This window comes from Telluria sp. ZB4P34, from assembly GCF_059686055.1.
In genome coordinates this window covers 115344-227961 of the sequence record NZ_JCASIF010000006.1, presented here as the reverse complement: position 1 = coordinate 227961, position 112618 = coordinate 115344, and the positions used below count along the sequence as shown (strand labels likewise).

Annotated in this window: 106 protein-coding genes, 1 other RNA gene and 1 riboswitch (2 of these 108 only partly in view); of the genes, 69 read left to right on the top strand and 38 right to left on the bottom strand. The window is 66.3% G+C overall.

Going from position 1 to position 112618, the window contains the following annotated elements:
- Positions 1–367: the end of a serine endopeptidase gene (locus tag AC56KL_RS13195; RefSeq protein WP_497180607.1), read on the top strand. Its footprint begins 683 nt before the window's first position; only the last 367 of its 1050 coding nucleotides appear in the window; the start codon falls outside the window, past its left edge; its stop codon occupies positions 365–367.
- 21 nt (positions 368–388) lie between these two features.
- On the opposite strand, the gene AC56KL_RS13190 is transcribed toward AC56KL_RS13195, so the two are convergent.
- Positions 389–817, bottom strand: coding sequence for a DUF3597 domain-containing protein (locus tag AC56KL_RS13190; RefSeq protein ID WP_497180644.1), 429 nt, complete (start codon positions 815–817; stop codon positions 389–391).
- Between the two features lie 614 nt (positions 818–1431).
- Entirely contained in the window at positions 1432–1977 is a 546-nt protein-coding gene (locus AC56KL_RS13185) for a hypothetical protein (RefSeq protein WP_497180606.1), read from the bottom strand.
- A gap of 149 nt (positions 1978–2126) precedes the next feature.
- Between AC56KL_RS13185 and AC56KL_RS13180 the strand changes: the two genes are divergently transcribed.
- The 4 genes from AC56KL_RS13180 (at position 2127) to alaS (ending at position 7822) form a co-directional block, all read left to right on the top strand.
- On the top strand, positions 2127–2477 hold the full coding sequence (locus AC56KL_RS13180) for a DUF1294 domain-containing protein (protein ID WP_497180605.1): 351 nt from the start codon (positions 2127–2129) through the stop codon (positions 2475–2477).
- 21 nt (positions 2478–2498) lie between these two features.
- Positions 2499–3269, top strand: coding sequence for a glycerophosphodiester phosphodiesterase (gene ugpQ, locus AC56KL_RS13175; protein ID WP_497180604.1), 771 nt, complete (start codon positions 2499–2501; stop codon positions 3267–3269).
- A gap of 110 nt (positions 3270–3379) precedes the next feature.
- On the top strand, positions 3380–5047 hold the full coding sequence (locus AC56KL_RS13170; protein WP_497180603.1) for a flagellinolysin: 1668 nt from the start codon (positions 3380–3382) through the stop codon (positions 5045–5047).
- A gap of 153 nt (positions 5048–5200) precedes the next feature.
- The gene (gene alaS, locus AC56KL_RS13165) at positions 5201–7822 is read left to right on the top strand and encodes an alanine--tRNA ligase (protein ID WP_497180602.1); all 2622 of its coding nucleotides are present in this window, start codon (positions 5201–5203) and stop codon (positions 7820–7822) included.
- Positions 7823–8024: 202 nt separating this feature from the next.
- On the opposite strand, the gene AC56KL_RS13160 is transcribed toward alaS, so the two are convergent.
- A complete protein-coding gene (locus AC56KL_RS13160) occupies positions 8025–8642 on the bottom strand; it encodes a PEP-CTERM sorting domain-containing protein (RefSeq protein WP_497180601.1) in 618 nt (205 codons plus the stop codon).
- A gap of 412 nt (positions 8643–9054) precedes the next feature.
- Here AC56KL_RS13160 and AC56KL_RS13155 point away from each other — a divergent pair, with 412 nt between their 5' ends.
- The 4 genes from AC56KL_RS13155 (at position 9055) to AC56KL_RS13140 (ending at position 13081) form a co-directional block, all read left to right on the top strand.
- Positions 9055–9282 carry a sulfurtransferase TusA family protein gene (locus AC56KL_RS13155; RefSeq protein WP_497180643.1) on the top strand — a complete coding sequence of 76 codons (228 nt, stop codon included), beginning with the start codon at positions 9055–9057 and terminating at the stop codon, positions 9280–9282.
- 229 nt (positions 9283–9511) lie between these two features.
- On the top strand, positions 9512–10261 hold the full coding sequence (locus tag AC56KL_RS13150; RefSeq protein ID WP_497180600.1) for an electron transfer flavoprotein subunit beta/FixA family protein: 750 nt from the start codon (positions 9512–9514) through the stop codon (positions 10259–10261).
- Between the two features lie 19 nt (positions 10262–10280).
- A complete protein-coding gene (locus AC56KL_RS13145) occupies positions 10281–11210 on the top strand; it encodes an electron transfer flavoprotein subunit alpha/FixB family protein (RefSeq protein ID WP_497180599.1) in 930 nt (309 codons plus the stop codon).
- An 80-nt stretch (positions 11211–11290) separates the two neighbouring features.
- A complete protein-coding gene (locus AC56KL_RS13140) occupies positions 11291–13081 on the top strand; it encodes an acyl-CoA dehydrogenase (protein WP_497180598.1) in 1791 nt (596 codons plus the stop codon).
- 202 nt (positions 13082–13283) lie between these two features.
- Here AC56KL_RS13140 and AC56KL_RS13135 read toward each other — a convergent pair whose 3' ends face one another.
- Positions 13284–13697 (bottom strand): NINE protein, encoded by a 414-nt coding sequence (locus AC56KL_RS13135; RefSeq protein WP_497180597.1) that lies wholly within the window; start codon positions 13695–13697, stop codon positions 13284–13286.
- A gap of 131 nt (positions 13698–13828) precedes the next feature.
- Here AC56KL_RS13135 and AC56KL_RS13130 point away from each other — a divergent pair, with 131 nt between their 5' ends.
- The 11 genes from AC56KL_RS13130 to AC56KL_RS13080 all read left to right on the top strand — a co-directional run bounded on the left by AC56KL_RS13130 (position 13829) and on the right by AC56KL_RS13080 (position 23546).
- Positions 13829–14584, top strand: coding sequence for an AAA family ATPase (locus AC56KL_RS13130; protein WP_497180642.1), 756 nt, complete (start codon positions 13829–13831; stop codon positions 14582–14584).
- 167 nt (positions 14585–14751) lie between these two features.
- Positions 14752–15000 (top strand): 30S ribosomal protein S16, encoded by a 249-nt coding sequence (rpsP, locus tag AC56KL_RS13125; RefSeq protein WP_227800571.1) that lies wholly within the window; start codon positions 14752–14754, stop codon positions 14998–15000.
- A 24-nt stretch (positions 15001–15024) separates the two neighbouring features.
- Complete coding sequence (gene rimM / locus AC56KL_RS13120; RefSeq protein WP_497180596.1) at positions 15025–15579, top strand: ribosome maturation factor RimM; 555 nt, start codon at positions 15025–15027, stop codon at positions 15577–15579.
- Positions 15580–15614: 35 nt separating this feature from the next.
- Positions 15615–16376 carry a tRNA (guanosine(37)-N1)-methyltransferase TrmD gene (gene trmD / locus AC56KL_RS13115; protein ID WP_497180595.1) on the top strand — a complete coding sequence of 254 codons (762 nt, stop codon included), beginning with the start codon at positions 15615–15617 and terminating at the stop codon, positions 16374–16376.
- A gap of 116 nt (positions 16377–16492) precedes the next feature.
- A complete protein-coding gene (gene rplS / locus AC56KL_RS13110) occupies positions 16493–16885 on the top strand; it encodes a 50S ribosomal protein L19 (RefSeq protein ID WP_497180641.1) in 393 nt (130 codons plus the stop codon).
- Between the two features lie 68 nt (positions 16886–16953).
- Positions 16954–17622, top strand: coding sequence for a CoA pyrophosphatase (locus AC56KL_RS13105; protein WP_497180594.1), 669 nt, complete (start codon positions 16954–16956; stop codon positions 17620–17622).
- Between the two features lie 235 nt (positions 17623–17857).
- Positions 17858–18817: a CobD/CbiB family protein gene (locus AC56KL_RS13100; protein WP_497180593.1), complete on the top strand. Its 960-nt coding sequence runs from the start codon at positions 17858–17860 to the stop codon at positions 18815–18817.
- A gap of 104 nt (positions 18818–18921) precedes the next feature.
- On the top strand, positions 18922–19272 hold the full coding sequence (locus AC56KL_RS13095) for a DUF3579 domain-containing protein (protein WP_497180592.1): 351 nt from the start codon (positions 18922–18924) through the stop codon (positions 19270–19272).
- 72 nt (positions 19273–19344) lie between these two features.
- The gene (locus AC56KL_RS13090) at positions 19345–19794 is read left to right on the top strand and encodes a CBS domain-containing protein (RefSeq protein ID WP_497180591.1); all 450 of its coding nucleotides are present in this window, start codon (positions 19345–19347) and stop codon (positions 19792–19794) included.
- Between the two features lie 75 nt (positions 19795–19869).
- The gene (locus tag AC56KL_RS13085) at positions 19870–22650 is read left to right on the top strand and encodes a M16 family metallopeptidase (RefSeq protein ID WP_497180590.1); all 2781 of its coding nucleotides are present in this window, start codon (positions 19870–19872) and stop codon (positions 22648–22650) included.
- A 104-nt stretch (positions 22651–22754) separates the two neighbouring features.
- Positions 22755–23546: an SDR family oxidoreductase gene (locus AC56KL_RS13080; RefSeq protein WP_497180589.1), complete on the top strand. Its 792-nt coding sequence runs from the start codon at positions 22755–22757 to the stop codon at positions 23544–23546.
- An 81-nt stretch (positions 23547–23627) separates the two neighbouring features.
- On the opposite strand, the gene AC56KL_RS13075 is transcribed toward AC56KL_RS13080, so the two are convergent.
- From AC56KL_RS13075 to AC56KL_RS13045, 7 genes are all read right to left on the bottom strand, one after another.
- Positions 23628–24698, bottom strand: coding sequence for a flavodoxin family protein (locus AC56KL_RS13075; protein WP_497180588.1), 1071 nt, complete (start codon positions 24696–24698; stop codon positions 23628–23630).
- A gap of 151 nt (positions 24699–24849) precedes the next feature.
- Complete coding sequence (locus AC56KL_RS13070; protein ID WP_497180587.1) at positions 24850–26169, bottom strand: hypothetical protein; 1320 nt, start codon at positions 26167–26169, stop codon at positions 24850–24852.
- 164 nt (positions 26170–26333) lie between these two features.
- Positions 26334–27869 (bottom strand): beta-N-acetylhexosaminidase, encoded by a 1536-nt coding sequence (gene nagZ, locus AC56KL_RS13065; RefSeq protein ID WP_497180586.1) that lies wholly within the window; start codon positions 27867–27869, stop codon positions 26334–26336.
- A 1-nt stretch (position 27870) separates the two neighbouring features.
- Positions 27871–28881, bottom strand: a complete 1011-nt coding sequence (locus AC56KL_RS13060; RefSeq protein ID WP_497180640.1) for an SIS domain-containing protein — start codon at positions 28879–28881, stop codon at positions 27871–27873.
- Positions 28882–28916: 35 nt separating this feature from the next.
- On the bottom strand, positions 28917–30002 hold the full coding sequence (nagA, locus tag AC56KL_RS13055; protein ID WP_497180585.1) for an N-acetylglucosamine-6-phosphate deacetylase: 1086 nt from the start codon (positions 30000–30002) through the stop codon (positions 28917–28919).
- Positions 29999–30886, bottom strand: coding sequence for a glucosamine kinase nucleotide-binding domain-containing protein (locus AC56KL_RS13050; RefSeq protein ID WP_497180584.1), 888 nt, complete (start codon positions 30884–30886; stop codon positions 29999–30001). Before AC56KL_RS13050 ends, nagA begins: the two co-directional genes overlap by 4 nt.
- A gap of 256 nt (positions 30887–31142) precedes the next feature.
- Positions 31143–32522 (bottom strand): GIN domain-containing protein, encoded by a 1380-nt coding sequence (locus AC56KL_RS13045; RefSeq protein ID WP_497180583.1) that lies wholly within the window; start codon positions 32520–32522, stop codon positions 31143–31145.
- Between the two features lie 176 nt (positions 32523–32698).
- Between AC56KL_RS13045 and AC56KL_RS13040 the strand changes: the two genes are divergently transcribed.
- The 9 genes from AC56KL_RS13040 to bufB all read left to right on the top strand — a co-directional run bounded on the left by AC56KL_RS13040 (position 32699) and on the right by bufB (position 39652).
- Positions 32699–33523: a metal-dependent hydrolase gene (locus AC56KL_RS13040; protein WP_497180582.1), complete on the top strand. Its 825-nt coding sequence runs from the start codon at positions 32699–32701 to the stop codon at positions 33521–33523.
- A 73-nt stretch (positions 33524–33596) separates the two neighbouring features.
- Positions 33597–33782 (top strand): hypothetical protein, encoded by a 186-nt coding sequence (locus AC56KL_RS13035; RefSeq protein ID WP_497180581.1) that lies wholly within the window; start codon positions 33597–33599, stop codon positions 33780–33782.
- Positions 33783–33788: 6 nt separating this feature from the next.
- On the top strand, positions 33789–34310 hold the full coding sequence (locus AC56KL_RS13030; RefSeq protein WP_497180580.1) for a hypothetical protein: 522 nt from the start codon (positions 33789–33791) through the stop codon (positions 34308–34310).
- A gap of 61 nt (positions 34311–34371) precedes the next feature.
- The gene (locus AC56KL_RS13025) at positions 34372–36003 is read left to right on the top strand and encodes an ExeA family protein (protein WP_497180579.1); all 1632 of its coding nucleotides are present in this window, start codon (positions 34372–34374) and stop codon (positions 36001–36003) included.
- 2 nt (positions 36004–36005) lie between these two features.
- Entirely contained in the window at positions 36006–36731 is a 726-nt protein-coding gene (locus AC56KL_RS13020) for a general secretion pathway protein GspB (protein WP_497180578.1), read from the top strand.
- Between the two features lie 40 nt (positions 36732–36771).
- Positions 36772–37269 carry a molybdopterin-guanine dinucleotide biosynthesis protein B gene (mobB, locus tag AC56KL_RS13015; RefSeq protein WP_497180639.1) on the top strand — a complete coding sequence of 166 codons (498 nt, stop codon included), beginning with the start codon at positions 36772–36774 and terminating at the stop codon, positions 37267–37269.
- Between the two features lie 66 nt (positions 37270–37335).
- Positions 37336–37533: a YjfB family protein gene (locus AC56KL_RS13010; protein WP_497180577.1), complete on the top strand. Its 198-nt coding sequence runs from the start codon at positions 37336–37338 to the stop codon at positions 37531–37533.
- A 127-nt stretch (positions 37534–37660) separates the two neighbouring features.
- Positions 37661–37981 (top strand): BufA1 family periplasmic bufferin-type metallophore, encoded by a 321-nt coding sequence (locus AC56KL_RS13005; protein ID WP_497180576.1) that lies wholly within the window; start codon positions 37661–37663, stop codon positions 37979–37981.
- Between the two features lie 3 nt (positions 37982–37984).
- Positions 37985–39652 carry an MNIO family bufferin maturase gene (gene bufB, locus AC56KL_RS13000; protein WP_497180575.1) on the top strand — a complete coding sequence of 556 codons (1668 nt, stop codon included), beginning with the start codon at positions 37985–37987 and terminating at the stop codon, positions 39650–39652.
- A 70-nt stretch (positions 39653–39722) separates the two neighbouring features.
- On the opposite strand, the gene AC56KL_RS12995 is transcribed toward bufB, so the two are convergent.
- The 3 genes from AC56KL_RS12995 to fumC form a co-directional block, all read right to left on the bottom strand.
- Positions 39723–40004: a DUF883 family protein gene (locus AC56KL_RS12995; RefSeq protein WP_497180574.1), complete on the bottom strand. Its 282-nt coding sequence runs from the start codon at positions 40002–40004 to the stop codon at positions 39723–39725.
- A gap of 136 nt (positions 40005–40140) precedes the next feature.
- On the bottom strand, positions 40141–40353 hold the full coding sequence (locus AC56KL_RS12990) for an RNA-binding S4 domain-containing protein (protein WP_497180573.1): 213 nt from the start codon (positions 40351–40353) through the stop codon (positions 40141–40143).
- 83 nt (positions 40354–40436) lie between these two features.
- The gene (fumC, locus tag AC56KL_RS12985; protein ID WP_497180572.1) at positions 40437–41834 is read right to left on the bottom strand and encodes a class II fumarate hydratase; all 1398 of its coding nucleotides are present in this window, start codon (positions 41832–41834) and stop codon (positions 40437–40439) included.
- Positions 41835–41919: 85 nt separating this feature from the next.
- Between fumC and AC56KL_RS12980 the strand changes: the two genes are divergently transcribed.
- Positions 41920–42972, top strand: coding sequence for a FimV/HubP-related protein (locus AC56KL_RS12980; protein ID WP_497180571.1), 1053 nt, complete (start codon positions 41920–41922; stop codon positions 42970–42972).
- Between the two features lie 383 nt (positions 42973–43355).
- Positions 43356–44321: an HDOD domain-containing protein gene (locus AC56KL_RS12975; RefSeq protein ID WP_497180570.1), complete on the top strand. Its 966-nt coding sequence runs from the start codon at positions 43356–43358 to the stop codon at positions 44319–44321.
- A gap of 70 nt (positions 44322–44391) precedes the next feature.
- On the opposite strand, the gene AC56KL_RS12970 is transcribed toward AC56KL_RS12975, so the two are convergent.
- Complete coding sequence (locus tag AC56KL_RS12970) at positions 44392–44673, bottom strand: flagellar protein FliT (RefSeq protein WP_497180569.1); 282 nt, start codon at positions 44671–44673, stop codon at positions 44392–44394.
- 345 nt (positions 44674–45018) lie between these two features.
- On the opposite strand from AC56KL_RS12970, the gene AC56KL_RS12965 reads away from it, so the two are divergent.
- The 4 genes from AC56KL_RS12965 (at position 45019) to AC56KL_RS12950 (ending at position 50675) form a co-directional block, all read left to right on the top strand.
- Positions 45019–47652 carry a M1 family metallopeptidase gene (locus tag AC56KL_RS12965; RefSeq protein ID WP_497180568.1) on the top strand — a complete coding sequence of 878 codons (2634 nt, stop codon included), beginning with the start codon at positions 45019–45021 and terminating at the stop codon, positions 47650–47652.
- Positions 47653–47690: 38 nt separating this feature from the next.
- Positions 47691–49742, top strand: coding sequence for a M13 family metallopeptidase (locus tag AC56KL_RS12960; protein ID WP_497180567.1), 2052 nt, complete (start codon positions 47691–47693; stop codon positions 49740–49742).
- Positions 49743–49808: 66 nt separating this feature from the next.
- Positions 49809–50426, top strand: coding sequence for a class I SAM-dependent DNA methyltransferase (locus AC56KL_RS12955; protein WP_497180566.1), 618 nt, complete (start codon positions 49809–49811; stop codon positions 50424–50426).
- Between the two features lie 72 nt (positions 50427–50498).
- On the top strand, positions 50499–50675 hold the full coding sequence (locus AC56KL_RS12950) for a CsbD family protein (RefSeq protein WP_497180565.1): 177 nt from the start codon (positions 50499–50501) through the stop codon (positions 50673–50675).
- Positions 50676–50732: 57 nt separating this feature from the next.
- On the opposite strand, the gene AC56KL_RS12945 is transcribed toward AC56KL_RS12950, so the two are convergent.
- Positions 50733–51821, bottom strand: coding sequence for an AI-2E family transporter (locus AC56KL_RS12945; RefSeq protein ID WP_497180564.1), 1089 nt, complete (start codon positions 51819–51821; stop codon positions 50733–50735).
- Between the two features lie 178 nt (positions 51822–51999).
- On the opposite strand from AC56KL_RS12945, the gene AC56KL_RS12940 reads away from it, so the two are divergent.
- Positions 52000–52206, top strand: coding sequence for a CsbD family protein (locus tag AC56KL_RS12940; protein ID WP_497180563.1), 207 nt, complete (start codon positions 52000–52002; stop codon positions 52204–52206).
- Positions 52207–52317: 111 nt separating this feature from the next.
- Here the strand turns inward: AC56KL_RS12940 and AC56KL_RS12935 are convergent, their stop codons facing one another.
- Positions 52318–54549, bottom strand: coding sequence for a S9 family peptidase (locus AC56KL_RS12935; RefSeq protein ID WP_497180562.1), 2232 nt, complete (start codon positions 54547–54549; stop codon positions 52318–52320).
- A 71-nt stretch (positions 54550–54620) separates the two neighbouring features.
- A complete protein-coding gene (locus tag AC56KL_RS12930; protein WP_497180561.1) occupies positions 54621–56054 on the bottom strand; it encodes an MATE family efflux transporter in 1434 nt (477 codons plus the stop codon).
- Between the two features lie 172 nt (positions 56055–56226).
- On the opposite strand from AC56KL_RS12930, the gene tssF reads away from it, so the two are divergent.
- The 3 genes from tssF (at position 56227) to AC56KL_RS12915 (ending at position 59777) form a co-directional block, all read left to right on the top strand.
- Positions 56227–58071, top strand: a complete 1845-nt coding sequence (tssF, locus tag AC56KL_RS12925) for a type VI secretion system baseplate subunit TssF (RefSeq protein ID WP_497180560.1) — start codon at positions 56227–56229, stop codon at positions 58069–58071.
- A gap of 2 nt (positions 58072–58073) precedes the next feature.
- A complete protein-coding gene (gene tssG / locus AC56KL_RS12920; RefSeq protein ID WP_497180559.1) occupies positions 58074–59066 on the top strand; it encodes a type VI secretion system baseplate subunit TssG in 993 nt (330 codons plus the stop codon).
- Between the two features lie 87 nt (positions 59067–59153).
- Entirely contained in the window at positions 59154–59777 is a 624-nt protein-coding gene (locus AC56KL_RS12915) for a type 1 glutamine amidotransferase domain-containing protein (protein WP_497180558.1), read from the top strand.
- A gap of 75 nt (positions 59778–59852) precedes the next feature.
- Here AC56KL_RS12915 and AC56KL_RS12910 read toward each other — a convergent pair whose 3' ends face one another.
- Positions 59853–60590: a PEP-CTERM sorting domain-containing protein gene (locus AC56KL_RS12910; protein WP_497180557.1), complete on the bottom strand. Its 738-nt coding sequence runs from the start codon at positions 60588–60590 to the stop codon at positions 59853–59855.
- Between the two features lie 240 nt (positions 60591–60830).
- Positions 60831–61189, bottom strand: a transfer-messenger RNA (tmRNA) gene (gene ssrA, locus AC56KL_RS12905).
- A 213-nt stretch (positions 61190–61402) separates the two neighbouring features.
- On the opposite strand from ssrA, the gene AC56KL_RS12900 reads away from it, so the two are divergent.
- Entirely contained in the window at positions 61403–62215 is an 813-nt protein-coding gene (locus tag AC56KL_RS12900) for a class I SAM-dependent methyltransferase (RefSeq protein WP_497180556.1), read from the top strand.
- 67 nt (positions 62216–62282) lie between these two features.
- On the opposite strand, the gene AC56KL_RS12895 is transcribed toward AC56KL_RS12900, so the two are convergent.
- The 4 genes from AC56KL_RS12895 to ompA all read right to left on the bottom strand — a co-directional run bounded on the left by AC56KL_RS12895 (position 62283) and on the right by ompA (position 65470).
- Positions 62283–62990 carry a glycine zipper 2TM domain-containing protein gene (locus tag AC56KL_RS12895; RefSeq protein WP_497180555.1) on the bottom strand — a complete coding sequence of 236 codons (708 nt, stop codon included), beginning with the start codon at positions 62988–62990 and terminating at the stop codon, positions 62283–62285.
- A gap of 162 nt (positions 62991–63152) precedes the next feature.
- Positions 63153–63860, bottom strand: a complete 708-nt coding sequence (locus AC56KL_RS12890; RefSeq protein WP_497180554.1) for an HAD family hydrolase — start codon at positions 63858–63860, stop codon at positions 63153–63155.
- Between the two features lie 40 nt (positions 63861–63900).
- Positions 63901–64605: a bifunctional 2-polyprenyl-6-hydroxyphenol methylase/3-demethylubiquinol 3-O-methyltransferase UbiG gene (ubiG, locus tag AC56KL_RS12885; protein ID WP_497180553.1), complete on the bottom strand. Its 705-nt coding sequence runs from the start codon at positions 64603–64605 to the stop codon at positions 63901–63903.
- A 148-nt stretch (positions 64606–64753) separates the two neighbouring features.
- Entirely contained in the window at positions 64754–65470 is a 717-nt protein-coding gene (gene ompA, locus AC56KL_RS12880) for an outer membrane protein OmpA (protein ID WP_497180552.1), read from the bottom strand.
- 471 nt (positions 65471–65941) lie between these two features.
- On the opposite strand from ompA, the gene gyrA reads away from it, so the two are divergent.
- The 14 genes from gyrA to AC56KL_RS12810 all read left to right on the top strand — a co-directional run bounded on the left by gyrA (position 65942) and on the right by AC56KL_RS12810 (position 81283).
- Entirely contained in the window at positions 65942–68557 is a 2616-nt protein-coding gene (gene gyrA / locus AC56KL_RS12875; protein ID WP_497180551.1) for a DNA gyrase subunit A, read from the top strand.
- 100 nt (positions 68558–68657) lie between these two features.
- Positions 68658–69206, top strand: coding sequence for a DUF2059 domain-containing protein (locus AC56KL_RS12870; protein WP_497180550.1), 549 nt, complete (start codon positions 68658–68660; stop codon positions 69204–69206).
- Positions 69207–69227: 21 nt separating this feature from the next.
- A complete protein-coding gene (gene serC / locus AC56KL_RS12865; RefSeq protein ID WP_497180549.1) occupies positions 69228–70322 on the top strand; it encodes a 3-phosphoserine/phosphohydroxythreonine transaminase in 1095 nt (364 codons plus the stop codon).
- Positions 70323–70470: 148 nt separating this feature from the next.
- Positions 70471–71541: a prephenate dehydratase gene (gene pheA, locus AC56KL_RS12860; protein ID WP_497180548.1), complete on the top strand. Its 1071-nt coding sequence runs from the start codon at positions 70471–70473 to the stop codon at positions 71539–71541.
- 30 nt (positions 71542–71571) lie between these two features.
- Complete coding sequence (hisC, locus tag AC56KL_RS12855) at positions 71572–72675, top strand: histidinol-phosphate transaminase (protein WP_497180547.1); 1104 nt, start codon at positions 71572–71574, stop codon at positions 72673–72675.
- Positions 72676–73590 (top strand): prephenate dehydrogenase, encoded by a 915-nt coding sequence (locus AC56KL_RS12850; protein WP_497180546.1) that lies wholly within the window; start codon positions 72676–72678, stop codon positions 73588–73590.
- Complete coding sequence (aroA, locus tag AC56KL_RS12845) at positions 73587–74918, top strand: 3-phosphoshikimate 1-carboxyvinyltransferase (RefSeq protein WP_497180545.1); 1332 nt, start codon at positions 73587–73589, stop codon at positions 74916–74918. The genes AC56KL_RS12850 and aroA overlap by 4 nt, the downstream gene beginning before the upstream one ends.
- A 38-nt stretch (positions 74919–74956) precedes the next feature.
- On the top strand, positions 74957–75619 hold the full coding sequence (gene cmk, locus AC56KL_RS12840; RefSeq protein ID WP_497180544.1) for a (d)CMP kinase: 663 nt from the start codon (positions 74957–74959) through the stop codon (positions 75617–75619).
- Between the two features lie 339 nt (positions 75620–75958).
- Entirely contained in the window at positions 75959–77665 is a 1707-nt protein-coding gene (gene rpsA, locus AC56KL_RS12835) for a 30S ribosomal protein S1 (protein WP_497180543.1), read from the top strand.
- Positions 77666–77706: 41 nt separating this feature from the next.
- Positions 77707–78012 carry an integration host factor subunit beta gene (locus tag AC56KL_RS12830; RefSeq protein WP_036216108.1) on the top strand — a complete coding sequence of 102 codons (306 nt, stop codon included), beginning with the start codon at positions 77707–77709 and terminating at the stop codon, positions 78010–78012.
- Between the two features lie 295 nt (positions 78013–78307).
- Entirely contained in the window at positions 78308–78631 is a 324-nt protein-coding gene (locus tag AC56KL_RS12825; protein ID WP_497180542.1) for a LapA family protein, read from the top strand.
- 31 nt (positions 78632–78662) lie between these two features.
- Complete coding sequence (lapB, locus tag AC56KL_RS12820; protein WP_497180541.1) at positions 78663–79838, top strand: lipopolysaccharide assembly protein LapB; 1176 nt, start codon at positions 78663–78665, stop codon at positions 79836–79838.
- A 12-nt stretch (positions 79839–79850) separates the two neighbouring features.
- The gene (rfaE1, locus tag AC56KL_RS12815) at positions 79851–80828 is read left to right on the top strand and encodes a D-glycero-beta-D-manno-heptose-7-phosphate kinase (protein ID WP_497180540.1); all 978 of its coding nucleotides are present in this window, start codon (positions 79851–79853) and stop codon (positions 80826–80828) included.
- 98 nt (positions 80829–80926) lie between these two features.
- Entirely contained in the window at positions 80927–81283 is a 357-nt protein-coding gene (locus tag AC56KL_RS12810) for a ComEA family DNA-binding protein (RefSeq protein ID WP_497180539.1), read from the top strand.
- A 254-nt stretch (positions 81284–81537) separates the two neighbouring features.
- On the opposite strand, the gene AC56KL_RS12805 is transcribed toward AC56KL_RS12810, so the two are convergent.
- Together AC56KL_RS12805 and AC56KL_RS12800 are read right to left on the bottom strand one after the other, a co-directional pair.
- Positions 81538–81945 carry a hypothetical protein gene (locus AC56KL_RS12805; protein ID WP_497180538.1) on the bottom strand — a complete coding sequence of 136 codons (408 nt, stop codon included), beginning with the start codon at positions 81943–81945 and terminating at the stop codon, positions 81538–81540.
- A 97-nt stretch (positions 81946–82042) separates the two neighbouring features.
- A complete protein-coding gene (locus tag AC56KL_RS12800) occupies positions 82043–82402 on the bottom strand; it encodes a DUF2200 domain-containing protein (RefSeq protein ID WP_497180537.1) in 360 nt (119 codons plus the stop codon).
- Between the two features lie 136 nt (positions 82403–82538).
- Between AC56KL_RS12800 and AC56KL_RS12795 the strand changes: the two genes are divergently transcribed.
- From AC56KL_RS12795 to AC56KL_RS12780, 4 genes are all read left to right on the top strand, one after another.
- Complete coding sequence (locus tag AC56KL_RS12795) at positions 82539–84161, top strand: methyl-accepting chemotaxis protein (RefSeq protein WP_497180536.1); 1623 nt, start codon at positions 82539–82541, stop codon at positions 84159–84161.
- 123 nt (positions 84162–84284) lie between these two features.
- Positions 84285–85670, top strand: coding sequence for a M20/M25/M40 family metallo-hydrolase (locus AC56KL_RS12790; protein WP_497180535.1), 1386 nt, complete (start codon positions 84285–84287; stop codon positions 85668–85670).
- A 104-nt stretch (positions 85671–85774) separates the two neighbouring features.
- A complete protein-coding gene (gene cysM, locus AC56KL_RS12785) occupies positions 85775–86677 on the top strand; it encodes a cysteine synthase CysM (protein ID WP_497180534.1) in 903 nt (300 codons plus the stop codon).
- 230 nt (positions 86678–86907) lie between these two features.
- Positions 86908–87987, top strand: coding sequence for a S41 family peptidase (locus tag AC56KL_RS12780; protein ID WP_497180533.1), 1080 nt, complete (start codon positions 86908–86910; stop codon positions 87985–87987).
- 152 nt (positions 87988–88139) lie between these two features.
- Here AC56KL_RS12780 and AC56KL_RS12775 read toward each other — a convergent pair whose 3' ends face one another.
- From AC56KL_RS12775 to AC56KL_RS12755, 5 genes are all read right to left on the bottom strand, one after another.
- The gene (locus AC56KL_RS12775) at positions 88140–88475 is read right to left on the bottom strand and encodes a hypothetical protein (RefSeq protein ID WP_036216124.1); all 336 of its coding nucleotides are present in this window, start codon (positions 88473–88475) and stop codon (positions 88140–88142) included.
- Between the two features lie 449 nt (positions 88476–88924).
- Complete coding sequence (mltB, locus tag AC56KL_RS12770) at positions 88925–90103, bottom strand: lytic murein transglycosylase B (RefSeq protein WP_497180532.1); 1179 nt, start codon at positions 90101–90103, stop codon at positions 88925–88927.
- Complete coding sequence (locus AC56KL_RS12765) at positions 90100–92115, bottom strand: transglutaminase TgpA family protein (RefSeq protein WP_497180531.1); 2016 nt, start codon at positions 92113–92115, stop codon at positions 90100–90102. The genes mltB and AC56KL_RS12765 overlap by 4 nt, the downstream gene beginning before the upstream one ends.
- On the bottom strand, positions 92112–93107 hold the full coding sequence (locus tag AC56KL_RS12760) for a DUF58 domain-containing protein (protein WP_497180530.1): 996 nt from the start codon (positions 93105–93107) through the stop codon (positions 92112–92114). Before AC56KL_RS12760 ends, AC56KL_RS12765 begins: the two co-directional genes overlap by 4 nt.
- Before the next feature lie 6 nt (positions 93108–93113).
- Positions 93114–94034, bottom strand: a complete 921-nt coding sequence (locus tag AC56KL_RS12755; RefSeq protein WP_497180529.1) for an AAA family ATPase — start codon at positions 94032–94034, stop codon at positions 93114–93116.
- Positions 94035–94209: 175 nt separating this feature from the next.
- Between AC56KL_RS12755 and AC56KL_RS12750 the strand changes: the two genes are divergently transcribed.
- The 3 genes from AC56KL_RS12750 (at position 94210) to AC56KL_RS12740 (ending at position 97395) form a co-directional block, all read left to right on the top strand.
- On the top strand, positions 94210–95139 hold the full coding sequence (locus AC56KL_RS12750) for a histone deacetylase family protein (protein ID WP_497180528.1): 930 nt from the start codon (positions 94210–94212) through the stop codon (positions 95137–95139).
- 137 nt (positions 95140–95276) lie between these two features.
- Positions 95277–96182, top strand: coding sequence for a hypothetical protein (locus AC56KL_RS12745; protein ID WP_497180527.1), 906 nt, complete (start codon positions 95277–95279; stop codon positions 96180–96182).
- A complete protein-coding gene (locus tag AC56KL_RS12740; protein WP_497180526.1) occupies positions 96172–97395 on the top strand; it encodes a hypothetical protein in 1224 nt (407 codons plus the stop codon). Before AC56KL_RS12745 ends, AC56KL_RS12740 begins: the two co-directional genes overlap by 11 nt.
- On the opposite strand, the gene AC56KL_RS12735 is transcribed toward AC56KL_RS12740, so the two are convergent.
- Entirely contained in the window at positions 97392–97514 is a 123-nt protein-coding gene (locus tag AC56KL_RS12735; protein ID WP_497180525.1) for a hypothetical protein, read from the bottom strand. The genes AC56KL_RS12740 and AC56KL_RS12735 overlap by 4 nt on opposite strands.
- Positions 97515–97680: 166 nt before the next feature.
- Here AC56KL_RS12735 and ylqF point away from each other — a divergent pair, with 166 nt between their 5' ends.
- On the top strand, positions 97681–98628 hold the full coding sequence (ylqF, locus tag AC56KL_RS12730; RefSeq protein ID WP_497180524.1) for a ribosome biogenesis GTPase YlqF: 948 nt from the start codon (positions 97681–97683) through the stop codon (positions 98626–98628).
- 192 nt (positions 98629–98820) lie between these two features.
- Here the strand turns inward: ylqF and AC56KL_RS12725 are convergent, their stop codons facing one another.
- The 3 genes from AC56KL_RS12725 to AC56KL_RS12715 are packed head-to-tail and all read right to left on the bottom strand — an operon-like array spanning position 98821 to position 102798.
- Complete coding sequence (locus AC56KL_RS12725) at positions 98821–99621, bottom strand: DODA-type extradiol aromatic ring-opening family dioxygenase (protein ID WP_497180523.1); 801 nt, start codon at positions 99619–99621, stop codon at positions 98821–98823.
- A 46-nt stretch (positions 99622–99667) separates the two neighbouring features.
- Positions 99668–100585 (bottom strand): hypothetical protein, encoded by a 918-nt coding sequence (locus AC56KL_RS12720; protein ID WP_497180522.1) that lies wholly within the window; start codon positions 100583–100585, stop codon positions 99668–99670.
- Positions 100582–102798: a M1 family metallopeptidase gene (locus AC56KL_RS12715; RefSeq protein ID WP_497180521.1), complete on the bottom strand. Its 2217-nt coding sequence runs from the start codon at positions 102796–102798 to the stop codon at positions 100582–100584. Before AC56KL_RS12715 ends, AC56KL_RS12720 begins: the two co-directional genes overlap by 4 nt.
- 128 nt (positions 102799–102926) lie before the next feature.
- Positions 102927–103168: riboswitch (cobalamin riboswitch) on the top strand.
- An 82-nt stretch (positions 103169–103250) separates the two neighbouring features.
- On the opposite strand from AC56KL_RS12715, the gene AC56KL_RS12710 reads away from it, so the two are divergent.
- The 4 genes from AC56KL_RS12710 (at position 103251) to AC56KL_RS12695 (ending at position 107342) form a co-directional block, all read left to right on the top strand.
- A complete protein-coding gene (locus tag AC56KL_RS12710; protein ID WP_497180520.1) occupies positions 103251–105266 on the top strand; it encodes a TonB-dependent receptor in 2016 nt (671 codons plus the stop codon).
- Entirely contained in the window at positions 105266–106153 is an 888-nt protein-coding gene (locus AC56KL_RS12705; protein WP_497180519.1) for a cobalamin-binding protein, read from the top strand. The genes AC56KL_RS12710 and AC56KL_RS12705 overlap by 1 nt, the downstream gene beginning before the upstream one ends.
- Before the next feature lie 158 nt (positions 106154–106311).
- Positions 106312–106974 carry a thiol:disulfide interchange protein DsbA/DsbL gene (locus tag AC56KL_RS12700; RefSeq protein ID WP_497180518.1) on the top strand — a complete coding sequence of 221 codons (663 nt, stop codon included), beginning with the start codon at positions 106312–106314 and terminating at the stop codon, positions 106972–106974.
- Positions 106971–107342, top strand: a complete 372-nt coding sequence (locus AC56KL_RS12695; RefSeq protein ID WP_497180517.1) for a hypothetical protein — start codon at positions 106971–106973, stop codon at positions 107340–107342. Before AC56KL_RS12700 ends, AC56KL_RS12695 begins: the two co-directional genes overlap by 4 nt.
- A gap of 3 nt (positions 107343–107345) precedes the next feature.
- Here AC56KL_RS12695 and AC56KL_RS12690 read toward each other — a convergent pair whose 3' ends face one another.
- The 3 genes from AC56KL_RS12690 to AC56KL_RS12680 are packed head-to-tail and all read right to left on the bottom strand — an operon-like array spanning position 107346 to position 109573.
- Positions 107346–107930 (bottom strand): DUF6151 family protein, encoded by a 585-nt coding sequence (locus AC56KL_RS12690; protein WP_497180516.1) that lies wholly within the window; start codon positions 107928–107930, stop codon positions 107346–107348.
- Positions 107927–108232, bottom strand: coding sequence for an antibiotic biosynthesis monooxygenase family protein (locus AC56KL_RS12685; RefSeq protein WP_497180515.1), 306 nt, complete (start codon positions 108230–108232; stop codon positions 107927–107929). Before AC56KL_RS12685 ends, AC56KL_RS12690 begins: the two co-directional genes overlap by 4 nt.
- Before the next feature lie 39 nt (positions 108233–108271).
- Positions 108272–109573, bottom strand: a complete 1302-nt coding sequence (locus AC56KL_RS12680) for an ATP-binding protein (protein ID WP_497180514.1) — start codon at positions 109571–109573, stop codon at positions 108272–108274.
- 323 nt (positions 109574–109896) lie between these two features.
- Between AC56KL_RS12680 and AC56KL_RS12675 the strand changes: the two genes are divergently transcribed.
- The 3 genes from AC56KL_RS12675 to AC56KL_RS12665 all read left to right on the top strand — a co-directional run.
- Positions 109897–111123: a hypothetical protein gene (locus tag AC56KL_RS12675; RefSeq protein ID WP_497180513.1), complete on the top strand. Its 1227-nt coding sequence runs from the start codon at positions 109897–109899 to the stop codon at positions 111121–111123.
- Positions 111124–111189: 66 nt separating this feature from the next.
- Positions 111190–112038 carry a MipA/OmpV family protein gene (locus AC56KL_RS12670; protein ID WP_497180512.1) on the top strand — a complete coding sequence of 283 codons (849 nt, stop codon included), beginning with the start codon at positions 111190–111192 and terminating at the stop codon, positions 112036–112038.
- On the top strand, positions 112038–112618 hold the 5' portion of the coding sequence (locus tag AC56KL_RS12665) for a hypothetical protein (RefSeq protein WP_497180511.1). It continues 118 nt past the right edge of the window; only the first 581 of its 699 coding nucleotides appear in the window; it begins with the start codon at positions 112038–112040; its stop codon lies beyond the right edge, outside the window. Before AC56KL_RS12670 ends, AC56KL_RS12665 begins: the two co-directional genes overlap by 1 nt.

The following is a 112618-nucleotide window of genomic DNA, read 5'->3' as shown; positions in this document are numbered from 1 at the left end:
ACCCTACCTGCCGAGCTATGGCGGCTATGTGCGCTACCTGGTAGGCATCATCGTCACTTTCCTGGTGGGCCGCTACGCGATCCTTTCGCTGCAGCGCTACCTGGCGCGCCAGAAGGCGGCCGAGGCGCTGCCTGACGTGCAACGTCGCCAGACCCTGCGCTACGACGTCGCTCTTGCCCGGCTGGGCAAGAGCGTGTGTCCGGGATGCGAGCGGCCGGTCGACCTGAAGGACGCCAGCCTGGACTTCTGCCCGCACTGCGGCATTGGGCTGTTCGACCGCTGTGGGGGCTGCAGCAGCCGCAAGAACGCGTTCGCCCGCTTCTGCTTCTCGTGCGGGACGGCGGCCAACACCTCGTTGGCCGATTAGTTTGAGCTGAGTCGTTCGAGCCTAGTCGCGCAGGTCCGCCGGCACCTTGCCGCCGTTGGCGGCCAGCTTGTTCATGACCTGGCGGTGCAGCCAGATGTTCATCGAGGCCGAATCGCTCGTGTCGCCGGAGTAATTCAGCTCGGCGGCCAGCTCCTTGCGGGCCTGCAGGCTGCTGTCCAGGCCGAGAAGCTTGAGCAGGTCGACGATCGAGGTGCGCCAGTTCAGTTGCTGGCCGCTCGACGCCTGCATCCTGGTCAGGATTTCCTCGACGTCGACCTGGTCCATCATGGCCGGGGCGGCTTGTGGCTGGACCTGCGGCTGTGCTTGCGGCTGGGCCTGGGGTGCAGCCTGTGGCTGGGCCTGCGGCGCCGGTGCCTGGGCTTGCGGGCCCTTGTTGGCGGCGTGCGCCTTCGGGAAGATTTTGCCGAAAATATTGCTCAAAATGCCCATGTCATCTCCTTGGTGAATGGTGGATTGGGAACGCATGCGTTGTGCCACGTGGCCAAGCGCGAGCGCCAGCGCGGCGCCGCCGATTGCCTTGACCAGGGTCGGGTGTTCGGCATAGAAGGCGCTCATGTGGTCGACGATGCCGGGGTTCTGCTGCTCGGCTTGTTGTGCGAGCTCGCGCACCTGCTCGGAAGAGACTTGCGAAGCCTGTTCCGGCGTGACCTTGCCGCCGCCGAACAGCTTGCCGAAAACGCCGCCCGCAACCGAGGACAGCTGCGCCGGGTTCAGGGAACCCAGCAGCTGGTTCAGCATGCCGGCGCGGCCATTCGCATCGCTCTGCCCGAACAGCTGGCTGACGACTTGCGGGAAGGGAGGGGTCTGGTCGGAACGCAGGGCGTTGGCGACGCCTTCGGCGACCGTTGCGCGCGGTGCGCTCTGGGCCACGCGGTCGAAGTCGTCTGCTGCCCGGTCCTGGTTGCCGCCGCCCAGGTACTGCGATAACAGATTGCCCAAATCAAATGCCATATTTCTTCTCCTGAAGCAGTCGCTCGAATAGCGAGCGTAGATGTTTTGCTACTGCTCCCTCTGTTCGCTGATCAACCGTGAGGCCCCATGGATCACTGGCGGCGCATGTTCTGCGCCATGTGGCCCAGTGCAATGGCAAGGGCGGCGCCGCCGATTGCCTTGACCAGGGTCGGGTTCTGGGCATAGAAGTCGCCCATACGGTCGACGATGCCCGGGCTCTGCTGCTCGGCCTTTTCAGCCAGTTCGCGCACCTCTTCGGGCGAGACCTGCGAGGCCTGCTCCGGCGTCACCTGGGTGGGCGCACGGCCGCCGCCGAAGAGGCTGCCCAGGCCGCCGAGTCCGCCCTGGCCGGATCGGTTGGCCAACTGGGACAGCACCGCCGGCCCGAGGGTGGCCAGAAGCTGGTTCAGCATGCCGGCGCGCTGGTTCGGGTTGCTCTGGCCGAACATCTGGCTCACCATCTGCGGGAAGGGCGGGGTCTGGTCGGAGCGCAGGGCGCCGGTGACGCCACGCGCCAGCATGTCGGGTGGGGCGTTCTGCGCCACACGGTCGAAGTCGTCGTGGGCCTGGTTATAGTTGCCGCCGGCCGCGCCGCCGCCAAGGTATTGGTTCAAGAGATTGCCAAGATCAAATGCCATGTCGTACTCCCTTGTGTTCAGAGACTGGAAGTTCGAGGGTAGAGGGCGGCGCGCCGGTTTCTCTGTTCGGTATCCAACGATGGGCGTCCGAAAGGGACATTTGCTTTCCATGTAGACATCTGCGCGCGGGCCGGGTTAAGCTTTTGCGCATGCCTTACCTGCCGCTCCTGCTGTTCGCCGCCGTCTACGCCTTCGCCACCGTCATGTGGGACCTGCCGTTCGCGGTCGGCGGCGTCTACCTGGCGCTCAGCCTCGGCTGCTTCCTGGCCTATGCCATCGACAAGTCGGCGGCGCGCGGCGGCAACTGGCGCACACCGGAAGCGACCCTCCTGCTGCTCGGCCTCGTGGGCGGCTGGCCGGGCGCCGTGCTGGCGCAACAGTGGCTGCGCCACAAGAGCGCGAAAACGGCGTTCCAGTGGAAGTTCCACCTGACCGTGGCGCTCAACCTCGGAATCTTCCTCTACCTGGCACGCCAGCTCGGCGGGCCGAGGGTTTCCTGATTTCTGCAAGCGGAGGCGGACATGTGGCGATATCCCAGGATCCTGGCCCACCGCGGCGGCGGCGCCCTGGCTCCCGAGAACACCTTCGCAGGCTTGAGGCGCGGCATGGAATTCGGTTTTCGCGCCGTGGAATTCGACGTGATGCTGGCGCGCGACGGCGTGCCGGTGGTGATGCACGACCCCTACCTCGGCCGCACCGTGAAGGGCGCCGGCCACGTGTTCGACTACGACGCGGGCGAGCTGGCGCGGATGGACGCCGGCAGCTGTTTCGGCCGGGATTACCGCGGCGAGCCAGTGCCCCTGTTCGTCGAATTCGCGCACTTCTGCAAGGCGCACGGCATCTGGATGAACATCGAGATCAAGCCGGCGCGCGGCTTCGACCGCGAGACCGGCGAGACGGTCGCGCGCATCGCACGCGCCATGTTCGCCGACGACATCGCAGACAACTGCGGGGCCGGCCGCCCGGAACGTGCGCCGCTGCTGTCCTCGTTCAGCCTGGCGGCCCTGGAAAGCGCGCGCGATGCCGCCCCGGACCTGCCGCGCGCTTTCCTGATGAGCGAGCTGGCCCCCGGCTGGCAGGAACTGGCGCACTCCGTGCAAGCCGTTGCCATTCACACCAACCACAAGCACCTGACCGAGGAACTGGCCAGGGCCGTGCTCGACGCCGGCTTCGGGCTGTTCTGCTATACCGTCAACGAGCCGGCGCGCGCCCGCGAACTGCTGGGCTGGGGCGTGCAAGCCTTCTGCACCGACCGCATCGACCTGATCGGGCCGGAGTCCGGCAGGCGCTGACCGAGCTTTCGTCCGGATCGATCTCTACGAAAAAGTTCACGCCAAGCCTCAAGTTTGGGTGACCAGCCGTCGTTATAAGGTGGCAACTACACCCACGGGTGATGGCCACCATGTCCCTATCGATCAATACCAATGTCCAGTCGCTGGCGACCCAGCGCGCGCTGAAGACGCAAAACGGCATTCACGCGCAGCTGCTGGCGCGCCTGAGTGCGGGCACGCGCATCCAGAGCGCTTCCGACGATGCCGCCGGGCAGGCGATCGCCGCGCGCATGGGCAGCGAGCAGCAGGGACTGGGGCAGGCAGCCCGCAATATCAGCGACGGCAGTTCGATGCTGCAGGTAGCTGAAAGCGCCATGGGGAACGTCGTCGAGAGCCTGCAGCGCTTGCGTGAGCTGGCGGTGGCCTCGGGCAATGCCAGCTACACGGCTTCCGACCGCGATGCGCTGCAGACCGAAGCGAGGGAGATCCTCAAGCATATCGACCATGTCGGCAGGCAGACCATGTTCAACGGCAGCGCCGTCTTCGCCCAGGATGCCGGCAGCATCGGGGGCGACGAGAGGAAGCGCACGGTGCTTGACGGTTTGAAGACCGGCTGGTTGTCCGCAGCGGAAGACATGGTGAAGCAGTATTTCGGCATCAGCGGGGATGGGGTCAAGATCAAGGTCAACCTCGACACGACCGACGGCGGGGCAGGCGTGCTGGCCTCGGTATCCGGTACGACGTCCGGCGGCAAGTATAACAATCTGCATCTGAACCTCGACATGGCCGACTTCGGCACGGCGGCAACGCCCGACGGTGGCGGTGCGCCGTTCTATAGCGACCGCATCGTCGCGCATGAAATGGCCCATGCCGTCATGTCGCGCACGATGAACTTCACGGCCTTGCCGGACTGGTTCGTCGAAGGAGCGGCGGAGCTGATCCATGGCGCGGACGAGCGCGTGCAAAGTGTGATCGCAGGCGGCACCAGCGTGTCCACCATCGTCAACGCGGTGGCCGGCGGCGGCGCCGTCTACGAGGGCGGCTATATCGCCACCCGCTACCTGCACGACCGTATGAAGGCGCTTGGCGTGGACGGGGGCATCAAGGGAATCATGCAATACCTGGCCAATAACCAGTCCGCCGACCTCGATGACGCGCTGCTGGCGGTCAGCGGCGGCGCCTACGCGGATACGACGGCTTTCCTGAACGACTTCACCGCCAACGGCGTCAACTACGTCAACACCAGAATGAACCTGACGAACGCCGACACGGGGGCGATCGGGGGGCTCGATGCCGACAATCTCAGCGCCCGGAATGCGCGGGCCGTCGTGCCCGACAGCGGCAGCAACGGCGCCAGCGATGGGCTGGCGCACTTCGAGGTGGAATATCCGGAACATGGCGGGTCGACCGCCACCAAGCTGGTGCAGATCCAGGCCGGCTCCAGCTCCACTGACGTGATCGACCTGAAGTTCGCGGCCATGAACGCCGGTGCGCTCGGGCTGGCCAACCTCGACATGCACAGGGGCGCGATCGCACTGCTGCACGTGGATGAGGCGCTGGCGTTCGTCAGCAAGCAGCGGACGCTGGTCGGCGCCACCAGCAACCGGCTCGACGTCGCGGCCAGCTCCCTGCAGACCAATGCCATCAGCCTGGCCGCGGCCAAAGAGCGGGTCGAAGGCGTCGACTACGCCAGCACCACGGCAGGGCTGACCCGGATGCAGATCCTGCAGCAGGCGGCGTCGGCCATGCTGGCGCAGGCCAACAGCCAGCCGCGGGCAGTGCTGTCGCTGTTGCGCTGATCGGCACGCGCCGCCGGCCCCCACGTTCCCGGCAGGCCCACGGCGCTTCCTTTTCCCCGCGCCGTAAATCTCTGGCCGGACTCATGACCCTGCCCGCAGCTAGGCTATAATCGATTTTTTATAGCGCATCCTCCCTCATTCCGCCCTTACGACATGAAATCCTCAGAAATCCGCGAAAAGTTCCTCAAGTTCTTCGAGTCCAAAGGCCACACCATCGTCCGTTCGAGCCCCCTGGTGCCGGGCAACGACCCGACCATGCTGCTGACGAACAGCGGAATGGTGCAGTTCAAGGATGTGTTCCTGGGCCTGGATACGCGCCCCTACTCGCGCGCCACCACCGTGCAGCGCTGCGTGCGCGCCGGCGGCAAGCACAACGACCTGGAAAACGTCGGCTACACCGCGCGCCACCATACCTTCTTCGAGATGCTGGGTAACTTCAGCTTCGGCGACTACTTCAAGCGCGACGCGATCAACTACTGCTGGGAGCTGCTGACCAAGGTCTACATGCTGCCTGCCGAGAAGCTCACCGTCACCGTCTACTTCGAGGACGACGAAGCCTACGACATCTGGGCCAACGAGATCGGCGTGCCGAAAGAGCGCATCATCCGCATCGGCGACAACAAGGGCGCGCGCTACGCCTCCGACAACTTCTGGCAGATGGCCGATACCGGCCCCTGCGGCCCCTGCACCGAAGTGTTCTACGACCACGGCGCCGACATCTGGGGCGGTCCTCCGGGCTCGCCCGAGGAAGACGGCGACCGCTTCATCGAGATCTGGAACCTGGTGTTCATGCAGTTCAACCGCGACGAATCGGGCACCTTGAGCCCGCTGCCGAAGCCGTCGATCGACACCGGCATGGGCATGGAGCGCCTGGCCGCCGTGCTGCAGCACGTGCACAGCAACTACGAGATCGACCTGTTCCAGGCCCTGATCAAGGCCGCAGCGCGCGAAACCGGCGCCACTGACCTGAACAACAACTCGCTGAAGGTCATTGCCGATCACATCCGGGCGGCTTCCTTCCTGATCGTCGACGGCATCATCCCGAGCAGCGAAGGCCACGGCTATGTCCTGCGCCGCATCATCCGCCGCGCCCTGCGCCACGGCCACAAGCTGGGCCAGACCAAGCCCTTCTTCCACAAGCTGGTGGCCGACCTCGACGCCGAGATGGGCACGGCCTATCCGGAACTGCACGAAGCCGCGGCACGCGTGGCACAGGTGCTCAAGACCGAGGAAGAGCGCTTCGGCGAGACGCTGGAAAACGGCATGAAGATCCTGGAGGCCCAACTGGCCAAGGATGCGAAGAACCTGGACGGCGCCACCGCCTTCACGCTGTACGACACCTACGGCTTCCCGCTCGACCTCACCGCCGACATCTGCCGCGAACGCGGCGTCACGCTGGATGAAGAGGGTTTCACTGCCGCGATGGAGCAGCAGAAGAAGACTGCGCGCGCCGCCGGCAAGTTCAAGATGGCCGCCAAGGTCGAGTACGCGGGCGAGAAGACCAAGTTCGTCGGCTACGAATCGCTGGCCCACAACACCCACGTGCTCGCCCTGTACTCCGAAGGCGTGAAGGTAGACGAACTGAAGGCTGGCCAGGAAGGCATCGTGGTGCTCGACACCACCCCGTTCTACGCGGAGTCGGGCGGCCAGGTGGGCGACCAGGGCCTCATTTCCAACACCTGTGGCAACGGCGCCAACCTGTTCGAAGTCGAGGACACCCTGAAGATCCAGGCCGAGGTCTTCGGCCACCACGGCGTACTGCGCCAGGGTTCGCTGAAGGTCGGCGACACCGTGGACGCGCAGGTCGACACCGCCAAGCGCGCGCGCACCATCCGCAACCACTCGGCGACCCACCTGATGCACAAGGCCCTGCGCGAAGTGCTGGGCAGCCACGTGCAGCAGAAAGGCTCGCTGGTCGATCCGGACAAGACCCGCTTCGACTTCAGCCACGGCGCGCCGCTCACGGCGGACGAAATCGCCAGGGTGGAAGCCATCGTCAACCGTGAGATCCTCGAGAACCACGCTACCCAGGCCCAGCACATGACGTTTGATGACGCCGTCAAGCACGGCGCCATGGCGTTGTTCGGCGAGAAGTACGGCGACAGCGTGCGTGTGCTGGACATCGGCTCCTCCAAAGAGCTGTGCGGCGGCGTGCACGTCACCCGCACCGGCGACATCGGCCTGTTCAAGATCGTGTCGGAAGGCGGCGTCGCTGCCGGCATCCGGCGCGTCGAGGCGGTGACGGGCGAGGGCGCGCTGGCGCTGGTGCAGTCGATCAACCGCAAGCTGCAGGAAGCCGCCGGCGCCCTGAAAACCAGCCCGGACGAACTGCCGTCGCGCATCGCCCAGGTGCAGGACCAGGTCAAGTCGCTCGAGAAGGAAGTGGCTGCGCTCAAGTCGAAGCTGGCCGCAGGGCAGGGCGACGAGCTGCTGGCCAAGGCGATCGACGTGAACGGCATCAAGGTGCTGGCCGCGACCATGGAAGGGGCCGACGTCACCGCGCTGCGCGAGACCATGGACAAGCTCAAGGACAAGCTGGGCACCGCAGCCATCGTGCTGGCCAGTGTCCTCGAAGGCAAGGTCAGCCTGATCGCGGGCGTGACCAAGGACGCCACCGGCAAGGTCAAGGCCGGCGAACTGGTGAACTTCGTCGCCCAGCAGGTGGGCGGCAAGGGCGGCGGCCGTCCGGACATGGCGCAGGCCGGCGGCACCGATCCATCCGGCCTGCCGCAGGCGCTGGCCGGCGTGGCCGGCTGGGTAGGCGAGCGCGCGTAAGCGGCTGCCTTACCCCTTGGAAGCGCCGCCCCGGGCGTAATGCTGTTCAGTTAGTGCAAAAAATGTAGGGTGGTCGGCTTCGCCGACCGCGCGTCCAGGCCACTTATGCACTGTGGCAGAGCACAATGGAGTTGAACGCGCGGCCGGGAGAACCCGGCCACCCACGCTTGACTGAACGGCATTAAGCCCCCGGGCGGCGTTTCTATTTGCGGCGCCGGCGTGCGAGCGCGGCCGCGCCGACGGCCAGCAGCGCCAGCGAAGCCGGCTCCGGCACCTCGCCGGCCTCTTCGACATCGATGCGGAAGCCGGCGACAACCGCATTGCCCAGCTCCTGTCCCAGCGTTCCGTCCAGACCGGCGAACCCAGCCTGAGCCCACGGCACGTTGTCGTTGTAGTAGTAGAAGTTGGCATTGGGGATGCCCTCGAATGCGAATTCCAGAAGATAGTCCTTGCCCGCTTCGAGGGTCACGCCGTCGAGGGCGTAGTCGATCCATTCCGCACCATCGGTGTCGACGGTGGAGCTGCCGCTGGCGAGGGTGGCGAGCTTGGCCAGCGTCACGCTCGACTTCGCGATTTCATACAGGCCGAAGGAGAGGCTTGTTCCCGACAGGTCGTGCCACAGGCCGACGCTGCCCAGGGTCTGCTGCGCGCTGACGCTGAAAGTGATACCCCGGCCCATCTGCCAACTGTCGTTCTGGGCGGCGTAGCTGGTCCCGACCGGGTCGTTCGGCGGCACGAATTCGACGGGAGCGGCCAGGCCTGCGCCGCTTGCCAGGAATGTGCTGCACAGAAGGGTAGCCTGCAAGAATTTTGCGATCATGGTGTCTCCTGGTTGTGGAGATGTCATAAGTGCAATTCCCATGCCAGAATGGCTCTTCTTTGTCGAATCAAGGACTTATCCGCGTCTGATTGGAAACGTTTCCGTTTTCTGTCAACTTTGTCGACAGCGGCCGTGTCAGGTCCTGGTCAGGGTATGCCGGCAAGCGTGTCTGGAATCGCGCGGCAGGGCCATATCCCCGTAGCGTTGCACCATGAAGGCGCTGTTCCGATGCAGTTGTGTCATCCCTTGGTGCAGGCGTGCGGGCAAAGTCACATTCGGTTGCGGGTGTGCAACAATATATGACTATTTTGGTGCGCTGCGTCATACTGCCAGAAAAGGAGTAGTATTCGATTTCCGAGCACCACTACCGAGCAGGCAAGCGATGAGCGACATGACTATCGACATTGACACCATGGAATTCCAGAGAGACCTGGATGCGCGCGGACTGAATTGTCCGCTGCCGATCCTGAAAGCCAAGAAGGCACTCGCCGAGATGGAAAGCGGCCAGGTGCTGCGCATCGTGGCAACCGATACCGGTTCCGTGCGCGACTTCCAGGCCTTCGCCAAGCAGACCGGCAATGCCCTGCTGGCCCACACCGCCGAGCACGGCGAATTCACCTTCCTGATGCGCCGCAAATGAGGCGCACACCTGGGCGCGCCGGACGCGCGCGCCCTGGCGGGGCAGGCGTGCGCCGGCCCCGTGCATTTCCCTCCAAACCCCGTACGATGCGCCGGTGGCATGCGTTTTAGTCGAAAACCTCTAGCAAAAAATCGCACGATCGTGCTTTAATTTCGACCTGAAGCAGAATTTCTCTTATAATCTAGGCCATTTTCGTCTGTTACCTCATTCCATTCTCTAAAGGCACCCTATGAAAGTCCTGGTACCCGTCAAACGCGTGGTCGACTACAACGTCAAGGTCCGCGTCAAATCCGACGGCAGCGGCGTGGATATCGCCAATGTCAAGATGTCGATGAACCCGTTCGACGAGATCGCGCTGGAAGAAGCCACGCGCCTGAAGGAAGCCGGCAAGGTCACCGAAGTGGTCGCCGTGTCGGTGGGCGCGCCGCAATGCCAGGAAACCCTGCGTACCGGGATGGCGATCGGCGCCGACCGCGGCATCCTGGTCGAGACGAGTGTCGAGACGGAGCCGCTGGCCGTGGCCAAGATCATGAAGGCGCTGGCCGAGAAAGAGCAGCCGCAACTGATCATCCTGGGCAAGCAGGCGATCGATGACGATTCGAACCAGACCGGCCAGATGCTGGCCGCGCTGCTGGGCTGGCCGCAAGCGACCTTCGCCTCGAAGGTCGTGCTGGAAGACGGCAAGGTCACCGTGACCCGCGAAGTGGACGGCGGCCTGGAAACCGTGCAGCTCACCCTGCCGGCGATCATCACCACCGACCTGCGCCTGAACGAGCCGCGCTACGTCACGCTGCCCAACATCATGAAGGCCAAGAAGAAGCCGCTGGAAACCGTCAAGCCGGAAGACCTGGGCGTCGACGTGAGCCCGCGCCTGAAGACCCTGAAAGTGACCGAGCCGGCCAAGCGCTCGGCCGGCGTCAAGGTGCCGGACGTGGCGACCCTGGTGCAGAAGCTGCGCACCGAGGCCAAAGTCATCTAAATATACTGAGGAAAAAAACATGGTCGCACTCGTCATTGCAGAACACGACAACGCCTCGCTCAAGGGCGCTACCCACCACACCGTGACCGCGGCCTCCCAGTGCGGCGGCGAGGTGCACGTCCTGGTCGCCGGCGCCAATTGCGGCGCCGCCGCCGAAGCCGCCGCGCAAATCGCCGGCGTGAGCAAGGTGCTGGTCGCCGACGCGCCGCACTTCGCCGACGGCCTGGCCGAGAACGTCGCCGAGCAGATCCTGGCGATCGCCGGCAGCTACTCGCACATCCTGGCGCCCGCCACCGCCTACGGCAAGAACATCCTGCCGCGCGTGGCCGCCAGGCTGGATGTGGCCCAGATCTCGGAAATCACCAAGGTCGAGTCCCCGGACACCTTCGAGCGCCCGATCTACGCCGGCAACGCCATCGCCACCGTGCAGTCGGGCGACAGCGTGAAGGTGATCACCGTGCGCGGCACCGCGTTCGATGCCGCTGCAACCGGCGGCTCCGCCGCGGTGGAGCAGGTGGCAGCAAGCGGCGACTTCGGCAAGTCGGCCTTCGTCGGCCGCGAGCTGGCCAAGTCGGATCGTCCGGAACTGACCGCCGCCAAGATCATCGTCTCGGGCGGCCGCGGCATCGGCTCGGCCGAGAACTTCAAGCTGCTGGAGCCGCTCGCCGACAAGCTGGGCGCCGCCATGGGCGCCTCGCGCGCCGCGGTGGACGCCGGCTTCGTGCCGAACGACTGGCAGGTGGGGCAGACCGGCAAGATCGTCGCTCCGACCCTGTACATCGCGGTGGGCATCTCGGGCGCGATCCAGCACCTGGCCGGCATGAAGGACTCGAAGACCATCGTCGCCATCAACAAGGACCCGGAAGCGCCGATCTTCTCGGTGGCCGACTACGGCCTGGTGGGCGACCTGTTCGAAGTCGTGCCGGCGCTGGTCAAGGAACTGGGCTAATCTACCCCTAGCCGATTCATCGTCGCTCCCGCGCGCCTACCCGGCGGGCCGGGGCGACGTTTTCACATCAGGAGACAAAGGTGAGCTATCAAGCCCCGCTGAAAGACATGCAGTTCGTTGTGAACGAACTGGCCAACCTGGCCGAGATCAACCAGCTGCCCGGTTGCGAAGACGCGACCCCGGACACGGTCGACGCCGTGCTCGAGGAGAGCGCGAAATTCTGCGGCGAAGTCGTCGCCCCGCTGAACCACGCGGGCGACAAGGAACCGAGCCTGTGGAAGGACGGCAGCGTCACCACCTCGAAGGGCTTCCGCGAGGCCTTCCGCGCCTTTGCCGAAGGCGGCTGGCAGGGCATCCAGCATCCGAGCGAATTCGGCGGCCAGGGCTTGCCGAAGCTGGTCGCGACGCCGTGCATGGAAATGCTGCACGCGGCCAACCTGTCCTTCGCACTGGCCCCGCTGCTGACCGACGGCGCCATCGAGGCGCTGCTCACCGCGGGTTCGGATGAGCAGAAGAAGCTGTTCCTCGAGCCGCTCATCAGCGGCAAGTGGACCGGCACCATGAACCTGACCGAGCCGCAGGCCGGTTCGGATCTCGCCGCCGTGCGCACCCGCGCCGAGCCGCAGGGCGACGGCACTTTCAAGATCTTCGGCACCAAGATCTTCATCACCTACGGCGAGCACGACATGGCGGAGAACATCATCCACCTCGTGCTGGCGCGCACCCCGGACGCACCCGCGGGCGTGAAGGGCATCTCGCTGTTCATCGTGCCGAAGTTCCTGGTGAACGCGGACGGCTCGCTGGGCGAACGCAACGATGCGCACTGCGTCTCGATCGAACACAAGCTTGGCATCAAGGCCTCGCCGACCGCCGTGCTGCAGTTCGGCGACCACGGCGGCGCCATCGGCACCCTGGTGGGTGAAGAAAACCGCGGCCTCGAGTACATGTTCATCATGATGAACGCGGCCCGCTTCGGCGTCGGCATGCAGGGCGTCGGCCTGGCCGAGCGCGCCTACCAGCAGGCCGTCGCGTTCGCGAAGGACCGCGTGCAGTCGCGCGAAGTGGCGGGTTCGCCCGGCCCGGTGGCCATCATCAACCACCCAGACGTGCGCCGTATGCTGATGTCGATGCGTTCGCAGACCGAGGCGGCGCGCGCGCTGGCCTATGTCGGGGCGGCGCTGTCGGACATCGCGCACAGCCATGCCGACGAAGCCACCCGCAAGGCGAATCTCGCAGTGTACGAATACTTGGTCCCGATCATCAAGGGCTGGTCGACCGAGATGAGCGAGAACGTGGCGCGCGACGGCGTGCAGGTGCACGGCGGCATGGGCTTCATCGAGGAGACCGGCGCGGCCCAGCACTACCGCGACGCCAAGATCCTGACCATCTACGAAGGCACCACGGCGATCCAGGCCAACGACCTGGTGGGCCGCAAGACCGTGCGCGACGGCGGCGCCGTGGCCAAGGCGCTGATCGGCCAGGTGCGTGCGACGGAAGCGCAGCTGGGTGAGCTGCAGGGTGAGGAGTTCGCCGCGATCCGCCGCCAGCTGGCGCTGGGTTCGGTCGCACTGGAGCAGGCGGTGGACTTCGTCGTCGCCAACGCCAGGTCGGACGTACGCGCCGTGTTCGCGGGCAGCGTGCTGTACCTGAAGCTGGCCGGCATCGTGCTGGGCGGCTGGCAGATGGCGCGCGCGGCCCTGGTCGCCCAGAAGAAGTTGGCGGCAGGCGAGGGCGATGCGTCCTTCCTGCGCGCGAAGATCGCCACCGCGCGCTACTTCGCCGACCACGTGCTGTCGTCGGCGCCCGGCCTGCGCACGGCCATCGTCGAAGGCGCGCCGGGCGTGCTGGCGCTGGAGGTCGATCAGTTTTGACGGTCTTTCGCCATCGAGCAAGGCGGCCTGAGGGCCGCCTTTTTTTTCATGGGGTCAGGTCTGGCATTTGGACACGGGCTGAGCAATACGACGGAGTAATGCCTGAGTTCGTGTCTGAATGTCAGACCTGACCCCCGGTGTGTTATGCAAACAAGATTTGCATGTCTTGGCTCAGGTGCAAATATTATTTGCACCCATGCGATCAGCCGTACGACCCACCCGTGTAGAGCAAATCGAACACCCGCGCGATCGTCCCGATCAGCACGATCGCTCCCACCCCCAGGATCAGGACCAGCACCAGCGCCAGCAACCAGCTCGAGCGCGAGCTCTTGCCGCTGCCCTTGTTGTACTGCGCGTCCCAGGCCTCGTCCGGCGTGAGGCCGATCACCAGCCCGCCGATGAAGCCGGCGATGTAGGACACCAGCAGCGGCAACAGCACATAGAAGGGATGCGGCTTGACCGCGCCCCACAGGATGCCGGTCACGGGCAGGCTGCACAGGTGCAGCAGGCCGAGCCGGTCGACGCCGCCTTTCAGGTAGAAACGGTGGATGCCGAAGCCGCCCAGCAGGAGGGCGAGCAGGGTAGCGAGGGTCTTGTTCTTGTGCCGGACAGCCATGAGCGTTGCCAAAAGTTCAGGAAACGTCGAGTATGGTGCAAAATGACAAGGAAGGCACGCATTGCGTGAACCCGGCCATGGGCCGCCTGTCCAATCCTGCACGCCCATCCACACAGTCCGACCATGCCTCGATGAGCTTCAAGACGCGTTCCTACCTGGCGGAAATCCAGCTCAAGCCGACGGCGCCGGTCGAGCCGCCGGTATTTCCGTTCACGCTGCCGGCGATCCGTTCCCTCGCGCGCTTGCCGCTGCATCCGAACGTCACCTTCCTGGTCGGCGAAAACGGCTCCGGCAAATCCACGCTGCTGGAGGCCATCGCGGTTGGCATGGGCTTCAATGCCGAAGGCGGAAGCCGCAATTTCAATTTCGCCACCCGGGAGTCGCACTCGAGCCTGCACGAGCACCTGCGCCTCGTGCGCGGCATCGAGCGGCCGCGCGACGGTTTCTTCCTGCGTGCCGAGAGCTTCTACAACGTCAGCAGCGAGATCGAGCGGCTGGACGAGGTTCCCAATGGATCATTGATGAGGATGTATGGCGGCGGCAGGTCGCTGCACGACCAGTCGCATGGCGAAGCATTCCTCAGTCTGTTCATGAACCGCTTTCGCAAGGACAGCTTCTATGTGCTGGACGAACCCGAGGCGGCCCTGTCGCCCCAGCGCCAGCTCGCGCTGCTGAGCCGCCTGCACGACCTGGTCGGCCAGCGCTGCCAGTTCGTCATCGCCACCCATTCGCCCATCCTGATGACCTATCCGAATGCCACCATCTACGCTTTCGGAGAGGAGGGCATCCGTGAGATTGCCTACGAAGAAACGGAACACTATCGCGTCACGCGCGACTTCCTTGCCAATCCGGCACGTATGTTGCGCGTCCTGATGGGCGAAGACTAGCCTGCAAGGGCTGGCGGTGGCCTTGTAGCAAAAAATGAGGGATAATACTCGTTTGGCCGAACTGCACGCCGCGTGTCCGCCGTGTTGCTATAACCGCTTGCCCCTATCTAGGCTTACGCGCTATAATCGTCGGCTTTCTCCGTCCAATACAACTTTTTGGAAATATTATGGTCGTTATCCGTTTGGCTCGTGGCGGCGCAAAAAAGCGCCCGTTCTACAACATCGTTGCAACCGATTCGCGCAACCGTCGCGATGGTCGTTTCATCGAGCGCATCGGTTTCTACAACCCGATGGCTTCGGGCGCTGAAGTCGGCCTGCGTATCGCTGCTGACCGTCTGGCTCACTGGCAAGGCGTTGGCGCACAACTGTCGCCGACCGTCGCTCGCCTGGTTGCCAACCAGACCCCGGCTGCTTGATTCAAGTACGCTAGGTAACAAGGTTTGACCGATTCGGCAGAATCCGGGGTGCAAGTCCCCGGCGACCTGGTTCAGGTCGGTTATGTGTCCGGCGCATTCGGGATCGTCGGTGGCCTGCGGGTCACCCCGTTCTCCGTGGACGCCGACGCGCTGCTGAAGGTCAAGACCTGGTGGCTCGACAAGCCGACCCTGCGTTCCGTTTCGGTACGCACGGCAAAGATGCACGGCGGCGACGTGGTCGCCACCCTGGTCGAACTGCGCGATCGCAACGACGCCGAAGCGCTCAAGGGCGCAGCGGTGCAGGTGTCGCGCAGCGAGTTCCCGAAACTCGAAGAAGACGAATACTACTGGTCCGACCTGATCGGGCTGGATGTGGTCAACCTGGAGGGCGAAGCCCTCGGCAAGGTGACCGACATGATGCACAACGGCGCGCAGTCGATCCTTCGCATTGCGCCGGCTGACGCCGGTGCGCCAGACGCGAAAGTAGCGGAGCGCCTCGTCCCGTTTGTCGAGCACTTCGTCAAGAAGGTCGACCTCGGCGCAAGACTGATTACCCTGGACTGGGGTCTGGATTATTGACCCGCAGTGTGGGAAATACCTGAAGCGGGGTCCCGATGCAGTTTGACGTCGTGAGCTTGTTTCCGGAGATGTTCGCAGCGCTGACGCAATCCGGCGTGACCCGGCGCGGCATCGAGCAGGAGCGCTGGGGCTTGACGATCTGGAATCCGCGCGATTTCACGCAGGACCGCCACCGCACCGTGGATGACCGCCCCTACGGCGGCGGCCCCGGGATGGTGATGCTGGCCAAACCGCTGGAAGCCGCGATCGCCGCTGCGAAGCAAAGGCAAGTCGATCTGGGCCTGCCGGCCCCGCGCGTGGTGTTCATGTCGCCCCAGGGCAAGCCGCTGACGCACGAACGCGTGGTGGCGCTGAAGGACGAGCCGGGACTGGTCGTGCTGTGCGGCCGTTACGAAGGCGTGGACCAGCGTTTGCTGGACCGTTGCGTCGACGAGGAAATCTCGCTCGGCGACTTCGTGCTGTCGGGCGGGGAACTGCCGGCGATGGCGCTGATGGATGCGGTAGTGAGGCTGCTGCCTGGCGTGCTGGGCGACGAAGCCTCGGCGGTCGAAGACAGTTTCGTCAACGGCCTGCTGGACTCGCCGCACTACACGCGGCCTGAAGTCTACGAGGGCGAACCGGTGCCGCCGGTCTTGATGGGCGGACACCACGCCGAGATCATGAAATGGCGCCGCCAGCGCATGCTGGAGGCGACCTGGCGGAAACGGCCGGACCAGCTGGCGCGTGCGCGCGCCGCCGGCCAGCTGAGCAAGCTGGATGAAAAGTTTCTGGCAGGGCTGGACCAGCCTGCCGAGTAAGAATGTACTTTGTGTACATGTAACGGCGGGCATGTTGCCCGCATGTTCAACCCCATCCTCTACCGGGCTTCATGGCAAGCTACAGCGCCGGCAAGATGGTTTTTGGAGTAATAAAAATGGATCTGATCCAACAACTCGAGCAAGAAGAAATTGCGCGCCTCGGCCGCAAGATCCCTGACTTCGCACCGGGCGACACCGTGGTCGTCAGCGTCAACGTCGTCGAAGGCAACCGCAAGCGCGCCCAGGCATACGAAGGCGTCGTCATCTCGCGTCGTAACCGCGGCCTGAACTCGAACTTCATCGTTCGCAAGATCTCGTCGGGCGAAGGCGTCGAGCGTACCTTCCAGCTGTACTCGCCGCTGATCGCTTCGATCGAAGTGAAGCGTCGTGGTGACGTCCGCCGCGCCAAGCTGTATTACCTGCGCGAGCGTTCGGGCAAATCGGCACGTATCAAGGAAAAGCTGCCGCAGCGTAAAGTGGCTGCTGCTGCTCCTGCTGCCGCTGAGTAATAGCGTCTTTGCTCTGAAAAAGGCATCCGCAAGGATGCCTTTTTCTTTATGTACTCGAGGATTGTGATTTGCTTAAGCCCGTATTCGATCCCACCGCAATGCCCGTCGAAGGCCTGGCCGGCGAACCCGCACTCGCGCCTGCGCTGTTGAGCGTCGAGGCCGTGCGCGCCCGCTTCGCGCACACCTTGCCCTGGGATCCGGAGCCGTCGGACGAGGCGTCCTGGGCGCCGCAGCTGCGCCTGCGCCGCGCCGCCGTGCTGGTGCCGCTGGTGGAGCGTCCGGAAGGCGTGACCGTACTGCTGACCAAGCGTACCGAGCATTTGTCCAGCCACGCCGGCCAGATCAGCTTCCCTGGCGGCCGCGCCGAAGAACTGGATTCGTCACCGATCGAGACCGCCCTGCGCGAGGCGGAAGAAGAGATCGGCCTGCACCGCCGCCACGTCGAGATCATCGGCGTGCTCCCCGAGCACGTCACCATCAGCGCCTACCGCGTCACGCCGATAGTCGCGCTGCTGCAGCCGCCGTTCGAGCTGAGCGCCGATCCGGGCGAGGTGGCCGAGATCTTCGAGGTGCCGCTCGGTTTCCTGATGTCCGGCGCCAACCACGAGCGCCGTTCGGTGGCGCTGCCGGACGGCAGCGGCACGCGCCGCTTCTATGCGATGCCGTACCAGGACTATTTCATCTGGGGCGCGACGGCAGCGATGCTGCGCAACCTGTATCACTTCCTGCGGGCCTGAGGCTGGCGTAGGGTGGTCGGCTTTGCCGACCGCGCGTCCAAACGCGACCTGAAGAGACGCGCCATCCAAACGGAGGGTTCCTGAACGCGCGTTCGGCAGAGCCGAACAGCCTACGAAACCTGCGTCGTGCTGAGCCTGCAGTATTAGCTCACGGCATTTCCTGATTTGATTCCAACCAGCTTCTCCGCTATCGTAGCGGCAGCACGGACTTGCCAGAACAAAAAAGGATTCCTGAATGACATTTTTCTCCATCCTAGTCGCGCTGATCATCGAGCAGCTCAAGCCGCTACGCGCCGACAACCAGGTCTACGGGGGCGTCAAGGGCTTCGCGATGCGCATCGAAGGCTGGTTCAATGCGGGCGAGCAGAAGAATGGCCGCATGGGCTGGATCCTGATGATGCTGGCGCTGATGCTGCCGACCTGGCTCATCTACTGGGTCTTCATGCGCTACAACCTGGTGCTGCTGGCCTTCGCCTGGAACGTGCTGATCGTTTACCTGACCCTGGGTTTCCGCCACTACAGCCATTATTTCACCTCGATCCAGCTGGCCCTGAACCAGGGCGACGAAGCGGGCGCGCGCCAGCTGCTGGCCGAATGGACCCGCCTGGACACCGTCGGCATGGACGCTACCGAGATCTGCCGCGTGGCCGTCGAAAAATCCCTGATTACCACCCACCGCAACGTATTCGGCGTATTCTTCTGGTTCCTGATGCCGCTCGGGCCCGCGGGCGCGGTGCTGTACCGCGTGTCCGAATACCTGGCGCGCGCCTGGAACGAGCCCGACCACATGCGCAACGAAGCCTTCGGCCAGTTCGCCGCGAAAGCCTTCTACTGGATCGACTGGATCCCGGTGCGCCTGACGGCGGTGGCCTTCGCCGTGGTGGGGAATTTCGAGGACGCAATCTATGCCTGGCGTAACTTTGCCGGCCGCTGGGCCGACGAATCGAAGGGCATCATCCTGTCCGCGGGCGGCGGGGCCATGGGCGTACGGCTGGGCACGCCCAACGAGAACGCACCGCAACCGCTGCCGATGGACGCGGCCACGGTGGACCTGAGCGACCGCGACGCCGAGTTCCTGCCGGGCGAGGAACCGAACCTGCGCGCGCTGCAAAGCACGGTCGGGCTGGTATGGCGGGCGCTGATCCTGTGGATGATCCTGCTGCTCCTGCTGTCGAGCATGGTGTGGCTGGGCTGAGAACCGCGATGTGCGGGATATCGTCCGGCAGTCTTCTATAAGATATAATACTGCGCTGAGCTTGTTCTTATCCACGCAGCATTCCTGTTCCAGCAAGCAGCACTATGGCCGAGTTACCGCACACCGCGGATAAGAAACTGAAGGACGAGTTTTTTATCCTGGGCATTACGAGCAAAGGCAGGCAGTTTCGCCCCAGCGACTGGGCCGAACGCCTGTGCGGCGTCATGTCCTGCTTCGCTCCCGGCGCAGCCAGCCGCAATTCCCACCTCCAGTTTTCCCCCTGGGTCCATCCGACCAACGTCAACGGCGTCAAGGCGGTGGTGGTCAGCCGCGAGTTGCAGAAGGTCGAGCCGCTGGCCTATCACTTCCTGCTGAACTTTGCCAAGGACAACGACCTGCAGGTGGCGGACGCCTGCTTCGTGCCCGCCCCTGGCGAGCAGAAACCAGCGGCCTAGGCCTTCCGGATTCGCGAACTGGCGCTATGATGAAAGTCGTAGCGCCTTTTTGTTTGTGCGGAGGACACCGTCATGCACATCCGCGATATCTCCACCCCCGAAGCCGCCCACTGCACCCGGGATGAAACCGTGCAGGGCGCGGCCCTCATGATGCGCCGCCTGCACGTGGGCGACCTGGTCGTGGTCGACCGCTTCGACGGCGCCAGCGTCCCGGTCGGGATCCTGACCGACCGCGACATCGTCGTCTCCGTGATCGCCCCCGGCCTCGACCCGGCCAGCCTGCAGGTGGGCGACATCATGACCGAGGACCTGCTGACCGCACGCGACACCGACGACGTCTACGAGACCATCGAGCGCATGCGCCTGCGCGGCATCCGCCGCGTGCCCGTGGTCGATGCCGGCGGCGGCCTGGCCGGCATCGTCAGCGCCGACGACCTGCTCGAATTCCTTGCCGAAGAGATGGGAGAATTGTCCCGTATTAGCCCATATCAACAAGCGCACGAGAGAAGGGCACGCCAGTAGCAAACCCGTCTGTTACCATCCTGCATTGTTCAAGAACATGCAGGGCGGAAAGTCCTGCCAACACGACAGGACACCATGGACAGATTGACTACCAGGCGCGGCATCGCCGCGCAGCTGCTGGCCGGCGGCCTCTGCTTCCTGCTCGCCGGCGCCGCATCCGGCGCGCCGGCCCAGGCCGCTGCATCCCAAAAGAATGCGGTGCAGAAGAGCGCCCCGCTGCCGAAGGGCGTCACGCTCGGGCCCTCGGCCGAAGGCATCACGGAATACCGCCTGGCCAACGGCCTGAAGGTACTGTTGTTCCCGGACGCCTCGCGCCCGACGGTCACCGTGAACGTCACCTACCTGGTCGGATCGCGCCACGAGAACTATGGCGAGACCGGCATGGCCCACCTGCTCGAGCACCTGCTGTTCAAGGGCACGAAGAAGAACCCCGACATCACCGGCCAGTTCGCGCGGCGCGGCATGGACTTCAACGGCACCACCTCGCTCGACCGCACCAATTACTACGAGGTCTTCCAGGCGTCACCTGGCAACCTGAACTGGGCGCTGCAGATGGAAGCGGACCGCATGGTCAATTCGCCGGTCGCGCAAAAGGACCTGGCCTCCGAGATGACCGTGGTGCGCAACGAGTTCGAGAGCGGCGAGAATTCGCCGGCCCAGGTGCTGTTCAAGCGCATGCAGAGCATTGCCTACGACTGGCACAGCTATGGCCGCTCGACCATCGGCAACCGCAGCGACATCGAGAACGTCCGGATCGGCAACCTGCAGGCCTTCTACCGCACCTATTACCAGCCCGACAATGCGGTGCTGCTGGTGGCCGGCAAGTTCGACCCGGATGCAACGCTGGCGCAGATCAACCGCCTGTTCGGCGCCATCCCCAGGCCGAAGCGCACCCTGCCGCAGTTCTGGACCGTCGAGCCGACCCAGGACGGCGAGCGCAGCTTCACCGTGCGGCGCCAGGGCGACGTGCAGATCGTCGCGGTCGGCTACAAGATTCCGTCCGACCTGCAGGAAGAGTCGGAAGCGCTCGGCTTCGCCTCGGAGATCCTGGGCGACGCGCCGAACGGCCGCCTGCACAAGCTGCTGGTGGAGACCGGCAAGGCCAGCCAGGTGTTCAGCTTCGGCCAGACCGGCTATGCGCCCGGCCTGCAGTTCTACGGCGCCGTGGTGAAGAAGGGCGAGCCGGTCGAGCCGGTGCGCGAGGCCCTGGTCGACGCCGTCGAAGGCCTGGCCAAGCGGCCGCCCACCGCGGAAGAGATGGAGCGGGTGCGCCGCTCCTGGCTCAACAGCATCGAGCGCAGCCTGAACGATGCACAGGGCTTCGGCGTGGCGCTGTCCGAAGCGATTGCGCTGGGCGACTGGCGCCTGTACTTCCTGGGCCGCGAGCGCCTCAAGGAAGTCAAGGCGGACCAGGTGGCGGCCAGCGCAGGCCGCTACTTCCTGCGCAGTAACCGCGTCACCGGCAGCTTCCTGCCCGAGGATGCGCCGGTGCGCGCGGCGATTCCGCCCGCGCCGCCGGTAGAAACCGTGATGAAGGACTACAAGCCCTCGGCGTCCAGCCTCGTGTCGGAGGATTTCGACCCGAGCCAGGCCAACATCATGAAGCGCACCACCTTGACCACCGCCGGCGGGGTCAAGCTGGCCCTGCTGCCGAAGAAGAACCGCGGCGAGACGGTGACCGTGCACCTGCGCCAGCACTTCGGCGACGAGAAGAACCTGTTCGGCAAGGGCATGACCTCGGCGCTCACCTCGGCGATGCTGATGCGCGGCACCAGCAAGTACAGCCGCGCCGAACTGGCCGATGCCTTCGACAAGCTCAAGATGGTGGGCAGCCCGAACAGCTTCCAGACCACGCGCGAACACCTGGCCAAGGCGATCGAGCTGGCGGCCCACGTGCTGAAGGGGCCGGCCATGCCGCCCGCGGAGTTCGAGCAGCTGCGCCAGCAGATCCTGGTCGGCCTGGAGGCCAGCCGCAACGAGCCGCAGAGCGTGGCGTCGCGCGCCATGGCCACCCACTTCAATCTGTACCCGCGCGGCGACATCCGCCACGCCAACACGCTCGAGCAGGACATCGAGGACATCAAGGCCGTGCGCCGCGACGACGTGGTGGCCTTCCACCGCGACTACTACAACACCAGCCCGGCCGAGCTGGCGATCGTCGGCGACTTCGATCCGAAGACGGTCGTGCCGCTGGTCGACGGTTTGTTCGGACAATGGAAGGCGCCGGCCAGCGTGGCGCCGGTGCTGCGCCGCCACGCGGACGTGGCGCCGCTGGCCCGCACGCTCGATACGCCGGACAAGGAAAACGGCTTCTACATGGCGAACATGAACCTCGACCTGAACCTCGAGGACCCGGACTATCCGGCCCTGATGCTGGCCAACTACGTGTTCGGCGAGGGTGGCCTGAAGTCGCGCCTGATGGACCGCATCCGCCAGAAGGAGGGCCTGTCGTATGGCGGCGGCTCCAACCTGTCGGCGGGCGACCTCGACCGCGCCGGCAGCTTCTCGATCAGCGCCATCGCCGCGCCGCAGAACCTGCGCAAGCTCGATGCCGCGGTGCGCGACGAACTGGCGCGCGCCGTCAAGACCGGCTTCACGGCGGAAGAGCTGGCAGACGCCAAGTCGGGCCTGATGCAGCAGCGCCAGCAGAACCGCGCCAACGATGCCGGCCTGGCCGCGGGCTGGACGGGCTACCTGTACCGCGACCGCACTTTTGACTGGTCGGCCGGGTTCGAGCGCAAGCTGATGGCGGTGACGCTGCCCCAGATGAACGCGGCCTTCCGCAAGGCCATCGACCCGTCCAAACTGTCGGTGGTGATGGCGGGCGACCAGGACAAGGCGAAAGGGGCGCCCTGATTCGACGTGGAAGCAACACCTTGATGACCTGACCATGACAGTCTCCCGATGCTGCGTTAGAATGTTTCCCTTAGGAATAATTGCTGCGAGGCATCAGGAGTATCATGAAAGGCATACTAAAAGCGCAAGCGCCGCAGGAGTTGCCGTTCGCCGGCAAGGTGGCGCTCGTGACCGGCGCCGCCAGCGGCATCGGACGCGCCACTGCGCTCGCGTTCGGACGCGCGGGCGCGCATGTCGTGGTGGCCGACACGGCCATCGACGGCGGCCACGCGACGGCGGCGATGATCGTCGAATCGGGCGGCAAGGCCTTGTTCGTGCGCAGCGATATCAGCAAGACGGGCGACGTCGAGGCGCTGGTCGACAAGACCATCCATCATTACGGCCGCCTCGACATCGCCGTCAACAATGCCGCGATCGACGAGGAAAACGGACCGCTGGCCGAGGGCGACGAGGAACAGTTCGAGCGCATCATGGGCGCCAACGTCAAAGGCGTGTGGCTGTGCATGAAGTTCCAGTTGCGCCAGATGCTCAAGCAGGGCAGCGGGGCGATCGTCAACGTGTCTTCGGTATCCGGCCTGGTGGGCGCGCCCAACCGCGCGGTCTACGCGGCCAGCAAGCATGCCGTGGTCGGCCTGACCAAGAGCGCGGCGGCCGAGTACGCACGCGAAGGCATCCGCATCAACGCGCTGTGCCCGGCGGCGGTGAAGACGCCGATGCTGGCGCGCTTCGTCGAGCGCGCGCCGGCCGACGAAAAGAAGCTCAAGGCCGCGCATCCGATGGGGCGCTTCGCCGAGACCACGGAAATCGCGAACGCCGCGCTGTGGCTGGCGTCGGAGCAGGCCTCCTACGTGAGCGGGCACGAGCTGGTGGTGGACGGCGGATTCACCGCAGTCTGAACGAGGTAGGGGTGATCCAGTCCACTGGACTGGATCACCCCTACGGACCGTCATTCCTTACCCAGTGCAAACTGGTGCACCCTACTTGGGACGCGCTTCCCTCAGGCGATGGCTGGACAGCGCCACGCGCCCGGCGCGGATCTCGCCCACCGCCTCGGCCACGGCGCGCGCCACGTTGCGCACCTCTTCCTGCACCGCGGTGTCCTGGTCGAGCGTCGCGTGGCTGCCGGCATACGATTCGTAGTAGCCGATGTAGCGGTCGAGCTGGGCGAAACTGCCGGCATCGATCAGTCCCATCCAGCTGAGCCAGTCGGACAGCGCGCGGCGCGTGCCTTCGATGCCGGCCACGTCGCCGTGCACCACCAGGCCGTAGGCGCGGCCCGCCAGGTGCTTGGGATAGTCCCAGCCGGCCAGTTCCAGCGCCTTGGCTTCCTCGGCCTTCTTGCCGTGGGTGGAGGTGGGGTCCGGGTTGCCGCCGTCGGCGCACACCAGGCGGTCGATCATCAGCTTGAGCACCGCCGGGGCCTGGTACCAATAGACCGGCGTAAGGATGATGACGCCATGCGCCAGGACCCAGCGCTCGTAGATTTCGTTCATCCAGTCGTTGACCTGGCGTTCGGCGTGGTTGGGATAGCAGCTGCAGGGCCAGTGGCACAGCGGCATGGCGGTCGACACGCAGCCCTTGCACGGATGGATATGGCGGTCGTAGTCCGAGTTGAGCAGGCTGAGGTCGAGGATGTCGGCCTCGAAGCCCTGCTGCGCCAGCACGTCGCGCGCGAGCATGGTCAGGCGCCAGCTCTTGGAGACTTCTCCGGGGCAGGTGCCGTCGTTGCGCGCGGACGCGTTGACCAGCAGGACGCGGTTGCGCGAGGCAGGGTCTTTCTGGTGGCGCTCGGCGGCCAGCAGGCGCGCGTGCGCTTCCTTCCATTCGACCGACAGGTCGTAGTCCGGATCGGCAAAGCCTGGCCCGGCCTTGACCGTGCGCGGCGCCTTGCGTCCTTCGCGGTAGGCCTCCCACGCCACCTGCTCGATCGCCTCCAGCTCGCCGCCCAGCCTGTCGTAGGCGGGATCCTGGAAAGCCTGCCGGAACCGCAGGTGGAACTCGTTGCGCCCCAGCTTGGCCGGTGCCTGCCCCTTGCGTACGTCCGTCATGCCGCCTCCGCTGCTCGTCGAATAGCGGAATTATCAGTCCAGCCCGATTGTGACAATGTACGCGCGCGCACTCACGCACCCGAAAGCCAGGACAAAGCTGGGGCGAAAAAAAACCGGACACGAAGTCCGGTTTTTCCGCGATCGCAGCTGCTTACTGGGCTGCGACAGTATTTCCGCCCTGCAGCAGGATGACCCAGTACTTGGCCAGATCGGTCGCACCGCCGCCGCCCTTGATGCCCTGGAAGGTCTGGATCGCCTCGTCTTTCTTGCCGGCGCGGACCTGCGCCATGCCCAGGCGCAGCTTGGCTTCGTCCGGCGCCTTCAGGCCGCCCTTGGCGATGCCCTGCTGAATGAAGCCGATGCCCTTGTCGGCCTGGCCCATGGTGGCGTAGGCCCAGCCCAGGTTGACGAGGCCGGCGCCGGTCTTGGCCTTGGCCGCATTCGCTTCACCGCCGGCGATGGTCTTGACGTCGTCGGCGGCCTGCTTGGTCGCCTTGCTGCGCAGCGCGTTGTGGGTCTTGGCGTCGCCGCCCTTGCCCAGCACGCCGGCCGCGAAGCCCTTGTCCAGCACTTCCTTGGCTTCGGCCGGGAAGCCGTCGCGCAGGGCCACTTCCGCCAGGTAGGTGTAGTGCTCCGGCGGCATGGCGCCGACGGCGGCCATTTCCAGGCGCAGCATGTTGGCGCCGTAGGTCGCTTCGTCGAAACCGGCCTTGCGGGTCACGCCGCGGTTGAGCAGGTCCATCCAGAAGTCGTCGTTCGGGTAATACTGCACCAGGTTCTCGAGCGCCAGCATGTAGCTGTCGTTGTCCTTGGCCTTGTTGGCTTCCTGGCCCAGTAGGCGCAGGTCGTTCTCGGCCGGCTTCTGGCCGGCCTTCTTGGCCTCGTTGATCGACGCCAGCAGCATTTCCTTGGCGCCGCCGAAGTTACCGCTGTTGACCTGCGCGCGCGACAGCGCCGTGCGCACCTTGGCCGGGTCGCCGCCTTCCTTCTGGAAGCGGGTGTACCACTCGACCGCCTTGGCGTAGTTCTTGGCGTTGAAGTTGGCGTCGCCCAGCGCCTGGAAATAGTTCAGCTGGTCGGCCTTTTCCAGGCGTCCCGAGGCCAGGATCGCTTCCATGGTCGGGATCGCGACGGCGCCGTTTTCCGAACCCAGGGCCCACGACAGCTTCATGCGGTTGATGACGTAGTCTTCATAGGGCGTGCGGTTCGGCATCGCTTCGGCCTGGGTGATGCGGTTCTGCACTTCGGTGAAGTTCTTGGCATCCATCAGCGCCTTGATGGCAGCCGGGTCGAGCAGCTTGAACATGTCGGGACGAACGGTGTCCTTCGCCGCTGCCCGCGCGGCGGCTGCCGCGGCATCGCTCTTCTGCTCGCTTTTTTGCTGCGCTTGGGCACTGGACACCAGTGCCGGAGCGGACACGCCGATCGCGGCGAGCATCAGGCAGAGGCGGGCAAGACGGAATTGGGCCATGGAGTATCCTTCAATTAAGTCGATAATGGTGGGGCATGCATGCTCAGCAATATAGCCAAGTTGCTATCCCGGACAAAAGCTGCATTGTCCCATAAAAGTGCCGTTTTCAGGCCCGGCAATTGTGCCGCATATGGGGGACGCCCCGCATGCGACTTTACATTGCCTTACATTGACTCAGCCGGCGGCTTGTGCGGGGGGAATTCGAAGCCAGGCACGGGGCACTTCCCGAGCGCCTCGATCTCCCCGGCCAGCCAGGCGACCACCGCGTCCACGGCCGGCGGCGCGAAGCCATAGGTCATCAGGGCCGGGGCGTCGAAGTCGAGCGCCTGGTAGGGATTCCACAGGGCCAGGTGCAGGTCTGGCCGCCAGCCGGCGCGGGCCTGCGGACCGTAGCGGCGGCGCGAGGTCGAGGCCAGCATGGTGAAGCGGCCGTCCTGGGGCAGGGCGCTCCAGTCGAAGCTTTCCGCATCCGCGAAGGTGACCAGCTCGACATCGTACAGCCGGCCGAGCGCGCTCGCCACGGCGCCTGCCGGCACGCCGGCTTCCGAGACGCCGTCGCTCACCACGTCGGCGCGCGCCACCAGGCGCACGCGGCTGCCGGGGGCGGGACGCCGCGGCCGGCCCAGCGCGCTCAGGCCGGCGCGCCAGGCGCGCGCCATCAGGGCGCGGTCGTCGTGCTCGGTCGCATAGGTCACCGGCCCGGCGGGATGCGCGGCGGCCAGCTTCGACAGGCGCGCCAGGCGGGCGTGCACGCCGTCCAGTGGCAGCACGCCGTCGCGGATCGCCGCGGCGATCGCCTGCACGGTTTCCACCTGCGTTTCGCGCGAGCCGATCGCCATCACCATGTCGGCGCCGGCCACCAGCGCGTTCACGGCCGCCTCGCCGGCGCCGTAGCGGTGCGCGATCGCGTGCATGTCCATGCCGTCGGTGATGATCACGCCATCGAAGCCGAAGCGCTCGCGCAGGATGCCGGTCAGGATCGGGCGCGACATCGTGGCCGGGTTGGCCGGGTCCAGCGCCGGGTAGACGATGTGGGCGGTCATCACGGCCGATGCTGCATGTTCACCTTGCGCCGCAATCCGGAACGGCGCGAACTCGAAGCGCTCCAGCTCGGCCAATGGCTTGTCGACCGTCGGCAGGTCGCGGTGCGAGTCGACGTGGGTGTCGCCATGGCCGGGGAAGTGCTTGACGCAGCAGGCCACGCCTTCGCTTTCGCTGCCTTCCATCCAGGCCATGGCGATGCCGGTCGCCGTTTCCGGATCGGCGCCGAAGGAACGCTCGGCGATCACCGGATTGTGCGGGTTGTTGTTCAGGTCCAGCACCGGCGCGAAATTCCAGTTGAAGCCGAGGGCGCGCACGGCACGCGCCACGGCGGCGCCGACCGCGCGCGCCAGCTGCGCGTCGTTCGCGGCGCCCAGCGCCATCGCGCTCGGCGGCGCCGGCACCCAGGTCGAGCGCACCACGGCGCCGCCCTCCTGGTCGAGCGCGACCAGGGCCTCGGGCCCCATCGCATCGCGCAGCATGCCGGTCAATCGCGTGAGCTGGGGCGCATCCAGCATGTTCTGGCGGAACAGGCAGGCGCCGCGCACCTTGTAGCAGCGCAGGAAGGCCTCGGTATCGGCGTCGAGTTCGGTGCCGAACAGCCGCACCATGATCAGCTGGCCGGCAAGCTCGAGGTAGTCGCTCTGGTCGTGGTTCATGTCAGTTCGTCTTGGTGACCTTGCTCAGGTGGCGCGGCTTGTCCGGATCGAGGCCGCGCGCTTCCGACAGGCTGGCCGCCATCATGTAGAAGGCCTGGATCGCCGTAATCGGATCGAGGTCGGGGATGGCCGCCGTCGGGAGCAGCAGGTCGCGGCTGGCGATGTCTGCGGTGGCGGCCAGCAGCACGCGCGCACCGCGCCCGCGCATCTCGTCGGCCAGCGCCACCAGGCCTGCCTGGGCCGGGCCGCGGGTGGCGAAGATCAGCAGCGGATAGCCTTCCTCGATCAGGGCCATCGGGCCGTGCTTGATCTCGGCGCCCGAGAAGGCTTCGGCCTGCAGCGCCGAGGTTTCCTTGAATTTCAGGCTCGCCTCCAGCGCCACCGGGAAGCTGATGCCGCGCCCGACCACCATGATGTTGCGGGCCGGCGCCAGCACCTCGATGGCGGCGGACCAGTCGGCGCCGCTGGCGGTGCGCAGCGCATCGGGCAGGGCCGCGATGCCGTCCTTCAGCTCGGGATCGTTCTGCCATTCGGCGACCAGGCGCGCGCCCGCGACCAGGCTGGCGATGAAGCTCTTGGTGGCGGCCACGCTCTGCTCCTTGCCCGCATGCAGGGGCATGGTCCATTCGGCGGCCCTGGCCAATGGAGAGTCGGCGTCGTTCACCAACGCCACGGTGGTGGCGCCGCCGTTGCGGAAGTAGCTGATCGGCTCGACCACGTCGGGGCTCTGTCCCGACTGCGAGATCGACACCGCCAGGGTGTCGCGCGTGACCAGCGGCGATTTATAGAGCGTGACCAGCGACATCGGCAGCGAGGTCACCAGGCGGCCCATGCGCGCCATGATCAGGTAGGCCAGGTAGCTCGAGGCATGGTCGGAACTGCCGCGCGCCACCGTCACCGCGCTGTGGAAGCTGGTCGAGCGCAGCGCGCGGCCCAGTTCAGCGTAGCGGTCGGCGTCCTGCGCCAGCTGGCGCGCCACGCAGTCTCCTGCGGACAGGGCTTCCTGGTACATGAGCGACGTCGGGGTGGGCGAGGTCATGGCGGCGGTCACTGTGCTTCTCCTTCGATATAAACGGCTTTGATGTTCAGGTCGCGGTCGAGCACCACGAAGTCGGCATGGCAGCCCGGCGCGAGGCGGCCGCGCCGGGTTTCGCCGAGGTAGTCGGCGGCATGGGTGGAGACGCGCCGGCTGGCCTCGGCCAGCGGCAGCCCGATCTTCACCAGGTTGCGCAGCGCGCCGTCCATGGTGAGGGTGCTGCCGGCCAGGGTGCCGTCCTGCAGGCGTACGCCGCCCATGCACTTGTGGACCACCTGGCGGCCCAGCATGTATTCGCCGTCCGGCATGCCGGCGGCGGCGGTGGAATCGGTCACGCAGAACAGCTTCGGGATGCAGCGCAGCGCGGTCCTGATCGCGCCCGGGTGCACGTGCAGCAGGTCGGGGATGATCTCGGCGTATTCGGCGTGCGCAAGCGCGGCGCCGACCATGCCGGGTTCGCGGTGGTGCAGGCCGGGCATGGCGTTGAACAGGTGGGTGAAGCCGGCCGCGCCGTGCGCCAGGGCCTGTACGCCCACCTCGTAGGAGCCGCTGGTGTGGCCGATCTGGACCCGGATGCCGGCGTCGGCGATGGCGCGCAGCAGCTCCATGTGGCCGTCGATCTCCGGCGCCACCGTGATCAGGCGCATCGGCGCCAGGGCGTGGAAGCGCATCACTTCGTCGAGCGTGGCTTCGCGCGCATACGGCGGCTGGGCGCCCAGCTTGCCGGAATTGATGTAGGGGCCTTCCAGGTGCACGCCGAGGATGCGCGCCTCGCCCCTGGCGCGCGTGCGGCAGGCGGCGCCGATGGCGGCCAGTGCGCGGTCGATGTCCTCGACCGGCGCGGTCATGGTGGTGGCCAGCAGGGCGGTGGTGCCGTGCTTCGCGTGCAGGGCGGCGATCACGTGCGGCGCGTCGCCGCCTTCCATCATGTCGCGTCCGGCGCCACCGTGCACGTGCACGTCGATGAAGCCGGGCAGGACATAGTCGTCGCCATTGCCCGCGGGGTCCGCCTGGTGTCCGTCGACGGCGTCGATGAAGGCTCCGTGGCGCAGTTCGCCGTGGATCCAGCCGTCCGGGGTGAGGATGTTGCCTTTCATGATGTGCTTTCTTGAAGTCGTTGCCCGATCATGCGCAATGCGCCGGAGGCCGAATCGCCCTGCGGCGGCACGCAGCGCGCCCGGGTGTCGGCAGGCAGCCAGGGCAGCATGGCCTCGCCCAGGCCGCCGCACATGGCCAGCGGCAGGGCGTGCGACGGGTCGAGCGCATCGGCGATGCTCGCCACTTCGCGCCCCGCGTGTTCGAGGATGGCGCGCGCCACCGGGTCGGTCTCGCCGTGCGCCACGACGAAGCGCGCCAGGCTGGCGTAGGTGGTCTGGTTGGCCCGGCCGAGCCACATCTGCACGGCGTCGCGCGAGCCGCCGCAGAACGCGATCAGCTCGCGGGCGAAGGCGCGTCCCTCTACGCGGCCGTCGAGCACCTGTTCGATGTGGTTCAGCGCGCGCAGGCCCATCCAGGCGCCGCTCGCTTCATCGCCGGCCGGGAAGCCCCAGCCGCCGACTTCGACCGCGCTGCCATCCGGCAGGATCGCTTCGCCGACGCTGCCGGTGCCGAGCGCGACGATCGCGCCGGGCCGGCCGCCGTGGGCGCCCATCACGGTGGTGTAGCCGTCGTTGTCGAGGGCCAGCCGGGCGTAGCCGGGGTTGGCGGCCACGAAGGCAGCCGCCCATTCCTTGTTGTGCACGCCGGCCAGGCCGAGGCCGATGGCGCAGGAGGACATCGGCACTTGTTCGATGCCGATGCCGGCGAAGGCCTGGGCGACAACGCCGTTGATGGTGGTCCACGCATTGTCGATGCCGCGCGACAGGGCCGAGGGGCCGCCGGTCGCCTGGGCGCATTCGATGAAGCTGGTGCCGTCGGGACGGGCCAGGCGCACGCGGGTGCCGGTGCCGCCGCCGTCGACGCCGATGAGGTAGTCGGTCATGGTGTGAGTGTTCAGCCGGAGGGTCAGCGCACTATAGGCAGACCGTACCATGCTGTCAACAGGTATTTAACTGGTATGCAAATTTTGTGAGCAGCTATACCTCCATAGCCTATGGTTATTTGCATAAGTCATTGACTTTGCAAATGTTTTTATTGGTATGCGAATTGGTATTGTAAAACTTGAAAAATTGCTGGTGTGGCTGCAGGAAGCGCTGGCGCCGCCGGCCGGCGGCGCCGAAGGGAATGTCGAGGCGGTCTTACTCGGCCGGTCGGCTGCCGCTGCGGTCCACCAGCAGCAGGCGGCCGCGTTCGTCATGATGCGGCTCCTGGCGCCCCGCCTTGCGCCGGCCGGCGCCGCGTTCTTCGCGTCCGGTGACCTTGACGGCGGCGTTGCCGGGACCGCTCACCGAGATGTCGGCGCGGCCGGCGCTCAGCCGGCGTCCATCGAGGCCGCCCGAACCGCTGAGCCGCGCCTTGACCAGGTCGACCTTGCCGTCGACCTGGGCGGAGGCCGGGCCGGTGATCTTGAGCAGCAGGCGCTTGCCGTCGATGCTGGCTTGCAGCCCGCCGGAGCCGTGCAGTTCGGCGTCCAGCGTGTCGGCTACCTTGGCCAGCTGGATGCCGCCGGGACCGCGTGCCTTCAGCGCCGCGCGCCTCACCTGCAGCGCGCCCGCATCCAGGTCACCCGAGCCGCCGACGTCGGCGGTCAGCTCGCCGATGCTGCCGCTCAGCGTCGCGCTCCCGGGGCCGCCGAGGCGCACGATCGCATTGGCCGCCTGCAGGCCGCTCGCCTGCAGCCCGCCCGAGCCGCTCACGTCGGCGTCGAAGCGCCTGATGTGGCCGGCCACGCAGGCATTGCCCGGGCCGCGCTGGACGGTGGAGGCCGCCTCGACCGCCAGCGCGCAGGCGTCGAAATCGCCCGAGCCGCCGATCTCGGCGCGCAGCTCGCGCGCGCTGCCCGACAGTGTCATGCCGCCCGGGCCGCTCATCTGCGCGCTCAGGCGCGCCAGGCGCAGGTCGTCGGCTGCGAGGTCGCCGGAACCGCTGAGCGTGGCGGCCAGCGCGTTGCCGACCCCGGCCAGGCGCACGTCGCCCGGACCCGACATCTCCAGGTCGACGTCGGCCGCCTTCACGCGGTGCAGGTCGAGGTCGCCGCTGCCGCCGGCGCGCACGGCCAGTTCGCGGACCACGCCCGACGCCTGCAGGTCGCCGGGCCCGTCCACGCTGAGCGCGAAGCGCTCGCCCGCCAGCTGCGACAGTTCGACGTCGCCGCTGCCGGACATGGCGAGGCGCTTGAGCCCGTTGGCCGTGATGCTGATGGTGACCGTGTCGCGCCGCTTGCCCCAGCCGAAGTGGAAACCGCGGCGCGCGACCGGCCGCACCACCAGGGTGTCGCCGCGCACCACGGTCTCGATCTCGTCGAGCTGCCGGCGCTCGCCCGACAGCTCGACCGCCTGCCGGCCCTGGGCGCGCACCACGACCGCGTAGGGGCCGGACAGCTCGATGGCGCTGAAGGCCGGCAGCTTGCGCTGCTGCGCGACCACGCTGTCCGGCGCATCGGCACGGCTGGCCTGGGTGGCGAGGACGCCGCCGGCGATGGCGGCGGCGAGGAGGGCGGGCCTGAGGACGGTTTTCATTGCTGATATTGCTGATCAGTGGTGGAAGCATCGGGAGCCTGGACAATACGACAAGCCGGCGCCGCAGGCAGGGGGAAAACGACGGAAACGCGAAAACGGGGAACAGGGTGCATATCCGGCGGATGAGCCGTCCCGGCCGGTGCTATATTGGCGCTTCCAACCCGAGGAGCCTCCCGATGTCTTCGCTCACCGTACGCAAGCTCGACGTCGACCTGTCGCACGGCTTCGGCCGCCGCTGGCTGGGCGGCGACGCCTACCGTACCCAGTTCTTCAACGCGCTGTCGATGACCTTCCCGATCGGCGAGCAGATGTTCATCGACAGCCTGCGCGCCGTGCCCGAGGAGTGCATCGCCGATCCGGCCCTGCGCGCCGACGTGAAGGACTTCATCGGGCAGGAAGCGACCCACCGCCACATGCACGTCCAGTACAACGCCGAGCTGGAGCGGCAGGGGCTGTCCTTCGTCACTGGCGGGCGTATCGCGCGCCGGGTGGCGCGGGTGAACGGCCTGAGCGTGCGCAGCCGGGTGGCCATCACCTGCGCGCTCGAGCACTACACCGCGATGCTGGCGGACGGCGTGCTGCGCCATCCGGAATGGATCGCCGACGCCGAGCCGCAGCTGCGCCGCCTGTGGGAATGGCATGCGGCCGAGGAGCTGGAGCACAAGGGAGTCGCTTTCGATGCCTATCGCGCGGCCGGCGGCGGCTACTGGCGGCGGGTGCTGTGGTTCCTGCACGTGAGCCTGGTGTTCTGGTTCGACAACTTCGTGCAGACGGCGCACAACCTGCACCGCGACCGCGCCCTGCAGCGTCCCGGCACCTGGCTGAGCGCCGCGCGCATGTGGTTCGGCCGGCGCGGACTGGCCTGGCACATGGCCGGGCCGGTGCTGCATTATTTCTCGCCGCGCTTCCATCCTTGGCAGCATGACAACCGCGCCCTCGTGCAGATGTGGCTGGACCGCAACACCGAGGCCTGGCGGGCGCTGCGCACCACCGCTCCTTGAGCGCCGTCGGGCCTGCCGCGTGACCGGGCAAGCCCCTGCGGTGTCATAATGGGAGCATGGAAGGAGAACTCCAGTGATTCGCTATATGGGCACCCGCAAGAACGAGGACGGGGCGGCCGTGTACGTCTTTATCGTCAACGGCATGCAAAAGGAAGTGCGCGAGCATGCGCTCAAGCAGCACCCTGGCTGCTACGAAGCCCTGCCGGCCGCGGTCAGGGCCCAGATTGCGGCCAACCGCGCCTGGCTGTCCAGGCTGTAGCCGGCCGTGCGACGCTCACGCCCGGCGGCTGCCGCGAAGTTTGGGACGACCTTTGGCACGACCTTTGCCACGACCTTCGCCGCATCCTTCGCCAGCTTGCTGCTCTCCAGCCTGCCGGCCCAGGCCATGCCGTCGACCTTCAGCCAGGTGATCGGCAACGCCCTGCTGTGCCGCAGCCACCTCGACAACCGCTATTTCCACGATTACCTCACCGCTTCCTTCGGCCCGGCCTACAAGCGCGAGGGCGGGGCCCACTGGTTCCGTGTCGAGGCCAGCCTGTGGGGCGCGGAGGTCACCGACGTCATGGTCAGCGACGACACGAGCGAGCTGGTCTTTATCGCGGCCGTAACCGGCAGCACGCCGCAGGAACTGGAAAGCGCGGCCCGCAGCGTCGCCGGCGGCCCGTTCCGGGCACAGGATGCGTCCGCCTTTCCTTTGCGCGTGTCAGACACGGGCAGCACGATCGCTTACATGAATGACAAAAGCAAGATATATTGCGCGAAGTTCAAGACGCAGCCGGCCCGCTAGCCGCGCATCGGCGCGTTCATTGGCCTGCTCATTTGTTTGACCACTGCTGGCACCGTCGCCCATGTACAACCACTATTTTCACCTGAAAGGTGCGCCGTTCTCGATCGCGCCGGACCCGCGCTACCTGTTCATGAGCGAGCGGCACCGCGAGGCGCTGGCGCACTTGCTGTACGGTATTGGCAGCGGCGGCGGCTTCGTCCTGCTGACGGGCGAGATCGGCGCCGGCAAGACCACGGTGTGCCGCTGCTTCATGGAGCAGCTTCCCGAGAACTGCCGGCTGGCCTACATCTTCAACCCGCGCCTGAGCGTCGAGGAGCTGCTGCAGAGCGTGTGCGACGAGCTGCGCATCGAGCTACACGTCGAGCTACACCCCGCACTGCAGGCGGCCGATGGCGCCGCCCCGGGCATCAAGGGCTACGTCGATGCGATCAACCGCTACCTGCTGGCCTCGCATGCGCGGGGGCTGAACAACGTGCTGGTGATCGACGAGGCGCAGAACCTGTCGGCCGAGGTGCTGGAACAGCTGCGCCTCCTGACCAACCTGGAAACCAGCGAGCGCAAGCTGCTGCAGATCATCCTCATCGGCCAGCCGGAGCTGCGCGGCATGCTGGCCCGTCCGGAACTGGAGCAGCTGGCCCAGCGCGTGATCGCACGCTATCACCTGGGGCCGCTGTCGGAGCTTGAAACCGGCGCCTACGTGGCGCACCGGCTGGCGGTGGCGGGCGCCGGCGGCACGCCGTTCCCGCCGGCCCTGACGCCGCTGATCCATGGGCTGACGCACGGGGTGCCGCGCCGCATCAACCTGCTGTGCGACCGTGCGCTGCTCGGAGCCTACGTCGAGAACAGCCCGCAGGTGACGCGCCAGATCCTGAAGAAGGCGGCCGCCGAGGTGTTTGCCGGCGAAGCGCCCGGACCGCGCCGCCTGCGCATGCCCGCCGTTGCGGGTGGCGTGCTGGCGGCCGTGGCGCTCAGCGCCGCCGCCTGGCAGGTGCTGCCGGTCCGGACGCCGGCATCGGCGGTGGCCGCCGCGCCCCCGCAGGCGGCGCCGGGCGGCGCCATGCCAATGGCGGGCGCGCCTCCCGCGGCTGCCGCGGGCGTGCCGCCGCTGCAGGCCGACCAGGCCAATGCGCTGCGCGAGCTGGCGGCGCTGTGGGGCCAGCCGCTGGAAGCCGGCGACCCCTGCGAGGCGGCGCTGCGCCGCGACCTGCGCTGCCACGCCGGGCGCGGCGGCCTGTACGAACTGCGGCTGCTCGACCGCCCGGCGGTGGTCACGCTGCATGACGGCCCGCGTACCGGCTACGCCGTGCTGTCGGCGCTGGACGGCAACAGCGTCACCCTGAGCGCCGGCGCACGGCGCGAAAAAATCGACCTGGCCACCTTCGTGGCCCGCTTCGGCGGCGAGTTCACCACCTTCTGGCGCATGCCGCGCGGTTTTCGCGAAGTCGTGGCCGAGGGCGACCGCGGCCCGGACGTCGACTGGCTGGCCGCGCGCCTGGCCGGACTGAACGGAGCGCAGGCGCCGCAGGCCGCGCTTCCGCTCGACGCCGCCACGCGCGAATGGCTGCGCCGCTTCCAGGCCGCACAGGAACTGAAGGCGGACGGCGTGGCCGGGCCGCGCACCTACATGCGCCTCAACCAGCTCTCCGGCGTGCCGGAACCGCGCCTGCTGGCCCGGGCGACGACCGGAAAATAACGATGTCGTACATCCTCGAAGCCCTCAAGAAGGCACAGGCCGAGCGCCAGCTCGGCAACGCTCCCAGCATCCATGCACCGGCGCCGGCCTATACGGTGGCGGTGACGCCCGGCAGCCGCAATCCGCTGGTGGTCGGCATCGCCGCTGCCGCCATCGTGGCGGCGCTCGGCGCGGTGTTCCTGTTGCGCCAGCCAGCGCCAGTGCCTGCGCCGGCGCCAGTGCCGTCGCAGGCAGTCCAGGTCCAGGCGCCGGCCGCTGCCGCAGTGCCCGCTGCTGCCATGCCGACTGCGGCGCCGGTCGCCGTCCAGGCGCCGGTTCCAGCGCCGGCCGCGCCGGCCAAGCCGAAAGCGCTGCCGGCCCCGGCCAAGCCGCCCACGCCGTCCCGCGTGGCCGAGGCGGCGCCGCGCGCACAGCCCCGCTCGGAGCCTGCAGAGCCCGTGCTCGATGCGCCGCGCGCCACGCCCATGGCAGCGGCGCCGGCGCCTCCAGCGCCGGAGGACAGCATCGGCCCGGTCCAGTCGCTGCCCGAAGCGGTGCAGCGCGAGCTGCCGAAAGTGGCCTTCGGCGGCTATATCTATTCACCGAACCCGGCCGAGCGCCTGCTGCTGGTCGACAAGATGCTGCGCCGCGAGGGCGAGGAAGTCGCCCCCGGACTGGTGCTGGAGCGCCTGTTGCCGAAAGCGGCGATCATGAATTTCCGTGGCTACCGCTACCGTGTCGCGTATTGAACCGCTCGATGCGCCGCCAGGCGAGGCCCGCCACGGCTTGCTGCTGGGCGTGGTCGGCTGGTCCGGCAGCGGCAAGACCTCGCTGCTGGAAGTGCTGATCGCCCGGCTGGTGGGGCAGGGACTGCGCGTCAACGTCATCAAGCACAGCCACCACGACGTCGAGCTCGAGCCGCCGCACAAGGACAGTGCGCGCCTGCGCATGGCGGGCGCTGCCGAAGTGATGCTGGCCTCTCCCTACCGCGTCGCCATCCTGCGCGAGCTGCGCGGGGCCGACGAGCCCGCGCTGGCCGAGCACCTGGCCCGCCTGGCGCCGGCCGACCTGACTCTGGTGGAAGGCTATAAATGGGAGCGCATCCCGAAGCTGGAGGTGTTCCGTCCCAGCCTGGGCAAGCCGGCGCTGTATCCGGACGATGCGGACATCGTCGCGGTGGCCGCCGACGCGCCGCCGCCGGAAGGGCAGGGCGGGCCGCCCTGGCTGGACCTGAATGATACGGATGGGGTGCTGGCGTGGCTGGACACGTGGATGCGGAAAAATTAGCAATCGACCCTAAAGTTCCTGTGCAGCCTGCCGTAAAGGGTGGATACGCCTCAATGGGAGAATCACATGGATGTGTCCACTATTGCCAAGCTATCCACCAGCATCGCCGAAACCGGCAACCGCCAGGAAGTGAGCCTCGCCGTCTTCAAGAAAGCGCAGCAGATCCAGGAGGCGACCGCCACCCAGCTGATCGAGGCCATTCCATCCGTGCAATCGGCTAACCTGCCGCCGCACCTGGGCAACAAGATCAACACGACGGCCTGAGCCGGCGTTTCCCCCTGTCCTGCCGAACCGGCTCCCTGCGCGCGCGGGCCATGCCGGCGCCGCCCCGGCTTGCATCTTTCCCCCACCTGATAAATACTGGCGGCTTCCACCTGCCAGGAGTACCCGCATGACCCACCGCCACGCCCTGATCGCCGCAGCCCTTGCCGGCGTTTGCGCCCACGCCGCCGCCCAGGACCAGATGGGCGTGCCGAAGGCCGACCAGGAAACCTGCTACGGCGTGGCCAAGGCCGGCCAGAACGATTGCGGCACCGCCACCCACGGCTGCGCCGGCGCCGCCCAGGCCGATAACGATCCGAACGAATGGAAATTCGTGGCCAAGGGCACTTGCACCAAGCTGGGCGGTGCGCTGGAAGCAGGCAAGGCCCTGCAACCCCGGCCCGCCCAGGACCAGACCGAGCCGGCCAAGAGCGCCGAAGCCAGGAAGTAAGACATGCACGCCGCCGGCGTGGGGCTGCGCGCGCCGCATTACCGCGCCTTCCTCGCAGAGCGTCCGGCGGTCGGCTTCATCGAAGTCCACAGCGAAAATTACCTGGCCCGGACCGGCTGGGACTGGCACGTCCTTGCCGAACTGCGCCGCGACTATCCGCTCAGCCTTCACGGCGTCGGCCTCGGACTCGGCTCGGCGCGCGGTTTCCCGGATGCCCACCTGGAACGCGTGCGTGCGCTGGTCGACGCCCTCGACCCTTTCCTCGTCTCCGAGCACCTGAGCTGGGGCGCGCTGGCCGACCGCCAGCTCAACGACCTGTTGCCGCTGACGCTGGACGAGCCCACGCTGGCGCTGCTGTGCGAGCGGGTCGACCGCGTGCAGGGCCTGTTGCGGCGCCGCTTGCTGGTCGAGAACGTCTCGACCTATGTGCGCTTTCGCGCGGACAGCATGAGCGAAGCCGCCTTCCTGGCCGAGCTGGCGCGGCGCACCGGTTGCGGAATCTTGCTCGACGTCAATAACCTCTACGTCAACCAGCACAACCACGGCGAAGACGCGCTGGCAGCCATCGCCGCGCTGCCGCCGGGCAGTGTCGGCGAGATCCACCTTGCCGGCCACCTGGAAACACCGCTGGCCCTGGTCGACCACCACGGTGCGGCAGTGGCCGAGCCGGTCTGGGACTTGTACCGTGCGGCGCTGCGACGCTTCGGCCGGGTGCCGGCGCTGGTCGAATGGGATGCCGACCTGCCGCCGCTCGAGGCGCTCGTGGACCAGGCGGCCAAGGCCGATGCCATCGCCCAGGCCTACCCGATACCGGCCGCCGTTCCAGCGCGCGAGGGGGCCTCCGTGCCCCCTGCGGCATCCGCCGAGGCCCTGGCCGCGCTCCAGCAGCGCTTCGGCGAGGCCCTGTTCGACGGCCGCCGGGAAGCCGCCCTGCAGCCTTTCCTGCGCGAAGGCGGACTGGCGCGGCTGGTCTTGTATCGCGGCAACCTGATTGCCGGCTGGGAACGCGCCCTCGGCGAGGCGTATCCGGTGCTGCGCCAGCTGGTCGGCGAGGAGTTCTTCGCCGGCCTGGCGCGCGCCTACGGCAAGGCCATGCCTTCGCGGGACCCGGACCTGGCCGCCTTCGGCGCGCGTTTCGCGGACTTCCTCGCGGGCTTCGGCCCGGCCGCGCCCTATCCCTACCTGCCGGACGTGGCGCGGCTCGAATGGGCGGTCCACCTGGCCCACCTGGCGCCGGAGCGGGAGCCGGCGGCGCTCGGCGCCCTGGCCGTCCTGTCCCCGGAAGCGCTCGACTCCGCCCGTTTCACCCTGCACCCGTCCGTGGCGCTGCTGCGCAGCCGCTGGGCCGTCGCCGCCCTGTGGCAGGCGCACCAGCCGGGCGGCCCGGGCTTGCCGGCCCAGGTCGAGCGACCCTGCTCCGCCCTGGTCGTGCGGCGCGAATGGCGGGTGGAGGTGATGGAGGTGGGGGCGGCGGAGGCGGCGGCCCTGGAGCGGCTGGTGGCGGGCGCCAGCTTCGGCGAAGCGGTCGATGCCGCACTGGACGCGCTGGGGAGCGCGCCGGAGGAACAAGCGGCGCCGGGCATCGGCGCCATGCTGCAAGCCTGGTTCAGGCTTGGCGTGGTGGCGGCGATCGCGGCGAACGGGGTCGGCCAGGACCCTCGGGCGCGCTAAGGGGCGCCGGGCGCCGGACACTCAAGGGCAGGGTTCAGCGGAGCGTGCTCGGCAGGAGGCGCGGCGGATGTCAGTGGAACGCGCGCAGGATGCGCTGTTCGCCGGTGCGGTCGCAGTAGCGCTCGTTAGCGGCGCGGGTGGCGGCCATCATGCGCTCGAGCTGGGCGTCCTCGAAACGCGCCAGCTCCTCGTTGGCCGCTTCCAGCGCCAGCGCCAGCTTGGCGCGCGCATTCTGGTACAGCACACTGGTGTAGTGGTCGGTGTTCTTGAGCAGCTCTTCCGCATTCTCGATGACGAGACGCAGGTCTCCGATGAGCTGCTCCTGGGACTGGGTGCGGTGTGGGGTTTCCATTGCTTCACCTTTGGCCGGTTGATATAAGTCGGTCCTGACGACTTAAAATATAAACAAGGAAGCCCCGTTCTGTTTGTTAGGGCGCAAACATAAGCCCGCCATTCTGCGCCACTTTTTTTCAGTAAAAGACCTGCTTTTATTGGACGCGAATCTGCAGGTCGCCGATGCTCACCGTCTGGCCGCTGCGGATTTTCGCGGTCTTGCGCAGCTCCTGCTTGCCGTCGACCGACACCGCGCCGCTGGCGACCATGTTCTTGCCGGCGCCGCCGCTGTCGACCAGGCCGACCAGCTTCAGCAACTGGTTGACCTCGACGAATTCCGATGTCAAATCGAACACTATTTTTTGCATGCTATCCTCGGGAGTTGTGGGCGCCAGTGGCGCCCACAACGGGCGCCCTTGGCTTATAACGGGCGCCACCGGCGCCCGTTGGTTTACTCGACCGCGTCCGGCCTGGTCATGTCGATCGGCACGATCCACTGCCCGAACTGCTGCTCGGTGACGAAACCGGATTGCAGCGCCGCCTGGCGCAGGGTCAGGCCCTCGTGCGATGCGGTCTTGGCGATCTGCGCGGCGCGATCATACCCGATGTGCGGGGCCAGTGCGGTCACCAGCATCAGCGATTTTTCCATCAGCTCGGCGATGCGCGCATGGTTCGGCTCGATGCCCTGGGCGCAGTGTTCGTCGAACGAGCGCATGCCGTCGGCCAGCAAACGTGCACTCTGCAGGAAGTTGTGCGCGATCATGGGCTTGAACACGTTCAGCTCGAAGTTGCCCTGCGAGCCGCCGACCGTGATCGCCACGTCGTTGCCGAATACCTGGCAGCACAGCATCGTCAGCGCCTCGCACTGGGTCGGGTTGACCTTGCCGGGCATGATCGAGCTGCCCGGTTCGTTCTCGGGAATCATGATCTCGCCCAGGCCCGAGCGCGGGCCGGAGGCCATCCAGCGGATGTCGTTGGCGATCTTCATCAGGGCCGTCGCCAGGGTCTTGAGGGCGCCGTGGCTCGACACCAGGGCGTCGTGCGCGGCCAGGGCCATGAACTTGTTGGGCGCGCTCTTGAAGGAGAGGGCGGTGCGCGAGCTCAGTTCGGCCGCGATGCGCGGCGCGAAATCCGGGTGCGCGTTCAGGCCGGTGCCCACCGCGGTGCCGCCGGCGGCTAGCAGCAGCAGGCCGGGCAGGGTGGACCGGATCGCGCTCTCGGCAAATTCCAGCTGGGCCACGTAGCCGGAGAATTCCTGGCCCAGGGTCAGCGGCGTGGCGTCCTGCAGGTGGGTGCGGCCGATCTTGACGATCGATTCGAAGTCGCGCGACTTGCGCAGCAGGGTGGCGCGCAGCTGGCCGAGCGCCGGCAGCAGCTTCTGGGCCACGGCGGTTGCGGCGGCCACGTGCATGGCGGTCGGGAAGATGTCGTTCGACGACTGGCCCATGTTGACGTGGTCGTTGGGGTGCAGCAGGCGCTTCTCGCCGCGCTCGCCCTGCAGGAGCTCCGATCCGCGGTTGGCCAGCACCTCGTTCATGTTCATGTTGCTCTGGGTGCCGGAGCCGGTCTGCCACACCGCCAGCGGGAATTCATCCGGGTGATGGCCCTCGAGCACCTCGTCGGCGGCGCGCATGATGGCCTCGGCCTTATCGGGCGGCAGCTTGCCGAGCGAACGGTTGACCGCGGCGGCGGCGCGCTTCACCTGTGCCAGGGCCGCGACCAGTTCCGGCGCCATGCGCTCGGTCGAGATGTGGAAATGGTGCAGCGAACGCTGGGTCTGGGCGCCCCAGAGGCGCGCTGCCGGTACCTCGATCGGGCCGAAACTGTCTTTTTCAATCCTGTTGTCCATGATGGGTCCTGTGGTTTCCTGGCTATTCACTAAAGAGTTTAGCCGATTGTCCGATAATGACGTTCGGGCTTCACTATTCCACGCTATGGCTTGCCGCCTTCCACTGCTACTGTCTTGCGCGCTGCTGGCCGCCGCCTCCTGGACTGCCCAGGCGGCCGAGCTCGGCGAGCCGCGCGTGCGCTCCTTTGTTGGCCAGCCGCTGGTGGCCGACATCGAGCTGATCATGCTGGAAGATCCCGGCCCGCTGGTCCAGGTGCGCCTGGCCGATGCCAACGTCTACCGCGGCGCCAACCTGCGCATGTCGGCGGTGCTGTCCACGCTCAGCATGAGCGTGATGCGGCGCGACGGGCGCCAGTTCCTGCACGTGACCTCGCTGCGCCCGGTGGAGTCGGAACACCTGCACCTGTACCTGGAACTGGTCGACGGCGCCCAGCGCAGCGTGCGGCTGGCCACCTTGTGGCTGGCGCCCGATCCGCATCCCGCGCCGGCCCCGGCCGCGGCGGCGCTTCCGGTCGTGGCCAGGGCGGCCGAACCCGTCCCGGTGCCGATTCGCTGGCCGAGCCAGGAACCCCCGCGCGCGCAGAAGCCAGGGCCGAAGCCGCCAGCGCCCGCCAATCCGGCCGCGCAGGCGCCGAAGCCGGCGACCGCGCCGCGCAAGGAGCCCGGCGCCGCCCCCGCCGGGCCCGACGCTGCCGCTGCCCCGGCCGGCGGATCCTGCGCCCCGCAGGCAGCACGCGAGGCCGACGCCTGCACCGTGCTGGACGCGAAGAACGCCATGCTGCGCGCGCAGCTGGGCCAGCTCGAGAACAAGGTGCGGGCGCTGCAGCTGGAGGCAGGGACCGCACCGGCTGCCGCGGCCCAGCCTGCGAAAGTGCACAAGCCGAAACAGAAGAAGCCGGAGCCGCCGCCCAAGGACGAGCCGTCGTGGTTGCCGGCGGGCGTCGCAGCCGGGGTGCTGGCCTTGCTGGCCGCCCTGGCCGTCGCCGTGCGTCGCAGGCGGGGCAGGGCGCGCCCCGTCGAACCCCGCGTCGGGCTGGCGGCGCGCCTCAGGGCCCGCCTGAAGCCTGGCGCCGCCGCCGCGCCGGCGGTCGAACCGACCCTGGATGAGCGTGCGCACGAGTCGTCTACACAACTTTAGAATTTGCGTTATACTGGGTTCGTGGTCGCGAGATCACAGACGGCACAGAGGCCTGGCGCAGCCACCACCGATAGCGTGGCGCGGAAAGCAGGCAGACGTTGAGGAAACGCCTGTGTCCGGAAGCAGTTCGTGTGCCAACTGCGGCAGCGAACGCCGGATGCAACCGGCAAGAGGCGACGCCAGGAGATACCTGGTGCTCGCTCTCCCCCATTCCGTGGCCGAGCAGTCGCTCGGGCACAACAAAAAGCGCCTGCGGGCGCTTTTGTCTTTTTCGCCCCTCGGTGCGCGGGTCTGCGCCGGTCGTCCATGCGCCCTGCCTGGCGTGCCGGCCCGGCGGCCCCTGGCGGGCTACAATCCTCCTGCGGCATGGACCCGGGACAGCGATGAAAAATTGGATCAACCGTTTATTGGGCGGTGGAGAAGCTGCCGCCCCTGCGCAGGACGATGCGGAAGCACGCGGCGCCGGCCCGGACGGCGCCGACACCGACGCCCTGTACTACCGCTGGCTGGTGCGAGCGGCCAGCTTCGATGCGGCGCCCGATACCGAACGCCTGATCCTGGAACAGGTGCGCACGCTGGCGCAGAACCCGGGCGTCGCGGCCGAACTCGTGCCCCGCGTGCCGGAACTGATTCCCAGGCTGCTGCGCAGCATGGGCGACGACAGCGTCAGCACTGGCGAGCTGTCCGGCCTGGTGGCCGAGGACGTGGTGCTGGTGGCGGAAGTGCTGCGCGAAGCGAACAGCGCCTATTACCGTCCCGTCACACCCATCAGGACACTGGAAGGCGCCATCCTGCTGCTGGGGCAGAACGGGCTGCGCATGCTGCTCGCACGGATCGCCTTCCGGCCGGTGATCGAGATGCACGAGAGCGGAGTCGCGCGGCGGGTGGCGCCGCTGGTGTGGAGCCATTCCGAAAAATCCGCGGTGGCCGCCAGCCTGATGGCGTCCGCGCTGGCGGCCGACATCTTCGAATCCTGCCTTGCCGGGCTGATGCAGGACGTCGGCCTGGTGGTCGCCTTCCGGCTGGCCGACCGGGTCTGCCGGAACGGCAGGGCGCCGGCGTCGAGCGCGTTCGGGGTGGAATTGCTGGCGCGCAGCCGGCAGCTGTCGGCCGTGATTGCCACGCACTGGGATTTTCCGCGCAGCGTGGCCGATGCGATCGTGGGAGCAGGCAGCGCCAGTGGCGGCGGCTCCGCCCTGGCGCAGGCGCTGGCACAGGGCGACCGCCTCGCCAGGCTGCGCCTGCTCATCGACGCCGGGCTGCTCTCCGAGGACGATCCAGCCGTCGCGCAGGGGCTGAGCGCTTACCAGAAACGCTGCCTCGGCAAGCTGTCCAGGCTGGAAGAGTAGGGCAGCTTCCACAGGCAACAAAAAAGGCGCCCTCAGGCGCCTTCGTCGGGTCGATCCGGACGCGGCCGGATCAGTGTGCGCACAGCGCACGGTCCAGCTGCCCCATCCACGGGTCAGTCACGTCGCGGATCGCGCGGTCGTTGGCCATCAGTTGCTTGAGCAGGTCGATCTTGCGCTGGCGCTTGGCGCCATCCAGCGCCGGCACGCCGCCGATCGCGGCGCCGGCGGCCACGCTGGCCTGCACGTTCAGCCTGTCGAAACCGGTCCAGTCGCCGGCCTGGGCGGCGCCCTTCATCTGGCCGGTGATGCCGGCAAGGTTTTCATACATCGAGAGGACGTCGTTCGGGGTCATGTGGGGCACCAGGATCGCTCGCCGGCCGGATTGCCGGGTATCTAAGACGTTTACGGATGGGCTTTCGGGAACTTTAGGGGGTTTTTAAAAAAAATTTAAAAATATTGTGGGCCGGGAGAAGTGTTGCAATTTACGCATGTTCCACCCGTCCTGCATGCGGCAGAATGCGCCCGCCGTTCCCCGTTTTGCGCAGTCTGGCCCCGTTTTTTGCAGTCTGTCGCAATCCGGCGGCAGGCCGCGCCCGGCTTTCCTACAGTGCGTGCTGGGTCCTTGCGCCATGGAGCGCAGGCACCCGTATGGATAAAGCAGACCAAAACAGATAAAAACAGATTCGAGAGAGAGTGTATGAGAGACATGCCAGTCGCGCGGGCGACCAGGGCCGCCGCGGCCGTCGCATTCGCGCTGGGCGCTGCCACGGCGCAGGCCGAAGCGCCGTTTTCCTTTGCCGCCACGCCGGGCAAGCTGCCGAAAGACGTGGTGCCTCTGCAATATGCGGCCCACATCATTCCGGACATCGCCGCCAATACCTTCCGCGGAACGCAGACGGTCGAGATCGAGGTCTTGAGTCCGACCTCATTGATCATGCTCAACGCCGACAATATGCAGATCGATGCCGCCTCGCTGTCCGGCAAAGGCATCGGCACGCTGGGGCTCGACCCCATCCTCGACAAGGCGCAGCAGACCTTGCGCTTCAAGCTGGCCCAGCCGCTGGCGCCGGGTAGATACGCGCTGGCGCTGCAGTTCCGCGGCCAGATCAACCGCGAAGGGCGCGGCCTGTTCTACGTGAACTACAAGGCCGGAGGCAAGGAAAAGAAGCTGATCGCCACCACGATGGCGCCGACCGATGCCCGCCGCATGCTCCCGACCTGGGACGAGCCGGCCTTTCGCGCCCGCTTCAAGCTCACCGTCGACGTGCCGGGCAACTTCAAGGCCTATTCGACCACCCCGATCGAAAAGCGCGAAGAGCTCGCAGGCGGCATGCAGCGCATCAGCTTCGGCAACACGCCGAAGATGCCGAGCTACCTGGTGGTGCTGGTGGCCGGCGAGATGGAGCGCTTGTCCGCCAGGCAGGACGGGGTCGACATCGGCATCGTGACCACCGAGGGCAAGCTCGGTTCCGCCACTTTCCCGCTGGAGGCGTCGCGCGACCTGCTGCGTTACTTCAATAACTATTTCGGCATCCCGTACCCCTTGCCCAAGCTGGACCAGATCGCCATTCCGGGCGGCTTCAACGGCGCCATGGAGAACTGGGGGGCGGTGGTCTATAACGAACCGACCCTGCTGTACGACCCGAAGAAGAGTCCGGAGCGGGTCAAGCGCTTCACGTTCAACATCAATGCGCACGAGATCGCGCACCAGTGGTTCGGCAACCTGGTCACCATGGCCTGGTGGGACAACCTGTGGCTCAACGAAGGCTTCGCCTCATGGATGGCGGCCAAGGCGACCCAGCATTTCCACCCCGAATGGCGCCCCTACCTGGAGGGCATGGCCGAGCGCGAATACGTAATGAACCTGGACGCGCGCAAGACCACGCACCCGATCCAGACCCCGATCGAGACCGAAGAGCAGGCCGCCGCCGCTTTTGATGCCATCACCTACCTGAAGGGCCAGGCCTTCCTGCGCATGCTCGAGGCCTACCTGGGCGAGGAGCCGTTCCGCAAGGGCATCCGCGCCTACATGGCGAAGCACCAGTATTCGAACACCACCTCGCGCGACCTGTGGGCGGCGCTGGAAAAGGCCTCCGGCAAGCCGGTCGAGAAGCTGGCTTCGGAATGGACCCTGCAGCCGGGCTTCCCCCTGATTCGCGTCGAGGGGGTGTGCGAGGACGGCAAGCGCAAGGTGACCCTGTCGCAGGAGCAGTACCGCCTCGACGAGCCGCCGAAGGAAAAGCGCGTGTGGAGCGTGCCGCTGCAGGTCGGCACGGTGAACGGCAAGGCCTGGACGACCCTGCTGTCCGGTCCCAGCACCACGATCACCCAGGCCAGCTGCGAAGGCGCGCTGGTGGTGGACCCGCACAGCGTCGGCTACTTCCGCGTGCAGTACGACCCGGCCAGCTTCCGCGCGCTGGCCGAGCAGGCGCCGCGCCTGCCGGACAGCACCCGCCTGAAGCTGCTCTCCGACACCTGGAGCTTCGCGTCGAACGGCCGCATGGGCCTGGACGGCTACCTGGACCTGGTGCGCAAGTACGGCGACGAGCCGCGCCTGGCGGTGTGGGACGCGATCCTGGGCAACCTGCGCACGCTCGACACGCTGGCGCGCGGCGAGCCGGAGCAGGCCCTGATCCGCCGCTTCCTGATCGACTTCGCGCGCCCGAAGCTCGACCAGCTCGGCTGGGACGAGAAACCGGGCGAGACGGTCGAGGAAGGCCAGCTGCGCGGCCTGCTGGCCACCGCGCTGGCGCGCGCCGGCGATCCGCAGGCGATCGCGGAGGGCAAGGCGCGCTTCGCGCGCTTCCTGGCGGACCCGGGCTCGGTGACGCCCGCCATGATCGATTTCGTGATGAGCACCGCCGGCCGCTATGCCGACGCCGCCACCTACGACGCCCTGGCCGCCCGCACCGCCAACGCCCCCACCAGCGAGGAGCGCAACCGCTTCGGCCGCGCGCTCACCAGCGCCCAGGATCCGGCACTGGCCGCGCGCACCCTGCAATCGCTCCTGTCGCCGCAGACCCCGCCCGACCTGGTGCCCTATATCCTCGGCGGCGTCGCCGGCGTACACCTCGACCAGACCTGGAACTTCGCCGTCGCCCACCGCGACGCGCTGCTGGACAACATGGAGGCGCTCGGCCGCAACAGCCTGTTCGCCGGCATCGTCTCCTCGTCCGCCGATCCGAAGCATGCGGAGATGATGGAAGACTACATGCGCAAGAACTTCGGCGCGGACGGCGCTGTCGAAGGCGAACGCGTCGGCAACGGCGTGCGCATCCGCGCCGCCCAGAAGGCGCGCCTGCTGCCGCAGGTGCGCGCCGCCCTGCAATAACAGAACCCCCGAATACCACCCATCAAAGAAGGGAAGCCATGAAAACCAGCTGGACCTCCAACAAGACCGCTATCGCGCTCGCACTGTGCGGCGCATTCGCCCTGGCTCCGGCACACGCGGCCGGCCAGGCCGCCGCGCCGGTTTCGGCTGCCAAGCCCGCCGCCGCCGTGCTGCCGGGCGACGATTTCTACGCCTATGCCAATGGCGAGTGGATGGCCAAGACCGAGATTCCCGCGGACCGCGGCGCCTGGGGCGCCTTGTATGCCCTGGCCGAGGAGACCAATGCACGCATCGTCAAGCTGGTCGAGGAAGCGGGGACCAGCAAGAACGCCAGCCTTGACGCCCGCAAGGCGGCCGACTTCTACAAGGCCTGGATGAACGAGGCGGCGATCGAATCCGCCGGCCTGGCCTCGCTCAAGCCGCGCCTGGCGAAGATCGAGATGATCAAGGACCGCGCGGCCCTGTCGCGCGTGCTGGGCGAATTCCTGCGCGCCGACGTCGACCCGCTGAACGCCACCAATTTCAATACGCCGAACCTGTTCGGCGTGTGGATCAACCAGGGCCTGACCGACCCGTCGCGCAACCTGCCTTACCTGCTGCAGGGCGGCATCGGGCTGCCGGACCGCGCCTACTACCTCGACGACAGCCCGAAGATGGCCGAGCTGCGCACCAAGTACCAGGCCTACATCGCCGCCATGCTCAAGCTTGCCGGCCTCGACAATGTCGAACAGCGCGCGGCCAGGATCTTCGCGCTGGAGACCGAGCTGGCCAGGAGCCATGCTTCGCGCGAAGAGTCGGCCGACATTCAGAAGGCCAACAATCCCTGGACCATGAAGGATTTCGCCGCCAAGGCGCCGGGCATGGACTGGAACGCCTTCATGAAGGGCGCGCGCCTCGACAGGCAAGACCGCTTCATCGCCTACCACCCGGGCGCGCTCAAGGGCGCGGCCGAACAGGTGGCGGCCACCGACCTGGCCACCTGGAAGGATTACCTGGGCTTCCACAGCCTGAACCAGTTCGCCGGCACGCTGCCGAAGGCGTATTCCGACCTGCGCTTCGAGTTCTACGGCAAGGGCCTGACGGGCTCGCCGCAGCAGTCGCCGCGCTGGAAGCGCGCGCTGGCCGCCACCAATGGCGCGATGGACGAAGCGGTCGGCAAGATGTACGTCGCCAGGTACTTCCCGGCCGAGGACAAGGCGCGCATCCTCAAGATGGTTGCCGACATCAAGACCGCCTTCGAGCACCGCATCGACAAGCTCGACTGGATGGCGCCGTCGACCCGCGCCCAGGCCAAGGAAAAGGTGCGCACCATGTATGTGGGCGTGGGCTATCCGGATACCTGGAAGTCGTACGACGGCCTGCAGGTGTCGCCGACGGACGCGCTGGGCAACGTGCTGCGCGCGCAGGAATTCCACTACGGCCAGCAGCTCGCCAAGCTCAAGCAGAAGCCGAAGAAGACCGAATGGCATATGCCGCCGCAACTGGTGAACGCGGTCAACCTGCCGCTGCAGAACGCCATGAACTTCCCGGCCGCGATCCTGCAGCCGCCGTTCTATGACCCGAAGGCCTCGGGCGCGCAGAACTATGGCGCGATCGGCTCGGTGATCGGCCACGAGATCAGCCACAGCTTCGACGACATGGGCGCCCAGTTCGACGCCCAGGGCCGCCTGCGCGACTGGTGGACCAAGGAAGACCTGGCCCACTTCAAGCAGGCCTCGCAGAAACTGGTGGAGCAGTACAACGCCTACAAGCCCTTCGAGGACCTGGCCGTCAACGGCCAGCTGACGCTGAGCGAGAACCTGTCCGACCTGGCCGGTCTGGCCGCGGCCTACGACGCGTTCAAGGCCTCGCCGGGAGGCAAGGGGAGCGGCCCCGAGGCCGACCGCGCCTTCTTCACCGGCTTCGCGCAAGCCTGGCGCACCAAGATGCGCGAAACATCGATGCGCCGCACCGTGCTGACCGACGGCCACGCGCCGGGCCAGTACCGCACCTATACCGTGCGCAACCTGGACCCCTGGTACCAGGCCTTCGAGGTGCAGCCGGGGCAGAAGCTGTACCTGGCGCCGGAGCAGCGCGTGCGCGTCTGGTAAACGATGGCGCGATGCGGGCGCGCGGATTGCGCCCGCCCGCATCGCGCATTGACGGATAATGCCGTCATGGACACCGACGACATCTCCCGCCGCACCCTGGCCCATTACGACCAGACCGCCGATGCCTTCTTTGCCGGCACCATCGACCACGACGTCAGCCAGAACATCGACGCCCTGTTGACGGCGATCGAGGCTCCCGCGCCCTGGACCATCCTCGACCTTGGCTGCGGCCCGGGCCGCGACCTCAAGACCTTCAGCGCGCTCGGCCACCAGGCCATCGGCCTGGACGGCAGCGACCGCTTCGTCGAGATGGCGAGAACATACAGCGGCTGCGAGGTCTGGCGCCAGGACTTCCTGCACCTGGACCTGCCGCCCGCCATCTTCGACGGTATCTACGCGAACGCCTCCCTGTTCCACGTGCCCAGCGCCGCGCTGCCGGGCGTGCTGGCCCAGCTGCATGGCAGCCTGAAGCCGGGCGGTGTCCTGTTCAGCTCCAACCCGCGCGGCGACAACCGCGAAGGCTGGAACGGTCCCCGTTACGGCAGCTACCACGACTATGACGCCTGGGAACGCTACCTGACCGGGGCAGGTTTTACTCCATTGCATCACTACTACCGTCCGGCCGGCTTGCCGCGTGAACAGCAGCCCTGGCTGGCCAGCGTCTGGCGCAAGCCCGTGTGTTAACTGGCGCACAGAATTGCAGGAGGATCAGGCCTAAGGTGGGACCTCGCTCCACGAACAGACGAGGTGACTGAGATGAACGACGATCAAATCAAGGGCAAGGCCAAGGACATCGGCGGCAAGGTCCAGGAGAAAGTCGGCGAAGCCGTCGGCAACCGCCAGACCCAGCGCGAAGGCGTGTCGAACCAGGTCGAAGGCAAGGTGCAGGAAAAGGCAGGTGACGTGAAGGATATCTTCAAAGGAAACCGCTGAGCCCTGCCGCCTGGAATGAAAAAGCCGCGCACTGCGCGGCTTTTTCGTCATGGGCCTCTAGCCTGAACTTCGCTGTTGCGCAGGCCGGTCGCCCAGCACGTCTTCGACGTACAGCATCTTGACCAGCACCGCCAGCCCGGCTGCCAGCGGCGTGGCCAGCGCCACGCCGGCGAAGCCGAACAGGGTGCCGAAGACCAGCTGCATGACGACTACCAGGGCCGGCGGCAGGTCGACCGCCCTTGCCTCGATCAGCGGCTGCAGCACATAGCCTTCGACCAGCTGGATGCCGACGAACAGCAAGGCAGTGTACAAGGCCAGGTCCGGGCTGACCGACAGCGCCAGCAGCACGGCCGGTATCCCGGCCATGATCGGACCCAGGTAGGGAATGAAATCGAGCAGGCCGGCAATGATGCCCAGGATGAGGGCGAGGGGCACACCCAGCATGCTCAAGCCGGCCGCGGTGACAATGCCGACGATCAACATCGAGGCTGCCTTGCCGAGCAGCCAGCTTGCCAGCGTATGCCCGAGTTCACGCTGCACTTCCCTGGCGCGCGGGCGCTTGCTTGGCGGTACCAGCCTGATCGCGCCGTTCGTATACAGGTGCGGCGAGGTGGCGAAATAGATGCCGACGAAAATGATGATGACCACGTTGCCGATCGTGCCCAGCACGCCGCCGAAGAACAGCCCGGCGTTCGGCACCATATTGCCCATCTGTTTGACGATCTGATCCGGCGGCGGCAGCTCGGCGGCCACACGCTTGAGCAGCGGAAGCTGCTGCACGGCGCTCTGGAGGCGTTCGACGGCGGCCGGGATTTCCTTTGCCAGCTTGCTCGATTGCTCGGCGATTTGCGGCGCCATGGCCCAGCCGCCGAGGCCGATGATGGCTGCCAGCAGCAGGACAACGATGGCCAGCGCGACCCTCCGGTTCATGTGCAGGCGCCGCGCCAGGATCTCGCTCAGCTTGTACAGGAGGATCGCGCACAGGATGCAGGCGAAGACCAGCAGCAGCGCATCGGCGGCCAGCACGACGGCGGCGGCCAGGGCCACGAACAGGATGGCCAGGCCGTTGATCATACTGACGCGCTTGGCCAGGCGGCGCTGGGTTTGCGGCGGGTCGGAAGCATGTTCTTGATCTTGTTCGGTCATCGCAGTCCCCGGTGGGCGGCAGTGCCGCGTTGACAAAAGACTAGCATTCGCAGCGGCAAAATGTCGCGCGAATGCTGACATTTGTGCAATGTGAGGATGCGAACAGAAACGGTGTCGACGCTGCCGTATTCTGTACCCATGCATGGCCATCCGGGCATGTCAAATCAAGGAGAAGACCATGATTAACAAAAATCAAGTTGAAGGTAAACTGAAAGAAATCGGTGGCAAGATCCAAGAAGAATTCGGTGATGCGATCGACAGCCCGACGCAGGAAGCCAAGGGCAAAGCAAGCAAAGTCGAAGGCAAGACCCAGAAGACGATGGGCGATGCACAGGAAAAAGTGGAAGACAAGCTGGACGACGCTGCGCGCCGCCGCCCGCACTGATTCGTTTCTACGTTTCGCGAACAGCCGCCCGAGGGCGGCTGTCGTCGTTTACGCGGCCCAAAAAAACAGCCGCCCAACAGGCGGCTGCTTGCACTTGGCACGACACGCAGCTTACTTCGCCGCCGTCCCACCCAGGTTCTTCTTGTAGAACGCCTCGATCAAGCCATACACGTGACGCTGGTTGACCTTGCCCGAAATGCCGTGCTTGGCGCCCGGATAGGTCATCAGGTCGAACTGCACGTTGCGCTTGACCAGCTCGTCGATCAGGCGGGTGGTGTTGGAGAACAGCACGTTGTCGTCGGCCATGCCGTGGATCAGCAGCAGCGGCGACTTCAGGCCGTCCAGGTGCGCGAACACGCCGCTGCGCTCGTAGGCCTTCGGGTCGGACTTCGGCGTGCCGCCGACGTAGCGCTCGGTGTAGTGGGTGTCGTACAGCGCCCAGTCGGTGACCGGCGCCACCGACACGCCCATCGCGATCTTGTCCGATGCCGCGGCCAGCAGGCGCAGGGTCATGAAGCCGCCGTAGCTCCAGCCGAACACGCCGATGCGCTTCGGATCCACGAATGACTGCTGGGCCAGCCAGTCGACGCCCACCAGCTGGTCTTCGACCTCGACCTTGCCCAGGTTGTTGTAGAGGGCGTCGGTGAAGGCGCGCTCGCGGCGGCCCGAGCCGCGGTTATCCAGGCGGAATACCACGAAGCCTTGCTGCGCCATGTACTGGTCAAAATAATTGCCCCAGGCGCGGGTCACGCGCTGCGAGTGCGGGCCGCCGTAGGTGAACAGGAAGACCGGGTAGCGCTTGTTCGCATCGAAGCCGGCCGGCTTGATGATCGAATAGTGCAGTAGCTGGCCGTCCTTGGCCTTCAGCGTGCCGTATTCGGTCGCCAGGTGGTCCGAGATGTACTTGGCGTAGGGGTGGTTTGCGTTCAGCTCGTTCTTCTCGAGCCATTCCACCATCGTGCCGTCGGCGCGGCGGATCGACACTTGCGGCGGGGTCTTCGGGTTCGAGTAGGTGTCGACGAAGATCTTGCCGTTGCTGGCGAACGCAGCCTCGTGCCAGCCTTCGCCGCTGGTGATGCGGTCCGGCTTGGCGGCATTGCTGCCGTCCAGCTTGAGCGCATAGGTCTGCTTGTCGATGATCGCGTCCTTGCCCGACGAGATGTAGACGCGGCCGCCGGCCTCGTCCACCGCCAGGATGTTGTCCACGCCCCATTCGCCCGTAGAGAGCGGGTACTGAAGTTGGCCGTCCAGGCCGTACAGGTAGAGGTGCTTGCGGCCGCTGCGCTCGGAAGCCCAGATGAAGGCCTTCTTGCTCTTCAGGAAACGCAGGTCGTTGTGGATCTCGACCCAGGTCTTCGAGGTCTCGGAGAGGAGCGGGCGCTGCGCCAGGGTGTCCACGTCCACGGCGATCAGGTCGAGGCGCTTCTGGTCGCGCGACTGGCGCTGGTAGACCAGGGTCTTGGCGTCGGCGCTGAAGTCGGCGCGCACCAGGTAGATGTCTTTCTCCGGGCCCAGGTCGATTCTCCGCTGCTGGCCGGTGGCCGGGTTGACCATCATCAGCTCGATCAGCACGTTCGGATCGCCCGCGGCCGGGTAGTGCTGGTCGATCACTTCGGTGCGGTCGGCGAAGATCTCGAAGCGGCGCGCCACCGGGACCGGTTTTTCGTCATAGCGGCGGTAGGCGATCGCGGAATCGTCCGGCGCCCAGTAGTATCCGGTGTGCTGGTCCATCTCTTCCTGCGCGACGAATTCCGCCTCGCCGTTGTGGATAGTGCCTTTGCCATCGGTGGTCAGCTGGCGCTCGGCGCCGGTCTGCAGGTCGATCACGACCAGGTTCTGGTTGCGCACGAAGGAGACGTAGCGGCCCTTCGGCGAAATCTTCGGATCGGTGACGTTGCCCGAGGCGACCTTGCGCGGGGCATCCGGTTTCGACGCGTCGACCAGGAACAGGTCGCCGCCGATCGGCACCAGCAGCTGCTTGCCGTCCGGCGACCAGTAATAGCTGATGATGCCCGACAGGCCGGCGGTGCGGGCGCGTTCGCGGCGCGCCTTTTCCTCCAGCGACAGCTCCTCGTTCGGCACCAGGCGCTTGGAATCGACCAGGCGCTGGGTGCTCTTGGTCTTCATGTTGTATTCCCACAGGTCCTGCTGGTACTGGTTGTCGGCACGGCCGCGCAGGAAGGTGACGCGTTCGCCGTCCGGCGAGACGCGCAGGTTCTTCACGCTGGCGCCGGCCAGGGCCGGGTCGCCATAGATGCGGTCCAGCGTCAGGCGGTCGGCCGTTGCGGGAGCGGCGGCGAGGGTGGCCGCGAGAGCAGCCGTGAGGAGCAGGGAAGGGCGCATGGTATGTCTCTGGAGTAAATTAATTTGTGACAACTGCGGAACGATACCAGAGTCGCCGCCCAAAAGCTGTATCAGGTATGTATCAAGGACTGTGCCGACCCCTTGCCGCTTTCCCCTGCGCGGATGCGCTGGCGCGCCAGTTTCTCGAACGACCAGGTGAGCAGGACGGCTGCCACGGTCAGCGCCACGACCAGGCCGATCCAGAAGCCGGTGGTCGACATCGGCGCCGCCGGCGTCCAGGGGAACCAGCTCGGCGCCAGCCCCAGGATGCAGCCGAGCGGCAGCGACACGCCCCAGAAGGCGAGCAGCTGGATGATCATCGGCGGACGCGTTACCTGGTAGCCGCGGATGGCCGAAGCGGTGGCCACCTGGGTGGCGTCCGACAGCTGGAACAGGGCCGCGAACAGCAGCAGGTGGGCGCAGGCGGCCTGCACTGCCGGGTCGGACGTATAGGCAGCCGCGATCTCCCAGCGGAAGATGGCGATGAAGATCGCCGACAGCGCGCCTACCGCCACCGACATGCCGACGCCGACCCAGCCGACGAAGCGGGCGCGCACCGGATTGCCTTCGCCCATGGCCTGGCCGACCCGGGTCATCATGCCGATCGAGAAACTGAGCGGCACCATGAACACGAGCGAGGCGAAGTTCAGTGCGACCTGGTGCGAGGACACGGCCACCACGCCGAAGCGCGCCACCAGCAAGCTGATCAGGCCAAAAGCGCTGACTTCGGCAAAGTAGGTCACGCCGATCGGCAGGCCGAGGCGCAGCATCGCGCCGATTTCCTTCCAGTCAGGACCTTCCCAGCCGGTGAAGGGATAGGTCATGCGGTAGGCCGGCGCATGCCTGATCCAGACGATCATGGCGCCCAGCATCAGCCACAGGCCTGCGGCTGTCGCGACGGCGCAGCCAACCGCGCCGAGTTGCGGGAACCCCAGCTTGCCATACACCAGCACCCAGTTGCCAAAGACATTGAAGATGAAGCCAATGATCGCGATCCACATGATCGGCTTGGTCTGGTTGATGCTGGTGCTGTAGCCGTACAAGGCGCGGTAGCAGGCAAACGCGGGCATGCCGAGACTGACCACGTGCAGGTACATGGCGGCGCGCTCGGCCACGTCCCGGTCCAGCCCCACGTGGTCGAACAGCAGCGTGCACAGGTTGGCGAACAGCATGGCAAGCAGGCCGACCAGCAGGCCTTTCCACAGCGCCTGGCGCACCGAGTGCGGGACCTGGCCGTAGCGCGCCGCGCCGACTTCGTGGGCCACGACCGTGTTGATCGCCATCATCGTGCCCATGACGGTGACCAGCACGATCGACCAGACCGAGGTGCCGAGCGAGACGGCCGCCAGTTCCTCGGCGCTCACGTGCCCGGTCATCGCCACATCGGCCACGCCCATGCCCACCGTCGCCAGCTGCCCGACCAGCATTGGCCAGGACAGGCGCCACAGGGTGGCGATCTCAAGACGGACCGGCGATGCGGCGGCGGAGGAAACGGTGGCGGTCATGGCGGATGTCTGGCGATACGGGAAGCCCTCCATTCTACTGTTGAAGTGACGAGCCCGCCTCGGATTGCCGCTCTCATGCATGCCAGATAGATACTGCTCTTCCGTTCTTGATTGGGCGCAAGGTCTCGCGCTCGAAAGTGCAGGACCGTTAACGCTGCGAGAGGAGAGCGCCATGGAAGAGCTGTTGCCGTACTACGAGCGTGAACTGGTCTACCTGAACACGGTCGGGCGCGAGCTGGCGCACCAGTACCCGCGCCTGGCCGGCGAACTGGGCATCGGCGCCGAAGGCACGGAAGACCCGCACATCCGGCGCCTGGTCCAGGCCTGCGCACTGCTCAATGCGCGCACCGCGCGCAAGCTCGACGACGACTATCCCGAGTTCACCGAAGCCCTGCTCGGCAGCCTGTATCCCACCTTCCTGCAGGGCATACCGTCCTGCTCGATCGCCAGGATCGGCCACAGCAGCAGCGAACACGGGCTCCAGCCGAGCGGCAAGCCCGAACAGCTGCAGACCGTCCCGCGCGGCACCGAAATGAGCGCCCTGCACGGCAAGGGCACGGCCTGCCGCTTCCGCACGGCCAGTTCCCTGGTGCTGGCGCCGGTCGGGGTGGCGCGGGCTCGCTACGAACCGGTGGTGCATGCGCCCACCCATGTGCGCTTGCCGGCCCGGGCCACCGGGCAGGTGGCCATCACCATCGAGAGCGCGGCGCCGGCGCGCCTGCTGCGCCAGCTCGGCATGCCGCGCCTGCGCCTGTACGTCGACGCCGATCCGCTGCTGACGGCGGCCCTGATCGACACCCTGTTCATGCACGTGGGGGCCAGCTATCTCGACATCGGTGACGGCGGGCCGTGGCGCCAGCTCGAGGGCGCGCCGCTGGCGCTGGGCGGCTTCGGCGACGACGATGCGCTGGTGCCGCTGCGCCCCAGCGAACACGCCGCCTACCGCCTGCTGAGCGAATACTTCGCCTTCCCGGAAAAATTCCATTTCATCGACATCGACCTGGGCAAGCTGGCGCCCATGCTGCCGGCGGCCGCGCACCGCTTCACGCTGCACCTGGTCGTCGGCGGCCTGCACGGGGACAGCGGCGCCGCGCGCCTGTTGGCGACCCTGGGCGCCTCGCACCTGGTGCCGGGCTGTGCGCCGGTGGTCAACCTGTTCCACCAGGCGGCCATGCCGGTGCGCATCACGCACCGCACCGCGATGTACGACGTGGCGCCGGGACGCCACGAAGACGACGTGGAGGTCTACAGCATCGACCGGGTGGAGGTGCTGCGCACGGCCGAGGGCAGGGTGCAGTCGGCGGCCTACCGGCCGTACTACGGCCTGCGCCATGGCGAAGGGGGCGAACTGCGCGATCGCTACTGGTTCGCGCGCCGCGACGACCGCGGCCTGCAGCGCCAGCGCATGAAGATCGGCTTCACCGATGCCGGCATGTCGCTGTCCCCGGACGAGCAGTGCGTGGCCTCGATCGACTTGACCTGCACCAATGGCGCGCATGCGGCCACGGTCGGCTTCGGCGCGCCCGGCGGCGACCTTGGCACGGAAACGGCGACCGGCGGACTGCCGATCCACCTGCTGCGCCGGCCGACGCTGCCGCACAGCTTCCCGTCCTCGGGCGGCGCACACTGGCGCCTGGTGGCCCAGCTTGCGCTCAACCACCGCTCGCTGGGCGACCTGGACGCCTTCCGCGAAGTGCTGACCCTGTACGACCTGTCGCGCTCGGCGGCAACCCAGCGCCAGATCGCCGGCATCGCCGCCATGGAAACCCTGCCGTCGACGGCCTGGATGCGCACCCGGATCGGCGCGACCCTGGTGCACGGGCTGGAGGTCCGCATGACCGTGGACGACGAGGCTTTTGCCGGCAGCAGCCTGTATGTGTTCGCCGAAGTGGTGAACCGCTTCCTCGGCCTGTACGTGCACGTCAACAGTTTCACGCGGCTCGTGGTGCGCTCGGCCCACACCGACAGGGAGCTCCTGCGATGCGAGCCGCGCAACGGCAACCTGACGCTGGTGTGAGTGTGGGGAGCAGCACGGGCGGCATCGATCATCTGCTGGCCGAACCCTGGCGCTACGAACTGTTCCAGGCGATCCGCCTGCTGTCGCGCTGGCTGCGCCGCTACGGCCTGTCGCCGGAAACGGCGATCCGCTTCGAGAACAGCCTGTCGCTGGCCTTCCCGTCGAGCGAGATCGAATCGCTGGGCTTCGTCGACGCGGGGGAGGGCGCGATGCGCCTGCAGGTGCGCACGGCGGTGATGGGCCTGCTGGGCGTGCACGGCGCGCTGCCGCTGCATTACACGGAACGGATCGCCGGCTGGGAGCACGACACCCGCGACGAGGGGCCGCGCGCTTTCTACGATGCCTTTTCCAGCCGCCAGGTGGCGCTGTTCTACCGCGCCTGGCGCAAGTACCGCGTGCGCGGCGGGCCGGACGAGCACAACCTCGACCGTTTCCTGGCCCAGCTCGCCGCGCTGGCCGGCGCCGGCTGGCAGCAGGGGGGGCGAGGGCAGCCGGACACCGGACTGGCCTTCGAAAGCCTGGCCTATTTTGCCGCCCAGCTGCGCAGCCGTGTGGTACCCGCGCACCTGATCGCCGGCGTGCTGGGCGAGTACCTGGAGGTACCGGTCACGGTGGAGCAGTTCGCGGGCCGCTGGGACCCGCTAGGTGTGCGTGAACGCAGCCGGCTGGGGGAGAACAACTGCGAGGTCGGCCTCGGCGCCACGCTCGGCGAGCGGCTGCTGCGGCCGGAACTGGGAATCCGTATCCGCGTGGGGCCGGTGTCCTCGACCGTGTTCGAGCGTTTCCTGCCGGGGGCAAGCGGGGCCCGCGCGCTGGCGGCGCTGCTCGAGCGCTTTGCCATCGAAGTTCCATATCGCGAACTGCAGGTCGTGCTGCGCGGCGACGAGGTGGACGGCGCCAGCCTGGACGGCACGGTGCGGCTCGGGCTCGACGGTTTCCTGTGCACGCGCCGCGACCAGCGCGACCGCGACGACGTCTGCTACCTGCTTCCCTAGATGCGCGCGCCCGTCATCCGCGCGACGCCTGCCTGGTGGGCGACCTACAATCGACCCGACAAGCGAACGAACCAGACAGGAGGGCATATGGAGAATAGTGTGAATGCGGGCGATCACCTGGACCTGGTGAGCGAGAAGGACCTGATCGGCAGGCGGGTCGCGGTGTTGATGACCGACGGCGTCGAGCAAATCGAATACACCGCGCCGCGCAGTTTTCTCGAGGAGAAAGGTGTCAAGGTCACCCTGGTTTCGCCGAAGGCGGCAGGCGAGGACGTGCAGGGCATGAACCACGACCAGCCGGGCGACAAATTCAAGGTGGAACTGAACCTGGCGGACGCCAGGGTAAAGGATTTCGACGCCCTGCTGCTGCCGGGCGGCGAGGAGAATCCGAAGCGCTTGCGGCAGGATCCTGCGGCGATCGCCTTCATCAAGGAATTCGACGACGCCGACAAGGCGATCGCAGCCATCTGCCATGGGCCCTGGCCCCTGATCGATGCGGGCATTGCGGAGTCGAAACACCTGACCAGCTATCCGGCCATCCAGGACGACCTGAAGGCGGCGGGGGCGGAATGGACGGACGACGAGGTCGTGGTTGACGGCAAGCTGATCACGAGCCGCAAGCCGGACGATATCCCGGCGTTCAACGATGCGCTGATGAAGCAGTTGATGGTGGTGCAGCAGGCGGGGAAGGATCCGGGGCCGACGTCTTGAGCGTGCGGCGCCGAACCCTATGGTACGGCGCCAGCATGGAAGGAAGAAGCCTGCGCCGCGCAGGCTTCTAAGGTCTTACTTGCGTGAACGCAGCGCGCCGATACCGACGAGGCCCAGGCCCAGCAGCGCAAGCGATGCCGGTTCGGGTACGTCCTCGATCTGGTAGATTTCCGTCACGAAGCCTGCAACGTTGACATGGTCGGGATTGGACAGGCCGGTAGAACTGCACTGTGCAAAATCATCCACGCACTGTACCCGGGAGACCGTCTGCCGGTAGAAGAACGAAGCGTAAGGTGTGGCAGGGAGTTCGCTGAAGTCCAGGACGTCGTTGAAGAGGTCGGTATCCGTAAAGTTCAACTGCCCCTCCTTCTCATAGCGTACACCGCTATAGTTCGCGCCGGAGCGGTAGCCTTTGGTGACACTGTTGAGAAGCATGTAGCTGATGCTTTCGCTTGGATCGCCTTCGGTTTGTACGCTTCGGCTCAGTATCGAAGATACACCGCCACCGGACAGGTCCGGCGTGAACGAATGCGTACCGAACACGGTTTCCAGCGTGAATCCAAGCACCGGGGGGCGTCCGCGCACACCACCCTTGCCGATGCATTTCGCCGCGTCGTACATATAGCATCCGTAATCGCGCACAGCATTGAAGTTGCTGATTCCACCTGAATCGAACTGAATCGGTACTACGGCGTCGGGATCGAATGTCATCGTACCCTTGAGCGAAAAATCTGAATAGCTGAGCTCGTTTCCGTTGGGAGCATAGGCGTGCGTGAGGACGCCGGAAAAGCCGAGGGTGATCGGTTTGGCCATCGTCGGGCCTGCGGACAGCAGCAATAGGGCTGCACAAAGCGTTAGCGAAGATTTCATCAATCTCTACCAAGAAAGAAAAATTAAGAACAAGCAATTTCCGGACCAAGAAGATTTTTTCTTACGAATCAGAAGCTTATGCTCCTTGAAGCTTGAGAAACAGCAGAAGTGTAAAAAACATCGACACAGTTTCAGGTTGGCAATAAAAAAGCCGCTGACGAATCAGCGGCTTTTTGGAAAGCTTGGTGGAGGCGGCGGGAATCGAACCCGCGTCCGCAAGCACTCTACAGACAGTTCTACATACTTAGCACTATCAATTAATTTAACCTGGACAACGGGGATGTGCACCCTTTGGACAAGCGAGTCACCTATTATTTAACAGTCGACCAAGTGACCCGGCCTACTGCGAGCCCCTGTAAATGAGTCCACGAACCTTGCGGCACACCCCAGGGGCGAGGTGTTGTGGACCTAGCAGCAATTAAGCTGCGAGTGCGTACGAGTTATCGTTTGCAGTTATTGATTTCTGGATGTATTTACGAGGTAACCAGTCCTCGGTATGCCCTGCGCTGCTTTGCAACCAACGTCGAAACCAGGTCGCCCCCAACGAAAGAAGCTTCATTGTACTCCAATTCGCCGTCCCGTGCAGTCGAACGGCTTGGATCGCGCTGAATGTCAAGCCACCCCGGAAGATATGCGCACAGGATGACGAATGTGCAATATCATGGCGCGGGTAGTCTGGTCAATGTCACATCTGTCGGATGGGAACGCGAATGGATTGCATCGTCTGTGGTAATACTCAAACGGCTGGGCTCGCATTGTGGCATGCGACCTGTCCCGCCTGTCACTACGAAAGCGCGGCGCTGTCCGTTGCGATCAACGAACATACGGGGCCCGAAGTCAACGAAGCCGAGCGCGAAGCGGGCCTGAAGGCCCTGCGGCTCGAGAATTTCCGTGCCATTGTCCAGTACGCCAAACGGCATGCCCGGCCCGGAGGACGCAGCCTGCTCGACGTGGGCAGCGCCCATGGCTGGTTCCTGGAAGCGGCGCGCGAGCACTTCGAGGTACTCGGCGTCGAACCCGATGCGGTGGTCGGCTCGCGCGCCGCGGCGAGGGGTCTGCCGGTGCGGGCAGGCTTCTTCCCCGATGTACTGCGCGCGGACGAGCGCTTCGACGTCATCGTCTTCAACGACGTCATCGAACACATCCCGGACATCCGCAGCGCGCTCGACGCCTGCCAGCAGCGCCTGGATCCCGACGGCATCCTGATCCTCAACCTGCCCAGCAGCCGCGGCTTCTTCTACCGCCTGTCCAAAATCATCGCGCGGCTCGGATGGCGCTCGCCTTTCGAACGGCTGTGGCAGAAAGACCTGCCGTCGCCGCACGTGCACTATTTCAGCACCGACAACCTGGCCAGGCTGGTGGCGGAGCGCGGTTTCGAGCTGGTCGACAGCGCCGAGCTGCCGGCCCTGCGCGCCAAGGGCTTGCGTGAGCGGCTGAGCTGCGCCGGCAACGTGCCGTTGCTGTCGCTGTGGGTGCAGTACGCCGCCATCCTGTGCGCGATTCCCGTGCTGCGCGTCTTCCCAAGCGACATCATCGTCTGCATTTTCCGAAAAAAAACCGCAGGCTGAACAAGCCTGCGGTTCGGTAGGGAACAGTCACCAGGAAAGGCCGGAATGCGCCCCGCCCGGGTGAAAGCTAGCGATTGCGGTTGGCGATCTCGTTGCCGATCATGCCGCCGCCGATGATGCCGGCCACGGTGGCGAGCTTCTTGCCGTTGCCGCCGCCGATCTGGTTGCCGATCAGGCCGCCGATCACCGCGCCGGTGCCGATGCCGACATAGTTCGGCTGGGCCGGCGCCGGAGCAGGAGCGTGCTGCGGGTAGTAGCGCGGCTGGCTCGGCTTGGCGTGCACCACGCGGGTCTTCTCGACCACGCGGACTACCGGCTTCTCGCGGATCACTTCTTTCACGATCACGCGCTCAGGCTGCGGTGCGGGCTGGACCGCGGGCTGCATGTAGGCGAGCTGCTGGCCGGCTGCCACGGGCACGAGCATCTGCGGCGCCGGGCCGGCTGCCAGCTGGGTCGCCAGTTGCGGCGTCACCGGCGTCGCCGCCAGCTGGGCGGTCGCCATCTGGCCGTGGACGGTAGCGGCCGGCACCATCACGACCTGGCCCTGCGCCGTAGTGACCGGCACCATGTTCGCTTGCTGCATCGCCCCCTGGGCCGCATACGGGGAGGCGGCTGCCAGCTGGGCTGCCGGCGCGCCGGGCGCGCTGTTCGAATTCGGCAGCAGGCCGGTGATTGCGGCGGCGCCGGTCAGGCTGACAACGACGACCGACACGGCGGCAGCGGCCATCAGGGGATGAATGCGCGAGGTGATGACATTCTGGCGAGTGGTTTCCATGTTCTGCTCCGTAAATGACGTTGTTGTCGTATGGGAGTAGATTACCGGCGAGCTCGCCGCAGAACTAGACCGAAGCCTGTATCAATCGTAAAGACTTGTAAGCGAGAAGCGAGAAGCGAGAGGTGATGCGGCGGGCCGCAAGGCCCGCCGGGGAGGGAGGGCTTACGCCGTGGATGCAGTGGCGCGTGCGTTTTCCACCACGGTGCGCAGGGTTTGCAGCAGGTCGGTCGGGGTGTCGAGCAGGTAGTCTGCACCCCAGCTCGAGGGTTCGATGGCGCCGCAATAGCCCCAGTTGCAGGCCACCGTCACCATGCCGGCGGCGCGGCCTGCTTCGATGTCGCGCTTGTCGTCGCCCACGTACCAGCAGTGTTCGGGCGGCACGCCCAGGCGGCGCGCAGCTTCCAGCAGCGGGGCCGGATGGGGTTTCGGGAAGCCGGTGGTGTCGCCCGACACCACGCAGCCCGCGTGCGACAGGCCGATCTGCGGAATCAGCGGATCCGTAAAGCGCGCCGGCTTATTGGTGACGATTCCCCACGCCATACCGGCCTGTTCGATCCCGTACAGCAGTTCGGTCACGCCGCCGAACAGCGAGCTGTGCACGGCCATGGTTTCCTGGTAGCGGTCGAACCACTGCATGCGCAGTTCCTCGTATCCCTCGTCGCCCGGCGCCAGGCCGAAGGCGGCGCCGATCATGCCGCGCGCGCCGGCCGAGGCGGTAGGGCGCAGCACCGAATAGGGTGTCGGCGGCAGGCCGCGTTCGGTGCGCAGCCAGTTGACGGCGGCCGCGAGGTCGGGCGCGGTGTCGGCCAGCGTGCCATCGAGGTCGAACAGAATGGCACGCGGTGCCGGCAGGACGGTCGGGAGGGTCATGGAAAGGATAGAAGGAACAGTGCGCGGGAAAGTAAAACGATTACTGCGGCGGTTTGCTGCACGCCACCATGTAATTCACGTCGGTGTCGTTGTTGAGCGAGTAAATCCGGGTCAGCGGATTGTAAGTCAGGCCTTTCAGGCCGTCGACCTGCAGGCCGGCCAGGCGCGCGAATTGCGACAGCTCGGCCGGCGTGATGAACTTGGCGTAATCGTGGGTACCGCGCGGCAGCATGCGCAGCACGTATTCCGCCCCGATGACGGCGAACAGGTAGGACTTGGGGTTGCGGTTGAGCGTCGAGAAGAACACGTGCCCGCCCGGTTTAACGAGCGTGCTTGCTGCCTGCACGATCGAGGCTGGATCCGGCACGTGCTCGAGCATTTCCATGCACGTGACCACGTCGAACTGGCCGGCTTCTTCCGCCGCCATTTCTTCAGCCGAGATGTGCTTGTAGCGCACCTCGACACCCGATTCCAGGCCGTGCAGGTCGGCCACCTTCAGGGCCTTCTTCGACAGGTCGATGCCGGTGACCTTGGCGCCCTTGCGCGCCATGGCCTCGGACAGCACGCCGCCACCGCACCCGATGTCGATCACTTTCTTGCCCAGCAGCGGAGCGCGGGCATTGATCCACTCCAGGCGCAGCGGGTTGATCTCATGCAGCGGACGAAATTCCGAGGTCGGATCCCACCAGCGATGAGCCAATTCGCTGAATTTCTGGATTTCTAATGGGTCTGCGTTCGTATTCATACTTGGATAATAACGGAAATGAGCGGAACCACGGGCTGCCGCACGGAAAATATGTAAGGAGATGTAGCACATCCCACTGTACTCCGGGCCAAGCCGGACACGAAAAAAAACCCCGCCTTGGCGGGGTTCCATTGCAATCCCTGCGGGACTACCTGTTGACGGTACGGGTACCGACCACTTCGATTTCCACGCGGCGATTCTTTGCGCGGCCACTCGCGGTCTTGTTGTCGGCTTCGGGCTGCTTCTCGCCCTTGCCTTCGGTATAGATGCGGTTCTCTTCCACGCCCTTGCCTTTCAGGTAGGCCTTGACGGCTTCGGCGCGGCGGATCGACAGCTTCTGGTTGTAGGCATCGGTGCCGATCGAGTCGGTATGGCCGACGGCGATGATGACTTCCAGGTTCATGTCGCCCAGCTTGGACACCAGGTCGTCCAGCGAGGCCTTGCCGGCCGGCTTCAGGATGGCCTTGTCGAAGTCGAAGAATGCGTCGGCCGAATACGATACTTTTTCCGAGGTCGGGACTGGGGCCGGAGCCGGAGTCGGGGCCGGCGCCGGGGCAGGCGCCGGTGCGACGACAGGTGGAGGCGGCGGCGCCACGCACTTGCCGTTCTCCAGCTTCTCCGGCGGCACGCACAGCGGCGCGTCGCAGCCCGGGACCGCGTCGGCCGGGGTCCAGTAGCCGGTACGCCAGCACAGGCCGAAAGGATTGCGGGCAATCACGCCGCGGCTGTCCTGCACGTAGGCGCTGTACGGGGTACGCGCCTGGATGTCGGTGGTCAGCGGCGCATACGGCGCATCACTCTGGGCAGTCGCATTGCCCGCCATCGCAGCCAGGGCGACGAGCAGTAGGGTTGCCAGCTTATTCATATTCTTTTTCCTTTCGGGTAAATGCCTTGCGAAACTCAGCGGGGCGTTATGAGCAAAATATTAACACGTCCGGGGAAGGGAGCCAGTTCCGCATTGTGAAACACACAATTGATTTCCTGTCCATTTTGCCACATGCACTAGAAGCGCACGACTGTACCCAAATCAAACATTGTGCATTTTTCCATGACGTTGTTTTATTGCAACATTTTAGCAAGCGGCCCCGGCCGACATCGACAATGCTGGAACTGTCCGCCGTGAATCATGGTTTTGTGCTGACGCCAAGTGGCGCATGGTAGAATCGTCAGTTGCAATTAAAAGGACTTCGATAAATCTGCTGCGCGTTGCAGCGTCGGGTTCGGATGCTCACTGTACTTCTCGTACAGCTGCGCTTCCGGGCCAACGCTGTTGCCGCTCGCGACAGTTTCTCGAGGCCCTTCATAACCATCAGCCTGAAAGCAATCGACCCGCCCAATGGATCAATTCGCAAAAGAAACAGTTCCCATTTCCCTAGAAGAAGAAATGCGCAAGAGCTACCTCGATTACGCGATGAGCGTGATCGTGGGCCGTGCTCTGCCGGACGTGCGCGACGGCCTCAAGCCGGTGCATCGCCGCGTGCTTTACTCCATGCACGAGAGTAATTACGCGCACAACCGTCCGTACGTGAAATGCGCGCGCGTGGTCGGCGATACCATGGGTAAGTATCACCCGCACGGCGACGCGTCGATCTACGACACGCTGGTGCGCATGGCGCAGGACTTCTCGCTGCGCTATACCCTGGTCGACGGCCAGGGCAACTTCGGCTCGATCGACGGCGACAGCGCCGCGGCAATGCGCTACACCGAGTGCCGCCTGGACAAGATCGCCAGCGAACTGCTGGCCGACATCGACAAGGATACCGTCGACTACCAGCCGAACTACGACGGCAAGGAAAAGGAACCGACCGTCCTGCCGACCAAGATCCCGAACCTGCTCATCAACGGTTCCTCGGGCATCGCGGTGGGCATGGCCACCAACATCCCGCCGCACAACCTGTCGGAAGTCATCAACGGCGCCCAGCACCTGCTGAAGAACCCTGACTGCACGATCGACGAACTCATCGAGCTGATCCCGGCGCCGGATTTCCCGACCGCCGGCATCATCTACGGCGTCTCGGGCGTGCGCGACGGTTATCGCACCGGCCGCGGCCGCGTGGTGATGCGCGCCAAGACCCACTTCGAGGAATACGGCAAGGACGGCGGCCGCGTCGCGATCATCATCGACGAGCTGCCCTACCAGGTGAACAAGAAATCGCTGCTCGAGCGTATCGCCGAGAACGTGCGCGACAAGAAGCTGGAAGGCATCAGCGACATCCGCGACGAGTCCGATAAATCGGGCATGCGCGTGGTCATCGAACTGAAGCGCGGCGAAGTGCCGGAAGTGGTGCTGAACAACCTGTACAAGCAGACCCAGCTGCAGGATACCTTCGGCATGAACATGGTGGCGCTGGTCAACGGCCAGCCGAAGCTACTGAACCTCAAGCAGATGCTCGAGTGCTTCCTGTCGCACCGCCGCGAAGTGGTTACCCGCCGCACCGTGTTCGAGCTGCGCAAGGCGCGCGAGCGCGGCCACATGCTGGAAGGCCTGGCCGTGGCGCTGGCCAACATCGACGATTTCATCGCGATCATCAAGGCCGCGCCGACGCCGCCGATCGCCAAGGTCGAGCTGATGGGCAAGGCCTGGGATTCGTCCCTGGTGCGCGAAATGCTGAACCGCACCGAGATGGGCGCGTCCGGCGGCATCGAGGCCTTCCGTCCGGAGCACCTGCCGAAGCACTACGGCATGCAGCAGGATGGCCTGTACAAGCTGTCCGACGAGCAGGCCCAGGAAATCCTGCAGATGCGCCTGCAGCGCCTCACCGGTCTGGAACAGGACAAGATCATCAACGAGTACAAGGAAGTGATGGACCACATCGCCGACCTGCTCGACATCCTGTCCAAGCCGGAACGCGTGACCACCATCATCAGCGACGAGATGGTGCAGATCAAGAGCGACTACGCCGACAACGGCAAGGACACCCGCCGCTCGGTGATCGAGCACAACGCCAGCGACCTGGAAACCGAAGACCTGATCACCCCGCAGGACATGGTGGTCACGCTCTCGCACACCGGCTACATGAAGTCGCAGCCGATCGCCGAATACCGCGCCCAGAAGCGCGGCGGCCGCGGCAAGCAGGCGATGGCGACCAAGGACGAGGACTGGATCGACCAGCTGTTCATCGCCAATACCCACGACTACATGCTGTGCTTCTCGAACCGCGGCCGGATGTACTGGCTGAAGGTGTGGGAAGTGCCGCAGGGCTCGCGCAATTCGCGCGGCAAGCCGATCGTCAACATGTTCCCGCTGCAGGACGGCGAGAAGATCACCGTGATCCTGCCCCTGTCGGGCGAGAACCGGACCTTCCCGGAAGACCACTACGTGTTCATGGCGACCTCGCTGGGCACCGTCAAGAAGACCCCGCTGCGCGACTTCAGCAACCCGCGCAAGGCCGGCATCATCGCGGTCGACCTCGACGAAGGCGACGTGCTGGTGGGCGCCGCGCTGACCGACGGCCAGCACGACGTGATGCTATTCTCGGACGGCGGCAAGGCGGTGCGCTTCGACGAGAACGACGTGCGCCCGATGGGCCGCACCGCGCGCGGTGTGCGCGGCATGAACCTGGAAGAAGGCCAGCAGGTCATCGCCCTGCTGGTGGCCGAGAACGAGCAGCAGTCGGTGCTCACGGCCACCGAGAACGGCTTCGGCAAGCGTACCCCGATCACGGAGTACACCCGCCACGGCCGCGGCACCAAGGGCATGATCGCGATCCAGCAGTCCGAGCGTAACGGCAAGGTGGTGGCGGCGACCCTGGTCGAGACCACCGACGAGATCATGCTGATCACCACCGGCGGCGTCCTGATCCGCACCCGCGTGGCCGAGATCCGCGAGATGGGCCGCGCCACCCAGGGCGTCACCCTGATCGCGGTGGAGGACGGCACCAAGCTGTCCGGCCTGCAGCGCATCGTCGAGACCGACCTGGAAGAGGTCGAGATCGAACAGGCGCCGGAATAAGCCAGCTGACGGGCCGCATCGACGCGGCCCGTTTTTTTTCGTGCGGGCCGTATGGTTCGCACAGCAACCTGAACCGGGTACCTGGCCCGCAAGCACAACAATGAAAAAATTGATCCTCGCCCTGAGCACTGCCGCTGCCTTCGCGGCCATTCCCTCGTTCGCCCTGGCCGCACCCGCCGCTGACCCGCAAGCCACCGTCGCCGTCAAGGCCATGTTCGACGCGATGGAGATGCGCAAGAACATGAGCGCCATGCATGCGCAGATGCTGCAAGCCATGCCTGCCATGATGCGCCAGCAGTTGGGCGGCATGATCCAGGCCGATCCCAAGCTCAATGCGGAGCAGAAGAAGCAGGCCATGGCGAAGGTCGAACAGTCCCTGCCGCACATGTCCCAGTCGATCGGCAGGATCTTCAGCGATCCGACCCTGATGGACGCCCTGATCGACGAGATGGTGCCCCTGTACACCAACAACTATACGGTGGCCGAGATCAAGGAAATGACGGTGTTCTACCAGAGCCCGGTCGGCCGCAAGATGATGGCGCTCACGCCGAAGCTGTCCACCGAAGGCATGGCGGCGGCCCAGCGCGTGATGATGCCGCGCATCGGCAAGCTGATGCAGGAGATGGCCCAGGACGTCCAGAAACCCTAAGCGAACAGAAAGGACCGCCGGATGGCGCAAACGCAGGTATATAACTTCTCGGCCGGCCCGGCCGTCCTTCCCAAGGAAGTGCTGCAGCAGGCCGCAGCCGAGATGCTCGACTGGCATGGCAGCGGCATGTCGGTGATGGAGATGAGCCATCGCGGTCCGGAATTCATCTCGATCTACCAGCAGGCGGAACGCGACCTGCGCGAACTGCTGGCGGTGCCGCCCAACTACAAGATCCTGTTCATGCAGGGCGGGGGGCTCGGCCAGAACGCCATCATCCCGCTCAACCTGGTCGGCTGCTGCCCGCAGCCGGCGACGATCGATTTCATCCATACCGGTTCCTGGTCGGGCAAGTCGATCAAGGAAGCGAAGCGCTACGCCAACGTCAACATTGCGGCTTCGAGCGAAGCGAACGGCTTCCTGGGGGTGCCGCCGCAGGACTCGTGGCGCCTGACCTCGCACGCGGCCTACCTGCACATCTGCACCAACGAGACCATCGACGGCGTCGAATACAACTTCGCGCCCGAGATCGGGCCGCGCACGCCGATCGTGGCCGACATGTCCTCGCACATCCTGTCGCGGACCATCGACGTGTCGAAGTACGGCCTGATCTTCGCCGGCGCCCAGAAGAACATCGGCCCGGCCGGCCTGACCCTGGTGATCGTGCGCGACGACCTGCTCGAGGACGCGCTGCCGATCTGCCCCTCGGCTTTCCACTTCAAGACCGTGGCCGAGCACGAATCCATGTTCAACACCCCGCCGACCTACGCGATCTACATCGCCGGGCTGGTGTTCGCCCACCTCAAGAAGCAGGGCGGGGTGGCGGCCATGGAACGCATCAATATCGAGAAAGCGCGCCTGCTGTACGAGGCGCTGGATGCCGACGATTTCTACCAGAACCGCGTCGCGCCAGACAACCGCTCGCGCATGAACGTACCGTTCTTCCTGCGCGACGAATCCCTGAACGACAAATTCCTGGCCGGCGCGAAGGCGCGCGGGCTGCTGCAACTGAAGGGCCACAAGTCCGTCGGCGGCATGCGGGCATCGATCTACAACGCGATGCCGCTCGAGGGTGTACAAGCCCTCGTCGATTATTTGAACGAATTCGCAGGAAGATGACCATGCGTTCAACGGCGTGTGCGGTAACGCATGGGCCGGTTGAACGCGCGGCCGGCAAAGCCGGCCACCCTACGCAGGGTGGCCGGCTCCGCCGACCGCGCGTCCAACAAATGCATGAACGGCCCGCGACATGAATAACGAGCTAACGATGAACGACAAACTCACTCCCCTGCGCGAGCAGATCGACGCGATCGACGCGCAAATCCTCGACCTCCTGGGCCGGCGCGGCCAGATCGCCCAGCAGGTCGGCCACGTCAAGGCCGAGACCAACGCCCCCGTGTTCCGCCCCGAGCGCGAGGCCCAGGTGCTGCGCGGCGTGGCCGAGCGCAATCCCGGCCCGCTGAAGGACCGCGACGTCCAGACCATCTTCCGCGAGATCATGTCGTCCTGCCGCGCGCTGGAAAAGCGCGTCACGGTCGCCTATCTCGGCCCGTCGGGCACCTTCAGCGAGCAGGCCGTGTACCAGCAGTTCGGCACCGCCATCGAGACGCTGCCCTGCGTCTCGATCGACGAGGTGTTCCGCGCCACCGAGGCCGGTACCGCCGACTTCGGCGTGGTCCCGGTCGAGAACTCCTCCGAGGGCGCGATCAACCGCACCCTCGACCTGATGCTGGCCACCACCACCGTCATCAGCGGCGAGATATCGATTCCGGTCCACCACAGCCTGATGACGAAGACCGGCAGCATGGAGGGCGTCACGGTCGTGTGCGCCCACTCGCAGGCGCTGGCCCAGTGCCAGGTCTGGCTCAACCTGCACCATCCCGGCATCGAGCGCCGCGCCGTGGCATCGAACGCCGAAGCGGCGATCCTGGCGAGCCAGGATCCCACGGTGGCCGCGATCGCCAGCGAGATGGCGGGCGAGCAGTACAGCCTCGGCGTGGTGCAGGCCCACATCCAGGATGACCCGCACAACCGCACCCGCTTCGCCGTGATCGGCAGCCTGGAAACAGGGCCTTCCGGCCGCGACCACACCTCGATCGTGCTGGCAGTGCCGAACAAGGCGGGCGCCGTCTACAGCCTGCTGGCGCCGCTGGCGAAGCACGGCGTCTCGATGACCCGTTTCGAGTCGCGCCCGGCGCGCATCGGCACCTGGGAGTACTACTTCTACGTCGACATCGAAGGCCACGTGCGTGATCCGGCGGTGGCCCGCGCCCTCGGCGAGCTGAAGGACAACGCGGCTTTCTTCAAGATACTCGGCTCCTACCCGCAAAGCCTTTGATTTTTTTCTATCTTTTATTCGAGAATCCCCATGTCCCAATTCGGTCCCGATTACGTCCGCGCCATCGCCCCTTACCAGGCCGGCAAACCCATCGCTGAAGTCGCCCGCGAGTTCGGCCTCGAGGAAGCCAGGATCGTCAAGCTCGCTTCCAACGAAAACCCCTTCGGCGTGCCCGAATCGAGCCGCGCCGCCATGGCCCGGGCGGCCGCCGACCTCGGTCGCTACCCGGACGCCAACGGCTTCGAGCTGAAGGCGGCGCTCTCCAGCCGCTACGACGTGCCTGCCGACTGGATCACGCTCGGCAACGGCAGCAACGACATCCTGGAAATCGCCGCGCACGCGTTCGTGCAGAAGGGCGAGTCGGTGGTGTACTCGCAGTACTCGTTCGCCGTCTACGCGCTCGCCACCCAGGGCGTGGGCGGCCGCGCCATCGTGGTGCCGGCCAGGGACCATGGCCACGACCTGGATGCGATGGCCGCCGCGATTCAAGGCGACACCCGCCTGGTCTACGTCGCCAACCCGAACAACCCGACCGGCACCTTCATCCCGGCCGAGCGCGTCGAAGCCTTCCTGCAGAAAGTGCCTTCGAACGTCGTGGTCGTGCTGGACGAGGCCTACAACGAATACCTGGCGCCCGAGCACCAGTTCGAGTCGAGCCAGTGGGTGCGCAAGTATCCGAACCTGATCGTTTCTCGCACCTTCTCCAAGGCCTATGGCCTGGCCGGCCTGCGGGTGGGCTTCGCGATCGCCCAGCCGGCGGTGACCGACCTGATGAACCGCATCCGCCAGCCCTTCAACGTCAATTCGCTGGCCCAGGCCGCCGCGGTCGCCGCGCTGAACGACAAGGACTTCCTGGAGAAGGGTGCGCAGAACAACTTCGCCGGCTACCGGCAGCTGACCGCCGCCTTCGAGGAACTCGGCCTGGAATACGTACCCTCGTTCGGCAACTTCGTGCTGGTGAAGGTCGGCGACGACGAGGGGGCCGGCGCCCGCGTCAACCTGGCCTTGCTGAAGCAGGGCGTGATCGTGCGCCCGGTCGGCAACTACGGCCTGCACCAGTGGCTGCGCATCTCGATCGGGCTGCCGGAGGAAAACGCGGCATGCATCGCCGCCCTCAAGCAGGTCATCGGCTGAATGATCGACCGCCTCGTCATCGTCGGCGCCGGGCTGATCGGCGGTTCCTTCGCACTGGCGCTCAAGCGCGCCGGCGTGGTCCGCCACGTGGCCGGCCTGGGACGCGATCCGCAGGCGATGGCGCGTGCGCTGGAGCTGGGCATCGTCGACGAGGTGTGCGATTCGCCGGCGCAGGCGCTGCGCGGCGCGGACCTGGTGCTGCTGGCGGCGCCGGTGGGGCAGACCGGCTCCATCCTTGCTTCGCTGCTGCCCCATCTCGAACCGCACACCATCGTCACCGACGCCGGCAGCACCAAATGCGACGTGGTCCAGGCTGCGCGCGAAGCGCTGGGCGACCGGATGCGGCAGTTCGTGCCCGGCCACCCGATCGCCGGCAGCGAATCGAACGGACCGGACGCCGCGCGCGCGGAGCTCTACCGCGGCAAGAAGACCGTGCTCACGCCGCTGCCGGAGAACGCCGCGAACGACGTGGAACGGGTGGCCGCCGCCTGGCGCGCCTGCGGTTCGCTCATCCACACCTTGAGCCCGGAAGACCATGACCGCGTGTTCGCCGCCGTCAGCCACCTGCCGCACCTGCTGGCCTACGCGCTGGTGGACGACATCGCCGCCAAGCCGCACGCCGGCCTGCTGTTCCAGTACGCGGCCAGCGGCTTTCGCGACTTCACCCGGATCGCGGGATCGTCGCCCGAGATGTGGCGCGACATCAGCCTGGCCAACCGCGATGCGCTGCTCACCGAGCTCGATGCATATCTGGCACAATTGACTACATTGCGGGCGCAGCTCGCCGCCGCCGACGCACGCGGCCTCGAAACCGTCTTCGCCAATGCGCAGCGCGCACGGCGCGAGTGGATCGAGGCGATCGAGGCCGGCTCGGCGCCCCCGCAGTCCGAACATCCGCATCAGGACACAGAATGACGCAGTCTAAACACTATCCGCAGCACATCGACCTCGAGCCCGTGATCCACGTGGAGGGCCGCGTGCGCCTGCCGGGCTCCAAGAGCATCTCGAACCGCACGCTGCTGCTGGCGGCCCTGTCGCAAGGCACGACGACGATCCACGACCTGCTGGCCTCGGACGACACCATGGTGATGCTGGGCGCGCTGCGCTCGCTCGGCATCAAGTGGGACGAGGTGGACGAACGCACCGTGCTCGTGCACGGCAACGGCGGCGTGCTGCCGATCCACGAGGCCGACCTCTTCATGGGCAACGCCGGCACCGCGATCCGCCCGCTCACGGCGGCGCTGGCCGTGATCGGCGGCGACTATACCCTGCACGGCGTGTCGCGCATGCACGAGCGCCCGATCGGCGACCTGGTCGACGCCCTGAACGAAGTGGGCGCCCAGATCGAGTACACGGGCGAACCGGGTTTTCCGCCGCTGCGCATCCGGCGCGGCCGCATTGCAGCCAACCGCATCGCCGTGCGCGGCAATGTGTCGAGCCAGTTCCTGACGGCGCTCCTGATGGCGGCGCCCCTGATGGCGACGGGGCACGCCGTGTCGATCGACGTGGTGGGCGAGCTGATCTCGAAACCCTACATCGAAATCACCCTCAACCTGATGCGCCGCTTCGGCGTGACGGTGGAGCAGAACGGCTGGTCCTCGTTCACCGTGCACCCTGGCCAGCACTACGTCTCGCCGGGCAGCATCCACGTCGAAGGCGACGCCTCCTCGGCGTCCTACTTCCTGGCGGCCGGCGCGATCGCCGGCGGGCCGGTGCGGGTGGAGGGCGTGGGCGAGCAGAGCATCCAGGGCGACGTGCGCTTCGCCGATGCGCTCGAACGCATGGGCGCCATCGTGACCCGCGGCGAGAACTGGATCGAGGCGCGCTCGAGCGGCGTGCTGAAGGCCATCGATGCCGACTTCAACCACATCCCGGACGCCGCCATGACCATCGCCGTGGCGGCGCTGTATGCCGACGGCCCGAGCACGCTGCGCAACATCGCCAGCTGGCGCGTCAAGGAAACCGACCGCCTGGCGGCCATGGCTCTGGAGCTGCGCAAGGTGGGCGCCGAGGTGGAGGAGGGGCCGGACTACATTCGTATCACGCCTCCCGACCAGCTGAAACCGGCTACCATCGACACCTACGACGACCACCGGATGGCGATGTGCTTCTCGCTGGCCTCGCTCGACGGCAAGGCGCGGCGCGGAAACGCCATGCGCATCAACGATCCGAAATGCGTCGCCAAGACCTTTCCCGAGTACTTCGAGGCGTTTGCGGGCATCGCGCGCAACGAGCTGTTTTAATCGACCAAGCAAGGCGGCCCTGCCGCCTGCACACGCATATGCCGAACAATCCCATTCCCGTCATCGCCATCGACGGCCCGACCGCTTCGGGCAAGGGCACCGTCGCCGCCAAGGTCGCCGAGCGCCTGGGCTTCCACCTGCTCGATTCGGGCGCCCTGTACCGCCTGACGGCGCTGCAGGCCCTGCGCCGCGGCACTGAGCTGCGCGACGAGCACGGCATCGCCAAACTGGCCGAGCACCTGCCAGCGCATTTCGTCGGGGGCGACATTTTCCTGAACAACGAGAACGTCACCGCGGCCATCCGGGCCGAAGAAGTTGGCAACATGGCATCAAAGATCGCCGCGCTGCCGACCGTGCGCCAGGCGCTGTATGCCCTGCAGCTGGGCTTTCGCGAGACCCCCGGCCTGGTGGCCGACGGGCGCGACATGGGCACGGTAATCTTTCCTGGGGCAAAACTAAAAGTGTTCTTGACCGCAAGCGTCGAGGCAAGGGCGCAACGCCGGTATAAGCAATTGATTGACAAAGGATTTTCTGCTAATATGGACGATCTGCTGAAGGATTTGAAGGAGCGGGACGAGCGCGACACCAAGCGCGCCATCGCTCCCCTGGTCCCGGCAGAGGATGCGCACTTGCTCGATACCTCGAATATGACGGCTGCGGAAGCGGTTGAACAGGTGTTGGCGTGGTATGCGCATTCCTGAGTTTTGAAGGGTATTGATACCTTCGCAAATTGTCTTCACTGCCACTGGCAGTGAAGACTTCCCGCGCAGGCGGGAATCCAGGTTCCTTGCGTCTAGTTGGCTTGAGTCATCGCCGCGAAAGCGCAAACGAAATTGGGTCCCCGCCTTCGCGGGGACGACGTGCAGGAGTACGTGGTCGTGGGAGCGTGGTCGAAAGCTCGCCTTCTACGCACGTTCGCCGCGCATCGTTCTCGTAGGTGCCTGCGACAGCAATTCCGCCGTCGCAGGTGTGTGTCAACCTAACCCCAGTTCAGTCCGCACTATCGCCGGCCTGCTGGGCTAACTTGAGTAATATCCTTTATGTCTACTGCAATCAATCAAGATACCGGCATGGAAAGCTTCGCCGCCCTGTTCGAAGAGTCGCTGTCGCGTCAGGACATGCGTTCGGGCGAAGTCATCTCGGCTGAAGTCGTGCGCCTGGATCACAACTTCGTGATCGTCAACGCCGGCCTGAAGTCGGAAGCCTTCATTCCGGTCGAAGAATTCAAGAATGACCAGGGCGAGCTGGAAGTCCAGATCGGCGACTTCGTCTCCGTGGCCATCGAATCGCTGGAAAACGGTTTCGGCGATACCATCCTGTCGCGCGACAAGGCCAAGCGCCTGGCATCGTGGCTGGCGCTGGAAAAAGCAATGGAATCGGGCGAGATCGTCACCGGTACCGTCAACGGTAAAGTCAAGGGCGGCCTGACCGTCCTGACCAACGGCATCCGCGCATTCCTGCCGGGTTCGCTGGTCGACACCCGTCCGGTCAAGGACACCACCCCGTTCGAAGGCAAGACCCTGGAGTTCAAGGTCATCAAGCTGGACCGCAAGCGTAACAACGTCGTCCTGTCGCGCCGCGCCGTCATCGAAGCATCGATGGGCGAAGAGCGCCAGAAGCTGATGGAAACCCTGAAGGAAGGCACCGTGGTCACCGGCGTCGTCAAGAACATCACCGACTACGGTGCGTTCGTCGACCTGGGCGGCATCGACGGCCTGCTGCACATCACCGACCTGGCATGGCGTCGCGTGCGTCACCCGTCGGAAGTGCTGTCGGTTGGCCAGGAAATCACCGCCAAGGTCCTCAAGTACGACCAGGAAAAGAACCGCGTCTCGCTGGGCGTCAAGCAGCTGGGCGACGATCCGTGGACCGGTCTGTCGCGTCGCTACCCGCAAGGCACCCGTCTGTTCGGCAAGGTCACCAACCTGACCGACTACGGCGCGTTCGTGGAAGTCGAGCAGGGCATCGAAGGCCTGGTGCACGTCTCGGAAATGGACTGGACCAACAAGAACGTGGCTCCGAACAAGGTTGTCCAGCTGGGCGACGAAGTCGAAGTCATGGTCCTGGAAATCGACGAAGAGCGTCGCCGTATCTCGCTGGGCATGAAGCAGTGCAAGGCGAACCCATGGGACGACTTCGGCATGACCCACAAGAAGGGCGACAAGGTTAGGGGTTCGATCAAGTCGATCACCGACTTCGGCGTGTTCATCGGCCTGCCGGGCAACATCGACGGCCTGGTGCACCTGTCGGACCTGTCCTGGACCGAAGCCGGCGAAGAAGCCGTGCGCCGCTTCAAGAAGGGCGACGAGCTGGAAGCCGTCGTGCTGGCCATCGACGTCGAGCGCGAGCGTGTCTCGCTGGGCGTGAAGCAGCTGGAAGGCGACCCGTTCAACAACTTCGCATCGCTGAACGACAAGGGCACCCTGGTCACCGGCACCGTGAAGTCGGTTGAGCCGAAAGGCGCCGTCATCGCCCTGAACGACGAAGTCGAAGGTTACCTGCGCGCTTCGGAAATCTCGCGTGACCGCGTGGAAGACGCCGGCACCCACCTGAAAGTGGGCGACAAGGTCGAAGCCCTGGTCATCAACATCGATCGCAAGGCTCGCAGCATCCAGCTGTCGATCAAGGCGAAAGACAATGTCGAGACCCAGGAAGCGATGAGCAAGCTGGCCAACGACAACAGCGCTGCTTCGGGCACCACCAGCCTGGGCGCACTGCTGAAGGCCAAGTTCGACAACAAAAACTGAGCAAGAACTGAGCAAGACTTAGTTCTGACAGGAGCGACCAGATGACCAAGTCCGAGCTGATCAACCGCCTGGCTGAGCGCTATTCTCAGCTGGTGGCAAAAGATGCCGAGTTTGCCGTCAAGACCATCCTGGATGCGATGACCAATGCCCTGGCAACGGGGCAGCGCATCGAGATCCGCGGTTTCGGCAGCTTCGCGCTGAACAGCCGGCCTCCCCGCATCGGCCGCAACCCGAAGTCCGGCGACAAGGTGATGGTGCCCGAAAAACGGGTGCCCCACTTCAAGCCGGGCAAGCAGTTGCGCGAGCGGGTGGACGCGATGGTCGGGCAACCGATCATGGAAGACTGAAGTCGTCTGCGAGCACGCAGACAAGAACGGCGTCCCTTCAGGGATGCCGTTTTTTTTCGTGCTTGCGTCAGCGGTTTGCCTACAGAATTGGATCCCGGCCTGCGCCGGGGTGACGGTCTTGAGGCGATTGGTGAACGCAAACAAGGGCGTTCCGGTAATTCCATAGCGCAGGGATTAGCTCTACCTTTGCACCACCCACTGTCGAGCACCCCCTCGCCTTTTGAAATATCATGTTGGATATGCGACACTTCGCCTTTGAGCACCCATTTACGCATTCACCCAGCGGGCACTGCTGATGAAATTTGTCTCCACCATTGTTGGCATCATCCTGTTCGTGCTGTTCTTCGGCTTCGCCCTGAAGAACACGCAGGAAGTCGAGCTCTATCTCTTCCTGGGCTACGAACTGCGCGGCCCGCTGGTGCTGATGCTGCTGGCCTTCTTCATCGCCGGCGCCGCACTCGGCATCCTGGCCCTGACCCCGACCGTGTTCCGCCAGCGCCGCCAGACTTCACAGCACCAGAACACCATCCAGGCCTTGCAGAGCGCCGCCGGCACCGGCACGGCCAACCTGCCGCCGCAGCCGGATGCCGTGAGCCCGGCGCAGAAGCTGGCCCAATAAGCGCCACAGGCGCCACACAGAACAAGAACATATGGAATTCGAAATCTGGATGCTCCTCGGCATCCCATTCTTCTTCGGCCTGGGCTGGATCGCCGCCCGCGTCGACATCAAGGAACTGGTCTCCGAATCGCGCTCGCTTCCGCGCGGCTACTTCAAGGGCTTGAACCACCTGCTCAACGACCAGCCCGACAAGGCCATCGACTCCTTCATCGAGATCGTCAAGCTCGACCCTGAATCGGCCGACATGCACTTCGCCCTCGGCAACCTGTTCCGCCGCCGCGGCGAGACCGAGCGCGCCATCCGCGTGCACCAGAACCTGCTCGCGCGTCCCGACCTGCCGAGCGAACAGAAGGCCCACGCCCAGTACGAACTCGGCATGGATTACCTGAAAGCCGGCCTGCTCGACCGCGCCGAGGAAACCTTCAACCTGCTGGTCGACACGCCCTTCGAGGTACAGGCGCGCCGCGCGCTGCTCGAGATCTACCAGCGCGAAAAGGAATGGCGCCGCGCGATCGACGTGGCCGTGGGCCTGCAGGAATCCGGCGCAGGCGCCCGCCAGAAGGAAATCGCGCAGTTCTACTGCGAACTGGCCCAGGACGCCTTGGTGCACCTGCAGCCGAGCGACGCCATGCAGCTGCTCGACCGGGCCCTGCAGGCCGATCGCTCCAGCGTGCGCGCCACCATCCTGATCGGCGATGCCCAGCTGGCGCAGGGCGACGCCGAAGCGGCCCTGAAGACCTGGCGCCGCGTCGAGCACCAGAGCGTGCCGCACGTGGCGCTGGTGGCAGCACGCCTGATGGACGGCTACCGCAAGGTCGGACGACCGCAGGAAGGGGTCAAGCTGCTGCGCGCCTATCTGGCGGAAGCGTCATCCATTGACCTGATCGAAGTGGTGTTCAAGGCGGTTATCGAACTCGACGGCGTGGAGGCTGCCAAACAGCTGGTGATCGAGGAACTGCGCCGCAATCCCACGCTGCTGGGCCTGGATAAGCTGCTGGAGGCGCGCCTGATGGACGCACCGGCCCACGTGTGGGAGGAACTGTCGATGGTGAAAAACCTGGTGCAGCGCTACACCCAGAAGCTGGCGCGCTACCAGTGCAGCCACTGCGGCTTCAAGGCGCGCCAGTTCTACTGGCAATGCCCGGGCTGCAGCCGCTGGGAAACCTATCCCCCGCGCCGTACCGAAGAACTTAATGTGATGAATTGACGCAGCAAACTTATGACTCACCCGATCCCGAGCCGCCTGCTGGCGGCAGACAGCTTCCGCCGCGCGGCGGCCCCTGAACTCTCCAGCGTGCGCCTGCTCGTGGTGGGCGACGTCATGCTCGACCGCTACTGGTTCGGCGAGGTCTCGCGCATCTCCCCGGAAGCCCCGGTGCCAGTCGTGCGCATCGAGCGCCGCGAGGAACGCCTGGGCGGCGCCGCCAACGTGGCGCGCAACGCCGCCGCACTGGGCGCCCACACGGGCCTGCTGGGCGTGACCGGCAAGGACGAAGCAGGGGAAGAGGTCGAGAAGCTGTTGCGCGAAGCAACGATCCATAGCTATATGAAGCGCGACGACGCGATTTCCACCATCATCAAGCTGCGCGTCATCGGCCGCCAGCAGCAGATGGTGCGCATCGATTTCGAGGATGCGCCGACCGAGACCGTGCTGCGCGACAAGCTCGACCAGTTCCGCGCGCTGCTGCCCGACTACGACGTGGTGATCATGTCCGACTACAACAAGGGCGCGCTGGTGAACGTGGCCGAGATGGTGAAGGAAGCGCGCGCCGCCGGCAAGATCGTGCTGGTCGACCCGAAGGGCGACGATTTTTCGCCTTACCGCGGCGCCAGCATCCTGACCCCGAACCGTTCTGAACTGCAGCGCGTCGTCGGCGCCTGGAAGACCGAGGAGCAATTGACCGACAAGGCGCAGCGCCTGCGCGCCGAGCTGGGCCTGGACGCCTTGCTGCTGACGCGCTCGGAAGAAGGCATGAGCCTGTACAGCGCCGACGAGGTGCTGCATGTGCATGCCGACGCGCGCGAAGTGTTCGACGTCTCGGGCGCCGGCGATACCGTGATCGCGACGCTGGCCGCCATGCTGGGCGCCGGCGCGCCGCTGGCCGACGCGCTGGCCACCGCCAACCGCGCCGGCGGCATCGTGGTCGGCAAGCTGGGTACTGCCACCGTCACCCGCGAGGAACTGTTCCCGGGTTGAGTTCGCTCAAGCGCCGACCGTCAACGACGGCCGGGCAGCTCCGTTAGGGCAGGATGGATGGCGCCGCCATCCATTTGTGAACCTACGGAGAACGAGTAATGATCAAGAAACTGATGCTTGCTGTTGCCGCACTGGTCGCCTCGACCGGTATCGCCTTCGCCCAGGTGGACGTCAACAAGGCCGACACGGCCGCGCTGGACGGCGTCAAGGGCGTGGGCCCGAACATGTCGAAGATGATCCTCGACGAGCGCGCCAAGGGCCAGTTCAAGGACTGGGCAGACTTCCAGCAGCGCGTGAAAGGCGTGGGCGACAAGAAGGCGATGAAACTGTCCGAGGCCGGACTGGTGGTCAACGGCAAGGCGATGGAAGCGGGCGCCGCCAAGCCGGCCAAGGCGGAGAAGACCTCGGCCAAGGCCGGGGGCAAGGCGAAGCCGGCCGAGCAGAAGGCGATGTAAAACAAAAACCGCGGCGACGCTAATGCCGTTCAGTTAAGCGTAGGGTGGCCGGGTTCTCCCGGCCGCGCGTCCAGCTCCGACGTGAGCTGCCACTGTGCATCAGTGATTTGAATGCGCGGCCGGCGAAGCGTGGTCTGGTCCACTGGACCAGACTACCCCTACATTTTTTCGCTAACTGAACAGCATTACCGCGGCGACGCGGTTTTTTGTTGCCGGAAGGCCGGGCAGGCCACGCTGTCCGGCCAGGCACGACCTTACTGGCGGATGCGGATGGCGATGTTGACCTGCGGCTCGCGCCGGTCATAACGGTCATATCGCTCATATCGCTCATAGTGGGGCGCATGGCCCGCGTATGCCGGATAGTAGCCTTGCTGCACGACCGGACGCCCGTCGTAGCGGTCGTGGTAGCGGCGCTCATCGTAGCGGCGGTCCGAATGGCGACGGTCCGAATAGTGGCGGTCCGGACGCGCGCACTCGCGCTTTTCCTTGTACCTGCCTTTCTTCCATTTCTGCTCGACCTTGCAGTGCCCGTCCCAATATACCTGCTTGTATACGCGGTCATGACGGCCTTTGCCGTGTCCATGTTTCCAGGAGTCTGCCATGGCGGCGGACGGTACCGATGCAAGGGCAAGCAACAACAGTGACATGGCCGGTTTCTTCATGATGGGCTCCTTATCCGTATGGCGCCATACTAGACGAGCCCGGCCTGTGTTCCGCTGCGACTGTGTTATCGAATGTTACAGGCCCGCATGGGCTTGCTCAGCCGGCGGCCCGACGCAGGATTTTTTCCATCGGCCTGCCTTTCGCAAGCTCGTCCACCAGCTTGTCGAGGTAACGGATCTGCTGCATCAGCGGGTCCTCCACCGCTTCGACGCGCACGCCGCACACCAGGCCGGTGATCAGCGCGCTGTCCGGATTCGGGGCGGGCGCCTCGGAAAAGAAATCGGCAAAGCTCGCCTGCCGGTCGATCTGCCGCTGCAGGCCGGCACTGTCGTAGCCGGTCAGCCAGCAGATGAGCTGGTCGACTTCTTCCCTGGCGCGCCCCTTTCTTTCCGCCTTCTGGACGTAGAGCGGATATACCGTGGCGAAGGAAGTGCCGAAGATACGGTGCCCGGACATGCGCCTCCCTATGAGCAAAATTATTTTTGATGAATTTGAGCAATAAAACACAGGCCGTGCTATAGTTGATCTTTCCCAAGGGAAATATCACTTAGTTTCTTGCTAAGCCCATCCGGTGTTAACTTACTATTTAGTCATGACAACAAGGTCTCTCACCATCGGCAAGCGCCTGGCAATTGGCTACGGCGCCGTCTTTTTCCTGATGATCGTACTGACGGCGCTGGCGATCAGCCGCGTCGGCGACATCGACAGCATCCTCAACCATATCAACGACGTCAACAACGTCAAGCAGCGGTACGCGATCAATTTCCGCGGCAGCGTTCATGACCGCGCCATCGCCTTGCGCGACGTCGTCCTGTCGGCCGATCCTGCCGCCGCTGCCGCTCCGGTCACGCTCATCAAGGTATTGGATGAGCATTATGCACGCTCGGCCGAGCCGATGGACAAGCTGTTCCAGTCGCTGGACGATGTGCCGCCGGCCGAGAAAGAGGCGCTGGCCGCCATCAAGGCGCAGGAAAGCCGCACCAAACCGCTGATCGAGCGCGTGATCGCGCTCCACGCGGGTGGTCAGGCGCCCGAAGCCGCCGCCTTGCTGTCGCAACAGGCGGCGCCGGCCTTCGTCGACTGGCTGGCCAGCATCAACGTCTTCATCGACATGCAGGAGAAACAGAACAACCAGGAAGCTGCCGACGCGCGCAAGATGGCGTCCGGTTTCTTCGGCTGGATGGCGTTGTTGTGCCTGGGCGCCATTGCCGTCGGCGCGGCCGGCGCCTGGTACATCGCCCGCAGCCTGCTGCGCCAGCTCGGCGGCCAGCCCGACTATGCCGCATCGATCGTCAGCGCCATTGCCGCCGGGGATCTCGGCGTGAAGATCGAGACCGCCTCCAATGACCGCAGCAGCCTGCTGTTCGCCATGCAGGGCATGCGCGACAGCCTCGTTTCCATCGTTGAGCAGGTGCGCAACGGCACCCTGAACATGGCGAGCGTGTCGACCGAGATTGCCGACGGCAACCGCGATCTGTCCAGCCGCACCGAACGCCAGGCCGGCACGCTGGAAGCGACAACCGCATCGGTCGAGCAGCTTACCGCCACCGTGCGCCAGAATGCGGACAATGCCCACCAGGCCAACGCGCTGGCGGAATCGGCGTCGGAAGTGGCGGTGCGCGGCGGCGCCGTCGTCGCCCAGGTCGTCGAAACCATGGCGTCGATTAACGAATCCTCGAAACGGATCGTCGATATCATCGGCGTGATCGACGGTATCGCCTTCCAGACCAACATCCTCGCATTGAACGCCGCGGTCGAGGCGGCGCGGGCGGGCGAGCAGGGGCGCGGGTTTGCCGTGGTAGCGGCCGAAGTGCGCAACCTGGCGCAGCGCTCCGCTGCGGCAGCCGGGGAAATCAAGGGACTGATCGGCAGCTCGGTCGAGCGCGTCGGTGCCGGCGCCCGGCTCGTCGACGAAGCGGGCTCGACAATGAACGATATCGTGGCATCGGTGCGCCGTGTCACCGACATCATGGCCGAGATCAGCCGCGCCAGCGCCGAGCAGAGCGCCGGCATCGGACAGGTCAACGACGCGATCGGCCAGATGGACGAGGCGACCCGCCAGAACGCAAGCATGGTGCAGCAGGCGACGGCGGCGGCGGCGGCCCTGGCAGACGAGGCCGAGCGCCTGGCGCAGGTAGTCAGCGTGTTCCGCCTCGGATCCGCGCACGGCGCGATGCAGGCCCGGCCGGCGCGGCTGGCCATTGCCGCAGCCTGATCGACAGGGGGCTGCCGCGGCGGCGGCGGGCCCCGCGCGGCTGGCGCATGTATTGACTGACACCAATCACAGCGCATGAGAAGATGTGCATGTCTTCCTGTACACCACACTAGAAAGGTACTCATGCCTCACGCCCGCATCCCTTCCTCCCTGCTGGCCGCAGTGCTCGCGTTCGGCGCCGGCACTGCCGCTGCAGCCGCCACCCCGGCCACTGCAGCCCCGGACATGAAGCGCCAGCAAGCGCAAATCAACAAGATCCTCGCCGAGATCTCGCCCAAGCGTATTGAAGGCTATGTCGCCAAGCTGGTGAGCTTCGGCACCCGGCACACGATGTCGGAAACCGAATCGGAGACGCGCGGCATCGGCGCCGCCCGCCGCTGGATCAAGGCCGAGCTGGAGCGCTGCGGCGCCGGCACCCCTCTGCAAGTGGCTTTCGACAGCCACGTGGCGCCAGTGTCTGCCCGCATTTCGCGCCCGACCGAAATCGTCAACGTGGTCGCCACTCTGCCCGGCACCCAGCAAGCCTCGAAGGACCGCATCTACGTCGTCAGCGGCCACTACGATTCGCGCGTCAGCGACGTGATGAACTACACGGCCGACGCCCCGGGCGCCAACGACGACGCCTCGGGCACCGCGGCCACCATGGAACTGGCCTGCGTGATGGCCAGGCACAAGTTCGACGCCACCATCGTCTTCATGGCGGTGGCGGCCGAAGAACAGGGCCTGCTGGGCGCGCGCCACTGGGCCACCCAGGCGCGCCAGAAGAACCTGAACATCGCCGGAATGTACACCAACGACATCATCGGCAGCTCGCGCGCCGACAACGGCAAGGTGGACAACAAGCAGGTGCGCCTGTTCTCGCAGAGCATTCCTGCCACCAAGGAAATGAGCGAGACCGTGCGGCAGCTGGTCGCCACCGGCGGCGATAGCGATTCGCTGTCGCGCCAGTTGGCCCGCCACACCAAGGAGATGGGCGAGCGCTATGTGAAAGGCTTCAAGGTGTCCGTCATCCACCGCGCCGACCGCTACCTGCGCGGCGGCGACCACATGCCTTTCCTGGAGCAGGGCTATGCCGCCCTGCGCTTCACCGAGCCGGCCGAAGACTTCGCGCACCAGCACCAGGACCTGCGTACCGAAAATGGCAAGGTCTACGGCGACCTGGTCGAGTTTAATGATGTCGATTACATTGCCAAGGTGACCAAGGTGAACGCGGCGGCGCTGGCCTCGCTGGCGCTGGCCCCGGCTGCGCCGCAGAACGTCAAGCTGCGCACCGACAAGCTGACCAACGATTCGACCCTGGTCTGGCAGGCGAATGCCGAGCCGGACGTGGCCGGCTACCGCATCGTGTGGCGCGAGACCACCGCCTCCGACTGGCAGGGCGCCAAGTGGGTTGGTAACGTCACCGAGGCAACGGTCGATTTGTCGAAGGACAATGTGTTCTTCGGTGTGCAGGCAGTCGACAAGGACGGCAACGTCAGCGTCGCCACCTATCCGCTGCCGCAGCGCTGATCCGGCGCAGCTGATGCCCTGGACCGTCCGTCCCGGACGGTCCAATACGCCACCTTGCTGTCCGGATTAAAATAGCGGTTTAGGAAATCGCGAGAGAGCAAGGAATGGCTTACCAGACCATCGAAGACACGATCGGCAACACCCCGCTGGTGCAGCTCGTGCGCCTGCCCGGCGCGGATGCCGCCGCGCGCAACAACATCATCCTTGGCAAGCTCGAAGGCAACAATCCCGCCGGTTCCGTGAAGGACCGCGCCGCCATGTCGATGCTGCGCGGCGCCGAGGAGCGCGGCCAGATCAAGCCGGGCGACACCCTGATCGAAGCCACCAGCGGCAACACCGGCATCGCGCTGGCGATGGCGGCCGCCATCCGCGGCTACAAGATGGTGCTCCTGATGCCGGACAACCTGTCCATCGAGCGCCGCCAGAGCATGGCCGCCTACGGCGCCAGGATCATCCTCACGCCCAAGTCGGGCGGCATGGAATACGCGCGCGACATGGCCGAGCAGATGCAGAAGAACGGCGAGGGCATCATCCTCGACCAGTTCGGCAACCAGGACAACCCGCGCGCCCATTATGAAACCACCGGCCCGGAGATCTGGCGCGACACCGACGGCCGCGTCACCCATTTCGTCAGCGCCATGGGCACTACCGGCACCATCATGGGGGTGTCGCGCTACCTAAAGGAACGCAACGGCGCGATCCGCATCATCGGCGCCCAGCCGGAAGAAGGTTCGTCGATCCCGGGCATCCGCAAGTGGCCGGAAGCCTACCTTCCCAGGATCTACGACAAGGCGCGCGTGGACCAGGTGGAACCGGTGAGCCAGGCCGCGGCCGAGCAGATGGCGCGCCGCCTGGCGGCCGAGGAAGGCATCTTCTGCGGCATCTCGGCGGCCGGCGCCTGCGAGGTGGCGTTGCGCATCTCGCAGACGGTGGAAAACGCGATCATCGTGTTCGTCGTGTGCGACCGCGGCGACCGTTATTTGTCGACAGGCGTGTTCCCAGCCTGATTCTTTCGTGTCAGGCCAAGTAAGTATCCGGACGAATCGATGCCGTTCAGCCTGGCTGAGCGGCATTTTCATTTGGCGCTGTCAACGGCAAGTATGGATAACGCCGACAGCGCCTGTCATCTTGTGCTCATGGAGAGGCCGGGCGATCGCCCCCCTCTGGAGGGGATGGACGGCGAGCATGTCAGGCCTTAGTGTTTCCGGCTCTACCTACTCAGCTTGCCGCCATGCCAATGATCAATCGTATTCTGTCCCCGCTGTTCGTCCTTGCCTGCGGCGTTGCGCATGCTGCCGGTCCGGCGCAACCGGCCTTCCATCCAGACGCCCTCGTCGACGCGGCAATCGCCCAGGTCAAATCGAAAGCCTACCGTTCGGGCCAAACCGATTGGCCGGCGCTCGAAGCCAGGGTCAAGGCGGCGGCGCGCGCTGCACGCGATCCTGTCGATCTGCTCCACGCCTACCATGTCCTGCTGCAAGGGCTGGGCGACAAGCATAGCTATGTTGCCGCCTCCGCCGCGGACCGGGCCGAATACAAGGCCAGGCATGGGCGCGAATTCGACCTCATCGAAGGCGTCGAGCCCAAGAAGAAGCCGGCATCGCGATTCCTGTCCCGCCGCGACATCACGGTGCGTCCCCTATTGGTCGGCAACAGCGAAGCATTGCTGATCGCGATGCCGTCCATCGGGGCGGGCGGCGCCAGGAAGGATGCATTCGCCAATGCTGGCTACGCTGCAGTGCGGCTCAACGCAGCCGCCACGTGTGGGTACGTGATCGACCTACGGGGGAATATTGGCGGAAATATCTGGCCGATGTTTGCCAGTCTGAGCAACCTGTTCAGCGACGGTCCGCTCAGCTATAGCATCGGGCCCGGAGGCGAGCGCGCCGGCGCAAGCGTGAACCGGCAAGGCGCGGCCTATTACAAGGACAGCGGCGCGGAAACCCTGCTCGCCAAGGCCGGGCAATGGCGCGAGATGCCGCGTATGCGGACACTGCCTGCCGCCGTGTTGCTGGACGACGGCGTCGCGAGTTCCGGAGAAGGGATAGCGGTGGCGTTCAAGGGCCGTGGCAATACGCGATTCTTCGGCGAGAAGACGGCAGGGCTGGCAAGCGGCAACGAGGTGTATCCCGTCGACGGGAAAACCAGCCTGGTCGTGACCGTCCAGATGATGGCGGACCTGAAAGGACGTTCCTATCCGGATGGGATCGTGCCGGACCAGCCCGTTCCGTATGGCGAAGGCGCGATAGACGATCCCGACGATGCGGTGGTCGAAGCTGCCAAAGCCTGGCTGCACCAGCAAGCCGGGTGCCGGTAAAGCGGATTGCACAGGCCGGGACGCCGCAAAGACGAACGGCCCGGTCGTCGGTACGATCGGGCCGTCAAGGCCGGCATGCGTGCCTGAATGAAGCGCGTCCGTCGGCAAGCCAGGTCGCGGACAAGAACAGCTGCCCCGCAGGGCAGACCGGCTTACGCCTCTTTCGGAGCGGCGCCTTCTTTCGGTTTGAACTGCTTGTCGCTGATGCGGAACTTGGCGCGGCGATCGCCCATGAGGTAGCGCAGGTCGCGGATCGACAGGTCGCTCACTTCATGCATGCGGATCAGGAGCGAGGCGCCGACCGGCAAGCGGTGGTGGCGGATCTTCGAGATCACCGGCGGCGCCACTTCCAGTGCGCGCGACAGGGCAGCATCGTTCTTCAGGCGGAGGTTCTCGATCAGGGTGTCGAGCAGGCGGTTCGGATTGTATTGCAGAAGCTCATCGGACTCCGAATCGCTATTCATATCAATGCCGACTTGGTTTGTCATGATTCAATATCCTATTTTTGGGTTGGACGGAGCCCCATGCGGCGCTCGGCTCCAGGCTTCGGTATTTCGACATTTTCTATTCAATTGTACAACTAATTTGTAATCTGATACTCAATAGCAATAAAAATCAGATTGTCCTAATGGGCATTGTTGTCTCATCGCAACAATAGCTGCAATGCAATTCTCTCATAAACTCACTGAAATAATAATTGCTTTTTGATTAAGCGACAGTGTAGCGAGATGGAGGTGACGATGCCGCACAGTATGGTGAACACTGACAGGACGACAAGAATAGTGGGGGTATGGCAGCAGGAGAGATGTTTCTACAGAGAATCTGCAAGAAAGCGAGGCATACCCCAGGGGAGTATGGCGGCATGCAAAGTCGGGGGCGGAGCTAAAATGGCGAAAGCTTCGTTACAAATCGATACAAATTTTCCACTGAGCAATGCTTATCCGCCTCGCGAAGTCCGCACGGCACGGCCGAGTTCAATGACCGACATGGCATAGAAATAACTGCGGTTGTACTTGGTGATGGCAAAGAAGTTATCGTCTGCCACCCAGTACTCGGTTGCTTCGGCGCCGTTTTGCAGGTCGACCAGGCCGTACAGGCGTTCGGCCGGCAGCGCCGCCGCGCTCGTGACTCCGGCCGACCGCAGTTCCTCCGGACGCAGGGTGGCCGCCAGCCCGCGCTCGAGCAGGGGCTCCCAGGCATGGTTGGGCGACACGTCGGCAGGGTAGACCGGGGCGCCGCGATGCTCCGGGTTCCAGCCGTGCTGGACCAGGAAATTGGCCACGCTGCCGATCGCATCCTCCGTTGAATTGCGCAGGTCGATCTGGCCGTCCTTGTTGAAGTCCACGCCGTACTTCAGGATACTGCCCGGCATGAACTGCGGCATGCCGACGGCGCCTGCAAACGAGCCCAGCAGCGAAAAGGGCTCGATCCGGTGCTCGCGCGCGAAGACCAGGGTATTCGCCAGTTCGCTGCGGAAGAAGGCCATGCGGCTGGCGCGGTTCGGCGTTTCGGGGTAGGCGAAGGCCAGCGTGGTCAGGGTGTCGAGTACGCGGAACTTGCCGGTGTCGCGGCCGTAGATGGTCTCGACGCCGATGATGCCGACGATGATCTCGGCCGGCACGCCATAGGCCGCTTCGGCGCGCGACAGCGCCTCGAAATTCTCGTTCCAGAAGCGCACCCCGGCGGCGATGCGGATCGGCTCGATGAAGCGGTCGCGGTAGGCCTGCCAGTTCTTCGGCTTGCCCGGCGGCGCCGGCTTGACCAGTTGCACTGCCGAGTCGATGAAGCGGACCTGGCCGAACAGCGATTCCAGCCAGGCGCGCTCGAAGCCGTGCTGGGCCGCCATCTCGTCGATGAACGCGCGCACCGCCTGCCATTCCATGAAATTGCTGTGTTCGCCATCGTAGTCGATGGCGGCCGCCGCCGGCGCGGCCTTCAGCACACGGCTCGACTTGATCGACACGCGCTTGCCGGCCTTGGCGGCCCGCGCCTTCTTGGCCTTGGCCTTGGCGGATGCGGTGGTGGAGTTGCGCTGGTCTTTTGCCGCGGCGCCGGCCTGTCCGGTCGGGGCAAGGGCCAGTGCCAATGCGGCAAACAGGGGAACGATCGATTTCATCTGACTTGCGACAGTAATCTCTTCAAGGTGGCGGCCAGCTGGCGAACCTCTAGGCTCGCACCAGGCTGGGGCGACGCATAACGCCAGGCGCTATAGCGGCGCAAGAACTCGGCGGCGGCTTCGCGTGAAGGCGGCGCCAGTTGCTGCGTGGCCGCGATCCGGGCCGCATAGGCGGTGGGCCCTTCATCCGCTGCACGGGCCAGGCCGGCATGAAGATGGGCCAGGCGCTTGCATAGCGAGGAGTATACCGCCTCGATCGGATCAATTTCCCTACGGCGATACAAAATTCTCGCCAGTAGCAACACTCCCGCGCCCAGCATGATCAGGGCGGCAACACGCCAGCTGGCCAGGCTCGCGCCCAGGCTGTGCAGGAAGCCGCGCTGGCGTTTGGGCGTGTAGTTCAGCACCCACTGGTTCCAGCCGTTGTTGACGGCGCCGATCGCATCGCGCAGGCGCGCCAGCAGCGAATCGCCGTCGCTCTGGAACACCGACAGGCCGCGCAAGGCATCGATGCCGAAGGGCGGCGGCGCATCGACCGCGGCCGAGAGGTTGCGGCGCACCCGCTCCGGCGCCACGGCGGCGGTGGGGTCGACCCGCACCCAGCCGCGCCCGCGCAGCCAGACCTCGGCCCAGGCATGGGCGTCCGACTGGCGCACCGTCACATAGCCGTCGATCGGATTGAGCTCACCGCCCTGGTAGCCTGTGACCACGCGCGCGGGGATGCCCGCGGCCCGCATCAGGAACACGAAGGCGCCCGAATAGTGCTCGCAGAAGCCTGCGCGGGTCCCGTACAGGAATTCGTCGACCGAATGGCGGCCCAGCAGCGGCGGCTCGAGCGTGTAGCTGTAGGGCTGTTCGCGGAACTGGCGCAGCACCGCATCGATGCGGCGCGCCGGCACCGCTTCGCGCCGCAAGGCCAGCCCGGCGGCCAGCGCCTTCGGGTTGTAGCCGTAGGGGAGCAGCAGCCACTGGCTGGGGTCGTCGAGCTCCTCGCGCCCGTCCAGCGCGTACTCGGGGTAGGAGATCATCGCATAGCGCACCCGCTGCGACAGCGCGCGATCGGTACTCAGCTCGAGCTGGTGCGAAGCGCGCGCACGGTAACCGGGCACTTCCGGCAGGTGGGCCGGCATGTCGAGCGCGAACAGCCAGCGCGCGTCGGACGGCTCCAGCGTGACCTCGTAGCGCTGCGCCTGGCCGCGCACGCGCAGGGAACTGCCGATGTTGCTGGGAAGCGAGCCGCCGCGGGTCCAGGCCGTGCCATCGAAGGCATCGAGCACCAGGCCGCGCCAGTACAGCTGCGTCTTGGGCGGCACCGGGCCCTCGAAGCGGACGCGGAAGGCAGGGTCTTCGGACATGGCGAGCTGCGACATCTGCCCCGGCGCCATGCGCTCGGACAGGCCGGACTTGCCGTTGCCGCTACCGCCCGCGCCCGCCATGCTCCACAGCGGCCCGCCCAGGCGCGGGAACACGAAGAACAGCACCACCGCGATGGGGGCGGCGAACAGCAGCATCTTCGCTCCCATCGCCAGGCGCGTCGCCAGCGGCGGCACCCTGCCGGTGAACTGGAAAGACATCTGGGTGGTGAGCAGGGCCAGCACCGCCGCGACCATCATCAGGGCGGTGCCGATCCCCTGGGCGTAGAAGAAGTTGGTCAGCACCAGAAAGAAGCACAGGAAGATCACCACGTACAGGTCGCGCCGCGCGTGCATTTCCAGCATCTTGAAGGCCACCAGCAGCACCAGCATGGCCACGCCGGCGTCGCGCCCGAGCAGGGTCTTGTAGCTGAACTGGACCCCGGCCATCGCGATCGCGGCGATCGGCAGCAGCACGATGGCCGAGGGCATGCGCTTGCCGCGCAGCGTGACCAGGCCGCGCCAGGCCAGCGTGGCCGCGCACAACAGCGACACCCACAGCGGCAGGTGGACCGTGTGCGGCGCAAGGACCAATACCGCGCTGCCCAGCAGGAGCAGGGTGTCGGCCTTGTCCCTCGGCAGCGACGCCAGGCGCTTCATGCCGCCTCCTGGACGCCGTACAGCGCCAGCGCGCGCAGGCAGGCCGCCTGGTGGGCCGCGCCGTTGCCGGCGTCGTAGTGGACCGCGCCGAGCCGGAAGGCATAGGGCAGGGCGCGCTGTTCGGCATCCAGCACCCAGCGCGTCATGCGCGACAGGCGCAGCTCCAGGTCGAGCTGTGGGGGCAGCTGCGCGAAGTCGAGCACCAGCTCGTCTCCCACGCCGCCTTCGAAATGCTTGGTGACGAGCTGGCCGCCGAGCGCCGGGTCGAGGCGCGCGATCTGGCGCCAGGCCAGCTGGCGCGGCGAGTCGCCCGCCTGGTAGCTGCGTATGCCCGCGAAGTCGTCGTTGCCGTTCGCACGGCCGGTGCCCACGGCATTGCCTGACACCGGCAGCGGCGGCGCGCCTTCTTCGGGGCGCGGGTAGACCAGGGCGCGGGCGGCGGGGCGCCAGTAGCTCCAGGCGCGGAACAGGCCGAGCGGAAAGCGCGTGGACAGCACCACGCGCGCCGGCTCCAGCCAGCCGCGCGCGCCGCTCGGCACGCCCAGCAGCACGCTGGCGCTGCCGTGCGCGCCGATGTCGGTCGCGTGGCGCGGCTCGGCGACGCTGTCGAAATCGATCCAGACGCCGTAGCGCCCCAGCGCCGTGCGGTTGGCCACGTGCAGCTCGAACTGTGCTTCCTGGCCGGCGAAGACGGCCGGTACCCGCCCCTGCTGCAGGGCCAGGTGGGCCAGGTTACGGTAGGTGAAGACCATGTCGACCAGCGCGCACGACAGCGCCAGGAAGGTCAGGGCGAAGCCCAGGCCGAGCGTGTAGTTGATCGAGCCGATCAGCAGCACCAGCAGCAGCACGGCGAAGCCGATGCCGGCCCGGGTCGGCAGGATGAACACGCGGCGCTGGCTCAGCACGATTTCGCCGGTATCGAGGGCGCCGCGGCGCGGCAGCCACTTGCCGGTCGTGCGCCGCAGCCAGCCCCGGAATCCCGATGCGCCCACCGCCATCTAGACCGGAACCGATTTCTGCAACTGCAGCACGAGGTCGCGGCTGGCCAGCGCCATGCCCTGCGCCGCCTTGAGCGGACGCAGGCGGTGCGCGCAGACCGGCACCAGCACGGCCTGGATGTCTTCGGGGATCACGTGGTCGCGCCCTTCGAGCGCGGCCCAGGCGCGCCCGGCCTGCAGCAGCGCGATCGCGGCGCGCGGCGACAGGCCTTCGGCGAACAGGCCGTTCTGGCGCGAGGCCTGGGCCAGCGCCTGCACGTAGTTCACCAGCGAAGGCGAGGCGTGGATCTCCTTCAGGGCGCGCTGGGCCCTGGCCAGTTCGTCCGGCTGCATCGCCGGCTGCAAGCCGCGCAGCATGGCGCGCCGGTCCTCGCCCATCAGGAGGGCGCGCTCGGCGGCCGCGTCCGGGTAGCCCAGCGACAGGCACATCAGGAAGCGGTCGAGCTGCGACTCGGGCAGCGGGAAGGTGCCGACCTGGTTGGCCGGATTCTGGGTAGCGATCACGAAGAAGGGCTCGGGCAGGGCGCGGGTAACGCCGTCGGCGCTGACCTGGCGTTCCTCCATCGCCTCGAGCAGGCCGGACTGGGTCTTGGGCGTGGCGCGGTTGATCTCGTCGGCCAGCAGCACCTGGGTGAAGATCGGGCCCGGGTGGAACACGAAGTCGTTCTTCTCGCGCTCGTACACCGAGATGCCGGCCACGTCGGCCGGCAGCAGGTCGCTGGTGAACTGGACGCGGTTGAACTTCAGGCCGAGCGAGATCGCGAGCGCGTGCGCCAGCGTGGTCTTGCCCACGCCGGGCAGGTCTTCGAGCAGCAGGTGGCCGCCCGCCAGCAGGCAGGTCAGGGCCAGGCGGACCTGCTGGTCCTTGCCGACCACCACCTGGCCGACCTGGCGTGCGGCAGCGTGCAGTTGATTGAACATGGTTGGGTTCCAGTGAACTGTTCGGAGCGGATTGGCCACTCCCATGATAGATTAGCGCCATTGACAAGCTGCATGCTCCGTCGGCAACAAGCCTGAGCACCGATTCTATGCGAGAACGGCCCCGAAGGCATGCCAAGGATGAGCGGCACACGAGCAGGCAACTACGACAAGGACGATGAGTACAGCAATCTTCAGCCATCCCGACTGCCTGCGGCACGACATGGGCGACTGGCATCCTGAATCGCCGGCGCGGCTGCGGGCGATCGACGACCAGCTGATCCTGGCGCGCCTGGACGGCCTGATCGAGCAGCGCAGCGCGCCGCTGGCCCAGCTCGGCAACATCCTGCGCAACCATACGCCGGGCGCCGTGGCGCTGGTGCGCGACAACGTGCCGGCCGCGGGCGACTACTATCCGCTCGACGGCGACACCATCCTGTGCCATTACAGCTACCAGGCGGCGCTGCGCGCGGCCGGGGCCGCGGTGGCGGCGACCGACGCCGTGATCGCGGGCGAGATCGACAACGCGTTCTGCTCGACACGCCCGCCGGGACACCATGCGACGCCGGGCGAGCCGATGGGTTTTTGCTTTTTCAATAACGTCGCCATCGCTGCGCGCCATGCGATGGAGGTGCACGGGCTCGAGCGGGTGGCCATCGTCGATTTCGACGTCCACCACGGCAACGGCACCGCGGACGCCTTCCGCAAGGACCCGCGGGTGCTGATGGTCAGCCTGTTCCAGCATCCGTTCTATCCGTATTGCGACCCGGAGCCGATCACGGCCACCAGCGTCAACGTGCCGGTCCCGGCCCTGGCCGACGGCGAGACCGTGCGCAAGCTGGTCACCGAGCTGTGGCTGCCGGCGCTGCACGCCCACAAGCCGCAGATGATCTTCGTCTCGGCCGGCTTCGACGGGCACCGCGAGGACGACATGGGCGGCATCGGCCTGGTGGAAAGCGACTACGCCTGGATCACGCGCCAGGTGATGGAGGTCGCCCGGCAGCATGCGCGGGGCCGCATCGTGAGTTGCCTCGAGGGCGGCTATGCGCTGTCGGCGCTCGGCCGCAGCGTGGTGGCGCACCTGAAGGTGCTGGCCGAGCTCGAATAAATAGGCCCCGCAAGGGGCAATCAGCGGCAGCCGGCCGGCCCGCTTGCGGGCTCGGCGCGGAACGTCTTTCCCGGTCCCCGGCTCTAATCCTTCACGGCTTCGCCACCAGGCGCGGAGCGAACGACAAGGAGAAGAAAATGAGACCGATCCGACGCTTTTGCGCGCTGTTTCTGCTGTTGGCCGCCACCTTCGCATCCGGCCTGGCGGCCGCCGCCAACTACACGCTCTGGATCAACGGCCGCGCCGGCGGCGCCGTGGGCGCCCCAGGGAACTACCAGGACTTCAGCTATTGGGGCACATCCTCGACCCCGGCCGGCGTCAACAAGAAGGCCGTCAACTGGGACGGCCGCAGCAGCATCGCTTCCCAGAGCGGCAAGGTACGCGACGCACTCGACTGCTTCTGCACCGGCCCCAACTGGTGCTACGTCGTCACCTACAGCGCCGGCGACCTGATGCTGGGCTACACGCTGGCCAACTACGGCGGCTCGGCGCGCATGAAGAAGAATGCCATCCCGGACGCGAGCGGAGTCTGTGGCAACAGCGACGGGCCCAGTGACAGCGCCTGGCAGACCGGCTGGAACATCAAGTGGGTGCGCGCCGCGGCCGGCGCGGCGGGCGGCTCGGAACTGTCGGACGCCGGCTCCTGGACCACGTCCGAACCGCTGGTGCAGGACCTCAGGACCAGCACCGCCCGTGCCATGTACAACCACAACGACACGCGCAACATCTGGTTCTACATGTACGCGGGCGCCAGGGGCACGCTGTATTCGGGCCTGCTGCCGGGCCAGGACGACCAGGTCGTGGCCTACCATAGCAGCGGCGGCGTGGCCGGCAGCTCGGGCCGTTCCCTGTGCAATCCCGGCGACTGGTTCTGCAACGACCTCACCTACGGCGCCGCCGGCAACCAGGGCGGCAGCAGGAAGTGGAGCTACCACGCGGTGGTCTTTCGCGACGACAGCGAAGACTACAACCATTACATCAACGGCAACTGGGGCGGGATCGTGGGCGTGGTGCGCGACGCCGTAGTGAACAGTGCCTACTAGGCCGGCCAGGCTGCTGGCCGGGTCGGGCGCGGCATCCCTGCTTGCGCTCGCCCTGTGGTTCGGCGGCGCCGAGCGGGCGGCCGAGCCGGGGGCGGCAGCATCCCCGCAGCCGCCCGCCAGCCCGCAGTTCCTGGCGCAGCTGCCGCCGGACCCCGACCCCGAACCCGCGCGCGCGGACAGGCGCCGCCGCTTGCTCGAATACGTCCAGCTGACCGACCATACCTATTGCAGCTACCTCGACGGCAGCAGGTATCCGGCGGCCTCGCGTCCGGCCGCGCAGAACCCGGACCAGATGCAGCCGAACCAGCCGGTGACCGACATGCACCCGATGCGCACGGAGGACGGCGCCGGGCATGCCGAGGTATTCCTGCAGACCTCGCAGTCGCGCGTCTACCTGGCCGCCGGCGAGGCGGTCGCGTTCTCGCTACGCGCGGTGAACGCGCAGGGCGCGGTCGTGCCGCTCGTGATCACGCGCGCCGTGGCCCAGGGCATGAGCTACGGGACCAGCCGCCCGACGACGCAGGTGGCACTGGCCTTCGGCGACGATGGCGGCGGCGCCGATCCCGTGGCCGGCGACCAGGCCTTTGCCGCGATCCTCGCGCCGGGACAGACCGGCCTGGCGGGCTTCCACGGCACCATCCGCACGGAGGTGCGCTACACGGCCGGAGGGCGCAAGGGCGTCGTGCTGTTCGACGTGATCCATACGCCAGTGCTGCCGGCCGCCTGGACCGGGCGGGTGCGCGAGGCGCTCGACGGCGGCTCGCTTGCCTTTTACCTGGGCATCGAGGTACGCCAGCCGGGTCGCTACATCGTCACCGGCAGGGTCGACGATGCGCGCGGCAAGCCCTTTGCCCTGGCCACCTTCAACGACGTGCTCGGCGCAGGTGCGCGCGAGGTGAGGCTGCTCGTGTTCGGCAAGCTGATGACGGACGGGGCGCCCGCACTGCCACTGGTGCTGCGCGACGTGGACGGCTACCTGCTGCGCGAGAACGCGGACCCGGACCGCCTGCTGGTGCCGCGCCTCGAGGGTCGGGTGCTGGCAAGCCGCACGCACAGCCTGAAGGAGGTATCGGACGCCGAGTGGGAGAGCGAAGAGCGCAGCCGCTACCTGGCCGAGTACGCGAAGGACCGTCTGGCGGCGCGCGAACGCCTGGCTGCCTTCGATCCGGGCCAGCCGCTGCCGCCGAGCGCCTGTGAGCCGCTTCTGCGCTAGCCTTGCAGCAGGGGGAAGCGGTCGACGAGGCAGGCGGCTCCCACCATGCCGCACAGGATGCCGAACGCGCACCAGCGCGCCAGCGCGTTTTTCGGGGGGGCATGCATGGCAGCGCGCATGATGGTTCTCCAGATCGCAGCAATGGTCGGAACCGCCAGTGTGCGCCGATCCCGCCAGATTGCGTTGCAGAGGATCAACAGCCAAGCCCTTGCGCCCGCACTGTTCTTTCAGCTACCGCGCGCCAGCGTAAAATAGCGGCCTGATTGAAGATTACGAAAGCACAGCATGTCGATACAATGGTTCCCGGGGCACATGAACGCGGCCAAGAAGGAAGCCGCCGAGCAGATGGAGAACACCGACCTGGTGATCGAAGTCCTCGACGCCCGCCTGCCCGAGGCGAGCTGCAACCCGCTGGTGGAGCAGTTGCGCAAGTTCCGCCAGCGTCCCTGCCTGAAAATCCTGAACAAGACCGACCTGGCCGACCCTGTGGCGACCGCGGCCTGGAAGGCGTTCTATGACGCGCAGGAAGGCGTGACCGCCTATCCGATGACGACCAAGCGGCCGAACGAGGTCGCGCGCATCCCCGAGATCTGCCAGTCGCTGGCCCCGCACCGCGGCGTGCCCACCAAGCCGCTGCGCATCATGATCATGGGGATTCCGAACGTCGGCAAGTCGACCCTGATGAACGCGCTGCTCAAGAAGCGGGTGGCCAAGGTCGGCGACGAGCCGGCCGTGACCAAGACCCAGCAGAAGCTCTACCTCGGCAAGCACATCGTGCTGGTCGACACTCCCGGCATGCTGTGGCCGAAGATCGCGATGGCGAGCGACGGCCTGATGCTGGCCGCGAGCCACGCGGTGGGCTCGAACGCGCTGATCGAGGAAGAAGTGGCCGAGTTCCTGGCCAGCCTGCTGCTCGAGCGCTACCCGCAGCTCCTGAGCGCGCGCTACGGCTTCAAGACCGAAGGGCTGGACGGCGTCGCCGTGATCGAGAACGTCGCCCAGCGCCGGGGTTTCCGCGTGCGCGGCGGCGAGTTCGACTACGAAAAGGCGGCGCACGTGCTGCTGCACGACTACCGCACCGGGGCGCTGGGACGGATCAGCCTCGAGACGCCGGATAGCCGCGCCGCTGCGCTGGCGCGCCACGAAGCCGAGGTGGCGGAGCGGGCGCGGATCGCCGAGGAGAAGGCGGCGCTCAAAGCCGAAGAATCGGCGCGCGGCAAGCGCGGGACCTGACGGGTTTGTGGGGTGGTCGGCTCTGCCGACCGCGCGTCCAACTGCCGGATGCACTGTGGCTGCTCACGCCGGAGCTGAAGTCCAACTGCCGGATGCACTGTGGCTGCTCACGCCGGAGCTGAAGTCCAACTGCCGGATGCACTGTGGCTGCTCATGCCGGAGCTGAACGCGCGGTCGGCGGAGCCGACCACCCTACGTCCCGCCAAAGCAGAAGCTGGATACGGTCAGGCTCCCGAAAAAATCCTCCTCGTGGTACACGCAGGCCGCCGGCTCTTCCTCTGCCGCCCCCAGCACCACCATCAGCGGCAGCAGGTGTTCCTCGCGCGGATGCGCCGCCCGCGCCATCGGCGCCGCTTCCCAGCGCAGCAGCGCCGCCGTGCGTTCGCGCGGCGCCAGGGCCATCGTGTCCTGCAGCCAGCCATCGAAAGCGCGCGAAGCGGCCGCGCCGGACGGGCCGAACTGCCGCAGGTTGTGGTAGGACAGCCCGCTCCCGAGAACCAGCACGCCTTCGTCGCGCAAGGGCGCCAGCGCGCGGCCGGCCTCGACGTGGGCCTGCGGGTCCAGGTCGCGCCGCAGCGACAGCTGCACCACGGGCACGTCAGCCTCCGGATAGACCGGATACAGCATCGAGAACGTACCGTGGTCGAAGCCGCGCGCCGGGTCAAGCCCGGCCGGGTGCCCCGCCGCGCCCAGCAGCGCGGCTGCACGCTGCGCCAGCGCCGGATCGCCGGGGGCAGGGTAGCTGAGCTGGTAGGTGTGCGGCGGGAATCCGCCATAGTCGTAGATCATGCCGGGCGCGGCGCCGGACGAGAGCATGAAGCCCGGCGTCTCCCAGTGGCTGCTTACGACCAGCACGGCGCGCACCGCCCCGTCATGGGCCTCGCGGATGGCGGCCAGCGAGGCTGCCAGCTGGTCGTAGGCGGGACCGTATTGGTCCTTCATCCACGGCCAGGGACCGCCGCCGTGCGAGACGAAATAGGTGGGAAGGCGCATGGAGGACTCCTTCGTTCGCGAAGCCCCCATGATAGCCGACGGCGCCTCAGCGTGCGCCGTCCCTGCGCGCCAGCGCCATCAGCCCGAACAGGCGGGCGCAGCGCATCCAGGCCAGCGCAAGCACCGCCAGCTGGGCCAGCAGCAGTCCGCCGGCCAGGCTGGCGGCGCCGAGCGCCGGGACGTTCAGGCGCGCGATCGCCAGCAAGCCGGCCAGCAGCAGCCCGGCCGCGCTGATCCCGAGGTACAGGCCACAGGCCGCAAGGGGCCGGCGCACCAGCAGCTTCATGCCGTCGTACCAGGCCAGCACCGCCGACTTGCGGCGCCGGTCCAGCGCCAGCACGGCGCGGCCGGCGTCTAGCGTCGCATGGGCCAGCAACAGCAGCAGGCCGGCCACCAGCGCCGCGCCCGGCGCCGCCGGGCCGGCCGTGGCGGCGGCAGGCCCCTCTGCTGCAGCGACGAGCATCGATCCGAGCACGGCCGCCACGCCGAGCGGCGCCACGGCCCACAGCAGCATGCGCAACAGGCGACCGTATTCGCGCACGCCGCCGGCGACCAGCGCGGCCAGGCCGAGCGGGGCCGGGGCGCGCGCGGCGGTGATGGCCGCGCCGGTCAGCAGGGGCGAGAGCAGCAGCGTCATGGCCAGCGCCACGATGCCGCCGGCGCCGATCGCCGAGGCGTACCGGGTGTGCAGGCCGACGAGGTCCCCGATCGCCACCAGGTCGAGCCGCTCGGCCAGGGCCGGCGCGGCGGCGCTGTGGTCGAAAGCCGCGCCCAGCATGGTCCAGATGGGCAGCGTGGCGACCAGCGCAGGCAGCAGCAGCGCCACCAGCCAGAGCAGCATCAGCCGCCATTGCAGGGCGGGGCGCAGCGCCGCCAGCAGGCTGCGCAGGCCGCCCTGGCCATGCTGCGGCAAAGCGGAAGGCGCGGCGGCGGTAAGCCCGGCAGGAGAGATCGTGGTCGTCATACGGTGGCGATGAAGGACAGGATGAGTTGGATGAAGGCCGCGGCGTCGACCGTCCAGCGCGTCGATGCGCTGCGGTTCGGTGCGATCGTGCGGCTGTCGTCGAGCTTGTTCACGTCGAGGTAGTGGCTGCGGCGCGGGTCGATTTCGGCCGAGACGGCGCGCGCCGGCTTGACCCAGCTGAAGGTGCGCCATTTCTCGCTGGGCGAGTCGGCATGCCAGGCCACCGTCTCGCTGCTGCCGTCGGCAAAGCGCACCACCAGCGTCTGCGGCACGCTGGCGCCTTCGCGGCGCAGGGTCACCTGGGTGCGCCAGGGGAAGGGCCCCTGGCCCTTCTTCGCGTTGGCGTTGGCCTTGTGCCAGTCCGCGCGCTGTTGCGCGATGCGCCGCTCCAGCGCCGCCGGCGCCTCCTCGATGCGCTTGCCGTTCACCAGCCGGGTGCCGGCCGGCGGCAGCACTTCCTCGCTCGACAGTGTGGCGACGCGGTCGTCCACGCGGCCGGTGGCGTACACCTGCTGCGCAAAGACGTCTTCGACCGCGGCGCGCTCGCCGCTGCCGTCGGCCAGCGCCTCGCGCAGGTCGGCGATGCTGGGATGGCGGAATTTCCAGCGGCGGTAGTATTCCTGGAAGCCCCGCTCCATGGCCTCGCTGCCGATGCGCTCCTCGAGGTCGCGCAGCACGATCGCGCTGCGGGTGTACACCGGGCCGATGCCCTGCAGGCGCTGCCAGGCGTTGTGTCCTGGCGTGTCCGCCGGGCGCTGCGGGCTGAACAGGCGCATGGCGTCGAAGCCGTCGAAGCCGGGGTCGATGCCGACGCGCTTGAGCAGGGCCGGCGCCGGGTATACCTGCTGGCGGCGGTCGCGCAGCATGCGGCTTTCCCAGTAGGAATTCAGGCCTTCGTCCAGCAGGGGCTCCTCGAACTCGTTGCTGGCCAGGATGCCGTAGAAGTAGCCATGGCCGAACTCGTGGATGGTCACGGCGTCGAGTTCGTACTCGGCCAGCGATTTTTCCGGCACCGCGGCATGGCCCCCGGCGGTGAAGAAGGTCGGGTATTCCATCGCGCCCGCTTCTTCCGCGCCGGGCGGGGGGATCACGACGGTGAGGGTGCGGTAAGGATAGGGCCCGAGCATGCGCGAGAAGTAGGCCAGCGAATCCTTGGCCGCCTTCATCGCCGGCTTGGCGCTGGCTTCGTATTCCGGCGGGTAGAGTACGCGTACCGTCACGATGGGGCTGCCGGGGCCGGTCCAGGTCTCGACCAGGGGCGGGGCGCTGCGCTTGTCCGCGGTCCAGGCGAAGTCGTGTACGTCGTGCTGCACGTAGCGGTGCGTCACCATGCCGTTCTTCTCGCTAGGGACGCCCTGCCGTTCGCCGGTGGCGCCTACCGTATAGCCCTTCGGCACGGTCAGGCTGACGTCGTAGCTGCCGAAGTCGGCATAGAACTCGGAGTCGAGGTGGAATTCGTGCGCGTTCCAGCGCGGCGCCGTGGCCCCGCGTTCGCCCGGCAGCTCGAGCACCGCGATCTTCGGGAACCACTGCGCCACCAGGTGGAAACTGCCATAGTAGCCGGTACGCGCGATCACCCGCGGCAACTGGGTGGTGAAGGCCATGTCGAGCGTGGTGGACGCGCCCGGCGCCACCGCCTCCGGCAGGTCGAGGCGCGCCACGGTATGGTCGGTGGCGGGGCCGTTGTCGGGCTGGACGAACTGCCACGCCACCTTCGCGCCGCCCTGGCTCACGCTGCGCAGGGCGATGTGTCCCCACTCTCCCTGAGCGGTGCCGACGCTGCTGCGGAACCCCTCGCCGCGCAGGCGCTGCTCGGTGAAGAAGGTGCTGCCTTCGCCTTCGAAGGCGTTCATGTAGAGGTGGACGTAGACGCTGCGCACCGGCACCGCGCTGCGGTTGCGCCAGGTGAGCTGCTGGCGGCCGTCGACCACGTGCCTGTCGGCGTCGAGGGTCGCCTCGATGCGGTAGCTGGCCACGCGGTCCGACAGTGTCGCTTGGTCGCCGCTGCGCATGCCGCCCCAGGCGCCGGGGGCGCTCGGCACCGTGACGGCGGCCGCGTCCGGCGCGGCAAGGGCGATGCCGTCGAGCGAAGACGGCGTTCCCGCTGCCGGCGCGTCGGCCTGGACGACCCAGGTTCCCGCGGCCAGCAAGACGGCCAGCGGCGCGGCGGTCAACAGCGTACGCAGCCGCTGCCGGCTCCATGAAATGTGCATGCAACACTCCCAGATGGTGTGGATCTTCCTGTTCTATGGCCGCGACTATATCCAACAAGTTGAAGCAATGCCATCGTTTGTGCATAGACCGGAAGAGAGGCGCCGGCAACGGGGAAAGACTTGTCAGGTTATAATCGCCGGGTTCAGGTGCCCGCGCGCGCAGTCTGCGTGCGCAGTTAAACGGGAAACACGAGGCAATGGCGCTGCGCGCCGGCGCCGAGGTGTGCTGCCCCCGCAACGGTCAACAAGCGACAGCGACAGGCTTGCCTGTCGCTGTCAGGCTGCCTCGATTACCACTGTGCCTCAGGCATAGGAAGGTGGGGCGGTCGGTCTTGCAAGCCCGGATACCGGCCAGGACAGGTGGAAGCGCCGCGTGGCATGGCCCGCAGCGACTTCCGTTGAACTCCGGTGTGCGGGGACGCAGGCCGGCGCCATTACCGAGAACATCCAACATGAAATTTGCTGCTGTACCGCGCAGCGCGCCGGCTTTCAAGCCGCTCGCGCTGGCTTGTGCCTTGTCCCTGTCCGTCCTTGCCGCCGATGCGCTGGCCCAGGAAGCCCGCACCATCCCGCCGGACGCCCCGGCCTCGATCGTCATCACCGGCGCGCGCTTCCCGGCCCAGCCGGCCAGCGCGCCGATCGGCGCCACCGTGATCACTGCCGAGGACATCCGCCGCGCCGGCGCCACCGATGTCAATGCGGCCATCCGCAAGCTCGGCGCCGTCTACGGGCGCCAGAGCCTGGACGGCTCGCCCGACTTCGCGCTCGACCTGCGCGGCTTTGGTTCCAACAGCGCGCAGAACCTGGTGATCCTGGTCGACGGCGTGCGCCTGAACGAGAACGAGCTGACCAATGCGGTCCTGTCGAGCATCCCGGTCGACACGGTGGAGCGCATCGAGATCCAGCGCGGCGGCAGCAGCGTACTGTACGGCGAAGGCGCGACCGGCGGCGTGATCAACATCATCACGCGCCGCGCGCTGTCAGGCGGAACCCACGGTTCGCTGTTCGCCGAAGGCGGCCGCTTCGACACGCACGACGTGCGCGCTTCGCTCACCCATGGCGCCGGCCCGCTGTCGTTTGATGTGGCCGTGGCCGACCGCGGCACCGACAACTACCGCAAGAACGGCCGCTTCGAGCAGCAGACCGCCAGCGGCGGCGTCCAGTTCGCATTGGCTGGAGGCCGCGCCGGCCTGCGCTTCGAGCGCTCGAAGCAGGATGCGCGCTTCCCGGGTTCGCTGACCGAGGCGCAGTATCTGCTCAATCCGCGCAACAGCTTCACGCCGGACGACTTCGGCGCCCTCGACACCGACCGCTACAGCGCCTTCGCCGAGCACCGCATCGGCAACCTGGAACTGGCCGCCGAACTGTCGCGCCGCGAGCGCGAAGTCGAGGCCAACTACTTCTACATGAGCAACGGCGCCAAGGTGGCCTCGCGCTCGCGCTACGACGCGCGCCAGACCCAGTTCTCGCCGCGCCTGCGCCATACGGCGAGTCTGAGCGAAGGGAAAGACCAACTGCGCAACGAACTGGTCGTGGGCATCGACCTGGTGCGCTGGGAACGCCAGACCGCGTCCGATTTCTCGCGCGGCGATGCCGGGCAGCGTTCGAACGCCGTTTACCTGCGCAACGAGCTGCTGTGGAACGCCCCGCGCAACGCACGCCTGGCCATCGGCGGCCGCCACGAGCGCTTCACCAAGGATTATTCCGACCCGCTGGCCTTCCCGCCGGTGGTGAACGAGCACCGCAAGCAGTCCATCAATGCCTGGTCGTTCGAGGGCAGCGTCGACGTGCTGCCGCAGGTGAACCTGTTCGCCAAGGCGGGCCGCAGCTACCGGCTCGCCAACGTCGACGAGAACAGCCTGCGCTCCGGTCCGGACGTGCTGGCGCCGCAGACCTCGCGCGACCTGGAACTGGGCCTGACCGTCGGCCCGAGCGGGCGCCAGCTGGCCGCGCGCCTGTTCCGCCACCGTCTGACGGACGAGATCTTCTACGACCCGACCATCGGCTGGGGCGCCAACACCAACCTCGACCCGACCCGCCGCGAGGGCCTCGAGCTGGAAGGCCGCTACGCAGTGACCGAGGAGCTGCGCCTGACCGGCCAGTGGCAGAGCGTGGACGCGGAATTCACCGGCGGTCCCAATGCCGGCCGCGAGATGGTGCTGGTGCCGAAGAACGTCGTCAGCGCGCGCCTGGCGTGGACCCCGGACGCCCACAGCGTCGACGTCGGCGCCCAGTGGGTCGACAGCCAGCGCTACGGCAGCGACTTCACCAACGGCTGCGGCGCCCGCATTCCGTCCTATACCACGGTCGACGCGCGCTACGCCTACCGCATCAAGGGCTGGGAAGCGGCAGTCAGCGGCCTCAACCTGGCTGACCGCCAGTACTACAGCAACGCCTTCGGCTGCCGTTCGGGCATCTACCCGAGCGACGGCCGCCAGCTGAAGCTGTCGCTGCGCTACGACTTCTGATGGGCGCGCTCCGCACCATGCTGGCCGCGCTGGCGGCCTGCGCTGCGCTGGGCGCCGAAGCCGCGGTGACCGTGGTCGACGATGCCGGCCGCCGCGTCACCGTGCAGCAGCCGGCCCGGCGCGTCATCTCGATGGCGCCGCACGCCACCGAGCTGCTGTTCGCCGCCGGCGGCGGCGCGCGCGTGGTCGGGGCCATGAACTACAGCGACTATCCGGAAGCGGCGAAGAACATCCCGCTGGTGGGCAGCAACAGCGTCATCGACATGGAGCGGGTGCTGGCCCTGAAGCCGGACCTGGTCGTGGTCTGGCACAGCGGGAACACGGCGCGCCAGATCGCCCAGCTCGAAGGATTGGGCGTGCCAGTCTTCCACAGCGAGCCGCGCCGCATGGGGCAGGTGGCCGACAACATCGAGCGCCTGGGCCAGCTGATGGGCACCGGACCGGCGGCCCGGGGCGCGGCCGGGGAGCTGCGCGCCAGGCTGGCGGCGCTGGCGGCGCGCTATGCCGGGCGCCCGCCCGTTACGGTGTTCTACCAGATCTGGGACCAGCCGCTGTACACCCTCAATGACGACCAGGTCGCCAGCGATGCGATCCGCGTCTGCGGCGGGCGCAACGTGTTCGGCGCGCTGAAGGCGGTGGCGCCGGAAATCGGCGTCGAGGCCGTGCTGGCGCTCGACCCCGAAGCCATCCTGGCCGGCAGGCGCCACGATCCGGCCAATCCGGGGCTCAAGCTGTGGGAGCCGTACAAGAGCATGACCGCGGTCAGGCGCGGCAACCTCTTGACGGTTAACGGCGAACTGCTGACGCGGCCGGGTCCGAGGGTGATCGATGGCGCCGCCCGGCTGTGCGAAGCCCTGGAAGCGGTGCGGCAGCGGCGGCCGAAATGAAGCCCGGAACTTGGCAAGCCGGCCATTGAATTAACAAATCCCCGTATCGCCCACGTTAATTCCGTAAGCAAATGCAAAATTCAGTCCTTCCTCAGAATGGCGGGCCGAAAAAGTGGTAATCTCCCGGCGTTTGCTCAATTACTTGTGGAAGGAAACCTATGCGTTCTCTGCGTTTTGCCCTCATTGCCACCGCGATGGTCGCCAGCACTGCCTTTGCGTCGCCGGCCGACCCGAAGAACGGCGTGGACTACCAGACCTTGACGGCACCGCAGCCGGTGCAGGCGACGGGCAAGAAGGTCGAGGTCATCGAATTCTTCGCGTACCACTGCCCGGCCTGCAACATGCTGGAACCGGCCTTCAACCAGTGGGCCAAGAAGCAGGGCGACAACATCGTCGTGCGCAAGGTCCATCTGCCGTTCCAGGGCGCGAATGACCCGGAAGCCCACCTGTTCCTGACCCTCGAAGCGATGGGCAAGCTGGAAGAGTTCCACCCGAAGGTGTTCCGCGCCTTCCACGTCGAGAACAAGCGCCTGCTGAAGGATGACGCGATCATCGAATGGGCCGTGAAGAACGGCCTGGACCGCGCCAAGTTCATGGAAACCTGGAACTCGTTCGGCGTGACCACCAAGCTGCGCCGCCTCGGCCAGGTGCAGGCTGCCTATAAGGTGACCGGCACCCCGACCATCATCATCGACGGCAAGTACGTGGTGCAGCCGAGCGTGGTGGCCGAAGTGAACAAGATCCGCGACGTCGGCCAGATGCTGCAGGCGACCACCCAGGTCATGGACGCACTTGTCAAGAAGGCGGCTGCCACGAAATGAGCAATGACGTCGAACGCGAAGTCCTCAAGATGTACGCTGGGTCCCGGCCCAACGAGGACGACCTGTTTGAGAGCAGCACCGTCAATCACGTGGCGTGGGGACTGGCAGTCTTCTTCGCGGGGGTGAGCATCTGGCTTGCGATCGCCCTCGTGAATGCGGAGAACCAGCGCTACGCCCTGATGACCAACAAGTGCCCGGACCCGCTCTTCGAAGGCGGCATCGACAAGACCTGCCTGCAGGCCGTGCGCTCGCGCGACCACTGGTGGGAACACCTCTGGTTCGGGGCTACCCACTTGAGTGGGGAATACGAATATGTCTCGCGCTATCCCCACAAGCGCACCGCCGAGAAGCCCGCCGCCGAGCGTTGACCTCTACGGGGTCAGCGCCTTTCTTTCTTCCAGCGACAGCACCTGCACGGTCTTCACCGGCTGGCCGGTACCCGCCTGGAAGAAAGGGTTGTTCCGATAGCCGCCGCCCAGGCGCGCCTTGACCAGCATCCACCCGACCTTGCCCACCACCTTGGCCGTGCTCAGGCCACTTGAAGCGACCGGGGCGCTCGCCGACCGGGTCTCGACCCTGCAACGCAGCGGCCCGAGAACCCGTTCAAGCTCCGCGTCCGGTGCGGCGAGGCAGGCCCGCACCAGGCCGACATAGGACGTGCGCGGGTCGCGCGGCGTGTTGCCGATCGGGGTAAGGCAGCAGCTTGCATACCAGCGGTACAGGCCCTTGGGAGACAAGGACATGCAGGCCAGGTGTTCCCGTCCGGCCTCGAAGCGCACGGCAGCGGGCAGGGCGGCCGCCACCTCGGTGCCGCCGGCCGCATCCAGGATGCCCGTGCCCAGGAAATGGCCGTAGGCCTGGCAGTCCTTGCAGTAGCAGACGGCGCGCGCGGCCACGCGCCTGACGTCGACCTGTCCGCGCAGCTGGCCGCAGCGGCAGCGTAGAGCGATTGTCATGGGGCGCCTCCATGCATGACGAGAGTGTAATGCTCGACGGTCGGGAAGGGGTCGTAAAAATGGTGCAGCAGCGCCTTCCATTCCTGGTAGCGGTCCGAACCGCGGAAACCCACGGTATGGTCGTCGAGCGTACGCCAGTTCACCAGCAGCAGGTAGCGGTTCGGCCGTTCCAGGCAGCGCTGCAGCTGGTGCGACAGATAGCCGGGCATGCCGGCGATGATGCCGGAAGCCTGGCCGAAGGCGGCTTCGAATGCGTCTTGCTGTCCCGGTCGCACGTCCAAATTGGCAACTTCGAGGATCATCGCAACTCCTTGGGTGGGTTCGGCATGGACTTGCCGTTGTCAGGCGGGAAGGGTGATGACAAAACGCGCGCCGCCCAGCGGCGAGCTTTCCGCACGCAGGGCGCCGCCGTGCAGCGCGATCGCCTTGCGTGCGATCGACAGGCCGAGGCCGAAGCCGCCGGTGGCGCGATCGCGGCTGCGGTCGAGCCGGTAGAAGGGCTCGAAGACCTTGTCGCGTTCCTCGTCGGGGATGCCGGGACCGTCGTCGTCCACCGTGATCTCGACCTGCTTGCCCGTGCGCGTCGCCGCCAGCAGGATGCGGCCGCCCGCGTATTTCTGGGCATTGCGCAGCAGGTTGCAGACGGCGCGCGTCAGGAGGCGGCGATCGATCGCGAGTTCGCCCAGGTCCTCGGCGAGCCGGGTGTCGAGCGCATGCTGGCAGGGCGGCAGCATGCCGGTGCAGTCGCGCAGCACGTCGAGCAGCGCCGCCGGCGCGGCCTGCACATTGCGGGCGCTGTCGAGCTTGCTCATGTCGAGCAGTTCGTTGACGAGGGAATTCAGTTCGCGCAGATCGCCTTCCATGGCCTTGATGCGCTTGCTCAGGTCCGGGTCCCTGGCGCGCGCGTCGAGCAGTTCCATGCCGAATTCCAGCCGTGCGATCGGGGTGCGCAGCTCGTGCGACACCGAGTGCAGCAGGCTCTTTTGCGCTTCCAGCAGGTCTTCGATGCGGTCGGCCATGTGGTTGATGCGCTCGGCCAGCGGGTAGATCGAGGCCGAGGGCTTCATTTGCGAACGGGCGCTCAGCTTGCCGCTGCCGAACGCGTCGGCCATGCGCGACAGCGACTGCAGCCCCTGCCAGTGCGAGCGCGACCACAGCGCGATCGGCACCAGCAGGGCCACCGCGACGATCACGTAGCGCAGGGCTTCCATCTTGAGCGCCTGGTCGATGTCCACCGGCAGGTTTTGCGCGTGCAGCACTTCCTCGTGGCTGCCGATGTAGCGTTCGCCTTCCAGGTCGACGCGGCGGTAGAAGCTGCGGCTGGCCGGGTCGAGCACCAGTTCGCCACGGTCAAGCAGGGTGCGGCGGGCGGCGGGGAGCGCATCGCGCGCCTGCGCCAGCGGAATCAGGTCGTAGCGCACGTTCGAGACGACGCGCACATTGTTCAGGCGGGTGAGCCAGTCGTCCGTCGGCGCCTTGTCGACGTAATGCTCGAGCAGAAAAATCTGCCCGGCCGCCTGGCGGCGCGCGATGTCCTCGAGCGGGTCCCCGAACAGCCGGCTGAAGGCGAAGTAGATCACGAAGGTGGCCGCCGTGATCGACAGCATGACCAGCACGAAGAAGCGGAAAAAAATCCGGTTCACGTACCCATCTCGCAAGACTCACAGTGTCGGATTGCTGCGTAAGACATAGTTTCTCCTTGGCGGCATTGTATAGGAGCAATCGTGCTCCGTGGAGGTCTTACAAATTGACGACAATTCGTCGACAGTTCGAGGGGGAATGCGGCGCCGGGAATTCTTACCATGCTCAACATCAGGTACGGATTTATCTGGTTTTCCGTTTGCCCGCCTGATATGCGAGTGTCGGCGGGTTTTTTTATTCAACAGTACGTGATCGGATGCCGGTCGGGTACTTCAGGAAATGACCGGTGCGGGAGCCGCACCGGCTACGAGTGGAGAAGAAAAAAATGAGCATGTTTGGACGCACCCTCGTCACTGCCGCGGTAGCCGGCATGACCCTGGCAGCCTGCGGCGGCGGCGACAGCGCCGGCACTTCCGGCATGAAGAACCAGCAGGCAGGACAAGGCATCGCCGTCGGCGAGCCGAATGGTGGCGTTCCAGTCGTTTCCGAGTACATCAAGATGGCGCAGGACAGCGCCTGCACGGAGGACCGCAACACGCTGTTCGTCATCGACAGCAAATACGTGCTGTGGGACCGTGCCGGCAATTGCCCGGACATGGCTTATGAACAAGTTCTGATGGGGCCGACCCCGCAGGCCGTGCTGTGCCGCTCGGGCCAGACCATCGCCGGCCCGCGCACCAGCTGCACCGACGAAGCCGCACGCCCTCTGTTCGAGACCGTGCTGAAGAACCTCGACAAGGCCGATCTCGGCCTGGGCGCCGCCCACAAGGTCGAGCAGCTCAGCTTCCTGCCCAAGTCGGGCGCCCCGATCGCCTACAAGACGGTAGTGGCCGACAGTTTCTCGAACATCACCACGCCGCGCGAAGTCGTCATCAAGGACGCGGCCGCCTGGTCGGCCCTGTGGGCCGAGCACAGCAAGGGCCGCATCGCGGCGCCGGAAGTCGACTTCTCGCGCAACATGCTGGTGGCCGTGTTCTCGGGCGGCGGCAATGCCGGCTGCCGCACTTTCGAGGTGGTGTACGTTGGTTCGCGCGACGGCAAGATCCTGGTCGAGTACGAAGACCGCGACGTGTCGCCGGTGGCGATCTGCCCGGCGGCCGTCACCCACCCGATGCGGGTCGTGTCGATCCCGCGCGCCGATGCGCCGGTAGAGTTCCGCAAGATCGTGTCCGACTTCGTCAACTTCCAGACGATCGAACCGCATGTTCGAACGCAAATCACGACGGCACGCAATGTCGTGGTACGCGATGAAAAGGCCTGGGCGGACCTGTGGGCCGAGCATGCAGGCACCCAGGCGCCGTTGCCGAAGGTCGACTTCACCAAGCAGATGGTGATCGCCATGTTCCGCGGCGCCATGCCCGACCTCTGCCATTCGTCGGGTATCCGTTCGGTGAATTTCCAGGACGGCAAGCTCCGGGTCGGTATCGTCGATTCGTTCCCGGCCCCAGGCCAGGTATGCGCCCAGGCGCTGGTCTTCCCGGCACACCTGGTGACGGTAAATTACAGCGACGCGCCGGTGGAATTTGTCGTGGAAGTTCCTCCAAAGCAGTAACAATAGGTGAGAGTTCAGCTTGCTCGACGTAAAATATCGGCTTGCTGAACTTTGATCGTTAAAGACATGAAAAAGCTTTTCGCCCTGGTCCTGGCTGTCTCGGGCAGCGCCGCAAGCGCACAGACGCCGACCACCAACCCGATGCCCGATGGCAGCCGCGATATGTATGCGGGGCTGGGTATCGTGTCGGCGCCGCGCTACGAGGGGGCGGACAGCAGGAAAGTGCGGGCATTGCCGGTGCTCCAGGTACAGTGGAGCAACGGTGTGTTCGTGTCGGGCATGAGCGCAGGGATGCACCTGTCCGCTGATCCGCTTGTCGAGTACGGCCCGCTGCTGGCCCTGCACCCGGGCCGCACCGAATCGGGCTCCGGCAATCGCCTGGGCGAATTCGAAGGCATGACGCCCCTGTTGCCTTCTTCGGTGCGCGACTCCGCACTGAGCGACAACCCGCTGGCCGGGATGGAAACGATCAAGATGCGCCCGGAAGCCGGCGCCTTCTTCAATTATTACCTGTCGCCCCAATGGCGCCTCACCAGCAACGTGCTGGCCGGCGCCGGCAACGACCGCAACGGCGTGCGCGGCGACATCGGCATCCAGCGCCTGGCGATGCAGCTCGCGTCGCACCACACGGTGTCGGTATCGGCCGGTATCGGCTTTGCCAACCGCGCCTACCAGCAGAGTTACTTCGGCGTCACCGGGCAGCAGGCCAGGACAAGCGGCAATTCCCCATACTTTCTGGACGGCGGCCTGAAGGACGTGCGCATCGGCGCGCGCTGGAACTGGGCGCTGACGCCGTCCTGGATGCTGACCTCCAGTGTGCAGGCCGCTCGCCTGATGGGTGATGCGCGCCATAGTCCGCTCGTCGAGCGGTCCGCCAACGTGACGGTTTCGACCGCTTTCGCCTACCGGTTCTGATGATGCGACTCGCACACGCCACCGCATGCGTCTGTCTCCTGGGCACGGCCACCCTGGCCGTTGCGCAGGCGCAGCCGCAGGCGTCGGATTGGGCGAGCTACCGCGATGCCTACCGGGCCGTGGTCGTGTTCGAGAAGTACGGCGGCGCCAAGAACCTGCTGCAGAACCACCTGCAACTGGTTCCGCGCGAAAAAGGCGCGTTGGGCGAGGGCGTGCAGCTGGCCCTGAGCGGCAAGACCGTCCAGACCAGCCTGGCGCTCGACGCACTGGGCCGCGGCGTGCTGCCGCTGGTGAAAGCGGCCTATGACGAGAACGCCGTGCTGACGCCGAATCGCAAGCTCGGCCCGTTCAGCCTGCGCACGCGGGTGACGATCGCGCCGCAGCCGGACAATACCTACGACACGGCCGAGCTGCGCGCGGCCTGCGAACAGGCGCTGACCTATGCCCGCCACGTGGACGCCGGGGCGCGCTCGCGCCAGTGCGTGGGGGTGCGGATGGTGTTCCCGAAAAAGGGCGTGGAGACCTCGGTGAAGCTGCGCCGGCCGGATGGCGAACAGGCGCTGCCGGTGGCGCCGGGACC

Bases quoted from the DNA above. Each gene is read 5' to 3' on its own strand.
- AC56KL_RS13010 (WP_497180577.1), top strand. From the start codon at position 37,336: ATGGATGTGTCCACTATTGCCAAGCTATCCACCAGCATCGCCGAAACC.
- AC56KL_RS12735 (WP_497180525.1), bottom strand. From the start codon at position 97,514: ATGCGCGCTGCCATGCATGCCCCCCCGAAAAACGCGCTGGCGCGCTGG.
- AC56KL_RS12805 (WP_497180538.1), bottom strand. From the start codon at position 81,945: ATGAAGAAACCGGCCATGTCACTGTTGTTGCTTGCCCTTGCATCGGTA.
- AC56KL_RS12990 (WP_497180573.1), bottom strand. From the start codon at position 40,353: ATGCAAAAAATAGTGTTCGATTTGACATCGGAATTCGTCGAGGTCAAC.
- AC56KL_RS12795 (WP_497180536.1), top strand. From the start codon at position 82,539: ATGACAACAAGGTCTCTCACCATCGGCAAGCGCCTGGCAATTGGCTAC.
- AC56KL_RS13080 (WP_497180589.1), top strand. From the start codon at position 22,755: ATGAAAGGCATACTAAAAGCGCAAGCGCCGCAGGAGTTGCCGTTCGCC.
- rplS (WP_497180641.1), top strand. From the start codon at position 16,493: ATGGATCTGATCCAACAACTCGAGCAAGAAGAAATTGCGCGCCTCGGC.
- ylqF (WP_497180524.1), top strand. From the start codon at position 97,681: ATGTCGATACAATGGTTCCCGGGGCACATGAACGCGGCCAAGAAGGAA.
- AC56KL_RS12870 (WP_497180550.1), top strand. From the start codon at position 68,658: ATGAAAAAATTGATCCTCGCCCTGAGCACTGCCGCTGCCTTCGCGGCC.
- AC56KL_RS12940 (WP_497180563.1), top strand. From the start codon at position 52,000: ATGATTAACAAAAATCAAGTTGAAGGTAAACTGAAAGAAATCGGTGGC.
- AC56KL_RS13155 (WP_497180643.1), top strand. From the start codon at position 9,055: ATGGAATTCCAGAGAGACCTGGATGCGCGCGGACTGAATTGTCCGCTG.
- AC56KL_RS12715 (WP_497180521.1), bottom strand. From the start codon at position 102,798: ATGCACATTTCATGGAGCCGGCAGCGGCTGCGTACGCTGTTGACCGCC.
- AC56KL_RS13185 (WP_497180606.1), bottom strand. From the start codon at position 1,977: ATGGCATTTGATCTTGGCAATCTCTTGAACCAATACCTTGGCGGCGGC.
- rfaE1 (WP_497180540.1), top strand. From the start codon at position 79,851: ATGACTCACCCGATCCCGAGCCGCCTGCTGGCGGCAGACAGCTTCCGC.
- AC56KL_RS12935 (WP_497180562.1), bottom strand. From the start codon at position 54,549: ATGCGCCCTTCCCTGCTCCTCACGGCTGCTCTCGCGGCCACCCTCGCC.
- AC56KL_RS12965 (WP_497180568.1), top strand. From the start codon at position 45,019: ATGAGAGACATGCCAGTCGCGCGGGCGACCAGGGCCGCCGCGGCCGTC.
- rpsA (WP_497180543.1), top strand. From the start codon at position 75,959: ATGTCTACTGCAATCAATCAAGATACCGGCATGGAAAGCTTCGCCGCC.
- AC56KL_RS12995 (WP_497180574.1), bottom strand. From the start codon at position 40,004: ATGGAAACCCCACACCGCACCCAGTCCCAGGAGCAGCTCATCGGAGAC.
- rpsP (WP_227800571.1), top strand. From the start codon at position 14,752: ATGGTCGTTATCCGTTTGGCTCGTGGCGGCGCAAAAAAGCGCCCGTTC.
- AC56KL_RS12980 (WP_497180571.1), top strand. From the start codon at position 41,920: ATGGCTTGCCGCCTTCCACTGCTACTGTCTTGCGCGCTGCTGGCCGCC.
- AC56KL_RS12765 (WP_497180531.1), bottom strand. From the start codon at position 92,115: ATGAAGCGCCTGGCGTCGCTGCCGAGGGACAAGGCCGACACCCTGCTC.
- AC56KL_RS12915 (WP_497180558.1), top strand. From the start codon at position 59,154: ATGGAGAATAGTGTGAATGCGGGCGATCACCTGGACCTGGTGAGCGAG.
- AC56KL_RS12675 (WP_497180513.1), top strand. From the start codon at position 109,897: ATGAGCATGTTTGGACGCACCCTCGTCACTGCCGCGGTAGCCGGCATG.
- AC56KL_RS12780 (WP_497180533.1), top strand. From the start codon at position 86,908: ATGATCAATCGTATTCTGTCCCCGCTGTTCGTCCTTGCCTGCGGCGTT.
- mltB (WP_497180532.1), bottom strand. From the start codon at position 90,103: ATGAAATCGATCGTTCCCCTGTTTGCCGCATTGGCACTGGCCCTTGCC.
- AC56KL_RS13070 (WP_497180587.1), bottom strand. From the start codon at position 26,169: ATGGCCCAATTCCGTCTTGCCCGCCTCTGCCTGATGCTCGCCGCGATC.
- AC56KL_RS12775 (WP_036216124.1), bottom strand. From the start codon at position 88,475: ATGACAAACCAAGTCGGCATTGATATGAATAGCGATTCGGAGTCCGAT.
- ugpQ (WP_497180604.1), top strand. From the start codon at position 2,499: ATGTGGCGATATCCCAGGATCCTGGCCCACCGCGGCGGCGGCGCCCTG.
- AC56KL_RS13075 (WP_497180588.1), bottom strand. From the start codon at position 24,698: ATGACGGACGTACGCAAGGGGCAGGCACCGGCCAAGCTGGGGCGCAAC.
- AC56KL_RS13100 (WP_497180593.1), top strand. From the start codon at position 17,858: ATGACATTTTTCTCCATCCTAGTCGCGCTGATCATCGAGCAGCTCAAG.
- tssF (WP_497180560.1), top strand. From the start codon at position 56,227: ATGGAAGAGCTGTTGCCGTACTACGAGCGTGAACTGGTCTACCTGAAC.
- AC56KL_RS13150 (WP_497180600.1), top strand. From the start codon at position 9,512: ATGAAAGTCCTGGTACCCGTCAAACGCGTGGTCGACTACAACGTCAAG.
- AC56KL_RS13135 (WP_497180597.1), bottom strand. From the start codon at position 13,697: ATGGCTGTCCGGCACAAGAACAAGACCCTCGCTACCCTGCTCGCCCTC.
- AC56KL_RS12810 (WP_497180539.1), top strand. From the start codon at position 80,927: ATGATCAAGAAACTGATGCTTGCTGTTGCCGCACTGGTCGCCTCGACC.
- AC56KL_RS12945 (WP_497180564.1), bottom strand. From the start codon at position 51,821: ATGACCGAACAAGATCAAGAACATGCTTCCGACCCGCCGCAAACCCAG.
- AC56KL_RS13020 (WP_497180578.1), top strand. From the start codon at position 36,006: ATGTCGTACATCCTCGAAGCCCTCAAGAAGGCACAGGCCGAGCGCCAG.
- alaS (WP_497180602.1), top strand. From the start codon at position 5,201: ATGAAATCCTCAGAAATCCGCGAAAAGTTCCTCAAGTTCTTCGAGTCC.
- AC56KL_RS12950 (WP_497180565.1), top strand. From the start codon at position 50,499: ATGAACGACGATCAAATCAAGGGCAAGGCCAAGGACATCGGCGGCAAG.
- AC56KL_RS13160 (WP_497180601.1), bottom strand. From the start codon at position 8,642: ATGATCGCAAAATTCTTGCAGGCTACCCTTCTGTGCAGCACATTCCTG.
- AC56KL_RS13045 (WP_497180583.1), bottom strand. From the start codon at position 32,522: ATGAAAACCGTCCTCAGGCCCGCCCTCCTCGCCGCCGCCATCGCCGGC.
- ubiG (WP_497180553.1), bottom strand. From the start codon at position 64,605: ATGAATACGAACGCAGACCCATTAGAAATCCAGAAATTCAGCGAATTG.
- AC56KL_RS12670 (WP_497180512.1), top strand. From the start codon at position 111,190: ATGAAAAAGCTTTTCGCCCTGGTCCTGGCTGTCTCGGGCAGCGCCGCA.
- AC56KL_RS12895 (WP_497180555.1), bottom strand. From the start codon at position 62,990: ATGGAAACCACTCGCCAGAATGTCATCACCTCGCGCATTCATCCCCTG.
- cysM (WP_497180534.1), top strand. From the start codon at position 85,775: ATGGCTTACCAGACCATCGAAGACACGATCGGCAACACCCCGCTGGTG.
- AC56KL_RS12755 (WP_497180529.1), bottom strand. From the start codon at position 94,034: ATGTTCAATCAACTGCACGCTGCCGCACGCCAGGTCGGCCAGGTGGTG.
- AC56KL_RS12690 (WP_497180516.1), bottom strand. From the start codon at position 107,930: ATGACAATCGCTCTACGCTGCCGCTGCGGCCAGCTGCGCGGACAGGTC.
- aroA (WP_497180545.1), top strand. From the start codon at position 73,587: ATGACGCAGTCTAAACACTATCCGCAGCACATCGACCTCGAGCCCGTG.
- AC56KL_RS13180 (WP_497180605.1), top strand. From the start codon at position 2,127: ATGCCTTACCTGCCGCTCCTGCTGTTCGCCGCCGTCTACGCCTTCGCC.
- AC56KL_RS12910 (WP_497180557.1), bottom strand. From the start codon at position 60,590: ATGGCCAAACCGATCACCCTCGGCTTTTCCGGCGTCCTCACGCACGCC.
- AC56KL_RS12695 (WP_497180517.1), top strand. From the start codon at position 106,971: ATGAGCAATGACGTCGAACGCGAAGTCCTCAAGATGTACGCTGGGTCC.
- pheA (WP_497180548.1), top strand. From the start codon at position 70,471: ATGAACGACAAACTCACTCCCCTGCGCGAGCAGATCGACGCGATCGAC.
- AC56KL_RS12930 (WP_497180561.1), bottom strand. From the start codon at position 56,054: ATGACCGCCACCGTTTCCTCCGCCGCCGCATCGCCGGTCCGTCTTGAG.
- AC56KL_RS13130 (WP_497180642.1), top strand. From the start codon at position 13,829: ATGAGCTTCAAGACGCGTTCCTACCTGGCGGAAATCCAGCTCAAGCCG.
- AC56KL_RS12700 (WP_497180518.1), top strand. From the start codon at position 106,312: ATGCGTTCTCTGCGTTTTGCCCTCATTGCCACCGCGATGGTCGCCAGC.
- AC56KL_RS13085 (WP_497180590.1), top strand. From the start codon at position 19,870: ATGGACAGATTGACTACCAGGCGCGGCATCGCCGCGCAGCTGCTGGCC.
- AC56KL_RS12800 (WP_497180537.1), bottom strand. From the start codon at position 82,402: ATGTCCGGGCACCGTATCTTCGGCACTTCCTTCGCCACGGTATATCCG.
- hisC (WP_497180547.1), top strand. From the start codon at position 71,572: ATGTCCCAATTCGGTCCCGATTACGTCCGCGCCATCGCCCCTTACCAG.
- AC56KL_RS12955 (WP_497180566.1), top strand. From the start codon at position 49,809: ATGGACACCGACGACATCTCCCGCCGCACCCTGGCCCATTACGACCAG.
- AC56KL_RS12685 (WP_497180515.1), bottom strand. From the start codon at position 108,232: ATGATCCTCGAAGTTGCCAATTTGGACGTGCGACCGGGACAGCAAGAC.
- AC56KL_RS12790 (WP_497180535.1), top strand. From the start codon at position 84,285: ATGCCTCACGCCCGCATCCCTTCCTCCCTGCTGGCCGCAGTGCTCGCG.
- AC56KL_RS13040 (WP_497180582.1), top strand. From the start codon at position 32,699: ATGTCTTCGCTCACCGTACGCAAGCTCGACGTCGACCTGTCGCACGGC.
- AC56KL_RS12745 (WP_497180527.1), top strand. From the start codon at position 95,277: ATGAGACCGATCCGACGCTTTTGCGCGCTGTTTCTGCTGTTGGCCGCC.
- AC56KL_RS12830 (WP_036216108.1), top strand. From the start codon at position 77,707: ATGACCAAGTCCGAGCTGATCAACCGCCTGGCTGAGCGCTATTCTCAG.
- AC56KL_RS12975 (WP_497180570.1), top strand. From the start codon at position 43,356: ATGAAAAATTGGATCAACCGTTTATTGGGCGGTGGAGAAGCTGCCGCC.
- AC56KL_RS12825 (WP_497180542.1), top strand. From the start codon at position 78,308: ATGAAATTTGTCTCCACCATTGTTGGCATCATCCTGTTCGTGCTGTTC.
- cmk (WP_497180544.1), top strand. From the start codon at position 74,957: ATGCCGAACAATCCCATTCCCGTCATCGCCATCGACGGCCCGACCGCT.
- AC56KL_RS13170 (WP_497180603.1), top strand. From the start codon at position 3,380: ATGTCCCTATCGATCAATACCAATGTCCAGTCGCTGGCGACCCAGCGC.
- trmD (WP_497180595.1), top strand. From the start codon at position 15,615: ATGCAGTTTGACGTCGTGAGCTTGTTTCCGGAGATGTTCGCAGCGCTG.
- AC56KL_RS13145 (WP_497180599.1), top strand. From the start codon at position 10,281: ATGGTCGCACTCGTCATTGCAGAACACGACAACGCCTCGCTCAAGGGC.
- gyrA (WP_497180551.1), top strand. From the start codon at position 65,942: ATGGATCAATTCGCAAAAGAAACAGTTCCCATTTCCCTAGAAGAAGAA.
- AC56KL_RS12725 (WP_497180523.1), bottom strand. From the start codon at position 99,621: ATGCGCCTTCCCACCTATTTCGTCTCGCACGGCGGCGGTCCCTGGCCG.
- AC56KL_RS13005 (WP_497180576.1), top strand. From the start codon at position 37,661: ATGACCCACCGCCACGCCCTGATCGCCGCAGCCCTTGCCGGCGTTTGC.
- lapB (WP_497180541.1), top strand. From the start codon at position 78,663: ATGGAATTCGAAATCTGGATGCTCCTCGGCATCCCATTCTTCTTCGGC.
- AC56KL_RS12705 (WP_497180519.1), top strand. From the start codon at position 105,266: ATGGGCGCGCTCCGCACCATGCTGGCCGCGCTGGCGGCCTGCGCTGCG.
- nagA (WP_497180585.1), bottom strand. From the start codon at position 30,002: ATGAAAGGCAACATCCTCACCCCGGACGGCTGGATCCACGGCGAACTG.
- AC56KL_RS12890 (WP_497180554.1), bottom strand. From the start codon at position 63,860: ATGACCCTCCCGACCGTCCTGCCGGCACCGCGTGCCATTCTGTTCGAC.
- AC56KL_RS12850 (WP_497180546.1), top strand. From the start codon at position 72,676: ATGATCGACCGCCTCGTCATCGTCGGCGCCGGGCTGATCGGCGGTTCC.
- AC56KL_RS12710 (WP_497180520.1), top strand. From the start codon at position 103,251: ATGAAATTTGCTGCTGTACCGCGCAGCGCGCCGGCTTTCAAGCCGCTC.
- AC56KL_RS12960 (WP_497180567.1), top strand. From the start codon at position 47,691: ATGAAAACCAGCTGGACCTCCAACAAGACCGCTATCGCGCTCGCACTG.
- AC56KL_RS13060 (WP_497180640.1), bottom strand. From the start codon at position 28,881: ATGTACCAGGAAGCCCTGTCCGCAGGAGACTGCGTGGCGCGCCAGCTG.
- AC56KL_RS13090 (WP_497180591.1), top strand. From the start codon at position 19,345: ATGCACATCCGCGATATCTCCACCCCCGAAGCCGCCCACTGCACCCGG.
- fumC (WP_497180572.1), bottom strand. From the start codon at position 41,834: ATGGACAACAGGATTGAAAAAGACAGTTTCGGCCCGATCGAGGTACCG.
- nagZ (WP_497180586.1), bottom strand. From the start codon at position 27,869: ATGAACCACGACCAGAGCGACTACCTCGAGCTTGCCGGCCAGCTGATC.
- AC56KL_RS12750 (WP_497180528.1), top strand. From the start codon at position 94,210: ATGAGTACAGCAATCTTCAGCCATCCCGACTGCCTGCGGCACGACATG.
- bufB (WP_497180575.1), top strand. From the start codon at position 37,985: ATGCACGCCGCCGGCGTGGGGCTGCGCGCGCCGCATTACCGCGCCTTC.
- AC56KL_RS13095 (WP_497180592.1), top strand. From the start codon at position 18,922: ATGGCCGAGTTACCGCACACCGCGGATAAGAAACTGAAGGACGAGTTT.
- AC56KL_RS13190 (WP_497180644.1), bottom strand. From the start codon at position 817: ATGGGCATTTTGAGCAATATTTTCGGCAAAATCTTCCCGAAGGCGCAC.
- serC (WP_497180549.1), top strand. From the start codon at position 69,228: ATGGCGCAAACGCAGGTATATAACTTCTCGGCCGGCCCGGCCGTCCTT.
- AC56KL_RS13025 (WP_497180579.1), top strand. From the start codon at position 34,372: ATGTACAACCACTATTTTCACCTGAAAGGTGCGCCGTTCTCGATCGCG.
- ompA (WP_497180552.1), bottom strand. From the start codon at position 65,470: ATGAATAAGCTGGCAACCCTACTGCTCGTCGCCCTGGCTGCGATGGCG.
- AC56KL_RS13050 (WP_497180584.1), bottom strand. From the start codon at position 30,886: ATGACCGACTACCTCATCGGCGTCGACGGCGGCGGCACCGGCACCCGC.
- AC56KL_RS12970 (WP_497180569.1), bottom strand. From the start codon at position 44,673: ATGACCCCGAACGACGTCCTCTCGATGTATGAAAACCTTGCCGGCATC.
- AC56KL_RS12720 (WP_497180522.1), bottom strand. From the start codon at position 100,585: ATGACGACCACGATCTCTCCTGCCGGGCTTACCGCCGCCGCGCCTTCC.